Source organism: Enterovibrio norvegicus DSM 15893 (genome assembly GCF_900115495.1).
Taxonomy (GTDB): domain Bacteria; phylum Pseudomonadota; class Gammaproteobacteria; order Enterobacterales; family Vibrionaceae; genus Enterovibrio; species Enterovibrio norvegicus.
Window position 1 is genome coordinate 1 of the sequence record NZ_FOWR01000003.1, and the last position, 115,343, is coordinate 115,343.

The 115,343-nt window shown below is 47.3% G+C and carries 95 protein-coding genes and 2 pseudogenes (1 of these 97 running past the window's edge); 52 read left to right on the top strand and 45 right to left on the bottom strand.

Going from position 1 to position 115,343, the window contains the following annotated elements:
* Window positions 1-914 precede the first annotated feature (914 nt).
* The 9 genes from BM082_RS02345 to BM082_RS02385 all read right to left on the bottom strand — a co-directional run bounded on the left by BM082_RS02345 (window position 915) and on the right by BM082_RS02385 (window position 11,546).
* The gene (locus tag BM082_RS02345) at window positions 915-1,298 is read right to left on the bottom strand and encodes a RidA family protein (protein WP_074925137.1); all 384 of its coding nucleotides are present in this window, start codon (window positions 1,296-1,298) and stop codon (window positions 915-917) included.
* 260 nt (window positions 1,299-1,558) lie between these two features.
* Window positions 1,559-2,515, bottom strand: coding sequence for an AEC family transporter (locus BM082_RS02350; protein ID WP_017014731.1), 957 nt, complete (start codon window positions 2,513-2,515; stop codon window positions 1,559-1,561).
* Between the two features lie 230 nt (window positions 2,516-2,745).
* Window positions 2,746-3,699: an Hpt domain-containing protein gene (locus tag BM082_RS02355; RefSeq protein ID WP_074925139.1), complete on the bottom strand. Its 954-nt coding sequence runs from the start codon at window positions 3,697-3,699 to the stop codon at window positions 2,746-2,748.
* Window positions 3,700-3,763: 64 nt separating this feature from the next.
* Window positions 3,764-5,539 (bottom strand): chemotaxis protein CheA, encoded by a 1,776-nt coding sequence (locus BM082_RS02360; RefSeq protein ID WP_074925141.1) that lies wholly within the window; start codon window positions 5,537-5,539, stop codon window positions 3,764-3,766.
* Window positions 5,539-7,251, bottom strand: coding sequence for a chemotaxis protein CheB (locus tag BM082_RS02365; RefSeq protein WP_017014734.1), 1,713 nt, complete (start codon window positions 7,249-7,251; stop codon window positions 5,539-5,541). The genes BM082_RS02360 and BM082_RS02365 overlap by 1 nt, the downstream gene beginning before the upstream one ends.
* Window positions 7,244-8,149: a CheR family methyltransferase gene (locus BM082_RS02370; protein ID WP_371738388.1), complete on the bottom strand. Its 906-nt coding sequence runs from the start codon at window positions 8,147-8,149 to the stop codon at window positions 7,244-7,246. The genes BM082_RS02365 and BM082_RS02370 overlap by 8 nt, the downstream gene beginning before the upstream one ends.
* A 9-nt stretch (window positions 8,150-8,158) precedes the next feature.
* The gene (locus BM082_RS02375; protein WP_074925143.1) at window positions 8,159-10,321 is read right to left on the bottom strand and encodes a CHASE3 domain-containing protein; all 2,163 of its coding nucleotides are present in this window, start codon (window positions 10,319-10,321) and stop codon (window positions 8,159-8,161) included.
* 3 nt (window positions 10,322-10,324) lie between these two features.
* Entirely contained in the window at window positions 10,325-10,894 is a 570-nt protein-coding gene (locus BM082_RS02380; protein WP_017007917.1) for a chemotaxis protein CheW, read from the bottom strand.
* A gap of 97 nt (window positions 10,895-10,991) precedes the next feature.
* Window positions 10,992-11,546: a response regulator transcription factor gene (locus BM082_RS02385; protein ID WP_074925145.1), complete on the bottom strand. Its 555-nt coding sequence runs from the start codon at window positions 11,544-11,546 to the stop codon at window positions 10,992-10,994.
* A gap of 277 nt (window positions 11,547-11,823) precedes the next feature.
* Between BM082_RS02385 and BM082_RS02390 the strand changes: the two genes are divergently transcribed.
* The 5 genes from BM082_RS02390 (at window position 11,824) to BM082_RS02410 (ending at window position 18,012) form a co-directional block, all read left to right on the top strand.
* Window positions 11,824-12,180: a YibL family ribosome-associated protein gene (locus BM082_RS02390; RefSeq protein WP_074925147.1), complete on the top strand. Its 357-nt coding sequence runs from the start codon at window positions 11,824-11,826 to the stop codon at window positions 12,178-12,180.
* Window positions 12,181-12,435: 255 nt separating this feature from the next.
* Entirely contained in the window at window positions 12,436-14,574 is a 2,139-nt protein-coding gene (locus tag BM082_RS02395) for an LruC domain-containing protein (protein ID WP_017016429.1), read from the top strand.
* A gap of 5 nt (window positions 14,575-14,579) precedes the next feature.
* Entirely contained in the window at window positions 14,580-15,095 is a 516-nt protein-coding gene (locus tag BM082_RS02400) for a hypothetical protein (protein ID WP_074925149.1), read from the top strand.
* A 257-nt stretch (window positions 15,096-15,352) separates the two neighbouring features.
* The gene (locus BM082_RS02405; RefSeq protein WP_074925151.1) at window positions 15,353-17,491 is read left to right on the top strand and encodes an LruC domain-containing protein; all 2,139 of its coding nucleotides are present in this window, start codon (window positions 15,353-15,355) and stop codon (window positions 17,489-17,491) included.
* A gap of 5 nt (window positions 17,492-17,496) precedes the next feature.
* Entirely contained in the window at window positions 17,497-18,012 is a 516-nt protein-coding gene (locus BM082_RS02410) for a hypothetical protein (protein ID WP_074925153.1), read from the top strand.
* Window positions 18,013-18,123: 111 nt separating this feature from the next.
* On the opposite strand, the gene BM082_RS02415 is transcribed toward BM082_RS02410, so the two are convergent.
* Window positions 18,124-19,185 (bottom strand): LacI family DNA-binding transcriptional regulator, encoded by a 1,062-nt coding sequence (locus BM082_RS02415; RefSeq protein ID WP_074925155.1) that lies wholly within the window; start codon window positions 19,183-19,185, stop codon window positions 18,124-18,126.
* A 220-nt stretch (window positions 19,186-19,405) separates the two neighbouring features.
* Between BM082_RS02415 and BM082_RS02420 the strand changes: the two genes are divergently transcribed.
* From BM082_RS02420 to BM082_RS02470, 11 genes are all read left to right on the top strand, one after another.
* Window positions 19,406-19,633: a hypothetical protein gene (locus BM082_RS02420; RefSeq protein WP_017016432.1), complete on the top strand. Its 228-nt coding sequence runs from the start codon at window positions 19,406-19,408 to the stop codon at window positions 19,631-19,633.
* A 69-nt stretch (window positions 19,634-19,702) separates the two neighbouring features.
* A complete protein-coding gene (locus tag BM082_RS02425; RefSeq protein ID WP_017016433.1) occupies window positions 19,703-20,857 on the top strand; it encodes a TRAP transporter substrate-binding protein in 1,155 nt (384 codons plus the stop codon).
* A gap of 79 nt (window positions 20,858-20,936) precedes the next feature.
* A complete protein-coding gene (locus BM082_RS02430; protein ID WP_017007654.1) occupies window positions 20,937-21,452 on the top strand; it encodes a TRAP transporter small permease in 516 nt (171 codons plus the stop codon).
* A 9-nt stretch (window positions 21,453-21,461) separates the two neighbouring features.
* On the top strand, window positions 21,462-22,772 hold the full coding sequence (locus BM082_RS02435) for a TRAP transporter large permease (RefSeq protein WP_017007653.1): 1,311 nt from the start codon (window positions 21,462-21,464) through the stop codon (window positions 22,770-22,772).
* Window positions 22,773-22,893: 121 nt separating this feature from the next.
* Complete coding sequence (gene hisD, locus BM082_RS02440) at window positions 22,894-24,198, top strand: histidinol dehydrogenase (RefSeq protein WP_017007652.1); 1,305 nt, start codon at window positions 22,894-22,896, stop codon at window positions 24,196-24,198.
* Window positions 24,199-24,245: 47 nt separating this feature from the next.
* Window positions 24,246-25,022: an SDR family NAD(P)-dependent oxidoreductase gene (locus tag BM082_RS02445; protein ID WP_017007651.1), complete on the top strand. Its 777-nt coding sequence runs from the start codon at window positions 24,246-24,248 to the stop codon at window positions 25,020-25,022.
* A gap of 70 nt (window positions 25,023-25,092) precedes the next feature.
* On the top strand, window positions 25,093-26,115 hold the full coding sequence (locus BM082_RS02450; RefSeq protein ID WP_017007650.1) for an alcohol dehydrogenase catalytic domain-containing protein: 1,023 nt from the start codon (window positions 25,093-25,095) through the stop codon (window positions 26,113-26,115).
* 41 nt (window positions 26,116-26,156) lie between these two features.
* Complete coding sequence (locus BM082_RS02455; RefSeq protein ID WP_017007649.1) at window positions 26,157-26,444, top strand: UxaA family hydrolase; 288 nt, start codon at window positions 26,157-26,159, stop codon at window positions 26,442-26,444.
* A 3-nt stretch (window positions 26,445-26,447) separates the two neighbouring features.
* Window positions 26,448-27,617, top strand: coding sequence for a UxaA family hydrolase (locus BM082_RS02460; protein WP_017007648.1), 1,170 nt, complete (start codon window positions 26,448-26,450; stop codon window positions 27,615-27,617).
* A gap of 298 nt (window positions 27,618-27,915) precedes the next feature.
* Window positions 27,916-28,929 (top strand): Ldh family oxidoreductase, encoded by a 1,014-nt coding sequence (locus tag BM082_RS02465; RefSeq protein WP_017014744.1) that lies wholly within the window; start codon window positions 27,916-27,918, stop codon window positions 28,927-28,929.
* A 25-nt stretch (window positions 28,930-28,954) separates the two neighbouring features.
* Complete coding sequence (locus tag BM082_RS02470) at window positions 28,955-29,986, top strand: YeiH family protein (RefSeq protein WP_074925157.1); 1,032 nt, start codon at window positions 28,955-28,957, stop codon at window positions 29,984-29,986.
* Between the two features lie 45 nt (window positions 29,987-30,031).
* On the opposite strand, the gene BM082_RS02475 is transcribed toward BM082_RS02470, so the two are convergent.
* Window positions 30,032-32,050, bottom strand: coding sequence for an EAL domain-containing protein (locus BM082_RS02475; RefSeq protein WP_017016498.1), 2,019 nt, complete (start codon window positions 32,048-32,050; stop codon window positions 30,032-30,034).
* A gap of 416 nt (window positions 32,051-32,466) precedes the next feature.
* Between BM082_RS02475 and BM082_RS02480 the strand changes: the two genes are divergently transcribed.
* Complete coding sequence (locus BM082_RS02480) at window positions 32,467-34,146, top strand: Hsp70 family protein (protein ID WP_017016497.1); 1,680 nt, start codon at window positions 32,467-32,469, stop codon at window positions 34,144-34,146.
* 148 nt (window positions 34,147-34,294) lie between these two features.
* Here BM082_RS02480 and BM082_RS02485 read toward each other — a convergent pair whose 3' ends face one another.
* The 9 genes and pseudogenes from BM082_RS02485 to BM082_RS02525 form a co-directional block, all read right to left on the bottom strand.
* On the bottom strand, window positions 34,295-34,720 hold the full coding sequence (locus tag BM082_RS02485) for a hypothetical protein (protein ID WP_017007643.1): 426 nt from the start codon (window positions 34,718-34,720) through the stop codon (window positions 34,295-34,297).
* 143 nt (window positions 34,721-34,863) lie between these two features.
* Window positions 34,864-35,970, bottom strand: a complete 1,107-nt coding sequence (locus tag BM082_RS02490) for a hypothetical protein (protein ID WP_017016496.1) — start codon at window positions 35,968-35,970, stop codon at window positions 34,864-34,866.
* Between the two features lie 114 nt (window positions 35,971-36,084).
* On the bottom strand, window positions 36,085-37,134 hold the full coding sequence (locus BM082_RS02495) for a hypothetical protein (RefSeq protein WP_017007639.1): 1,050 nt from the start codon (window positions 37,132-37,134) through the stop codon (window positions 36,085-36,087).
* Between the two features lie 375 nt (window positions 37,135-37,509).
* Window positions 37,510-38,280, bottom strand: a complete 771-nt coding sequence (locus BM082_RS02500) for an IclR family transcriptional regulator (protein ID WP_017007637.1) — start codon at window positions 38,278-38,280, stop codon at window positions 37,510-37,512.
* Between the two features lie 124 nt (window positions 38,281-38,404).
* Window positions 38,405-38,605, bottom strand: a pseudogene (locus tag BM082_RS02505) (hypothetical protein); the annotation flags it as partial.
* Between the two features lie 93 nt (window positions 38,606-38,698).
* On the bottom strand, window positions 38,699-38,878 hold the full coding sequence (locus tag BM082_RS02510) for a hypothetical protein (protein ID WP_229491733.1): 180 nt from the start codon (window positions 38,876-38,878) through the stop codon (window positions 38,699-38,701).
* 111 nt (window positions 38,879-38,989) lie between these two features.
* Complete coding sequence (locus tag BM082_RS02515; RefSeq protein WP_017007632.1) at window positions 38,990-39,616, bottom strand: LysE family translocator; 627 nt, start codon at window positions 39,614-39,616, stop codon at window positions 38,990-38,992.
* Window positions 39,603-42,569 (bottom strand): J domain-containing protein, encoded by a 2,967-nt coding sequence (locus BM082_RS02520; protein WP_017016495.1) that lies wholly within the window; start codon window positions 42,567-42,569, stop codon window positions 39,603-39,605. Before BM082_RS02520 ends, BM082_RS02515 begins: the two co-directional genes overlap by 14 nt.
* The gene (locus BM082_RS02525; protein WP_074925159.1) at window positions 42,566-43,414 is read right to left on the bottom strand and encodes a DUF1266 domain-containing protein; all 849 of its coding nucleotides are present in this window, start codon (window positions 43,412-43,414) and stop codon (window positions 42,566-42,568) included. Before BM082_RS02525 ends, BM082_RS02520 begins: the two co-directional genes overlap by 4 nt.
* A 495-nt stretch (window positions 43,415-43,909) precedes the next feature.
* Here BM082_RS02525 and BM082_RS02530 point away from each other — a divergent pair, with 495 nt between their 5' ends.
* Together BM082_RS02530 and BM082_RS02535 are read left to right on the top strand one after the other, a co-directional pair.
* Window positions 43,910-46,918 carry a methyl-accepting chemotaxis protein gene (locus BM082_RS02530; RefSeq protein WP_017014755.1) on the top strand — a complete coding sequence of 1,003 codons (3,009 nt, stop codon included), beginning with the start codon at window positions 43,910-43,912 and terminating at the stop codon, window positions 46,916-46,918.
* A 188-nt stretch (window positions 46,919-47,106) separates the two neighbouring features.
* Window positions 47,107-47,382, top strand: a pseudogene (locus tag BM082_RS02535) (nitrogenase-stabilizing/protective protein NifW).
* A gap of 18 nt (window positions 47,383-47,400) precedes the next feature.
* Here the strand turns inward: BM082_RS02535 and BM082_RS02540 are convergent.
* Window positions 47,401-47,823 carry a MarR family winged helix-turn-helix transcriptional regulator gene (locus BM082_RS02540; RefSeq protein ID WP_017014757.1) on the bottom strand — a complete coding sequence of 141 codons (423 nt, stop codon included), beginning with the start codon at window positions 47,821-47,823 and terminating at the stop codon, window positions 47,401-47,403.
* A 123-nt stretch (window positions 47,824-47,946) separates the two neighbouring features.
* Between BM082_RS02540 and BM082_RS02545 the strand changes: the two genes are divergently transcribed.
* Together BM082_RS02545 and BM082_RS02550 are read left to right on the top strand one after the other, a co-directional pair.
* Window positions 47,947-48,177, top strand: coding sequence for a hexameric tyrosine-coordinated heme protein (locus BM082_RS02545; protein ID WP_017007621.1), 231 nt, complete (start codon window positions 47,947-47,949; stop codon window positions 48,175-48,177).
* A 341-nt stretch (window positions 48,178-48,518) separates the two neighbouring features.
* The gene (locus BM082_RS02550) at window positions 48,519-49,460 is read left to right on the top strand and encodes a 2OG-Fe(II) oxygenase family protein (protein WP_017014758.1); all 942 of its coding nucleotides are present in this window, start codon (window positions 48,519-48,521) and stop codon (window positions 49,458-49,460) included.
* Between the two features lie 159 nt (window positions 49,461-49,619).
* Here the strand turns inward: BM082_RS02550 and BM082_RS02555 are convergent, their stop codons facing one another.
* Window positions 49,620-50,267, bottom strand: coding sequence for a YdcF family protein (locus BM082_RS02555; protein WP_074925161.1), 648 nt, complete (start codon window positions 50,265-50,267; stop codon window positions 49,620-49,622).
* A gap of 143 nt (window positions 50,268-50,410) precedes the next feature.
* Window positions 50,411-51,766 carry an ABC1 kinase family protein gene (locus BM082_RS02560; RefSeq protein WP_017014760.1) on the bottom strand — a complete coding sequence of 452 codons (1,356 nt, stop codon included), beginning with the start codon at window positions 51,764-51,766 and terminating at the stop codon, window positions 50,411-50,413.
* Between the two features lie 161 nt (window positions 51,767-51,927).
* Between BM082_RS02560 and BM082_RS02565 the strand changes: the two genes are divergently transcribed.
* Complete coding sequence (locus BM082_RS02565; protein ID WP_017014761.1) at window positions 51,928-52,233, top strand: hypothetical protein; 306 nt, start codon at window positions 51,928-51,930, stop codon at window positions 52,231-52,233.
* 64 nt (window positions 52,234-52,297) lie between these two features.
* Here the strand turns inward: BM082_RS02565 and BM082_RS02570 are convergent, their stop codons facing one another.
* Together BM082_RS02570 and BM082_RS02575 are read right to left on the bottom strand one after the other, a co-directional pair.
* Window positions 52,298-53,326, bottom strand: coding sequence for a methionine synthase (locus BM082_RS02570; RefSeq protein ID WP_026024969.1), 1,029 nt, complete (start codon window positions 53,324-53,326; stop codon window positions 52,298-52,300).
* Window positions 53,327-53,353: 27 nt separating this feature from the next.
* Complete coding sequence (locus BM082_RS02575) at window positions 53,354-54,331, bottom strand: DUF1852 domain-containing protein (RefSeq protein WP_017007615.1); 978 nt, start codon at window positions 54,329-54,331, stop codon at window positions 53,354-53,356.
* 349 nt (window positions 54,332-54,680) lie between these two features.
* Here BM082_RS02575 and BM082_RS02580 point away from each other — a divergent pair, with 349 nt between their 5' ends.
* Window positions 54,681-55,493, top strand: a complete 813-nt coding sequence (locus tag BM082_RS02580; RefSeq protein WP_017007614.1) for a sulfite exporter TauE/SafE family protein — start codon at window positions 54,681-54,683, stop codon at window positions 55,491-55,493.
* A 96-nt stretch (window positions 55,494-55,589) separates the two neighbouring features.
* On the opposite strand, the gene BM082_RS02585 is transcribed toward BM082_RS02580, so the two are convergent.
* Complete coding sequence (locus BM082_RS02585; protein WP_017014763.1) at window positions 55,590-55,925, bottom strand: zinc ribbon domain-containing protein YjdM; 336 nt, start codon at window positions 55,923-55,925, stop codon at window positions 55,590-55,592.
* Window positions 55,926-56,134: 209 nt separating this feature from the next.
* Window positions 56,135-56,401 (bottom strand): putative hemolysin, encoded by a 267-nt coding sequence (locus tag BM082_RS02590; protein ID WP_017014764.1) that lies wholly within the window; start codon window positions 56,399-56,401, stop codon window positions 56,135-56,137.
* 226 nt (window positions 56,402-56,627) lie between these two features.
* Between BM082_RS02590 and BM082_RS02595 the strand changes: the two genes are divergently transcribed.
* A complete protein-coding gene (locus BM082_RS02595; protein ID WP_026024970.1) occupies window positions 56,628-58,262 on the top strand; it encodes a methyl-accepting chemotaxis protein in 1,635 nt (544 codons plus the stop codon).
* Window positions 58,263-58,516: 254 nt separating this feature from the next.
* Here the strand turns inward: BM082_RS02595 and BM082_RS02600 are convergent, their stop codons facing one another.
* Entirely contained in the window at window positions 58,517-59,686 is a 1,170-nt protein-coding gene (locus tag BM082_RS02600) for a patatin-like phospholipase family protein (RefSeq protein WP_074925163.1), read from the bottom strand.
* A 363-nt stretch (window positions 59,687-60,049) separates the two neighbouring features.
* On the opposite strand from BM082_RS02600, the gene speB reads away from it, so the two are divergent.
* Window positions 60,050-60,970: an agmatinase gene (gene speB, locus BM082_RS02605; protein ID WP_017014767.1), complete on the top strand. Its 921-nt coding sequence runs from the start codon at window positions 60,050-60,052 to the stop codon at window positions 60,968-60,970.
* A gap of 20 nt (window positions 60,971-60,990) precedes the next feature.
* Here speB and BM082_RS02610 read toward each other — a convergent pair whose 3' ends face one another.
* Complete coding sequence (locus BM082_RS02610) at window positions 60,991-61,878, bottom strand: alpha/beta fold hydrolase (protein ID WP_017014768.1); 888 nt, start codon at window positions 61,876-61,878, stop codon at window positions 60,991-60,993.
* Window positions 61,879-62,126: 248 nt separating this feature from the next.
* Here BM082_RS02610 and BM082_RS02615 point away from each other — a divergent pair, with 248 nt between their 5' ends.
* On the top strand, window positions 62,127-62,609 hold the full coding sequence (locus tag BM082_RS02615) for a 2-thiouracil desulfurase family protein (RefSeq protein WP_198928623.1): 483 nt from the start codon (window positions 62,127-62,129) through the stop codon (window positions 62,607-62,609).
* 536 nt (window positions 62,610-63,145) lie between these two features.
* Window positions 63,146-64,186, top strand: coding sequence for a LacI family DNA-binding transcriptional regulator (locus BM082_RS02620; RefSeq protein ID WP_017014770.1), 1,041 nt, complete (start codon window positions 63,146-63,148; stop codon window positions 64,184-64,186).
* Between the two features lie 81 nt (window positions 64,187-64,267).
* Here BM082_RS02620 and BM082_RS02625 read toward each other — a convergent pair whose 3' ends face one another.
* The 6 genes from BM082_RS02625 to BM082_RS02650 form a co-directional block, all read right to left on the bottom strand.
* Window positions 64,268-67,723: a hypothetical protein gene (locus BM082_RS02625; RefSeq protein ID WP_017016800.1), complete on the bottom strand. Its 3,456-nt coding sequence runs from the start codon at window positions 67,721-67,723 to the stop codon at window positions 64,268-64,270.
* Window positions 67,724-67,770: 47 nt separating this feature from the next.
* Window positions 67,771-68,760 carry an ABC transporter ATP-binding protein gene (locus tag BM082_RS02630; RefSeq protein WP_017014772.1) on the bottom strand — a complete coding sequence of 330 codons (990 nt, stop codon included), beginning with the start codon at window positions 68,758-68,760 and terminating at the stop codon, window positions 67,771-67,773.
* 18 nt (window positions 68,761-68,778) lie between these two features.
* Entirely contained in the window at window positions 68,779-69,765 is a 987-nt protein-coding gene (locus BM082_RS02635; protein ID WP_074925165.1) for an ABC transporter ATP-binding protein, read from the bottom strand.
* Window positions 69,765-70,772 carry an ABC transporter permease gene (locus BM082_RS02640; protein WP_074925167.1) on the bottom strand — a complete coding sequence of 336 codons (1,008 nt, stop codon included), beginning with the start codon at window positions 70,770-70,772 and terminating at the stop codon, window positions 69,765-69,767. Before BM082_RS02640 ends, BM082_RS02635 begins: the two co-directional genes overlap by 1 nt.
* 10 nt (window positions 70,773-70,782) lie before the next feature.
* A complete protein-coding gene (locus BM082_RS02645) occupies window positions 70,783-71,757 on the bottom strand; it encodes an ABC transporter permease (RefSeq protein WP_074925168.1) in 975 nt (324 codons plus the stop codon).
* A gap of 72 nt (window positions 71,758-71,829) precedes the next feature.
* A complete protein-coding gene (locus BM082_RS02650; protein ID WP_074925169.1) occupies window positions 71,830-73,464 on the bottom strand; it encodes an ABC transporter substrate-binding protein in 1,635 nt (544 codons plus the stop codon).
* An 845-nt stretch (window positions 73,465-74,309) separates the two neighbouring features.
* Here BM082_RS02650 and BM082_RS02655 point away from each other — a divergent pair.
* From BM082_RS02655 to BM082_RS02665, 3 genes are all read left to right on the top strand, one after another.
* Window positions 74,310-75,032 carry a YebC/PmpR family DNA-binding transcriptional regulator gene (locus tag BM082_RS02655; RefSeq protein WP_017012331.1) on the top strand — a complete coding sequence of 241 codons (723 nt, stop codon included), beginning with the start codon at window positions 74,310-74,312 and terminating at the stop codon, window positions 75,030-75,032.
* Window positions 75,033-75,107: 75 nt separating this feature from the next.
* Complete coding sequence (locus BM082_RS02660) at window positions 75,108-75,458, top strand: hypothetical protein (RefSeq protein WP_017014775.1); 351 nt, start codon at window positions 75,108-75,110, stop codon at window positions 75,456-75,458.
* Window positions 75,459-75,728: 270 nt separating this feature from the next.
* On the top strand, window positions 75,729-77,477 hold the full coding sequence (locus tag BM082_RS02665) for a carbamoyltransferase family protein (RefSeq protein ID WP_074925170.1): 1,749 nt from the start codon (window positions 75,729-75,731) through the stop codon (window positions 77,475-77,477).
* Window positions 77,478-77,577: 100 nt separating this feature from the next.
* Here BM082_RS02665 and BM082_RS02670 read toward each other — a convergent pair whose 3' ends face one another.
* The gene (locus tag BM082_RS02670) at window positions 77,578-78,381 is read right to left on the bottom strand and encodes an SDR family NAD(P)-dependent oxidoreductase (protein ID WP_074925171.1); all 804 of its coding nucleotides are present in this window, start codon (window positions 78,379-78,381) and stop codon (window positions 77,578-77,580) included.
* Between the two features lie 233 nt (window positions 78,382-78,614).
* Between BM082_RS02670 and BM082_RS02675 the strand changes: the two genes are divergently transcribed.
* From BM082_RS02675 to BM082_RS02705, 7 genes are all read left to right on the top strand, one after another.
* Window positions 78,615-79,529: a LysR family transcriptional regulator gene (locus BM082_RS02675; RefSeq protein WP_074925172.1), complete on the top strand. Its 915-nt coding sequence runs from the start codon at window positions 78,615-78,617 to the stop codon at window positions 79,527-79,529.
* A 191-nt stretch (window positions 79,530-79,720) separates the two neighbouring features.
* A complete protein-coding gene (locus BM082_RS02680) occupies window positions 79,721-80,152 on the top strand; it encodes a hypothetical protein (protein ID WP_074925173.1) in 432 nt (143 codons plus the stop codon).
* A 733-nt stretch (window positions 80,153-80,885) separates the two neighbouring features.
* Entirely contained in the window at window positions 80,886-82,316 is a 1,431-nt protein-coding gene (gene nhaC / locus BM082_RS02685) for a Na+/H+ antiporter NhaC (RefSeq protein WP_017014780.1), read from the top strand.
* Between the two features lie 303 nt (window positions 82,317-82,619).
* Window positions 82,620-84,299 (top strand): AMP-binding protein, encoded by a 1,680-nt coding sequence (locus BM082_RS02690; protein ID WP_074925175.1) that lies wholly within the window; start codon window positions 82,620-82,622, stop codon window positions 84,297-84,299.
* Window positions 84,296-85,633 carry a ferredoxin reductase domain-containing protein gene (locus BM082_RS02695; protein ID WP_017016811.1) on the top strand — a complete coding sequence of 446 codons (1,338 nt, stop codon included), beginning with the start codon at window positions 84,296-84,298 and terminating at the stop codon, window positions 85,631-85,633. Before BM082_RS02690 ends, BM082_RS02695 begins: the two co-directional genes overlap by 4 nt.
* A 48-nt stretch (window positions 85,634-85,681) precedes the next feature.
* Window positions 85,682-86,446 carry an enoyl-CoA hydratase-related protein gene (locus tag BM082_RS02700; RefSeq protein WP_074925177.1) on the top strand — a complete coding sequence of 255 codons (765 nt, stop codon included), beginning with the start codon at window positions 85,682-85,684 and terminating at the stop codon, window positions 86,444-86,446.
* A gap of 353 nt (window positions 86,447-86,799) precedes the next feature.
* A complete protein-coding gene (locus BM082_RS02705) occupies window positions 86,800-87,924 on the top strand; it encodes an HlyD family secretion protein (protein ID WP_074925179.1) in 1,125 nt (374 codons plus the stop codon).
* Window positions 87,925-87,954: 30 nt separating this feature from the next.
* Here BM082_RS02705 and BM082_RS02710 read toward each other — a convergent pair whose 3' ends face one another.
* Window positions 87,955-89,679 carry a sensor histidine kinase gene (locus BM082_RS02710; protein WP_074925181.1) on the bottom strand — a complete coding sequence of 575 codons (1,725 nt, stop codon included), beginning with the start codon at window positions 89,677-89,679 and terminating at the stop codon, window positions 87,955-87,957.
* A gap of 45 nt (window positions 89,680-89,724) precedes the next feature.
* Complete coding sequence (locus BM082_RS02715; protein WP_074925183.1) at window positions 89,725-90,516, bottom strand: response regulator transcription factor; 792 nt, start codon at window positions 90,514-90,516, stop codon at window positions 89,725-89,727.
* A 415-nt stretch (window positions 90,517-90,931) separates the two neighbouring features.
* On the opposite strand from BM082_RS02715, the gene BM082_RS02725 reads away from it, so the two are divergent.
* The 5 genes from BM082_RS02725 to BM082_RS02745 all read left to right on the top strand — a co-directional run bounded on the left by BM082_RS02725 (window position 90,932) and on the right by BM082_RS02745 (window position 96,368).
* Entirely contained in the window at window positions 90,932-91,924 is a 993-nt protein-coding gene (locus tag BM082_RS02725) for an ABC transporter substrate-binding protein (protein ID WP_074925185.1), read from the top strand.
* A gap of 122 nt (window positions 91,925-92,046) precedes the next feature.
* Window positions 92,047-92,946 carry an ABC transporter permease gene (locus BM082_RS02730; protein WP_017012346.1) on the top strand — a complete coding sequence of 300 codons (900 nt, stop codon included), beginning with the start codon at window positions 92,047-92,049 and terminating at the stop codon, window positions 92,944-92,946.
* Window positions 92,939-94,201 carry a quaternary amine ABC transporter ATP-binding protein gene (locus BM082_RS02735; protein WP_017012347.1) on the top strand — a complete coding sequence of 421 codons (1,263 nt, stop codon included), beginning with the start codon at window positions 92,939-92,941 and terminating at the stop codon, window positions 94,199-94,201. Before BM082_RS02730 ends, BM082_RS02735 begins: the two co-directional genes overlap by 8 nt.
* 188 nt (window positions 94,202-94,389) lie before the next feature.
* Entirely contained in the window at window positions 94,390-95,433 is a 1,044-nt protein-coding gene (locus BM082_RS02740) for an endonuclease/exonuclease/phosphatase family protein (protein ID WP_017012348.1), read from the top strand.
* 83 nt (window positions 95,434-95,516) lie between these two features.
* Window positions 95,517-96,368, top strand: coding sequence for a substrate-binding periplasmic protein (locus BM082_RS02745; RefSeq protein ID WP_241810407.1), 852 nt, complete (start codon window positions 95,517-95,519; stop codon window positions 96,366-96,368).
* Between the two features lie 84 nt (window positions 96,369-96,452).
* Here BM082_RS02745 and BM082_RS02750 read toward each other — a convergent pair whose 3' ends face one another.
* From BM082_RS02750 to BM082_RS02760, 3 genes are all read right to left on the bottom strand, one after another.
* Window positions 96,453-96,719, bottom strand: a complete 267-nt coding sequence (locus BM082_RS02750; protein ID WP_017012350.1) for a hypothetical protein — start codon at window positions 96,717-96,719, stop codon at window positions 96,453-96,455.
* 134 nt (window positions 96,720-96,853) lie between these two features.
* A complete protein-coding gene (locus tag BM082_RS02755) occupies window positions 96,854-97,633 on the bottom strand; it encodes an alpha/beta fold hydrolase (RefSeq protein ID WP_017012351.1) in 780 nt (259 codons plus the stop codon).
* Between the two features lie 232 nt (window positions 97,634-97,865).
* Window positions 97,866-98,186: a hypothetical protein gene (locus BM082_RS02760; protein ID WP_074925187.1), complete on the bottom strand. Its 321-nt coding sequence runs from the start codon at window positions 98,184-98,186 to the stop codon at window positions 97,866-97,868.
* A 351-nt stretch (window positions 98,187-98,537) separates the two neighbouring features.
* Between BM082_RS02760 and BM082_RS02765 the strand changes: the two genes are divergently transcribed.
* Together BM082_RS02765 and BM082_RS02770 are read left to right on the top strand one after the other, a co-directional pair.
* On the top strand, window positions 98,538-100,532 hold the full coding sequence (locus BM082_RS02765) for a methyl-accepting chemotaxis protein (protein ID WP_074925189.1): 1,995 nt from the start codon (window positions 98,538-98,540) through the stop codon (window positions 100,530-100,532).
* Between the two features lie 102 nt (window positions 100,533-100,634).
* Window positions 100,635-101,582 (top strand): sensor domain-containing diguanylate cyclase, encoded by a 948-nt coding sequence (locus BM082_RS02770; RefSeq protein ID WP_074925191.1) that lies wholly within the window; start codon window positions 100,635-100,637, stop codon window positions 101,580-101,582.
* Window positions 101,583-101,703: 121 nt separating this feature from the next.
* Here BM082_RS02770 and BM082_RS02775 read toward each other — a convergent pair whose 3' ends face one another.
* Together BM082_RS02775 and BM082_RS02780 are read right to left on the bottom strand one after the other, a co-directional pair.
* The gene (locus BM082_RS02775; RefSeq protein WP_371734715.1) at window positions 101,704-102,033 is read right to left on the bottom strand and encodes a DMT family transporter; all 330 of its coding nucleotides are present in this window, start codon (window positions 102,031-102,033) and stop codon (window positions 101,704-101,706) included.
* Between the two features lie 266 nt (window positions 102,034-102,299).
* Window positions 102,300-102,821, bottom strand: coding sequence for a DUF3332 domain-containing protein (locus tag BM082_RS02780; RefSeq protein ID WP_017012356.1), 522 nt, complete (start codon window positions 102,819-102,821; stop codon window positions 102,300-102,302).
* A 346-nt stretch (window positions 102,822-103,167) separates the two neighbouring features.
* Here BM082_RS02780 and BM082_RS02785 point away from each other — a divergent pair, with 346 nt between their 5' ends.
* Both BM082_RS02785 and BM082_RS02790 read left to right on the top strand, forming a co-directional pair.
* A complete protein-coding gene (locus BM082_RS02785; protein ID WP_074925192.1) occupies window positions 103,168-103,353 on the top strand; it encodes a DUF2986 domain-containing protein in 186 nt (61 codons plus the stop codon).
* 194 nt (window positions 103,354-103,547) lie between these two features.
* Window positions 103,548-105,362 (top strand): M3 family oligoendopeptidase, encoded by a 1,815-nt coding sequence (locus tag BM082_RS02790; protein WP_074925194.1) that lies wholly within the window; start codon window positions 103,548-103,550, stop codon window positions 105,360-105,362.
* A 72-nt stretch (window positions 105,363-105,434) separates the two neighbouring features.
* Here BM082_RS02790 and BM082_RS02795 read toward each other — a convergent pair whose 3' ends face one another.
* Both BM082_RS02795 and BM082_RS02800 read right to left on the bottom strand, forming a co-directional pair.
* Window positions 105,435-107,027: an ABC-F family ATPase gene (locus BM082_RS02795; RefSeq protein ID WP_017012359.1), complete on the bottom strand. Its 1,593-nt coding sequence runs from the start codon at window positions 107,025-107,027 to the stop codon at window positions 105,435-105,437.
* A gap of 323 nt (window positions 107,028-107,350) precedes the next feature.
* Window positions 107,351-108,001, bottom strand: coding sequence for a DUF3047 domain-containing protein (locus tag BM082_RS02800; protein ID WP_244275903.1), 651 nt, complete (start codon window positions 107,999-108,001; stop codon window positions 107,351-107,353).
* Between the two features lie 373 nt (window positions 108,002-108,374).
* Between BM082_RS02800 and BM082_RS02805 the strand changes: the two genes are divergently transcribed.
* The 6 genes from BM082_RS02805 to codB form a co-directional block, all read left to right on the top strand.
* A complete protein-coding gene (locus BM082_RS02805; protein WP_017016825.1) occupies window positions 108,375-110,213 on the top strand; it encodes a diguanylate cyclase in 1,839 nt (612 codons plus the stop codon).
* 419 nt (window positions 110,214-110,632) lie between these two features.
* The gene (locus tag BM082_RS02810; protein WP_017014788.1) at window positions 110,633-111,652 is read left to right on the top strand and encodes a sensor histidine kinase; all 1,020 of its coding nucleotides are present in this window, start codon (window positions 110,633-110,635) and stop codon (window positions 111,650-111,652) included.
* Window positions 111,640-112,389 (top strand): LytR/AlgR family response regulator transcription factor, encoded by a 750-nt coding sequence (locus tag BM082_RS02815; RefSeq protein ID WP_074925198.1) that lies wholly within the window; start codon window positions 111,640-111,642, stop codon window positions 112,387-112,389. Before BM082_RS02810 ends, BM082_RS02815 begins: the two co-directional genes overlap by 13 nt.
* Window positions 112,390-112,550: 161 nt before the next feature.
* Entirely contained in the window at window positions 112,551-113,219 is a 669-nt protein-coding gene (locus tag BM082_RS02820) for a hypothetical protein (protein ID WP_017014789.1), read from the top strand.
* 223 nt (window positions 113,220-113,442) lie between these two features.
* A complete protein-coding gene (locus BM082_RS02825; RefSeq protein ID WP_074925200.1) occupies window positions 113,443-113,976 on the top strand; it encodes a DUF4136 domain-containing protein in 534 nt (177 codons plus the stop codon).
* 454 nt (window positions 113,977-114,430) lie between these two features.
* Window positions 114,431-115,343: the 5' portion of a cytosine permease gene (gene codB, locus BM082_RS02830; protein ID WP_074925202.1), read on the top strand. 326 nt of this gene lie beyond the right edge of the window; the window shows 913 of its 1,239 coding nt (coding positions 1-913); the start codon lies at window positions 114,431-114,433; its stop codon lies beyond the right edge, outside the window.

Genomic DNA, 115,343 nt, shown 5'->3' on the forward strand with positions numbered 1-115,343 from the left:
AAGACGTTGTCCACACTGTGGTGAGCACTTGATGGTCTGCGTGGGCGTCTCGCGACCGAGGTAGCCGAAAGGCGAACAGAATAAGGAGAATGGCATTCATGTAAACACAGGAGGACTGACCGACAAAAAAACACATCGTTAACGTAACATCTTGAAGTGAGTGGCTATCAGCTCACTTCTTGGCTGTGCTCGTCCTAACAAAAGTGACGGGCATAGATCCATCTTCTGCTCATCCGAGCAATTTACTCAATAAAGAGGCGTCGGGCTTGTTCAACACCCGAATAAAGTGTCGGCTGCGCGACACTTATTCTTATTTGTTATAAAGTTTCACCTCATTTCATGCAGTATCGCTAAAACGACACATACACCCCCTTGAAGTAGAAGATTATACAAAGTGGCTTTATGTATTTTAGAAATTAGAACTAAGAGTTTACTTGGTACTTCAGGAGAGTGATATTTTTCAAAAGACATAACAAATGCCTTGTCTACCGCATCCAACAGTCCAATTAAGACATTAGAGGAAGAGTTTGAAATTTCTCTTACTTCTATATACTCATCGTAATTAAGCACATTTTTCCGCATGTAAAATATTGCAATATAAGAAGTTACTATCAGGTACCCATAACTGCCAAAAACAATAGATGCATATACTATTGGGAGATTTCCACTCAAAGCTGATTGGAATATGACTAACGGCATAAAAATTGCGGAAAAGACACCGCTAACTGCCATCACAATCTTCAACGGTGTTACCAAAATTAAGTTAAGGATTCTTTGGATGCTTCCTCCAATTTTATAACGTCAGCATAACGGGCGTTTACTAGCCCAAACCGATTGAAACGGCTAAATCACCACTTTTGAAAAATGCGCCACGAGTAAACGTCCCGTTCATGCTCTTGTTATGGCGGGCGAAATTATCTTTTTGCCACAACACGCATTTCCACCAAGGCATTTTCTGGAATGAAATCAGATACTCCTATAGCAGACCACGCTGGATATGGAGCTTTCACATACTCATCTTTAACTTTTGAAAACACCTCAATGTGCGCCTTTAAGTCAATGTGGAATGTGGTCATTTCAAGAATGTCATCGTAAGTTAGCCCTGCGGCATCGAGATATACACCAAGTTTATAAAACGCATCGTGGAACTGCTCTTGGGGATCAATGCTGATTGGTTTATCTTTTCTAGCAGCAGTAACGCCGGATAGATAAACCGTTCCATCTGCTTCAATTACTGGTGAAAAGTGCCAATCGTCGTAGTAGTGTTTGAATTTCTCAGGGACAATAGACTTCTTCATATTTCCTCTTAGCCATAACAGTGTATTCAACCCCAAAATGGGGTGATTAAACACCCCATTTTGTCCAATAATAACAATACGTCAAAATCATATATAACTAACGTACTAATTCTAATGCATTTTTATAGTGAATTTTCGAGATGCTTGTAGAAATACCCCAAAACGGTGTGCGTCGGTATTATGCACCATCAAAGTAAAGCCTGTATGTATAACCAGAGGAACGTTAAGAACGTAATGGGGAAAAGTACCTTTTACTCGCGCTAGATCAATCCATATGCTTTGAGAATGATAATGCCAACCGTGCATGTCACTGCGGAAAGCACGGTGGTGAAGGCAATGATGTTGGCAGCAAGCACGGCATTCCCGCCCATTGAGCGAACCATGACATAACTGGCAGCGGCAACAGGAGAGGCATTCATGAAGAACAAGATACCTAATTCTATACCTCTAAACCCAACCAAATAAGCACCCATAGTGATAAGCAGCGGCGCGACGATGAGTTTATAGCTGCCGGCAAACCACGAAGGTCCTTTCTCTTTCTTCATCAAACTAAAATTTAGGGATGCTCCCGTACATAAGAGCGCAAGAGGAAGCGTCATTTTCGCCAAGTAATTGCCCGCATCAACCACCACATTTGGTACCGGAATCGACAGCATGTAAAACACCATGCCCGAAAGAATCGAAATAATGAGAGGGTTTTTGGTCAGGGTTCGAAACATCAGTTTCGCCGTTTGCGCGCCAGATGCAGCCCCTTTTGGGGAAAGGCAGATAACCGCTTGGACGTTATAAATGAACGTTGTTACTGCGACGTATAAGGCCGCTAACGCGACCCCTTGCGAACCGTAGGCATTGGCGACAAAAGCGATACCAATGATGCCCGTGTTAGCGCGGTAACTCCCTTGAATAATCACGCCTTGGTTGGGTGAGTCTTTGAAGAGTAATTTAACGGAGATGTACGCGAAGATAAAAAATAGGATACTGGCGATGCCGCCAAAATTCACAAACCCGCTTGCAGCAGAAAAGTCATGTTCGGAGACAACAATACTCAAGAACAACATGGTTGGTAGGGTGACTTGAAAGACGAGTTTTGAACCGACATCGATGAAGTTGTCGTTAATTAAGCCAATGCGCTTAAACACCACCCCAAGCACCAGCATCAAGCAAATGGGGCCTGTAATAGACAACGAGAATTGAAGTTGTTGTAAAACGTCTCCCATGAACATACCTGTAATGAAAGAAAAGCGAGCTTTGTATCATCATACAGTGAAATCACAGCCTGTTCTCGGGATGCTGTTCAACAGTATGGATTTTTGTTTGTTCCTTAACTGTCTTTGTCAGCATAGTGAGGAACGTGCTGAAACGCTTTACTTCATTGTCGTAAACGGCTCTCAATCATCAATCGGTCGACTGAGCGTTGGCGGAATGGAGAGAGAGGACCAACGATGCGTTAAAATAGTTCCTGCACGTCTTCAAGGTTCACTTCAAAGCCACGGTTTTCCATGTCCTCGTTGAAGCGCTTAATGTCACCCAGTGTTTTGAGGTATTTCTCTCTCGATTCAGCGTGTGCCCAGTAGTGTTCTTCTGCGCCTGATGAAATCATCTCGTTTCTCAAATTGCTGAGCACATCCAACACCTTCAAGTTGATCGCGGCAAGCGCAGCAAAATCTGCGTTGTTGATCTTGTGGAGGAAGCGTTTAAAAAAGGTGAGCAAATCTTCGGATTCATGAATCAAGTTTTCTGTCAGCAATGCACCCGCCGTTCTCGCCGTGCCTTTTAGGGAATGGTAATCAGTGAAAAACTGATTCAACAATTCTTCGGGATCAGCTTCGTTCTTATCACTGCCTAGCGCTTCGATAGCCAAAATCACTAGCTCAAGCTCGATCTCTTTCTCTTCAGAGAAAAGGTCAATATAGTCGGAGAAATCATTGGACTGTATGAGGGAGAAGTCAGGGTCGAAATGCACGTTTGGCGCAGTTTCTTCTGCTTCACTTTCATTGAGGTCTAACAGCGTGTTCTCGGAAAATAGCGCAAAATCATTGTTGTTTTCTGCACGATAGACGTGATATTGCTTGAGTATTGGTAGCAACACGTGTGGCTCTATCAAGCCTTTTTCAACCAGCAAACGTCCCAATGTTGATCTGCGCTTTCCCACCTCTTCGTTAATGACGTCGAAGAAGTCGTTACGCCAAATGTCTAATCGAATACACGCTGAACACAGATCGAGATGCTCGTCGTTTTGCAGCGACACGATGGACAAAAATTGTTCCGGCGTGATCAAGGCTTTTTCATAGAGGATATCCAAACTGTTCGGAGTTTGACGAATTTGCTCGACCATCACATCTGCCAAATCTTTCGGCGAAATGATATCGAAATCCAACAAAAAACTGCCTAAGAGTTTCATCCTAACCACCTGTTCCTGATGATGTTATTCATACTATAAAGAAAGACCACGAGACCAAACACTGTTAGTGATAGGCCTGCGCAAACTGAATGACTTTCTTCAGGTTGATCACCAAAGCCAAATCCCCATTACCTAGCACTGCTGCGCCAGCAAACACATCTTTCCCGTTCATTGAACGATCTAGCGGCTTAATCACGATATCCAAGAATGCGCGAACATGATCGACAGGCAGCCCCCATTGCTGCCCACGATGCGTAAACACGATCACGCTGTGTCGCGTACCTTGTTGATAGGTTTGACGAAAAGCGTACTGTTCTGCCAGTTCACCCAGATATTCATGAGGCTCAACCAAGGGGATCACGTTGTTGTTTTGAAAAAGAAGTGCATGCCCGCTATCGAACCTGACGCTTGAATTGTCTTCTTGGTTGCTAATGGCAACAATGTTGGCGATATCCGATGAGGGAATCGCATACGTCACATCCCCAATATCAAACAAGGCCACTTTCAACGTCGCCATGGTGAGTGGGAAAATCAATGAGATTTCAGTGCCGACACCTTTCTCGGAGTGAATATCAATGGTGCCCTTGATGTCTTCCACTTTACGTTTCACCGCGTCCATTCCTACGCCTCGACCAGAGAGCGCACTCACGTTTTCTGACGTCGATAAACCAGGATGGAAGATCAGCTCCAATATTTCTTTATCCGTGAGTTGATGCCGATTTTCAAGCATGACTAATCCATTCGACACAGCCTTGCTCAATACTTTTTTTCTGTCGATGCCTTTCCCATCATCACAAATATTAATAACAACTTTCCCGGCTTCGTTGTAGGCATGGATCAGGAGCCTTCCCACCATGGATTTGCCAGAAACTGCGCGCGCTTCTTGGGTTTCGAAGCCATGGTCTAATGCGTTTCTAACAAGATGTGTCAGCGGTTCATTAATGGCATCAATAACATTGCTGTCGAGTTCAATGTTTTCGCCAATGATTTCTACATCGACTTTCTTATCAAGCTCTTTTGAAAGATCCCGAACGATACGACGGTATTTACTCAGCAGATTGCCAATGGGCCGCATCTGCGTTTTCAGTAGATCATTGAGCATGCCATCAGACACGGTCTTTAATTTGTTCGAGAGTTCTGTCAGTGCGAGGCTCTCTTGCTTCTCTGCAAAGTCAGCCAGGGTATTTCTGATCTGCACTAATTCTTCGGAATAACTCATGAGATGTTCAAGCAGGTGCGATTTAACGCGGGTCGTTGGCTCAAATTTTGTCTGCGCCTCTGCGTCTTTGGTTTCTTTCACGCGTTTTTGGGTCAGCATTTGCGTGTGAGTGCGTGAGTCTCTACTTTCCCCATTGCCCTGAATCAACGAGCTAAGGTAATCAAGCTCACTCGATACGTCATCATCAAAAACGGGGGCGTCTTCCATTAACGTTACGTCAATGCCCAGTGCATCTAATGCATAAATGGCTAGCGCATTTAACTCGTTCGTCATGTTCTCACGGCGTTCGGCAATGCCTGCCTCGCCGTCGTCCCCGCCAGCAAATAGCGCAGTTTCAGCGCGTGCCACTTCAATGATGCCATCCAACAACGCCAGCACATTTTCATCCGCGTCTTTTGATTCAACGCCCAAGAAATCCAGTAACGACACCGTTTGTTGAATCAGAAAATCAAGTTCGCTAAAGCGCGGATCATCCTTAGCAACGTATGACAGTTTGTGGCTGAGGCCTGAAAAGTCTTGCTTGAGATGGCTGAGAGCAATGGGGAGCGATAGCAAATTTTCCACGCCCGACAAATCGTTAGCCACCTCACTCATAAGGGTATGCAAATCAGATTGAGGCATTAACGCAGCTCCTTACTGACTATATCCTTACGACTGCGAGACAATTCGGGAATAGGTGTCAGGTACGCATCAAGGATGGCCTGTGCCATGTCTTGAATAGGCACCGTTTTGCAGACAGCGCCTAACTCGTTCGCAACACGCCCCATGCCGAACACCACGCAGCTTTTTTCATCTTGTACCAAGGTAAATGCGCCCTGTTCTTTTAAGCGTTGAAGCCCTTTTGCGCCGTCACTCCCCATCCCCGTTAGCAAGGCAGCGACAATATGCCATCCCTGAATTTTGGCGGCGGAATTGAACAGGTAGTCCACGGAAGGTCGAAAACTATTGATGGGCAGATCTTGCGTGGTACGTACAACCACTTTGTCATCAGTCAACTGAACCAGCTTAATGTGATGGTTACCGGGCGCAAAATACACATGAGATCGTTCTAATATCTCCCCATCCACGGCTTCTTTGACGGTCAACCGACTTTTGGCGTTCAACCGTTGCACCAACGCTAGGGAATACTCTTCGGGAATATGTTGTGCAATGCAAATGGGCGGCATATTGCTTGGAAATTGCGTTAGCAGCACATCGAGTGCATCGACACCGCCCGTAGATGAACCCACGAGCACAACACCATCAAGCGCGTCCTTCCCACCAAGTACTCCTTCATGCTTGCCCTCTTTGCACTTGTTCTCTTTAGACGTGTTTACGTGAACTTTTTCGCCACTGAACTGAACTGCAGAGCGGGTCGGCATGTCAGTGTTTGAATCCTGAGCATGCCGAGAAAGTGGTGCAGACAACGTGTTAAGGCCAATCGCAGAGGCGACCACCTTAGAAAGGTGCTGGTACGTCGACACAAGAATTCGATGTCCCACCGTTTGAGCCAAGGCACGATATTGTCCATCGAGCAGTGGCGTTACGCTGTCCGCCACCACCACCGTCGGTAACGGATGTTGTTCAACGGCTAACGCGAGTGAGGTTGGCGCTAACGATGCAGGAAGTGATGGTTCTGAAAGAGACGACGCTGAAAGAAACATGGCAGAAGAGAGGTATTGAGCGTCAACGATCAGTGCGTGTGGTGCTTGATGGAAAAAATAACGCCCGACACTCTCCAAGTCTGGCAACACATGAATATGAATACTGGGATCGTTGCCGAATGCCTTTTCGATCGTGGTAGTAAACACCTGACGAGCAGAAACGACATACACCCAACAAGGCGAATATTCTTGCACCGAACGCCGGTTTTCAGCCTCATGGGGAGCGTCATCAACAAACCGAAAATCAACATCGCCAATTTTTGGATTGAATCGAATCTGCCTACCTGAGTTGCCCCCGACGGAGAGTCCAACAATGGGGATGCCAAAGTGCGCGAGCGTCGCCAATGCCACCAGCACATTGCGATCGCCGATTTGTTGAGATTGCATGTATTCGCCATCATGGACTTGGCCGCCACCAATCACCCAAGCTCTCAGGTTTTCGGGGGTTGAAGAGGTATGTTTGAATTTTTTTAGCAAATTAGGGATCGCACAGGAACCATAATCATCGGCATGCTCACCCAAGGCGATAGCCTCTGGCATAAGGGGCAGACGGTAGTGACACATTCCCCCGCTCTGTTTCTCTTGATCCCAAATGCACACGGTCACACACGTCCCCACCACAGCATGCAGCCAGATAGATTCACGAAACACGAAGTGGAATTCCCCCGATCGAACCTGCACATCATTCATCAACGGCTCTCCCTGATTTGGGCTTCCGATAGACAGAGACATCAACCAACTCCAAGCCAACATCCATGTGCTGCAATGATTCCGTTAGCCCAACAAAGAAAAGGCCACCCGGTTGCAATTGGCTTACTAACGCACGAACCACTTTTTCGCCCGTGCTAGGAGGGAAATAGAACAACACATTTCGTAGGAAAATATAGTGAAACTGAATGCCGAATTTTTCCGGATAGTGGATGAGATTATGCTGCCTAAACTTGATATTACGCTTCAGCTGTTCCGCCAGCGTAAACGTGTTCCCATTGCGTTTTTCACGTTCAATAAACTGATATTGAAACAGCGTTGGAATATCTTCTCTTAGCTCATCGGCGTATTCCGCTCGGGCACACATTTCAAGACGCTGAGTATCAACGTCGGTTGCCAGAATGCGATAGTCAAAATGAGGGTGTTCACTTTTTATGGCTTCGCATTGCATCGCTAAAGAGAAGGCTTCTTCCCCACTGGAACATGCTGCTGACCAAATGAAGGTTTTTTCGGTTCGCGGCTGAGTGAGAATGTCATGTTTCAGCACATTGAAGTGGCGTTGTTCGCGAAAAAAAGAGGTTTTGTTTGTTGTGACAACATTGGTAAAGGCACCCAGTTCGCTGCCATTGTCTTGCTGTAACACCTGCATGTATTGGCGGAATGAACGCAACTGAAGCGCGCTCAAGCGCTTATATAAACGCATTTCCAACATACTACGTTTTTCGTTTTCCAGCTTTATACCAACATGCTGTGAGATCAACGCCGAGAAATACTCGAATTCCTGTTGGGTCATCTCTTCCATGTTGCCGGCAGAAAGCGGCTCGACAAAAGAAGGCGTCGTGTGATCATGACTGTCGGAATGCATCATACGCGCCCCCATAGCAACACGTTAAAGCCGATTCCAAGCGGCCTGATTATCGTTGCCTTCTTTTTCTTTCGGCACGTCAGGAGCCAAATGACTCGCGTTATCTATTTCACTGCGAATGCTTGCCAAAGATTGCACTTCATAGTGCTCTCGAAGGTCATCACTCACCGTGTTCTCAGGTTCATCGGTTGATGGGGTGTCATGCCCCTGAAGAAAGCTATTCAGGTTGAGCACCATGCGGTTGAGATCTTCAGCTTGCCTGTTCAGTTCAGAGCTGGAACTCGACGCCTGGTCTGCAATGGACGCCGCATGTTGTGTCGCTTTATTGATTGATTCAACCGCATTGCTGATTTCTTGAATGCCTCGCGCTTGCTCGTTAGAGGCATCAAATATTTTAGAGGCTCCCTCAAGCACTAAATTCGATTGTTTTTTGGTTTCTTCAACAATGATCGAACCTTTCTCAACACGGCAGGTGTTCTCTTTCGCAATGCTTTCCGCTTCGCAAATACTCTTTTTCACAATGGCAGAAATATCCGTGGCTGCTTTGCCACTCATTTGAGCGAGATTGCCGACTTCCTGAGCCACGACGGCAAACCCACGTCCATGTTCACCAGCGCGTTCCGCTTCTACTGATGCATTAAAGGAGAGCAATTTCGTTTGAAAGACGATTTCATCAATGATGGTAGTTTTAGCGCCAATTTCTCCGATGATCTTCACCAATTCGGTAATTTTATGGTTAGACTCAGAAATCTTCTGCATAGCGTCATCCAAGCCCGTCATTTTCTCACCCACTTCTTTTGACAAGTCTTTGGATTCTTCGGCGTATTGCACGTTGATACGCACCATGCCGGAGATTTCTTCTGTGCTCGCCGAGGTTTCTTCAACGGAACTTGCTTGGCGATTAGATATTTGAGACAAGTTCTGTGACACGTTATCGATGTTGTTTGCCACCGTCGCCACTCGCCCTGCACTCTCTGCCATCCGTTTCACGACACTGCTGAACGCCACACTCAACTCAGACAACTCCTTCGAGCTGAAAGATTTCAGACCACCAAAAATAAGTTGGAAAGGACCCATAATGGAGCGACTTAACCAAAAGGCGATGGGAATAGAAATCAGGACAGCCGCCAACACCACCAAGATCAGTGTATTTTTCTTCGACGCGATCGCCGTATCAAGTGCGGCCTGACGCTCTATCAAAAGCGCTTCTTCATGTTCAACGAACGCGCGCATTTGATCCCTGAATGCGTCAAAGAACATCTTCCCTCGTTCCTGCGCGACCAAGTTCGAAATATCGTCCATCGTTTTCGATCCAGCAATGCGTCGACGTAATTCGATATTTTTATCTGACACTTGCACGCGCCACGCGGACACTGCCGTTCCAATTTCACTTAGCCTTTGTAACTGCGCCGGGCTGCTGCTCACTTTTGCTTTCAGATCATTGAGCAGAAAATCAATGTGATTCCGACCGTCTGTGTAAGGAATGAGATAAGCTTCTTTCCCCGTCAGCAAGTAGCCTTGCATCCCGGTTTCCATGTCTAACACGGTCTTTTCTATTGCGGTAATTTGTTCACGTATCTTGTAGGTCTGTTGCAGAGCGAAGAACACTTCAGTGGTGCCGTCACCGTCTTGCGAATTCTCAAGGGCGGCTTCTTTTCGAACAAGTTCGGCGTCCTCTTCGGTGCTAAAAGCACCCAGTAATGACCGTATGCGATCTAGGTAGACCCTGCCTTTGTCCTCACCCACTTCCACAGCCAAATCGTTCATGGTCTGTGCATTGCCAATATCGCGCCGGAGCGCAATGGCATTTTCTGTTACCGAGCGCTGCCAATCGCCAATCGTTGTTTCTGCCTGCTCCAATAACGCCACTTGAGGTGGGTTATCACTGACGGATACTTTTAACGCCTTGATTAAGCTATCAAAGCGTACTTTTCCATCATTATAAGGCGCGAGAAAGGATTCGTTACCCGCAAGCAAATAACCGCGCATGCCTGTTTCCATATCAACGGCGGCTTTCTCTATATTCAGTGCGTTATGAATAACGCGGTGGGTGTGGTCGACCCAATCGTCGGTTTCATTGAGGTGTTGAATGCTACGAACACTCAGCACACCTAACGTGACCAAAAAAACGAGGCTTACCGTGTTTCCTAGTGTGATTTTTGCGCGAAGTGAGAGGTTCTCAAACATGGTTTATCCCTCTCTACTGTCTTGTTGAGGGGCTATTGCAACATGATGACCAATGATGTCTAAGTCATCAGGGTCGAGCACTTTGTTGATATCCAGCAGCAACACCAAGTTATCTTTGGCTTTCGCGACACCGGTAATGTAATCGCGCTTTATGCTATGTGATATCTCCAATTCCCGTTCGATTTGCTCTTCATCAAAACCAATCACTTCATTCACATCATCAACAATGCTACCTATGGTCAATGCGTTCACATCGCTGATAACAATAGAGGTTCTTTTGGCTTCATATTCTGTTTCTTCTAGGCCCAACTTCAGCCTCAAATCAATGACTGAAATGATGCGACCACGAAGATTAATCAACCCCTTAAAGAAAGGCGGCACATGGGGAATGGGCGTGACTTTCACCAAGCCAATCACTTCTTTTACCGAAGAGAGAGGAATGCCGTATTGCTCGTCCGCCAATGAAAAAATGAGATTTTTCTGGGCGACGCGTTTTAACGCGTTGGGATCTGATGCAGCATGGCTAGCATAGTGCGGTATCCGCGAGGCTTGCTGCTCCAATACCTTACTCATTGATTGCACCTCAAATCAGAAGTTCAATGCACGCCTACACAATCATGGATCTCACGGATTAAAATAACAGGCGCATTATGTCATGTTGAGCGCGCCCTCAGACGAGCCCAATATTGACAAAGCCTTGAGAGTTCGACATTCCCTCAAATATGCTGGCGACTTTTCGACTGGATATCGGCTTTCTCATGTAACCGGATGCGCCGTAATATTCCGCCACTTTGATGGGATCAAGTCTTAGCTTTTCACACCCTGTCAAAATGGAATTGATTTTTCCTTCCACCACTTCGTTATCAATCACGCGATGTGCGATCTTATCCAACAACCCCATCTTCTCTTCAATGTCAGCCTCGATTTTGCGTTTCTCTGCCTGACTGATGGAGACGATGCTTTCACTGGATATCACAAAGATATTTTTTACTTTCACATTCGCTTTCAGATACACCAACGCGGACAAACCATCCATGTTTGGCATTCTCAGGTCCGTTAAAACAAGGTCAACGTCTGGGTATCGTTCCACTAACGCAATGAGTTCTTGTCCATCTTTCGCTTGACCAAGAATTTCAAATGGCCCGAATTGGTCTTCAACCGCTGCGAGCGATTTGATGATGCTATCGCGCATATCCGCCATGTCGTCTGCAAAAATAATTTTCATGTTTACCCTTTTAATTCAACGCACCCAAAGGGTGTATCAAATGTGAAACACAATTTTTAATATAGCGTGGAATAGCAGGACTTGCTGAACAAGCACCTTGAGGCGGCCTAGGTGGAGAAGATGAAGGCAATTGAAGGTGGTTTAGATCACATTTATAAATAAAAACGAAACACTTACTGATATACTCCCCCCATCAAAAGAAAGACAGATCCCCGCCCTCAAACAGGCCTTTGCGTTAAAAGGCACCTGTAAAGGCTGGCTTATAAAAGGCAAGACCATGAATTTGAAAAACACACTGCAAGAAGACAACGAGCAACTAGATGCTTGTCGCCGCCAGCTAGAGATTGCTAACGCGACAAAAAATCACGAAGACATTGCGCGTTTAACGAATGAGATCAATCAGCTGAATACAAAGATCTCCGCGCTCAAAGAGCAGCAAAAGAAGCAACTGAGTTCAAAGGCGCAACAGATCGTCGCATTGAAGTTCAATCGCGCGCTGACAAAAGCAGAACAAGCAGACATGGGTAAATTGAAAAAATCCGTCCGTGGCTTGATGGTTGTTCACCCTACGACTGCATTGGGCAAAGAAATTGGTGTAACAGAAGTAACAGGCTACGCACTCAAGCCTTTCTGATTACTCTCCACCAGCAGTGAAAAGCCATCGATTCGCGGTGGCTTTCTTGCTGCTGGTACGCCCTTTATCGTACACCCCCCTCTAAATTTCTCATTTTGATAAAAACCCTTTCCCTTCTGTTTTTTTGATTGTCATTCTGACTAATTCACTGTTCTCAAAACAAGCATCCCCAGAATAATCACAACTATTTCAATCAATTAAAAATGGCACATTCCTTGAAGGAGACATCTTAGGCTCACACTCTAGGAAATGTCTATGTCTCGCCTTTTAACAGCGGCTCTACTCACAACGTTGTCGCCTCTTGCGTTCTCGACACCGTTCGACACATGTCCAAGTAAAGCCTACTTGTTTCAATCGAAACCGGTGCAGGTGCACAGCGTTAACCTAGCTACAGGTTTGACAACGCTCATCACCAACGACGTTGGTTTAACGAACGAAGGCATTAATGCTGTCGGCTTTGATAATGGTACGGGTGACGGCGAAGGCTTCGAGCACAAATACATTTATGGCTTTGAGAAAAGCCGTAAGAAAGTGGTTCGTCTAGACAAAGACTTTAATGCAGATGTGATTGAGGTGACGGGTCTTCCGAACTTCAGCTTCTACGTGGGTGATGTATACGACCGTTACTACTACCTTTATGGCCCAGGCACCGGTTTCTATAAAATCGATTTAACACCGTTAGACACCGATCCAGATGCCACATTAGAGGCAGAAACCATTTCGACAGATGCCCCATTAGGTATTACTGATTTTGCATTTCATCCAGGCAACAACAAACTTTATGCAGTGAAAAATACCAACGGCAAGTTGTTCGAAATAGATACCGACACAGGTACGGCAACCGTAATTGGTAATACGGGAAAAACAGGCACATTTGGTGCCGGTTACTTCGATGTAAACGGTTACTACTACATATCCCGCAATAGTAACGGAGACATATTCCGTATCGACCTTTCTGATACCGACAATATCAATAGCCAAAATGTCGAAGCGGAGCACTTTGCATACGGCCCGAATTCAAACCAAAACGACGGCGCGCGTTGTGAAGATGCTCCCGTCATCGATGAAGATTCAACGATAGATTTCGGTGACGCGCCAGACAGCTACAAAACCCTCCTTGATTCAAACGGCCCACGCCATGAAATCAACACAGGTTTCTACCTAGGGTCAGTGGCGCCAGACAGCGAGGGCGATGGTTTTGTATCGCCACTGGACGACAACAAGGCGGGCCTTGCCGATGAAGACGGTGTGGGGTTTGTTACCGCATTAGAAATTGGCAAAACAGCGCTCATTTCTGTTCAAGCATCTCAGGCTGGTCGTCTTTCTGCATGGATTGACTGGAACGGCGATGGCGATTTTGAAGACAGCAACGAAAGAATCGTGAACAACAGCCTGTTGTCTGCAGGCACAAACACTGTTTCCGTCTCCGTTCCTTCCGGTGCAACCGCAGGTTCAAGCTGGTCTCGTTTCCGCTTTTCAGAGGATGGCGGGTTAAGCTTCGATGGCGGTGCAACCACCGGTGAAGTGGAAGACCATCCTGTCACCATCATGGAAGACGGCTCCTCACTTCGCCATTATCCAAGCGAAAGTGGCTATGCCACTGTGGCCTTTGAAGATAACTGGCCGAAAGAAGGTGACTACGACATGAATGACGTGGTTATTCGCTTCCGCATCACCGAAACCTTAAACGAAGACGATGAAATCACACGTATTCTCATCAAAGGCTACCTCGCAGCCTATGGTGCGGGCTATCACAATGGTTTTGCGTTCCGTCTTCCGGGCTTAAATCGAGACGACATCAACGCCGCAACCACACAAAGCCACAATATGGTACTTCAAGAAACCAATGGCCTAGAGTCCATTTCTAACGACGCCATTTTCATCGTATCGGATGACTTAAAACAGAAACTGCCTGCAGGCTGCATGTACTACCGCACGGCGCAACACTGCCAAGAAGCCATCTCATTTGAGTTTGAAATTGATGTCTACTTCAACGAAGGCGTCGACACCAGCAGCCTTGTCGCCATGCCCTATGACCCGTTCATGTTCGCCACACCTGGCGCCTATGTGCGCGATGGACTTTGGTATAACCCTGGTCGTGGCCTAGAAATACACTTGGCTGACCAAGCCCCTACCGAGCAATTTGATACCTACTGGTATGGATGGTGGTCAGATGACAGTAACCCTGGTGCAGATCGTTACTTCAAAACAAGTGATAACCACCCTTGGGCATTGTTAATCAACGATGCGTGGAGCTGGCCCCGTGAGCATGTCGACTTGGTTGATGCCTACTCGGAATTCGCAGGCTATGCAGAATCCAGCGGTGACAACAACCAACTTTGGTATCTCTTAGAGAAAGCCACGGCTGACAAAACCTATTCTTCTGAGGAGTGAGCACCATGAATAAGCATATGACGATTATCGCTATGATTACCCTGCTCACAGCGTGTGGCGGAGACGGTGGCGACGTAGCCAGTGTGACGGCATCTGATACAGGCAACGGTTCGGCGAGCACCAGCAGCGCACCAAGCATGTTGGTCGATACTTCGGGTGGTGTGGCTGATATTCCAGAAACCATCACCAGCTCTGCGACTTCGATGAGCGAGACGGTGGTGTCGGATGACTTCTCTTACAACCCTGTGCTTGAACAACAGTTCGATGTGGATATTCGCGGCTATTCGGTCTCACCCGCTTATATCTCGATTTATGGGGCATTTGCGGAAAATGATGATGGCACATTCACCGCCGACTATAACAGTCGCATAACCTCTGCGCCCGTTGAAGACGGTGAAGCAACGCTGGATTATGTCTCATCGGACTCACAATACTATGTGCTTGCAGAAGTGTGGTTCTATGACGGCACAAGCCCCGTCCAGAAACGCATTCCAAATACTGAATCAAGCTGGGTGTGGTAACTAGCACACCATACAAGCCCTACATAGACTCACCCCATGAAAGCAGGCTCCGGCCTGCTTTTTTGCGCAAAATGATCATCACTCACTATTTCTCATATTGAGAAAAACGCCTTTCTTCCTTCATTACGACTTTCATATTAAGAAATGTCGCCCTGCACCCAACAAGGTAAAAATCATATCCTCATGAATAGTAATGAGATAAATAGTGGCACAGTTATTGTAATCCAACAGTTAAGTCCTCATTAAGGGAAACACTTATGCGCACCTATTTGAAGCTTCTGTCACTCGCCATGCTTTTCCCTACGGCGGTTATCGCCGATGAGCCATTTGACACTTGCCCTAGCAAGGGATTCTTGTTTCAAAGCTCGCCAAGTAAAGTGTTTGGCATAAACCTTGCCACAGGCGGTTATTCAGAATTGGCCGCAACCACAGGATTAAACTCGCACATCAACGCAGTGGGCTTTAACGATCCTGACCGCTACATTTATGGCTTCGATCACGACAATGCAAATGTTGTTCGTATTGGCAAGAATTACACGGGTGAACAGGTGGCTGTTTCTGGGTTACCGGAAGGTATAAATTTCATCAGTGGTGACGTTCAAGACAACATCTATTACCTCCACCGACGTGAATTGGGATTGTTTAAGATCGACCTGTCGCCGCTCGCCACAGACCCTTCCACCACATTGACGGCGGAGGCTATGACTTCAAACATGGGAGTCATACGGGCGTCTGACGTCGCAATAAGCCCCATTGATAATAAGATGTACCTTGTCGATAACAATGACTATGACCTCTACCAAGTCGACCTAACCACAGGTGACACCAACCTGGTCACCAGTATGATCCCACAGATTGGTGTCCCCGCAGGTGGTTTTGGGGCGATCTATTTTGATGTGAATGGCAACCTTTACCTTTCCCGAAATTCCGATGGCAGCATTTTTCGCGCTAACCTGTCAGATACTGACGACATCGCACTAGGTGACATTGGCATAGAGTTCTTCGCGACCGGTCCAGCCTCTAATCAAAACGATGGAGCGCGCTGCGCAAATGCACCAGTGATTGATGAAGATTCCACGATTGATTTTGGCGATGCACCAGACAGTTACAAAACCTTGCTGGCATCAAACGGTCCTCGACATGAAATCAATACCGGTTTCTACCTTGGTACAATCGCACCAGACAGCGAAGGCGATGGTTTTGTTTCGCCATTAGATGACAACAAAGCAGGCCTTAGCGATGAAGACGGTGTAGGGTTTGTTACGGCATTGGAGGCAGGAAAAACATCACTGATATCTGTAAATGCATCGCAATCCGGTTATCTCTCCGCATGGATAGACTGGAATGGTGATGGCGATTTTGAAGACAGTGGTGAAAATATCATCGACAATAACCTGCTTTCATCAGGTGCGAACACGTTAAGTGTTGCTGTGCCTGCCGATGCTGAAATAGGGTCATCTTGGTCACGATTCCGCTTTTCAGAGGATGGTGGTCTCGACTTCTTTGGCGGTGCAACCACCGGTGAAGTGGAAGACCACCCTGTCACCATCATGGAAGACGGCTCCTCACTTCGCCATTATCCAAGCGAAAGTGGCTATGCCACTGTGGCCTTTGAAGATAACTGGCCGAAAGAAGGTGACTACGACATGAATGATGCGGTTATTCGCTTCCGTATCACCGAAACCCTAAACGAAGATGATGAAATCACGCGTATTCTCATCAAAGGCTACCTCGCAGCCTACGGGGCGGGCTACCACAATGGTTTTGCCTTCCGTCTACCGGGCTTAAACCGAAACGACATCAACGCCGCAACCACACAAAGCCACAACATGGTACTGCAAGAAACCAACGGCCTAGAATCCATTTCTAACGAAGCCATTTTCATCGTATCGGATGACTTAAAACAGAAACTGCCTGCAGGCTGTATGTACTACCGCACGGCGCAACACTGCCAAGAAGCCATCTCCTTTGAATTTGAAATTGATGTGTACTTCAACGAAGGCGTCGACACCAGCAGCCTCGTCACCATGCCCTATGACCCCTTCATGTTCGCCACACCCGGCGCCTATGTGCGCGATGGACTTTGGTATAACCCTGGTCGTGGCCTAGAAATACACTTGGCTGACCAAGCCCCTACCGAGCAATTTGATACCTATTGGTATGGATGGTGGTCAGATGACAGTAACCCTGGTGCAGATCGTTACTTCAAAACAAGTGATAACCACCCTTGGGCATTGTTAATCAACGATGCATGGAGCTGGCCCCGTGAGCATGTCGACTTGGTTGATGCCTATTCGGAATTCGCAGGCTATGCAGAATCCAGCGGTGACAACAACCAACTTTGGTATCTCTTAGAGAAAGCCACGGCTGACAAAACCTATTCTTCTGAGGAGTGAGCACCATGAATAAGCATATGACGATTATCGCTATGATTACCCTGCTCACTGCGTGTGGCGGAGACGGTGGCGACGTAGCCAGTGTGACGGCATCTGATACAGGCAACGGTTCGGCGAGCACCAGCAGCGCGCCAAGCATGTTGGTCGATACTTCGGGTGGTGTAGCTGATATTCCAGAAACCATCACCAGCTCTGCGACTTCGATGAGCGAGACGGTGGTGTCGGATGACTTCTCTTACAACCCTGTGCTTGAACAACAGTTCGATGTGGATATTCGCGGCTATTCGGTCTCACCCGCTTATATCTCGATTTATGGGGCATTTGCGGAAAATGATGACGGTACGTTTACCGCTGACTACAACAGCCGCATTACCTCAGCGCCGGTTGAAGACGGTGAAGTCACCTTAGATTATGTCTCGTCAGATTCACAATACTATGTGCTCGCAGAAGTGTGGTTCTATGACGGCACCAGCCCCGTTCAGAAACGCATTCCGAACACAGAATCAAGCTGGACGTGGTAAACGCCCATCAACTAACCTCAAGCATTGAGGTGAATAGAAACGAAAAAGCAGGGCGATGAGCGCCCTGCTTTCTTTTTTTGGGGAGGGGGGGGATAAGGGTTAATCCAAATATCAGCGCTGTTGGGGTGTTGCTGTGGTTTCTCTCACCACCAATTTCGCTTCCAACTCGATGGTGTCTGTCACCGCGTCTCCATCAAGTTTAGACACTAAATAGTCCGCCGCTTTGGTGCCCATTTCTTTTGAAGGCACCTGCATTGTGGTGAGTGACGGCTGGATATGTGACGACATTGCCAAGTCATCAAACCCGACAATCGACAATTGTTGAGGAATTTTTATGCCGTGAACTTGGCTCTCTAGCAACGCACCATAGGCTAAAACATCATTACCGCAGACAATCACGGTCGGCAAAGGTGTTAACTCCATCAATTTTTTCAACGCTTGTCGGCTTTCAGCCAAATCATATCGGCACTCAATGATGTGAGAATCTGGGACATATATCCCGTTTTTTTCCAAGGTATCAACACAACCAGCCAGTCTATCGCGGGTACGGTCATTGGTACGGGTTATCCCCGGAATTAAGGCGAAATTCTCGTGGCCTAATTCCAACAAATATTGGGTTAAACGGGCGGAAGCTCGGTAGTTATCAAAGCCAATACAAGGGTGTGGCAAAGACGGATCGAACGACCATGTGTACAAATAAGGAAGTTGTTTTTTCTTTAGAATATCAAACACATGAGGATGGTGTTCGGCCCCAACCAACATGATCCCTTCTACCCCTCGACTGACCAATCTTTCAACTTCTGCAAGCTCTTCATCCAACGAATAATCCGAGCTCGCGATGAACAAGGTGTACCCCTTTTCTTGTAAGCGACGTTGGAAGGCTTGGATACCTTCGGCAAAGATCGCGTTATCCAGTGTTGGGACTATCACACCAATGGTTTTTGAGCGTTGAGAAGCAAGCGCTTGAGCAGCACCGTGAGGGATATAACCCATTGATTCAATGGCAGAACGAATCAATTTTCCACGTTTCTCGCTCACCGAGTTTGGGTTGGAAAGATACCGCGAAACAGTGGCCGTAGACACCCCTGCAGCTTGTGCTACATCTTCCGCAGTGGGTGCGTCTGTCAGCTTTTTTTGTAAGCGCTTACGTTTTCCTGTGGGTTCTTTAGTCATGGTATTGATTTTATTTGACTCTTTTCTGGGCAGTTAACCTGCCGTTAATTCTATTATAGCTCGCTGTAAAAAATACAGCGCCAAAAACTTGACAGCCCTAAACTCCCTCCTCTAAGGTTAGAAATGTAAGCGCTTTCATTTAACAACTCATTCACAACGTGAAAGCGAGATAAAAACAAAGGTGTCTTCACACCGTCTAAATACTGGTGAGGCTTCAGTTATGAGCAATAAATTAAATGTTAAGAAAAGGTACATAGTACCTGCCGCGTTTTTTTCTCTGTATCTGCTTAATGTCGTCTACACCAAGATCCAACTTGTTTCGGGGGAAACGTCCATTATTCGTGTTAATGACGTTGGTGAGTTTATTTTACTCATACTGACTGCATTAACTTTCGTTGTCGCAATGCTACTTGCAGAAAAGGACGCAAGCGGGCATTCGGCAGAATAAGAGCACCCAACGTTCGCCGACGTATTCGACGTTGATTGGGTAAACAAAACGCAGGAAGGAAGTACATTTATGTCTGTTCACCATAAGGATGACTCCCCACAGAATGCAGAGCGTCGCCGTTTTCTAGAAATCGCTAAAAAAGCTGGTTTCACGGCCGCTGTTGTCGCAGGCGCTTCAGGAGCCCTGTTGACCTCGACACATGCGCAAGCTGCAGTAAATGAAGAGAGAGAACGACAGAAAAGAGCGAAATACACCATGACCATCGCCACGGCGTATATCATCGGTGCCTCCCGTAGTTACCCTATCATGCAACTTGATTTCAAAGAGAACATCCAAAACATGACCCGTGGTCAGGTTTATGTGAAGCTCGCACCCGGTGGTCAACTTGGTGCAGGTGGCGCACTGGCTCAGAAAGTTCAAGCCGGCACCATTCAGGCAGCGCAGCACTCTCTTTCAAACTTTGCTCCTTTTGCGCCAGCCGTTGACTTGATCAACATTCCTTACTGGTGTGGTGAAAACCAAAAATTCATCAACCTCGTCACCTCAAAAGCATGGAAAGAAGAAATTCACCCGCGCGTTGCCGCTAAAGGTTTCAAACCACTTTGGTATGTTGTGATTGACCCTCGTGTTGTTGCCGTACGTAAAGGCCTTGATGGTCCAATCAAAACGCCTGATCAACTTGAGGGCGTGAAATTCCGCGTACCGGGTTCGAAAATTCTTCAGCAAATGTACCGTCTACTTGGTGCAAACCCAACGCCAGTGGCATGGGGTGAAACACCGTCTGCCATCAAACAAGGCGTTGCAGATGCACTCGACCCATCGGTAGAAGCATTGAATGTGTTCGGCTTTAAAGACGTGCTTTCATCAGTAACGTTCAACCGTGCAGTGCCAGACTCACAAGTGTTCTCTTGTAACCTTGAATGGTTCAACAGCTTGCCGAAAGACATTCAAGAAGGCATCGAATTCGCGAGTGAAGTGACCTCTATTCAGAACCTGGCGAAAGTGCCCGCAGCCCGCGCATATGCAATGGCTGAACTGGGTGACGCAGGTGTTGAATTCTATGCGCCAAACTCTGATGAAATGCGCCAATGGGTCGAAAAAGCTGGCCATCAGCGCCCAGAGTGGGATGAGTTCAAACTGCAACTTGCAGGCTCAAAAGACACCTTCAACAAACTGCTTGATGCCGCAAACGGTAACAGCCGTTTCTATGTTCACGACGTGTAACACCTGAGTAACTTGGCCTCTTGGGTAGACGCTCAAGAGGCTGCTCACTCGATATTTACAACGTACGTGGACACAACCTATGAAAGCATTACTAAAGAACATCGATGAAAATGGTGAACGCTGGTTGCTTCTCTTTTTCTACAGCACCATCGTTATTACCATCGCAATGGAAGTACTCAGACGGTTTGTATTCAGCTACTCCTCCATTTGGGGGGAAGAAGTCGCGCGCTATGCCTTCATCTATCTCGCATGGATAGGCGCGTCAGCCGCAGTAAAAGAACGTGCACATATACGTATAGATGTATTGCTCCACTATTTGCCTCAACGCGGTAAAGCAGTGGTGTACTTGTTCGGTGATTTGATGACCACCATCGTTGCGCTATTCGCCTTCTATTGGTCAATTCACCCGATTGAAATATCGTTAAAATTCGGCTCAGTAACACATGGCTTAGGCATCAGCCAGGCATGGTTCATGGCGGCAGTGCCGCTGGGATTCTCCTTGATGTTGTTCCGACTGGCTCAATCGATCCGTCGTGATACACGCAGCCTGATACACGGCACCCCCGTGTTCGAAGGCAACAAGTTGTTCGATTAGGAGAATGTCATGCTGAATTATTATCAAACAGAAGCGTTTGTCGACCTCGGCTGGGAGTTTTACGGCCCCGTGATTGGCATGCTGGTATTGATTGGCCTTGCCGTTCCCGTCTGGGTTTCCCTCGGCTTAGGCTCTATCGCCTTGCTCTACATTACGGACGTTTTACCGTTATCTTTGTTTGGAGAATCGCTCTTTGATGGCATCGATGCATTCGCGCTGATTGCTGTCCCACTGTTCATCCTTACCGGTGACGTGCTGGTACGAACGGGCCTTTCAAACAAACTGCTCGATGTTGCGGAGGCCAGTGTAGGCGGAGCACGAGCTGGTTTTGGTAGCGCCACGGTACTGGGTTGTGGTTTCTTTGCTTGTATCTCAGGGTCTGACGCCGCGGGTGCCGCAGCAGTAGGTCGCATGACCATCGACAGATTGGTGAAACAGGGTTATCCGAAACCTTATGCGTGTGCGTTAGTCGCCGCGGGGGCATGTACAGGCATCCTGATCCCACCATCCATTGCATACATCATCATTGGTTTGGTACTCGGTATATCCGCTTCGACATTATTCCTTGCTGCCGCTGTGCCTGGGTTGATGGTCATGGGTGCCATCATGCTGACCAACGTCGTGATGAACCGCATTCATGGCTATGAGAACGCAGGACAAGGTTTCTCGTTCAAGCGCTGGATATCGGTGGTTATTGATGCACGCTATGCGCTCATGGTGCCATTCGTTATCTTGGGGGGTATCTACTCAGGTATTTTCACCCCAACAGAAGCGGCTGCAATTGCAGTGGTCACCACCATCATCATTGGCTTGTTCCAAGGCACGTTGAAGGTGAGTGATTTTCCAAAGATGTTAGAAAGCTCGGCAAAAGTGAATGGCGTTATCTTGCCTATCATTGCGCTAAGTCTTCCATTAGCACAAACACTGGCTGCGCTGAACGTTCCGCAGGCATTTGTTGAAAGCATGACCTCGATTACAGACAGTCACGTTGCCCTGACGCTCATTATGATCGGCATCTTGATTCTGGCAGGCTGCTTCATGGAAACGACGCCGAACATTTTGATTCTGTCCCCTATCCTGCTGCCTTTGGCGCGTGAGATAGGCATGGATGATATCCAGTTCTGCATCATGATGGTGACATCTCTCGGTGTGGGTTTCATTACCCCCCCACTCGGTTTGAACCTCTTTGTCGTATCCGGACTGACAGGGACTTCAGTACTGAAAATCGCAGCACGATCCGGACCATACGTACTATCAATGCTAACCGTCGTACTTATGTTGGCATTTATTCCTGAACTATCACTCTGGGCGCTGGATTAACCCAACGCAACAGAACGGCCCTTAACACAGGTTTAACTCTACAACCCAATGCCTTTCTGGCTTTTTCCAAAAAAGCCAGTCAGGAGAGTTGCGCCCAAAATTTAACGGAGAATTAATCAACATGGCTGTTAAGTATCTGAAAAAAGCTGAAAAAACTGCAGCAACAGGTGAAGACGATGTACGTGAAATCGTTTCAAACATGCTGAAGGAAATCGAACTCGGCGGGGAAGAAACCTGCATTGCTTACACGCAGAAGTTCGACAACTGGCACGGTGACATTGTGGTCTCTCAAGAAGAGATCGACGCAGCGGCTGACAAAGTGCCTGAGCAGCTGAAAAAAGATATCCACTTTGCCTACGAACGTGTTCGTGACTTTGCAAAAGCACAGCTCGCAAGTATGAGCGAATTCGAAACAGAACTGTCACCCGGTTTGTTTGCAGGTCAGCGCTTGATCCCAATGCAAGCCGCAGGCTGTTATGTCCCAGGTGGCCGTTATTCACACATCGCTTCCGCCATCATGTCAGTCACTACCGCCAAAGTTGCGGGTGTTGACCACGTGATTGCGTGTTCACCGCCGGGTCGCGATGGCGGCATGCACCCAGCCATTATGTACACATTAAAACTGTGTGGCGCAGACACCGTGCTTAACCTTGGCGGCGTTCAAGGCATCGCAGCCATGGCATTCGGTCAATTCACGGGGCACCCAGCAGACATCCTCGTTGGCCCAGGTAACCAATTCGTTGCCGAGGCAAAACGTCAGCTTTATGGCCGCGTCGGTATCGACATGTTTGCAGGTCCATCAGAAGTGATGGTGATTGCAGACAAAAATGCGGACCCAGAACTTGTTGCGGTTGACCTTCTCGGTCAAGCGGAACACGGCCCGAACACCCCTGCATGGTTGCTGACAGACTCGGAAGAATTGGCGGAAACCGTCATGAAGCGCCTGCCAGAACTGATTGCTGAATTGCCAGAATTGAACAGCAAATCTGCTGAAGCGGCATGGCGCGATTATGGCGAAGTGATCATCTATGACACACGCGAAGAAGCCGTAAAAGTGAGCGACGAATATGCGTCTGAGCACTTAGAAGTTCACGCAGAAGACCTCGATTGGTGGCTTCAGAACCTGCGCAACTACGGTTCACTGTTCCTTGGTGAAGAAACCAACGTGGCATTTGGCGACAAAACGTCAGGCCCGAACCACATTCTTCCAACCAAAGGTGCGGCGAAATACACAGGTGGCCTGAGTGTGGGCAAATTCATCAAAGTAGTGACGTATCAGCGTTCATCAATTGAAGCGAGTAAAGACGTTGCACAGGTGACCGCACGTATTTCACGCCTTGAAGGCATGGAAGCACACGCGAAAACCGGTGATGCACGTCTGGCGAAGTATTTCCCAGAAGAGCAATTCAACCTGAAACCTGAATAAGCCAATACACATTCGCCGACACAAGTTGTAGCCAAAAGGAAGATGAAATGACAGGCAACACGTTAAACCGCTTATTTGACCTAACAGGACACGTCGCATTAGTGACAGGCGCAGGCTCGGGCATTGGACAACGCATGGCGTTTGCCCTTTCTCAAGCAGGAGCAAAGGTGTTATTGGCAGGTCGCCACGTAGAGACCTTGTCACAAACCGCAGCGTTAATCGCTGGGTCTGGTGGGGATTCTGCAGTGGTTGTCGCGGATTTAACACGACGTGAGATGTTGCCTGACGTCATCGCAAATGCCTCGTCTCACTTCGGTGCGCCGGACATTTTGGTCAATGCAGCAGGCGTTAATTTGCGCGAGCCCGCAGAGGATATTTCCATCGAGAGTTGGGATAAAACCATCAACCTCAATCTCTCAGTGCCCTTCTTCCTTGGCAAAGCCTGTTTACCGGGCATGCTGGAAAAAGGACGAGGAAAAATCATCAATATTGGCTCGCTGCAATCGTACCGCGCCTTTGCCAACTCGATGCCTTACGGCGCGTCAAAAGGCGGTGTGGCGCAGTTAACCCGCGCCATGGCAGAAGCATGGTCAAGCCAAGGTGTCACCACCAACGCAATCGCACCAGGCTTTTTCCAAACACCGCTGACAGAACGGGTATTTACGGATGATGCCCTTGCGCAACATCACGCGAAGATGACAGCCATTGGGCGAAACGGTGAATTGGAAGACTTTGATGGCCTGACCGTGTTCTTGGCGTCACGCGCCTCGGATTACATCACAGGTCAAATGATCTCGCTGGATGGCGGCTATACCGCGAAATAACAAGGTTAGCACGCCAACGTGTAAGAACACTCAGCGAGACAACACGCACACAGACCAAAAGGAAAGCACGATGAAAGCACTGGTGTATACCGGAGAACGATCACTGACCTATATCGAAGACGCGGCCATGCCAACCCTTCGTGATGACGAAGTCTTGGTGCAAATCAACGCCGTCGGCATTTGTGGTTCAGATCTTCATGCTTACCTCGGTCACGATTCTCGCCGCCCTGCCCCACTGATTTTAGGGCATGAAGGCGCAGGCTTTGTTCGCGGCGCAGACAACACCGGCAATCGCGATCTCGATGGTCAAGCCGTGGTGATCAACCCACTGGTGAGCTGCGGTCATTGCAGTTACTGCCGAACGGGTTTTGAAAACCAATGTGGAAGCCGCGAAATCATTTCCATGCCACCAAGACAAGGCGCATTTGCCGAGTACGTTGCCATTCCAAAACGTAATTTGGTGCCGGTTCCTGAAGGCATGTCGATGGCAACAGCATCATTGGCCGAACCTATTGCAACGGGCTGGCATGCGGTCACCAAGGGCGCGAACTTAGTGAATCGTCCTTTGGTAGAAAGCAAAGCATTAGTGTATGGCGGCGGTGCTGTCGGCCTCGCAGCCGCACTGTCTTTGTACGCACAAGGCTGTCGTCAAATCTTCTTGGCCGAAACCAATGAGCTGCGCCGAGAAACGGTAAAAACCACCAGCGTTTGCACCGTATTCGACCCACTTTCCAACCCGCTCGTTGCCAGTAACAGCATCGATTTGGTGGTGGATTGTGTGGGTAACAAACATACCCGCATGGGTTCATCAGACGCCGTGAAACCCGGTGGAGTGGTTGTTCATGTGGGCTTACAAGACAGCATTGAAGGGCTTGATGTACGCAAATTCACGTTGCAAGAAGTGACCTTCACAGGCAGCTACACCTACACCATGCAAGATTTCCACGCGACTGTGGAAGCCATGCATAACGGCGCGTTAGGCGCGCTGGACTGGATTCAAGAACGCCCGCTCAGTGAAGGTGCGGACGCTTTTGACGACTTACTTAACGGACGTATAGCCGCTGCCAAAGTCGTGCTGCGGCCCGAAAAGTAACCCAAGAAAAGAAAGATCGTTTTATTCAAAAGGAGATGAAAATGCAAAAACCAGATTTTCTCGTCCACGATTCGACCGACTCCGTTGGCGTGATTGTGGTTGAGGGCTTAGAAGCTGGCCAAACGCTTGTTGGATGGGTGATGGACACGGATGCAACCATCGAAGTACTTGCACTAGATGCAATCCCTCTGGGGCACAAAGTCGCACTAAACGACATTAAGGATGGCGACACTATCCTGAAGTACGACAACGACATCGGTAAAGCAATCGCAGACATTGCCAAAGGCGGCCATGTTCACGTTCAAAACGTTAAAACGAAGAGGTGGTAAGCCATGAGCAACTATAAATTTATGGGCTATCGCCGCGAGAATGGCCGTGTTGGTGTACGTAACCATGTCATCATTTTGCCATTAGACGATTTGTCGAACGCAGCATGTGAAGCCGTTGCTAACAACATTAAAGGCACATTGGCCATTCCACACCCATACGGTCGCCTTCAGTTTGGTGAAGATTTAGAACTTCACTTCCGTACGTTGATTGGTACAGGTTGTAACCCGAACGTAGCCGCTGTGGTTGTTATCGGTATTGAACCTGAGTGGACGGCACGCGTTGTTGAAGGTATTGCCGCATCAGGTAAGCCAGTGCAAGGCTTTGCAATCGAGCAAAACGGCGACATCAACACCATTGCATCGGCTTCTCGCGTTGCAAAAGAGTATGTACAAGCAGCAAGTGAAATCACACGTGAAGAGTGTGATGTTAGCGAGCTATGGATTTCAATGAAGTGTGGCGAGTCTGATACCACATCTGGCCTAGCTGCTAACCCAACCGTGGGTAACCTGTGTGACAAGCTGTCTGCACAAGGTGCAACCCTGTGTTTCGGTGAAACCTCAGAACTCACAGGTGCAGAGCAAATCTGTGCAACACGCGCTGTTTCTCCAGAGATTGGCGAGAAATTCTTGAACACATGGCAAGCGTACATGGACGAGGTTATCGAACCACACAAAACCTCTGACTTGTCTGACAGCCAACCAACCAAAGGTAACATCTTGGGCGGCTTGACCACCATCGAAGAGAAAGCGTTTGGTAACTATCAGAAAATTGGTAAGCACACCCAGTTCGTTGATGTGTTGACGCCCGCTGAGCGCCCAGCAGCAGGCCCTGGTCTGTACTTCATGGACACCTCTTCTGCAGCAGCAGAGTGTGTGACGTTGCAAGCCGCCGCGGGTTTTGCCGTTCACCTCTTCCCTACGGGTCAAGGTAACGTTATCGGTAACCCGATTGTGCCTGTTATCAAGATCACTGCGAACCCACGTACCGTGCGTACCATGGGCGAGCACATCGATGTTGATGTATCTGGCATTCTTGCTCGCGAATTGAACATGGACTCAGCGGGTGATGCGCTGATCGACATGACACTTCGTACAGCAAACGGCCGTTACACGGCAGCGGAATCTCTTGGTCACCGTGAATTCGTACTGACCAAGCTATACCGCAGTGCATAAGCACTAGCGTGGTTTTATGAACCAACCCTGTTTCTATGCGCCGACATAGCGCCAAGTGCTGCAGTTACTCGACGCGACTGAAGCGCATAGAAACAGGGGTCCAAGCCCATCGACGATGCTTAATGCCAGAAGCATCAGCGTTCGCCGAGAGGTCTTGGAACAAGATTTACGCCGAGGAAACTCGGCGTCTCTTTCTCCGCGTTGAGCGCAGGCTTTTCTCAGAGCGCCAAACTCAGCGTGACAACCCCATATACCCAAGCACGAACACCGCAATAGCGACAGGACAAAGGATGTAGTCATGACGATAACGGTTGACCCAAGCCACGCCAAAAACCTCGTAATTTCATCTCTTGAACAACACGGTGTTTCACACGTAAACGCCACCTCCGTCGCCAACGCCCTGATCCAAGCAGAAATAGACGGCCAACCCGCGCACGGTTTGTCCCGCCTCGCTGCGTACATCGATCAGGTGAAGTGCGGAAAGGTTGTTGGGGATGCCACACCCAGAATCGACATACCCAAGCCCAGTGTGTGCCACGTTAATGCAGAGTTAGGCTTTGCCTTTCCCGCCATGGATAAGCTGGTGAGCCTGTTACCCGCAATGGCAAAAGCACAAGGCATTGCCCTTGCTACCGTGTATCGTTCTCATCACTTCGGCCAGGCTGGTTTTCACGCCGAGCGCATTGCGAAACAAGGCTGCATTGCCCTGATCTTTTCCAATAGCCCGCAAGCTATCGCCCCTTGGGGTGGTTTCAAGCCTATTTTTGGCACCAACCCCATCGCATTTTCTGTACCACGTGAAAATGCACCGCCGCTCGTGATAGACATGAGCTTGAGCAAAGTCGCGCGCGGAAAAGTGCTGCTTGCGCGAAAACAAGGCGATTTGATTCCAGAGGATTGGGCCATTAATGACCAAGGTGTGCCCACCACAGATCCAAACAAAGCCCTAAAAGGGTCGATGCTGCCCATTGGTGACGCAAAAGGCGCGTCTTTAGCGCTCATGGTTGAAATCCTTTCCGCGACGTTAACTGGCGCTAATTATGCGTTTGAAGCCTCATCGTTCTTCTCAACCGACGGCGGCGCACCCGCTATTGGTCATTCAGTGATTGCCATCGACCCAAGTCTTTCCGGCTCACATTTTGCTGAACGTCTAGAGCAACTCTTTATCGCGATGTGTGAACAACAAGGGGTTCGGCTGCCCGGCACAAAGCGCATTGTGCGACGCGAACGAGTATTGAGAGAAGGTTTGCAGCTTACAAACGCGACAATGGATGAGCTAAATGCATTGGCTCATCCCAATAAAAATCAATAATTACCAATAACACGGAGCGTTATTCATGCTGCCAAAAACCCAACAACGTCTTCCTAGCTGGCAATCAATGCGACAGAGCGCTGGCTCTCTCGCCCCTGGCCTTCTGCTTTCTGTGACTGTCGCGGCTGCCGCGACGTTTCTCTCGGCGCATTATGGTGCGCCTCAAATGCTGTTTGCTCTCTTATTGGGCATTGCCTTTCACTTTCTTGCGAACGATTCCAAATGCCAGCCTGGCATTGAGTTTGCTGCAAAGAAAGTGCTCCGTTTTGGCGTCGCGCTGCTTGGCCTTCGTATCACCATGGAAGAAATGACATCACTGGGGTGGGAAATACTCATCTGGGTAGCCTGCGGGATCGCATTGACGATCAGCATCGGCATGTTGGTAGCAAAAATACTGGGACGACGTATTCAATTTGGCTTGTTAACAGGCGGCTCAGTGGCCATTTGTGGCGCTTCCGCTGCACTGGCCATTTCAGCAGTACTTCCTAAGCACCAATACAGTGAACGAAACACTCTTTTTACCGTTATTGCAGTCACGGCGTTCAGTACTATCGCCATGGTGATTTACCCGATTTTCGTCAACGTGCTGGGGTTTGATGATCGACTGGCGGGCATCTTTATCGGCGGCACGATCCACGACGTCGCACAGGTGGTTGGCGCTGGGTATTCCATCTCCCCACAAGCGGGCGAATTTGCCACCATCACCAAGCTACTTCGTGTTGCCCTGCTCGTTCCTGTGATTCTGGTAATTTCCCTGTATTTCCGTCGTCATCCTGAACAGACTGGCGGGAAATCAGACATTCCGTTACTGCCATTCTTCGTCATCGGATTTTGTATTTGTGTTGCGATCAATAGCGCCCACATCCTGCCAGTCACGGTCACAGACACCTTATCGGGCTTGTCTTCTTGGTGTTTGGTCTCTGCAGTGGCTGCATTGGGCATCAAAACCTCGGTCAAGAAACTCTTTACCATCGGCTATGAACCGATTCTCATGGTCGTCATTGAAACCTTGGCCATTGCGGCATGGGTGTTGTTGGGAATTTACCTGTTCGGATAAAACCCGCAAACAAAAAAGAGGCGCTCATACTGCGCCTCTTTTTATTCAGATCAGGCTTTCTTTGGTCTCACTGTGAATATCATATCGGCGAAACTTCGGTTCAAAAACCTGTATTTGTTTGAACGACATGGCCTTAGCGAAGTAATAGCCCTGAATGTATTTAAAGCCCATCTGCTTCAATTTAAGGTATTGAAGTTCGGTTTCAACGCCTTCCGCAACGCAGTCCATACCAAGGTCATTACACAACTCCAAAATGTTCTTACAAATATAGAACCCCTTCTCGCCATCAATTACATCGATCAAAGATTTGTCGATTTTAACCGTATCAACCGGCAAAAATGTGATGGCTTCAAATGAGCAATACCCCACGCCAAAGTCATCAATGGAGATACCAAAACCATTGTCATGCAACCTCAGAATGTTCGAGAGCGATCTTGGATCTTTGATTGAATCCCGCTCAATGATCTCAAACTCCACGTTCATTCCCTTCAACTCTTCGATGATTTGGCCAATGGCATTGTTGTCAATCAGCGTATCAGGATGAATATTGACCGCAATTTTGGGCGAGAATGCGCCTAGCCGCCAAACATGAAAATGCCGGCGTACCTCTCGGCAAACCCATAGGTCGATAATGCTCGCGAGCCCAGCCAATTCGAGAGACTCTAAAAAGAAAGGGCCAGATATTGTTCCATCATCTCTCTTAATACGCAGTAAGGCTTCAAACGAAGAGCAGCGCTGTTTTTCCACATCCACTTTGGGCTGGTAGTGAACCATCAGTTTTTTCGCACTGATGTAATTCACTATTTTCTCAACCTCTTGATTTGATTTTATTATTCTCGACTCAGCTTGATTGGACTTTACGCCTTCATTTGCCTCTAAAAGCTCGATCATTTCAAGGTTATTCTTTAGTCGCTCCAAATGATTTGAAGAAGATTGCGTCAGTGAGTATTTCTTCATGAACGGTGAATAGATAAAAACACCGAGAAGAAGCAAAACAAATTGCAACAGTAATGCCCCTAAATCACCGCCAGTGGCCATAAATGCATTCACAAACACAGGGGTTACCCATGAGACGCCATTAGTCACAACGTTGATACCGAAGAAACCAACATACAAGTAAGCGATAAATATATTCAGGATGGGCACGAGTACAAAAGGCAAAAGGAGGTAGCGATTTAAAACTATGGGTAGGCCATAAATTAGTATCTCGTTGATGTTAAAGATAGAAAAAGGGAAAGACAGTCTAGCAACTTTTGAAATATGTTTATCTTTTGAGTAGATCAGCGCAGCCAAAATCAAAGATAAGCCCGACCCCGACCCACCATACACCACAAAAATATCGTAAAACGCTTTATATGAAATATTGTTAATGAAAATCGTTTCTAAATTGATATTAGGAATGACAATGGACAGCGTGTTTGGCCCATGCAATCCGATAAACCAAAGCAGTTGAGAAAACCCTGTTCTCAAAGTCATTTGAGTGAGGAGACCCAAATCTAGCTGCAAATCAATGATCGCCACAGATCGGTCAATAACCCACAATAACGCTAAATACATGAAAAGAGAAAGGAAATAGATTAGGATAAACGATTTAAGGTGATAAAAGACATTCGAAAGCTGCGCGTTATTCAGTGACATTTTAGTTTCAAACTTTGGGATAAAGTTAAACAGCACCACTGAAAAAATGGGTATAACGAGGACAAAAAACGACACACCCGCATCGTGAAGTAACCAACGACTATTGGCTGAATGGATAATCGACTCTACCGTAATAAAAATAGAAAAAGACAAGGTAATAATAAATATATTGTTGATGTTATTACGCTTAGAAAAATGATAAGCAATTGATGTCATAAGCATCAAAGGAAAAAACTCATTCATATAATTGATAATGGTTGTTAGCATCGCACTATCAACAATGTAGAACTGTAGGCCTGTCAAAATAAAAAACTGATTAATCAATACGATGATCGAAGAAAGGACCACATAGGGAACCGTACTGATAAACGACTCTTTGATAGACAGAAAGAATATGTCTCTTTTTACTTTGCTTACATCATCCATTTATGGGTTCCTGAAGAAATCCAAATTTACGTTAATATCCCACCGCCAAACGCGTCGAATTCAGCGAAGAAAACCATTAAAATAATTACGTAGTAATAGAATGAGCGTTGACGATAAGATCATTTTTTTAAAGTCGCGAATAAATTTATTAATACAAATGATTCATATAAGAGTCATTACTGTCGTATTTTTTTACACTCTTGTTTATTTCTCTATAAAATCACACCATATTTCATTAAATGATGCTCGCGGGAATCCCCCCATGTTTCACTGAAAATCAGGCCTTCTGCGGCAACGCAATGTGTTGCTTTCATGCATTTCTTTGTCTGGCTCTGAAGTCTTGAAATAGGGCATTTCGTCAGTGAGTCTCAACTGTTATTCTCTCGAATTGAGAAGACTTACAATGGACGTAAAAGATGACCAAAAAAGACACACTGGCCATCGGCATTGATTTAGGCACGACGAACAGTGCCATTGCTGTCTGGCGGCAAGGAGAAGCCGAACTCATTCCGAACGTGTTAGGCAAATACCTCACCCCTTCCGTCGTGAGCATTGATGACAATGGGCAAGTTTTAGTGGGCGATGCAGCACATTCCCGCTTGATCACACGCCCGGCGGAAACCGTGGCTGCATTCAAACGCTACATGGGCACCAATAAGACCTTTGAGCTTGGTGAGAACCGCTATACCCCAACGGAACTCTGCGCGCTGATCCTTGGCTCGCTAAAAGCCGATGCGGAAGCCTATCTGGGTGAGCCCATCAGCGAAGTGGTTATTTCTGTGCCTGCGTATTTCAGCGACCAGCAACGTAAGCAAGTCCACCTTGCTGCTGAGCTAGCGGATTTGATAGCAGTTCGTCTTATCAACGAGCCGACTGCCGCGTGCCTTGCCTACAGCCTTCATGAATCCCATGAACGTCGCTTTCTGGTGTTTGATTTGGGCGGCGGCACATTTGATGTCACTGTGGTGGAACACCAAGATGGGTTCGTGGATGTGCGTGCTTCTGCTGGGGATAACCGTCTCGGCGGCGAAGATTTCACACAAAAACTTACTGATCATGTCATTGATAACGTTAAAACAGACGACGGCGAATTGGCATTAGCTGACATTGCCAAAATCTTTAGTGCGTGCGAACAAGCAAAGAAATCCAACGATGCCGATTTCGTCATTTCTCTTCCCGAACCTTTCGCAAAATCTGTTTCACTCACTCAACACCAGCTTGATGAGATCTGGAAAAGCACCCTATTACGTTTGTCGCAACCATTGCGCCAAGCATTAAGTGATGCGCGCATCAGCCCAAGCGACATTGATGAACTGATTTTTGTCGGCGGCGCAACCCGCCTGCGCCATGTTCAACAACTTGCCACACGTTTGATTGGTCGATTCGGTAAGATCACGCTCGACCCTGATTTGGTGGTTGCGATGGGCGCAGCAACACAAGCGGCATGTCGTTTACGTGACGAAGCCGTAGAAGAAATCGTATTGACGGATGTGTCGCCTTTCAGCTTAGGCATTGCGTCCAGCCGCAATGGTCAATCCGGAGTGTTCAGCCCTATCATTGAACGCAATACCGTGATCCCAACATCCCGCGAGGAACGGTTTTATACCACCAGCGACAAGCAAGATTCTGTTCGCATTGCGGTGTACCAAGGGGAGCGTTTTTGGGTACGTGAAAACATCTTCATCAATGAGTTTGAAGTCGAGGTGCCTGAGAACCACGCCGGGGAAGAAGCCATTGATGTGCGGTTTAGCTATGACATTAATGGTTTGCTTGAAGTGGATGTTACCGTGGTCTCAAACAAGCAAACCACGCAGAAAGTCATCGATCGGACGCCTATCGGCATGAGCGACGACGACAAAGCCGCAAGCCGTGAGCGTTTGGCAAAGTTGAAGGTTCACCCTCGCGAAAAACTCCCCAACATTGCGTTGTCAGAAAAGCTCAACCGCCTCTATGAAGAAAAGCTCGCGGAAGAACGTCACCTTGTAGAGCAACTGATCCTTCACTTTACACACGCACTCGATAGCCAAGATGAACGAGTGATCAACGAAGCGAGAAACGATGTGGATGCGCAGCTAAAGAGCCTTGGTTTTCAATAGCGGAGCTCAGCAACAAATAACATTCTCGGGTCACGCCAGCGAATAGCCATCGAGCATAATCAGGTTGAGAAGAGGTGAGCCATGCTTATCTTTTCTCAGTCTTACCCCGCCCCCAATGTTGTAATACTTCCTTTTTAACAGTCACAAATTACGCATATTCAGGGATCGCGTCGAGATCAGGCGCGATGAACGTATGACGCGCTTCCTCTGAGAATAAGCGCGCCTTAGTGTAATGCGTCATCATGATTTGACTATCAAGTAGCTGTGGATTCAGATCAATGAACATATCGGCGTTGTCGCATGTGTCTGTGTGGTGCATGAAATGATTCACCGCAAGCAACCATGCCTTGGTCAGCGTTTCATGGTATTTCGCGGAAGGTGCGATATCGTTAAATTGCAAAAGACCAACAAGCGCTTTTCTTAACAAGTTGTTCGATGACTCGGTATCGTTATCCACAAAGTAGGCATAGGCCAATCGCACATGTGCGCGATGGTTGAAATCCTCCACTGGAAATGAACATTCTTCAACGCTTGCAACGAAAGCGATATCTGTGTGTAAGAGTGAATGTGTCATGGGTATGTACTCCTTCCTACTGTTCATGACCTTGAATAACGTCACACAAGGTGTGAAAGCATTATCAACCCGTCACCTTTAGACGGGTCAATGGGGGAAGAGCAGGAAGAGCAGAAGAAGCAGAAACTAGAAACTAGAAACGCTTATGCTTCTCCCGCCAGTTGCTTGAGGAACTCGAGCTTTTGCCGTTCTTGTTCTGATGGCTGGTAAGGATCGCTCGAGAGTGCGTCATTGTTTAGCTCGCCCAAATCCAAAACCGGTAAATCACTCATGCCGTAACTCGCTTCTTCGCCGGGTCTGCCGGACATGCGCTCTAACTGAATATTTTTAAGCTGGTAGGTTTCTTTGCCGCTGTTCAATACCGACTTATGAACCTTGAGAATGATCTCACCATCCCCTTCCCCTAAACGGGTTTTCTGTGTGAGCACAGCAACGGGAGAGCCATCTTCTTTGAACAGATTCGCACGTAAACGGTAAACCCCTTTCTCAGTGGCATCAATATCAACAGGAATCACCCAATCCGTCCCATCGGCATAGGCAGGTTGGTGGCCGACGACTTTCGCCACAGGGTTTTGGTAACCAAAGTCTGTGGTGAGTATTTCTTCACCGCCACTGGATGACCCTTTGTTTGAAAACAAGGCCGTCACCTTCAAACGCACTTGTTGTGGCCAATCAGTCTCACCTTTAATTTGCGCTTGGTTGCTGTCGCTCTCTCCCGTTGCCAATACCTCTTTCGAGTCAATGTTAATCACCTCGTAACGGAGTGATTGCACGGGCAACGAACTGCGCACTTTGAATGGCACTGCGTCTGGGTAGAAGAATCGATATTGGTCCAACACGATACTGGCAGAATGGTTGCCGCCGAGGATCGGCATTTCCACTTCACTGAAAGCATTGGGTGTGAGGTATGGGCTACTCGCATCAGCAATCGGCTGAGAATAGCTTGGATAATACAATTCTTGCTCGAAAGTATGGGCAATTTGGGAAAGCTGTGCCGTGATTGCTTGGGGCATGTCTACCCGCATTTCTTCTGCAGAAACCGCGATGGGCGGCTCAACGCGCTGCTCTACCGTCTTCTTTGGCACTGCAGCAACGAACATTGGCTCACTCGACGGGGATGCCATCGATGGTGCGTTGTCGACAGGCTTGTCTTTTGCGGCGCTAGGTGCATCGTCTGTCCAATAAACCACCGTGATAAAACCTGCCAACACGCATGCGCAAATCAACACGGGCAACACTTTTCTATCCATCGCATCTCGCCTGTATGTGTAGAAACCTGTAATGGCAAAAAAGAGCGGAAAGGCAGGAGGCACAGATCTCCTACCTTTACTCACCGCTCTCGGATTTCATTTAACCACAAACACTCAGAGCAGATCTGAGACCAGCTCCGACATGGTGGCGTTTTGTGAGCCATCTACGTAACGGAACGTCGCCCAGTTCCACCAAGACCAAGAGTCAGAGGTGTTAACTGACACCGTTTGTCCGTTGCCAAGTGAGATTGCGCTGTCTGCGGCCGTCACTTTACCTTGGTGACTGTTGCCAATCAGCTCACCATGTCCGTATCCATCACCCATCAACATTGGGTAGTGCTGCGGCATAAAGCTCGACACACCGCGAGATTGGTTGGCGACCTTGCCATCAAACGCGACAGAACGAGAACAGCTGTTGAAATCTCCAGCAGTGCTCGCACCACACGATGAATGAGCTGAGACTACGCCATCATCATGCCCTGGTAAGAATGGCGAGGTCACACCAAAGTATTCGCTGTCATCCCCCACAAAGCGCACACGAGGAACGCGTGCATCAGGGAAAGGCGCTATTTGCCGAGCATTGGAGATTTTTAGATCGTTTAATACACCAGTGTTCTCACTGTTTGGTATTTCTCCCATCCACAAAGAGAGGGCCAATCTTAGCGTTGCGTTTAAAACACCGCCGCCTTCTGCAACATTAACGGCTAAATCTGCCAATTCAGATCCACCACCTGCTCCAGCAAAATCAAACGTGGAGATAATATTTAAAGGCTGTAAACCTTCGTTTAAAAGCCAGTTTTCTTGATTATCTAAAATATAACGTGTAACCAAGTCACCTGTTGAGTGCGTGACAAATATACAACCGTTCGCGCAAGTATTATTTTGAGAGAGTTGTTTTAATTTAGGCCAAATATAATCACTGGATATTTTACCTGCAATCCGTTCCTGCGAAGGCCAATCAATTCGTTCATCCGCTCGGGCTAACCAGAACTCTTCCCAGTATGCTTCACCATCGGCACGAACGCCGTCCGCATTGGGTTGAGAGGCTAATTGCCCTGGCTGTAAGCCATGAACGAGTACCACGGGATGATTGCCAATTGCAGCAAAAGTAGAGAATGAAAAGGTCGCTGCCGCGAGTGACAACATGGGTAATAATTTACGCATTTCAAACCACCTCCTTTATTGGGTTTAAATAGCGTAGTGGAGATGATTAACCGTAACAATCCGTTAACATCGATCTCGCTCGCGTTAACAATTAAAAAACGACACCAAATTAGCATTCTTATGATTACTTATTATTCATTACCATTTGTGAGACGTTTTGATATCAAGATTGTAAATTGTCACAATGAAACTTATCTCGTAATAAATGGAGGTTGACACTCACTATTAATATTTCGATCAACACAATCAGTTATTAATACAGACAACATTTGAAATAATGGACAAGACACATTTCACTGGGCATAAAAAAGCGCATGTGGTTTCCCGTCATGCGCTTTTTTAGCTGAGAGTTTGGCTCAGATCGGCAAGACCAACCTACATGCCTTGGTTCATCAAGTCTTCCAACTTGGCCGCGGCTTCACGAAGTTGCGGTTCACATTGCAGCAAATCATCAAGGGATTTGCGAATAACCGGCGCGTGTGTGAACAAGCAAGCCACTAACCCACCATCGCAATTATTGATGGGTACTGCCACCGCGACCATTCCATCCACAAACTCTTCGTTATCCACCCCTAACCCACTTCGCTCAGTCTGTTTCAGATTTTTTTCAAGCTTCGCGGGGTCAATGATGGTGTTTCTCGTTAACGACGTCAGTTGAAGGTCATTGATCAACCGCTGGCGACGACGAGCAGGTAAAGAACTGAGGTACAACTTTCCACTTGCCGTGCACCACACAGGTGTATTGCTGCCAACAAGTAAGCTGATTTGAAGTGGCCAATTGGCTTGCACACGATCGTAGTAAATCATGTCTTTACCATTGGGAATGGAAATCCCGCAAGTTTCACCAACGAGATCAGAAAGGTGCTGCAAGATGGCTTGGCGATTCGCCTTAAAGCGCGTGCTGTGGAGTACACCCATCGCAACATCGTGCAAACGCGATCCGGGCACCAGCTGGCCACGCATATCCGTTTGCAGAAACCCATCACGCTCTAACTGCTGAAGTAAGCGATGAATACTTGGTTTAGGTATGTCTAGCTCAATGGCGAGCTCTGCGGGACTGGGGGGACGCTCAGCACGAGAAACCGCTTCAACGATTTCTAATACCCGAAGAATCGATGATCCTTTTTCCCTTTTTTGATCCGTCATCCTATGACCCGTGAGACCAATTTCAATGCACGAATTATAGGCCAAGCATGCGGTAAACCGGAGCCTGTAGGCGCTCCAGACACGCAAATAGTGAAACGAATTACGGTTTTGTGCGAGCTATCTACTATTTCATCGTTGGCATAGAGAAAGTGATACTTTCTCTTACGGTCATAGAAGGCCAACGTTGTGTGATGGTTTTCCGGCGCGTATAGAAACGCACACCGTCAGGTCCATACGCACTCAAGTCACCAAAGAAGGAGCGTTTCCATCCGCCGAAGCTTTGATACGTCACGGGAACCGGCAGTGGTACGTTGATGCCCACCACGTCTGCGCCATCGTCTTCCGCGCTGGTAATCAAACTGAGAATGCACTTTTGTGCGCCTCAGTGATCACTGGCCCGAAATCGTTGCTTTCATCTTCAAACGCACCCACTATCAGGAACGCGCGGGTTATTCCCCATGGCGCGTGTGCACTCGGTATAACGCTCTGCCGCGGCAGGAATGGAATAGGCTGAAGCATTTGAGAAGGCAATGCCTGCAAGGGTTGCGCCTAACACCATATCTTCACGGGCTTTTCTGTTTTTTGGTTCCTTGCACACAGAAATCGCAAAAAAACAGAGAAACAAAAAGCCCCGCATGATCGCGAGGCTTTGACGGTTCTTGACGCCAACTAAGACGTACCTTTTGACGTTATGGGAACAAACCTTGGCTTATTGGCGTTCCGTTAGGGCCAATTTAAGGCCCAACGCAGCAAAGCTACCGGCGAAGATTTTCTGCATCCAATCCATTTTCTTTTCAGAATGGATAACAAGATGCCGAATGCTCGTCGCCAACAATCCGTAGGCTAAAAACACCACAAAGGTCATCACCATAAAGATTGCGCCAAGCAAAAGCATATTCAGCCCAGGGTTCGCCACACTTGCTGGCACAAATTGAGGAAGAAAGGCCAAAAAGAAAATGGTCAATTTAGGGTTCAATATGTTCACCAAACACCCTCTAACCGCGATACGCCACAAGCTCTTTTGATTGTCCTCCGATTGGCTTTCGTCAAAAGACAATGCACTGCTTGAACGCCACATTTGCCACGCAAGGAAAAGAAGATATGCAACCCCTGCATATTTAACAAACTGAAAAGCCAGCGCGCTGGTATGCATGACAATGGCGAGTCCCATGACACTCGCCAACATCGCGGGAACAATGCCGACAGTACAACCCATTGCAGCCATCAAACTGGCTCTTGACCCCATCATTAGGCCGGATGCGACGGTATATAACACACCAGTTCCGGGAATGAGCACCACAACAAAACAGGTGATGAGAAACTCAAGACTGACCATGGTTTTTCTCCTCCTTATCCATAGGCGTAGATGCTTTTCTTTCTTTGGTTTTTGGATCTTTAAAACCAAGAATGGCGCGCAAGTTAATGGCTTTTTCTTTAACCACTTTCTTCTCCCATTTGCCATTCGCATACAACTTAGAAAGCCCTGACGCGGAGAAAAAATGGGCAAAAATATTGACCGCAGCCAAGAACACTGACTTCAGAAAAAGCGCAGCGACAAACGTAAACATCGCATAGATCGCGTATTTTTTCTTGTTCGCGTTTGAGAGCATCGGGCGAGAAATTTGCCACACCACTGACGCATTGATGGCAAACATCCCGATCATTAACAACTCCATCGCCATTTCTTGTTTCGTAGCAAACGATGAAAACTCGACATCCTGCAGGGTCGCAGGAAAGACAACAAGCCATGCTAACAAAAAGAAAAACACTAACCATTTCAGCTTGCCACGGCTAAAGGTAGGAATGTCTTTCCCTTTTTCGGCCAAGTCTTTGTCCAACTGCCGTTGATACATTGCATCCAGCTGTGCAATCGCAATGTCCGTGGTGTCTTGTTGAAGCGAGGTTTGCCCTTTTCGGGCATCCGACAGCATTTTTACCGGCGATAAGTCATAGCCTTTCTCATCCAGGCCAAGGTGAAGTTGCGTCAACAAATTACACATAGGGTAATGAAAGGCTTTTGCTTCATCGATGGGTGAGTTTTCAGCGAGTTCTGCCGGCGACGTAAACCATTCCCTGTTATTGGTGAGCATTGCATGCAGAAACTCTGGGTTCGAATACTCGTAATAGTCTTTGGTGAGTTTCTTGTCTTCTCTGAGTTCCAACAAACGCTGTTGTTGCCAATCGACCACGGCGATAATCTGAGGGCGTCTAGGAATGGCAGCAGCGGCCAGATTCCAGAACACCACGGCTTCATCAAAATGTGCATGTCCAAGTATACGAGACAACGCAACCATCGCCGTCACATCACCGTCAAGTGCCATCATCATCAACGCATCTTGTTCGAAGGTGCGCGTTAATAGCCCCACTTGATTGTCGACAATCATTCGAAAAACAAACTGATCCGGAAACGCATCTAATCCATCCAATGACTCCGGTAAATAGGTCTCTGCATACGTTGCGAACGGCAGTAGCTGCGCCAACGGATTTTGTTGCTGGTGGTCAGGTAACGGTTGAATGGCATTTGTTATCTGGTGTTTGTCTGCGCCCCCTCTTCCGAGATGAGAATAGAAGAACAACATCCAGTCAAACACACCTTCAAAGCGTTCCCGACCATAGCTTGATGCCATCGAATAATCAGGGTTCACTGAACGGTAGAAACACAAAGAGTCGGCGAAAGCGGGATACACAGAGCGTTCGCGTATTTCATCTGACACCAAAATCGCGGCTTCTTCTAATTGGCGAAACCATACATCTGAAATAAGTGGGTGGCGACGAACACACTCAAGCCACTCTTCTTTCGACAAAGAGCTGACCTCTTCAAGCGTTAACGCGTCGGTATTCAAGAAGGCATCGGTTTCGTAACTCGCAAGTTTTAGCCGCAAGGTATCGCACCCAGGCTGCGCCGCCAGTGTTTGCTCTATCCATTTCGCGGTGAGGCGAAGTGCAAAGATTTCTCGATCATCGGTGTTTGTGTTGTACTCGCCGTGCTCAAGCACAGAATGCAGTTGTACTTTTAAAGAAGACATCCATGCATAACTGCCTGAGTTCGCAGCCCATAGCGCCTGAATCAATAACGCACTCAGCCCATCGGTTCCTGCAAAATCGAGACGATGATTGATGCTTGGGATATCGCGCCCCGTCAGCTGTCCGTATACCCAGTCAAACAAACGTTTCTCATTGCCCTCTTCAGGTGCTGGGAACAAACGTCGCTCTGTTCGCCAATACACCAATGGAAGTGGTTGCCATTGTTGTTGAAGAAAGGCAAAGCAAACCGCCAGCATGCTGTCTTGGCGAAGGGTGTTGAAATACTGTGTTTCTGCCGCATCGGCGTAAGCCCCTCGGCTGATAAATCGTTCAGTGACCTTGAGAACAACATCGGACCTGCCTAGCTTCAAGGCGATTTCTGCGATCACTTGCAGTTGCTCAATCCCGAGCTCATCCAATGATTGTTCCGACAAGGTGTCGAGCATCAACGCTGTGACCGATTCAGGGTATGCGCGACAAGCGATAAAGGCTTGCAGCAATGACACCATGAAAGCGGGTTTTGGGATCATATTGGTAACGGTTGGCTGACGCAGTAAATACTGCATCGCATCTGTCTGGGCGCGTCCAAACGCGATGCTAAAGGGCCGCAGAAAACTCAGTGTCGCACGTTGTTCTGCATCGGAAAGATCGGCAATGTCTTCCATCGGGATCCAAAGCGCTTGTTGACGCCAATCATCCAGGTACTCACCGATTTCAGTTTGTTTTTCCGTTCCCGTCAGTAAAAGGTTCCATCCCAGACCTTTCCAGAGCACGTCGATAATTTCACCCGGTATCCAGTGACGAGCAGCGACGACATTCACGACCGCATTGGAAATGATTTCTTGCTCATCAATCGGCAACAGTTGCGATTTTTCCACCCACGCTTCCCATACATTGGGCACGAAACGTGTTGAGGCATCGTCAAAGATTTGAAGGCATTCCGTGACAAGTGGATGTTCATCTTCCTCGCTGGTCGCCGTATCGTTGTTTGTTGCCGCGTCCACATTTTCTGGCGCATCTCCTTGTGCATTCCCAGATGCATTCCTCTGAGAATCGACAGGGTTATTCGCGGCGTCTTGATCACCACCATCAACAGAACCGCCCTCTTTAAGAAACGCCAACACACTTTCGTAGGCTTCACGAACCCGTTTAAACCCTTCAGGATCGTCCTCTGGGTGATGTTGACGTAACTTGATGCGATACGCTTTTTTGATAGCAGGTTCATCATGGGTGGGTTCGATGCCCAAGGTTTCCCACATGCTCATTTCTCATCCTCCGCGATTTCATTCAAAATCGCCGTGAGGGATTCAGGTGGTTCCATCAATGGCAGTGCGGTATCCCATGCAAGCGCCGGAATAGGCGAATCAGGGTCATTGTCTAATGCTTCGAAAAAGGCACTAAAACCCACGTGGAAGCCGTTACTCAGCAAATAGGGAATGTTGTCGATATCATCATCTTCATCATTGATGTATTCCCAATAATTTCGCCCGAAGATAAAGCTCTGCAAATAGTGATCCCAGCTCGAAAAATAACGCTGAGCTTGTTGGCTTAGATAGTTAAGCAAGAAGGCACACTCTTCCGCCGTGACTTTGCCCACGGCATACCCTGCACGCACTAAAAACGACCCTCGACAGAAATCCCATGCTCGGAAACCGGCACTTCCCACGTGACGATACACCACGTCGAGATAACGCATTTCACCTTGCGCGACCTCATTTCCGTTGTTGTTGAGCCTATCTTGCCACTGCTTGGCGGAAACAAAACCACGGCGGTTGAATTCGTATTCCCACATGTTGCCATGCACTTCCCCCATGGCGAGTCGATAGATCATTTGATGCCATTCACGGCGTGTTTCAATGCCCCACGAATCAACAAATTCTGCCGCCCACGCATTGGCGTCTTCGAGGCCGTGGCGCATTTCGAGAATGTCATAGTCCAACGCGCCGCGGTTATAACTGATTTGCGGTGATGTAATGGCAAGCCACCATTGGCAATGCGGCAGTGCCATATCAAATCGATAGAGGCTGGCCGTTCCTTTATTTGGGTTGGAATTGGGGGTGGTGAGATCGGGAGAAGCACCGTGCTGCGGTGAAGTGTGATTATCCGTCATCGTTTCGCTAAGCTCCTTGCTGCGCATGTCTCTATGTTTTCGACGTAGAGCAACTATTTTTTCAATTCAGCGTTACACCTGCTAGCCAACAAACTCTCGCTGAAGAACTATCTTGACGTTGTTTGGCTATAGAATGACGTTTCTATTGGAAAATTCACAGAATTGTCCTTACGCCTGCGCCACTTTCCAACAATGGTTCTCATTCTTCAAGCAATTGCATCAGCTTGTCTCTTAGCGGTGCGACGTCATCGCAATACGCGACAACTGGGGAGGGAAATTCCGTCCAATGGTGTTTTTACAAACAGTAAAAAAGGTAGGCAAAACGGCTGAAAAATTCTGTTGACTTCGCAATAGCCTTACGCCCTTCACACCATACTCAACATGTTGCGCTAAAAGAGAAATTTCTTTCTACACTTGTTAGGAGTATTTAGCCCTAAGCACACCGAAAACATAGGATTTTGCGTGTTTAGGCATACATCATTCGCGATAAGGGATATGACTGTGCTGGAAGATTGGAAACGCCAATTCGAAAATTTTGCATTGGTGAAAAAAATGACCATTATTTTGAGTCTGATTGGCCTTATTCCCACAGTGATCACGGCGTTAATCGGACTGTACAGCTCTTCCACATCGCTTGAAGAACAAAAGGTCGAGTCGTTAAAAGCGATTGCGCACCTGAAAAGCGACACCTTAGAAAATTACTTTGAAAACACCGAAACCATCTTACTGAATATCGCCAAAAGCCCGCTCACCATGTCAGCAGCACCCTCGCTCATCAATGCCTTTAAGCTCTATCCTGTTGACGTAGAAGATGAAGCTAGCCGCGCAGAATCGAACGCACAACTCAAAGCATTTTATGACACTAAATTTCTCGCTAAATTGGAAAAAACCGGGGCCAATACCGTCGACACCGATGCGCTCGTTGACGCTATCAGCCAAAAAACAAAAAGCCTTCAACACGCCTATATTTCGGGAAATCATTACCCTCTCGGACAAAAAGACCAGCTAAGAAAAGCGGGCTCGACGGATTACGACTATGCGCACCGCCGCGTTCACGTTAACTTTCGGCAATACGTGAAAGATTTCAATTTGTACGATCTTTTCATTGTCGATCTTTCGTCAGGCGACATTGTTTATTCTGTCTTTAAAGAAATCGATTTTGCTACCAACTTAAAAACGGGGCCGTTTAAAGATTCAGGGTTAGGGGTGGCTTACAAACAATTGTCTGAGAGCATCATTCAAGGGAAACCCCTTGAAACCTTGTTTGTGGACTATCAAAAGTACCTTCCTTCCTACGATTTACCTGCCAGTTTTATTGCCACCCCCATTAACATCCACGGTGTACCCAAAGCCGCATTGATCGTCCAACTGCCCATTGAGAAAATCACACAAGTGATGAGCCGCAATTATGGTTTAGGTGACACTGGAGAATCCTATCTCGTTGGACCAGACAAGCGCTTGCGCTCAGATACCTTCCATGAAGGTGGACTGACAGTCGTGTCGTCTTTCCGTAAGAATAAAACCATCAACACTGATGTGGTGAATAATGCGATTGCGAGTGATGAGAGAGAATCTGAGGTTGGGCTTCATGGTCACAACTATGCCAATGAATCTACGCTCTCCGTTTACCGTAAAGTGCCCGTCGGCAATGCGGAGTGGTTAATCGTTGTTGAGCAAAAAACCACGGAGGCACTCTCAGCAATTTATTCACTCGGTCTGATCTATTTGCTCGTGGTGATCGTGCTGCTTTCGTCGGTTTTGTTTGTTTCCAAGACGTTTGGTCGCCTTATTTCTCGCCCTATTCAAGATCTCTCCCATTTCATTCTTTCATTGCGTGAACATTGGCGTTTCTCTGAACGCGCGCAAGTGCACAGCAAAGATGAAACAGGACAAGCTGCCGATGCGTTGAACACCATGCTAGGCTCACTGAATGATGCCGTTCGTGACATTTCATCCACCATGGACAGCCTGGCTAAGGGGGATTTCTCACAACGCGTCACCTCCGATCTCACTGGCGATTTGCAGGTAATTAAAACCAGTATCAATGAATCCGCGCAAGAACTCGACACCACGGTAAAAGACATTGGTGAGGTGATGTCCCATATCAAACAGGGGGATTTCAGACACCGTGTGACGTCCAACGCCAGCGGGCAATTAGAGGCACTAAAAGATCAAGTGAATGATTCCGCCCAAAGCACGGCAGATTTCATTGCCGACACCAAACAAGTGATGACAGCGTTGCAAGTGGGCAACTACAACACGCGCATTACCGCAAATGTGTCTGGTGAATTGGCCGAACTGAAAGCGGCTATCAACCAATCTATCGTGAACAGCGAATCGGTGATCAATAACATTTGTAGCGTAATGGCAGCCATGAGCGAAGGGCAATTTGGTCAAACCGTTCATGTAGAAGCCAGTGGTAAACTCAATGAAATGAAGTGCGCGGTGAACACGGCAAGTACATCAACCAACGCCGTCATCGCCAGTATTTCTTCCGTCATGAGCGAAGTATCGGTGGGTAACTTTAGTGCACGCTGTGATACCAACAGTAAAGGGGACTTACTGAACCTAGCCACCGAAGTGAACCGAACCGCTGAAAACCTAGAAACCATTCTTTCGCATACCAGACAGGTACTCAATCACCTCTCTCGCGGTAATTTAACCGAATCTTTCACACTTGATGTCACGGGTGATTACGACACGTTGAAAGAAGGCATCAATCAAACCATGTTGCACCTTGCTAGCATGCTGGAAGAAATTCAAACCTCGGCAACCACAGTGAACGAGCGTTCAGAAGAAACCTATGGCGAAGTGTCTAGTTTAAACACCCAACTCGACGCGCAAGTCAGAGGGCTGAAAGGCGTTTCTTCAATGATGGGAACCATGCAAGACACAATCAATGGCACCCTAACCCACGCCAACGAATCAGTGACAGTGTCACAAAAGGCGTTGGCACACACCAAAGAAAATGAAGTCTTAGTGAGGCAGATTGAAGATGCCATGGTGTCTATTACGGAGTCGAGTAATAAGATGCAGCAAATCATTGGCACCATTGAAGGCATTGCATTCCAAACCAACCTGCTCGCGCTCAATGCCTCTGTTGAAGCCGCGCGTGCTGGCGAACAGGGCAGAGGGTTCTCTGTGGTCGCAAGTGAAGTGCGCGAACTGGCTCAGCGTAGCGCCAATGCCGCCAAGGAAATATCTCTGTTGATCAATGAATCTGATGAGCGTATTACGCGAGGGGCTGCGCAAGTCAATTTGTCTGGGGATTTGCTCAAGAAGATCACGGCATCCAGCAATGAAGTGTGTGCGAACTTCGAAAACGTAAACCAATCGATCCGTACCCAGTTCAACCAGGTCAATGATGTGTCTGCGAGCATCAAAGCGGTTAACGACAACATTCATCAATGCGCACAAATCCTCAACCGTATTAACGACAATATGGACCAAGTTAATGGTCAGGCGGAGAATTTAAACACCATGATCGGGCGTTTTAACTACTGATTTGGCAGGTACATGTGCGTCAATGAATGCGTTTGGATGAATGCGAGTGGATAAATGCGCGTCGCAAGCGCGTATTGCTGCATCCGGAAAGATAAATCAACGAAGGCGCACGGAGATCAAAACGGCATTCATGCCGCGATGGTATGTTGCTTGCCATTCCTCGCGCCTAGAACGTCATAAGACCCGCAATGAGCACCACAGACATTCAACACACGTTATCGAGCTTCACTTGCATCGAGCAGGCACTCGACCATTTCGACATTGGTTACGACAGCCGTTTTATCGACGAATACCGACTGCCGCTGATGAAGAAATTCAATGGGTATCTGATCCTGCAAAAACCTGATGATTGGTTTTAAGCACGCCGCGTATTAAAAAATGCGTACTGCAATATTCAACGCTCGCGATTAGATAAACACACACGCCAAGCGTGCAGAGGCTGCACCAGCTGTCAGCGTCGCTGATACTCAGCATAACCAGTATTACTCCGTCTCTACTCCAATCTTTGCGCACAGTGTGATCATCAGATTGGCTTCTTCCGCCGTTAACCCTGTCATGCAGAATACTTTGTCCGTAATGTCTGCACTGTCGTAGGAAAGCTCACGTCCTTCTTGTGTCAATACCACGGACTTTTGACGATCATTGTCAGGCAAGGCTTCACGTCGGATAAGCCCTTTTTGTTCAAGCCGTTTGAGCAAAGGCGTCATTGTCGCTTTACTCAGCGCAGCGCGCTGTGCAAGTTGGCTAATGGACAATGCATCTTCCTTCCAAAGCACCATTAAGACGACAAATTGGGTATACGTCAGCCCCAATGGCTCCAATAACTGTCGATACATACTCGTGACTCTGTTTGACGTTGAATAAAGCGCAAAACACAGTTGTTTATCAATATCTGCAACCGCCACCAAAAAACTCCCAATCAATCGTTGCCGTCTCATTATGGACAAACACGCGATAAAGTCACTCCATTTCGTTGACATATAGTTCGTACACGAACAATATGTGAGCAAACATAAAAAGGAGGCAATATGAGCAATACATGGTTACCAACATTGATCACTGACACCCCAGAAGAGGGATATCAACTCGCGATTAAAATGTCGAGAATGGGCGTTAAGTACACTCAACCGTCTGATGAAGTGAGAGACAAGTTGCGACCTCAATATGCTGAGAGTGCGGACAGTCTCATCGCGGTTTCTCAGGTGGTGGCAACCAACTTTCAAACCGTTGCTGCTGCGAATAACTACTGGAAAGCCTAAACCAAGTTTGTCGCACTGAACCTCTATGCTCAGTGCGCTTTTTTCCGTTATCCCCTCGCATCTTCGCATTACTCTCTCCTCCCTCTAGTTTCTAGTTTCTAGTCTCTAGTCTCTAGTCTCTAGTCTCTAGTCTCTAGTCTCTAGTCTCTAGTCTCTAGTCTCTAGTCTCTAGCCTCTAGCCTCTAGCCTCTAGCCTCTAGCCTCTAGTCTCCCAATTATATAGAAAAGCTAAATTCTGAATCTAAACTCATCCTGTTTATCAACAATTAAAGCTGTAATAGAGTGCATTCGTCGACATCGCTAGCACAAACAATGATTAAAAAATTGCCGGAGAAAGGAAGATGACACATACAGTACTCGTAAAAGAACACACCCAAGGCAGTCAATTGCAGCGTGCTCGTGCATTAGATTTGCCTTCTCAAGAAGCCATGCTGCATCGCGATATGTCTGTGCAACGTTTCTGGGATGAAAACAGAATGCTACTTACCGATGCGTGGAAAGAGTGGGAAGCGTCAGAGAAAGACCCATTGTTCACTATTGATGAAACATTACTCGATGCGAAATTGCGTAACGCCGTTGAACAAGCATGGGAAAACCCAACAACAGAAACGACGGTCGCAGACCTGTGGGAACAAGTGTCGCCGGGCGTTTACCAAGCACAATTCTTCGACCCAGCGCGTCTTGCTGATTTGCGTGATTACTTAGCGCGTGTTGCGAATGCGAACATCCCACTTCGTCCGCCTTACGGCATCGCGCTTAATCGCCACGGTGCAATGCTTGACCAACGCTCAGAAGGGTATTTGGCAGCGCCAAACTTTCAAGCATTCTATAACGCGATCTTAGAGAAATACATGCGCCCTATTGCGCGTTTGCTATTCCCTGAAGTCATGGGGTTTGACACACAAACGTTCGGTTTTTCGATTCAGTATCAACCTGGCATGGACACATCACTGCGCTTACACACTGATGCATCCGCCGCGACAATGAACGTCAATCTGAACTTGCCAGGTGAAGAATACACGGGCTCTGAACTGGATTTGTATGACCCAGCAACACGCAATGTAAAACGTGTGCGTTTCGAGCCCGGTGTGGCGATGATTCACCGTGGCAGTGTTCCACACGCGGCCCATCCGATCACCAGTGGGACACGTACTAATCTTGTATTTTGGTTGTATGGCGATCGCATGAGCATTCCATCGCCAAGGCTACAAGTCCCTGCGATTGATGCACATGATCGTTGGACGGTGCCAGTCGCGGTCAGCGACGCCCTCGCGCCATTCTAAACGGTGAGCGCAAAGTGAATGCATGAGTACGTGAATATAATCAACGGTTAAAACAACACCTCCAACTGGCCGCATGGCAGTTGGAGGTGTTTTATTGGATGGAGAAAAGTGCAAAGATTTAAGCGAGGTCATTTCGCTTTGATTGCCCTGCTCGATGCATTATTTCCATTCCGAAGAGGGTCGCCATTCCTTGACCAAAGCATACGCATCAAGCACCTCTTTCGGGACGTCTTGTTCTATCTGGAAGCCTTGGGCGGGGTACGTTTGGATGCGCTCGAAATCGGCAATCATGGCATCGACGACCATGTCGAAAGGTAAGTCTTCGTTAGGGTAATCAATCAAAGAAACCGCTTGTGATGTGACAAGCACTGATTGGACAGGCTCTGGCCACTGCTTCATAAACGTCGCGAACGCTCGGCGTTCCATGAACGGCTTTTGAACCAACAACAAACGCTGAAAGCTAAGCCCTTTTTCTTTCATCAACGCATAAGACAGCGTGATGTTTTCGCCTGAATTGGTCGCTTTTTTTTCCAATAACAACGCAGATGCTGGCACACCTTCGTCGATCAAAATCTCTGCAAAGGTTTCCGCTTCCGATTTTTCAAATGCGTCTTCCGTAAAGCGCCCTTTCCCGCCTGAAATCATGACATAAGGCGCAAGCCCTTGGTGATAGAGCGCTGCGGCCTGCTCAGCCACGCGAACATCATTGCTGCCGAGCACAAAAATACAATCGCATTGTTCAGGGGTATGCCCAAGGCGATGATAATTCCAAATGGTTTCCAGATGTTGATAGAGGCGATGTGGCATGTGAGATCCTATCGGTAAGCGTTAATATTCTTTCTACGCTTACCAAGGACTCATTTCAAAAGTATGACGATGAAACTTTGAGATTTAACCCGTAATTCTCCAACCAGCGATTTCAAGCTGTATATAAGGTAACCGAATTGCACTTATCCCGCGGCTTTTTGCTCATCTGCATTCAAAGCAACCGGTAAAAGAAACGGCGTAAACAAGCGACGAATATTAACGCGCGCATTCAACCTCGCAGCAAGCAGATACAATCCGCCGATTTTACGGTGCAGGAACAACGCATCTGCTGGCGGGGTATGCCAATATCCCTGCTCCATGCTCAATGCCATGCCCGATTCGCGAATACGCACCGCGAGATCGCTGGTACCAAAGTCATAGTCACCATTGTATTTCAGTGGTTCACAAGCAATAGCAACTAGGTTGACCACCGCAGCGTGTTGTTCTGGCAATATGGTTTTGCTGAAAAAGCCAATTTGCTTCAACGCCTCTGACATTGCCTCTCGATCATCTTCCATCGCGGCACTGAGCAGCTTCTGGTATCCCTCACTGATGTTATCAGGATATTGCCGCGTCGCACCGAAATCCAACAACACGATTTTGCCTGTGTCGGTTTGGTACAAATAGTTAGCAAAATTCGGGTCGGTTTGGACAAGCTGAAACTCAAACACTTCTCGAAAAAGTAAATGGAACAAGTTTTCAATCAAGGTATCTCGCGCGTCTTGAGGCAAGTCCGATAGCGATTCAATCGGTTCACCATGCTCATAGGACATGGTGAGAATAGAAGGCGTCGTTAATGCTTCAACCGCTCGAGGCACCAAATAGCGCTCATCGTTTTTCAGGTGCGTAGCGAACGTTTGCAACATGTCTGATTCCAAGCAGTAATTCGCTTCATCGTGCAGTTGTTTTTTCGCCTCTTCGAGAAGTTCTTTGTAATCCACTTCTTTCGGTACAAGCCCAGTCAGGCGAAGCAAGGTCACGACGTTATCGACGTCGCTGCTGATGCTTTTTTTGATGCCGGGATACTGCACCTTGACCGCTAATTCAGCGCCATCGTCGCCATACGCAAAATGGACTTGGCCGATGGACGCTGCAGCAATCGGTTTGAAGTTAAATGACACGAAATGCTGTTGCCAATCGGCTCCCCACTCTTGCGCAAGCACATCCGCGAGTTGCTTTGCTGGCATGGGCGATGCGTTGGAGCGCAGCTTGGCAAGAATGTCCGTCAGCTCCTTGGGCAGTGCGTCGCCCGCATCCATGCTCAACAGCTGCCCCACTTTCATGGCTGCACCGCGAAGCTGCGCAAGTTGGTCAGTCACGCTGCTGATGTTCTTCGGTGTAAGTAAGAGGTCTTTCGCCTTTGGGCGCTTACCTGAGAGCATCTGTTTCGCCCCCTCCGCCGCCATGTTCGTTGCCACTTTCGTCACGACAGAACCGAACATACCCACACGGCTCAAACGATTACTCGGAATTTTCTTACCATCATCAAACTCAGCCACAATGCGTTTCCTTGTTGTTATCTGTACTCTATCAATACGATAACCAATCAGATTCGTTCACTGAGTATGGAAGTATTTTTATAAAAGCGCTGAGCGAGAAAGGATGTTCGGGTTTCCACTGTTGATGCATTCCGCACCGACCGAGGTGGGGCATAATACTGATGTGTGCTGTTTTGGTGTATTTCTACCAGCATTTGAAATACAAGCCTGCGGGTTTTGAGACGGAGGGCTTGGTGTTGGCTTCGTCAAATGGTCATTTCGCTCGCATTGAAATCATGAAATCCGCAAGAATGCGCGTTGATCCAACCAATGCATTCCCTATTACCTATTTCGGCGACGCTGAATGGGATGTCAGAGCTTGTGAGCAATTAGGGGTGAATTTGGTCTTGGTCGGAGAAAGAGGTGAACACCACCAGCGCATCAAGAATTTCACGTCATTGGATGATGCACTACGCTACGTCAAATAAGTGATATGGCTATGGGCTTGAACACTAAGATCCAAGCCCAACCATTCTCATCCTCTCTTCCGTGTTAAAGAGAGAGTTCTTTGCGGATAATCTCTGCGCCTGCGTTAAGTGCGTTTAACTTCGCGTTTGCGACATCATGAGATAAAGGCGCCATGCCGCAGTTGGTGCAAGGGTAAAGGTTTTCTGCATCAACAAACTTGAGGGCTTTTCGTAAGGTTTCCGCGACTTCTTCAGGTGTCTCGATGTCATTGGTGGCAACATCAATCGCCCCGACCATCACTTTCTTACCGCGAATAAGCTCAAGTAGCTCAATCGGCACATGGGAGTTGTGGCACTCGAGAGAAATAATATCGATGTTGGATTGCTGCAGCTTAGGGAAGATTTCTTCATATTGTCGCCACTCTGACCCCAAGGTCTTTTTCCAATCTGTGTTGGCTTTGATGCCATAGCCATAACAAATGTGGACGGCGGTTTCGCATTTCAGCCCTTCAATGGCGCGTTCTAAGGTAGCGATCCCCCATTCGTTAACCTCGTCAAAGAAAACATTAAATGCCGGCTCATCAAATTGAATGATATCGACGCCAGCAGCCTCTAACTCTTTTGCTTCTTGGTTGAGGATTTTGGCAAATTCCCATGCGAGTTTTTCACGGCTTTTATAGTGCGCATCATAAAGTGTGTCGATCATGGTCATAGGGCCAGGGAGTGCCCACTTTATCGGTTGCTTGGTTTGTTGGCGTAAGAACTTAGCATCTTCGACAAAAATCGGCTTCTGGCGACTCACAGCGCCGACGACAGTGGGTACACTGGCATCATAACGATCACGAATTTTAACGGTTTCACGTTTTTCAAAATCAACGCCATTAAGGTGCTCAATGAACGTTGTGACGAAATGTTGGCGTGTTTGTTCGCCGTCACTGACAATATCAACCCCAGCGTGCTGTTGCTCTTGCAATGACAAACGTAACGCATCGTGTTTGCCCTGCGCTAGCTCCTCATCTTGTAATTTCCAAGGAGACCAAAGTGTCTCAGGCTGTGCCAGCCATAAGGGTTTAGGCAAGCTGCCCGCTGTCGAGGTAGGTAATAATTTTTTCATCATAAATTCTGCTATCTAATGGGTGGCTTACAACGCGTATTGCGCAGACCAATTTTCAAGAATTGATTGGTACGGCTTAATGAAGTGTTCTTCTGCAAACTTGCCTTGCTCAATGGCCAACTGACCACGCTCTTCACGGTCGTAAACAATTTGAGTCAGTGAATGATCTGAGTTTTTCAAATTGGGTTGGTAGCACTTCCCTGCGACAGCATTGGCATTGTAGATCTCAGGTCGGTAAATTTTCTGGAATGTTCCCATCGTGCTGATGGTGCTGATTAGCTCAAGATTGGTGTAATCATTGAGTAAATCTCCCACAAAATAAAATGCCAAAGGCGCGACGCTGTTAGGCGGCATGAAATAGCGCACCTGCAACCCCATTTTTTTGAAATATTGCTCAGTCAAAGAAGAACCATTAGGTTGATATTCAAAACCCAAAACAGGGTGTTGATTTTCAGTACACTGGTACGTTTTGTTATCAGACACACTGAGGCATATAACCGGTGCTTTACTGAAATTCTGTTTGTACACATTAGAATTCAAAAAGTACTTAAAAAGCTTTCCATGTAACTCGCCAAAATTGTCAGGAATGCTGAATGATTTTTTGTTTTTATTATGTTCCAACAAAAGCACGCTGAAATCGTAATCTCGTACGTAAGAGGAAAAATTATTTCCAACAATGCCTTCAATACGCTCATTGGTTTTATGGTCGACAATATTTGTCTTCAATATTTCTATTGATGGAAAGGCTTGACCGCGGCTTTCAATGTCCATATCAACGGAAATGATTTCAAGCTCTACCGAGTAGCGATCACCTTTGGCGTTGTCCCAGTGCGCCAAGGCATTAAAGCTATTGTTTATCATCTTCAATGCGTTACGCAGGTTCTCTTGACGACTATCCCCTCTTGCTAAGTTAGCAAAATTGGTTGTAATTCGGGTGTTATCCGAAGGATGGTAGTTCTCATCGAGACAAATGCTCTTAATCGTAAATGTAAATTCTTTTTTCATTGTAATCTGACACCCTTTCTTTAACCAACAGCCTAAATTTGCTTGCTTCCGAGAGCACTGCTCTTTACGTCATTAGCGCTCGGAATGAAAAATTTTGCTGGGAGTTCAGCATAAAAACCCTCATAACCCATCGTTTAAGGTGGTTATATTTATCTAAATCCGAAGCACAATTTAATTTATACGTGGTTAAAAATCAGATTAACAATGGTATTACTTCACCATCATCATGAGAAATATTCATGTTCTATTTCATTTGTAAATCTTACCAACGGTCGGTTATATTCTCCACCCAAATACGGATGCACGGTATTTATTTTTAATTTTCCACACATATCAAAAAGTGAACTGAATGAGTGAATTACTATTGTTGTTTTTATACTGCGCGCTACTGGGCAGTGGTGTTGGTTTTTTAGCTGGGCTCTTAGGTATTGGTGGAGGCCTCGTTATTGTCCCTGTTCTCACCAGCATTTTACTCTCTTTCGGGAGTTTGCCTTCTCAGCACGTGGTTATCGTTGCGATCGCGACGTCTTTGGCGTCGATATTATTCACATCTACATCTTCCGCCATCGCACACCACAAGAATGGTAATGTGCCATGGGATTTAGCCCCCTGGATAATGACGGGTGTCGCCCTTGGTGCGCTGATCAGCGGGTTTATGGCTGCACTCCTGCCAGAGGATGTGGTGCGCTCAGTATTTGCCGTGAGCGTTGTGCTTATCGCATTGAAAATGTTTTACAGCAGCCGTAAGAATGATGCCGAGACAAATCGTCAATTGCCCAATAAAGGCGTGTTAACCCTACTTACGACTATCACGGGTGGATTGTCTGCCATGATCGGTATCGGTGGCGGTGCGCTTTTGGTTCCTCTACTGACGTTTTTCTCACTTGATATGAAAAAGGCCATTGGGTGCGCCTCGGCATGCGGCATTGTTATCGCGTTATTTGGCTCGGTAGGTTACATCAGTTCAGGAAGTGCGCATTTTGCTTTAGCAGATGGTTTTTTGGGGTTTGTCTATCTTCCGGCTTTATTCGGCATTGTTTGTACGTCTTGGTTTACTGCCCCTTTGGGAGCCAAGGCGACACATCACCTGCCCGTTCCGACGATCAAAAAAGTCTTTGCCATATTATTGTTGGCCATGGCAGCCAACATGGTGATGAGCTAACACACGATCTAAGAATGTTGCCCGTAAAAAAACCGCGCTCAACGGCGCGGTTTTTTTCATATCGTCAAAGCGACAACATGATGTGAGACAGGTGAATTATACCTTCTTCACGAATTCCGATTTCAGTTTCATCGCACCAACGCCGTCGATTTTACAATCGATGTCGTGGTCGCCATCCACAAGGCGGATGTTTTTTACTTTGGTACCCACTTTTACAACCAGTGAAGAACCTTTCACTTTCAGGTCTTTGATAACCGTTACAGTGTCGCCATCTTGAAGAACGTTACCGTTCGAATCTTTGATGATTTTTACGTCGTCAGCATCTGCAGATGCATCTTGAGACCACTCGTGACCACACTCTGGGCATACGTATAACGCGCCATCTTCATAAGTGTATTCTGAGTTACACTGTGGGCAATTTGGTAAAGACATGTTTTATTACCTCGGTTGGAATGGGTAAAGACGCGCTAGTCTAAACCAAAGGCTCACACTCGCATATAGCCAAATGTGATATAGGCACACTTTTTAAGTGGAAACGCTTCTATCACTATCACCCATTAACCAAACCGGCCCCATCACGCAACCAGCAACACTGAAAACGGCAACACAACTTACGATAAATTCACATCCATTCACCAAGTCTATTTGGCTTTGTCACCGTGATTTTCTCTGTACAAAGCCCATTCCTCAACGACCGTACCATCAGGCAGATGACACATACTCATCGCATTGCCCTCTTCATCTGTTAGCGTTTTTGATGTTCCGCCAACACTGTCGCAATACACTGAGGCAGGGTTAGCCATGTTCAGTGATGGCGTTGTGGATGCGCTATCTTCTGTCGTGCTACACCCAACCAACAAGGCACTAAAAGACATCGCAAGAAAGCCCGTCATTTTGTCATTCATCATTCTTCGTTCCTGTAGCAATGTAAAAGTAAAAGTAAAAGTAAAAGTCGGTGTAAGCACGCTAATCATTTTGTCTATTTTTGCCAACAAAAAGCATTTCATTCAACTGTCATGTCTCGTTATCAAACTATATGTATAAAAAACGAGCGAAGTGGCTCTTCATTGCTAGACTCAATACTGTATTTATTCACTATTTGAACCATTTAAACGAAGATAGAGGACGAAATCCATGAGAGCCCTTTCAATACGGCAACGGTTATCTCTGATCATTGTGATATCAGTACTGTCGTTAATTTCAGTCACCATAGTATCTCTCATGCTCAAACACGAGAACATGTTGGATGAGAGAAAAAACCAAATTCAAGTGCTTGTTGAAACCGCCGAAACGCTGGTTACCAAACTCCACCAACAAGCACTAGCGGGTGACATCTCTATGGAAGAAGCCAAACAGCGCGCCATTAGTGCTTTAGATGCCATGCGCTACGGTGATAACGGCTATTTCATGATTTATGACATGAACTCAATCATGGTTCATCATCCGATCACTGCCAGCCTTATCGGTAGAGACCTCACATCTCTTCAGGACGTCAATGGTGTTTACATCATTCGTGAACAAGTCGATATGGCTAAAAACGGTGGCGGCTTTGTCACCTACCACTGGAAAAAGACAGGATCAGATGAAACGCCCTACCCTAAAATCGCGTATTCACTTCCTTTTACTCCGTGGGGCTGGGTACTAAACACAGGGTTATATGTCGATGACTTGGACGCGACATTTTATCAAGACGTACAACGTTTGCTGCTTCTGGTTGCCCTGATCGCACTGATGCTCATCGGTCTATCGATTACCATTGCCCGCAGTATCACTTCGCCGTTAAACCGTTTAAAAACGCTGTTACAAACCGCAGAGGTAAACCTTGATTTGACGGTTCGTTCTCGTCTAAACGGAAATAATGAAATTACTGATTTGGGCCGTGCGTTTAACAATCTCATGAACGCATTTGAAGAAACGTTACGTGGCATATCACAAGGTGCGAATCAGCTTAATCAGGAGGTTTCTAAGCTCGAAAACCTTTCTAATCACATTGTTGGCGCTTCCACTCAACAATCGCAAGATACAGGTAGCATTGCTGCCTTGGTTGAACAGTTTGCTGAGAGCATCAACGTCATTTCTCACGATGCAGATAAGATGAAATCGCTGTCTAACGAAAGTGGTGTGCAAGCGAAGCAAGGTGCCTCCACCATGCGCGCAACCATTTCTAATATGGATCAGATGTCAGAAAAGTCTCAGCGTTCGAGTTCTGCCGTGTCTGAACTTGATCATCACTCTAAAGAGATTGAAGGCATAATCAGCGTGATTAACGATGTCGCAGAGCAAACCAACCTGCTGGCGCTAAACGCAGCCATTGAGGCCGCTCGCGCGGGCGACCAAGGGCGAGGATTTGCTGTCGTGGCGGATGAGGTAAGAAATCTCGCAGTAAGAACGTCAGATTCTACAAAACAAATAGCCTCGACGATTCAGGAACTTCGAACGGGCATCGAAACCACCGTCGGTCATATTGAAGAAAGCGTGACCGTGGTGAACAGCAACATGTCACAAACCCATGAAGCAGAACAACGCGTTCGCGAGATGCACCAAATGTCGCAGGATCTTATTCACATCATCGACGATGTTTCTGGTGCTTTGCATGAACAATCTAGCGCAAACCGCGAGCTTGCCAATCGTATCCAACATATCGCAGACATGGCATCAAATAACCACCGCTCCGCATCTGACGTGCAAGGGTCTGCGCGAGAGGTAAATGGACTCGTCCGTAAATTCAACCAATCTGTGAGTCGATTTAAGATTTCACAAACGATTTAAAACGAAACCTCACAACAAAATAGCCCCTTCATGGGGCTTTTTTGTTGTAAGCGAAGTTATGTCTCTTATGTGTCGCAGCATGGTGTTCATTACATAAAGGGTTGCGCGATACCATGTGTTTCGATTCAATATTGACTGATTCCTCTCATCGATGAGCCCCCTCAGGCAATACTCACGTTTATCTGACTTTAGACGTAACAGTATCGACAAAAAAAGCCCCATACGGGGCTTTTGGCATTTTCTCAACGGGCTAGCTACGACACTTTCTTCAACTTACTCTTGCTCGCTTTTAACCAACTTCCATCTTTAGCACGACGGTGGAAATTCGCGGGGAGACCTTCGTTTTCTTGCGTCCAAGGAGAGGCTCCTAACGCCTGTTTCATGTCCTCGTAACCTGCATCACTGCGTAAACGAATCGAACGGCGTGAAAACTCGGTATCACTCATCGGGTTATGGCCCGCAAGTGGTTCAAATGTGATGTGCACAATATCGATTTTAGGGCCGTCTTTTAAACTGGTAATGTCTGGCACCTGCTTACTGTCCACAACTTCTGGCGTGCGAGCAAGCAATTGGTCCAAGTTCTTCTGGGCAATTAAGGCTTCAATGTGCGCGCAGGTTCGGCTCGCGTACTGGATTTCTTTTTCTCGCCACAGCACTTCGCTCATGGTCTTAGGCAATTCACCCTTGGCGTTCCAAAGATCGACCATGAATATCAATAGATCATCGTCTTTCGCCAAATCCAAAATGCCATTTAAAGGGGTATTTGATACCACTCCGCCATCCCAGTAATGGTCTTCTCCAATTTGTGTTGCAGGAAAACCTGGCGGTAAAGAGCCACTGGCAACAGGGTGTGCGGCGGTGATCGTGTCGGATTCGCTGTCAAAGAAAACCAATTCGCCGTCCGTCACACGCGTTGCGCCAACCGTAAGCCGGACACCACTACTATTGCTATTGCTATTGCTATTGCTATTTTTATTTTCATTGATCAGATCAAAATCCACCAACTCATTGAGCGTGGAAAACAACGGTGTTGTGTCGTAGAAACTTGTGGCTGCCTCACCCGGCGCTGCTACCCAAGGGCTAATAGCACGTGGGACGAAAAAATCAGGCTGACCGAAAGTAAGTGCTTGAGAAACACTCACCATATTGAAGCTTGCAGCCATTGAAGGTAAAAGCAGCGCATCGGTGCCGGGTCGGGAAATTCGCTGCCAAAAGGCCTCCAGTTTCTCCAGACGTTGCTCTGGCGCATTGCCCGCTAACACCGCTGCATTCAACGCACCAATGGAAATGCCTGCAAACCAATCAGGTGTGTACCCGGCTTCCTCTAACGCTTTATATGCGCCGATATGATACGCACCCAACGCGCCCCCGCCTTGCAACACTAAACATACCTTTGGCTTCTTCTTTGTTCGAGACCTTGCCATATTTACACCCTCAATTGTCGATAGTCGGAATAGATAACCTTTCCTGTATAGGCCAAAAATTAAGGCATTACTGTTAATTTATTCGGTCACATCAAAACAAGCCAACACCTATCACATCTAAGGTTTAGACATTGCAAAATTCACGTCTCTCTTACATGTGATGCTGTTCTGCTGCATAGAAATGCCCTTCATCCTCAATCCATCTATTCATCGGTTAACGCCCGATAAGTAACGCTCCCTTCAACGCAGGTTCTTGAGAGTGTTTGCGTAAAGATCTTATTCTCGAAAAAATCATTGATAAAAATCTCAGCTAAAATCTTTGATTCACGATCAATGAAATGACAACACGCGAGAGTCATGGCTATGGAAAATATATTCGATCGAAAAGATGATTCCCTTTATTCGAATGCTTACTCCTTTCTTCGCTTACCCATGGTGCAAGATCCGACAAAAGTAAACGCGGATGTTGTAGTGCTGGGCATGCCCTACGACATGGCCACAACGGGGCGTTCTGGCGCGCGTTTAGGTCCTGATGCTGTCCGTCGTGCCTCCGTCAATTTGGCATGGGAGGGTCATCGGTATCCGTGGCCGTTTGATTTACGTGAACGCTGCAACATCGTCGATGCTGGCGACCTGATTTTTGCCTGTGGGGATAGCGAGGATTTTTGCAATACAGCAGCAAGCGCTGCCTCTAAAATATTGGCATCTGGCAAGACGTTACTTTCACTCGGCGGAGACCATTTCATTACTCTCCCACTGCTTCGAGCGCATCATGATAAACACGGAGTGATGGCGTTGATTCATTTCGATGCGCATACCGATACTTACAGCCAAGGCAGCAGATATGACCACGGCACCATGTTCTACCATGCCCCCAAAGAAGGGCTGATCGATGCAAACAAATCAGTCCAAATTGGTATTCGTACAGACTATGAAAAAGACGGTCACGGTTTCAACGTAATTTGTGCAGAAGCCGCCAATGATATGACCCCTGATGACATTGCCATCCACATCAAAGCGATCGTGGGAGACATGCCAGTTTATATCACGTTTGACATTGATTGCCTCGACCCAGCACATGCCCCAGGAACGGGTACACCGGTGGTGGGCGGCATTACGTCAGACAAAGCGCTGCGTATCTTGAGAGGGTTATTAGGCATTAACCTGGTGGGGATGGATGTGGTGGAAGTCAGCCCGCCGTTTGACAACTCAGAAATCACTGCGCTCGCAGGCGCAACGATTGCTACTGAACTGTTGCACCTTTGGGCCTCAAGCCAACACTGAGTTAATGAAAGAAACGTCGGTTAGCCCGCGTCTCGCTGCTCTTCCTGCATACCGATGATGGGATGTAAATCAATAAAATGCGTCACATCATGGCGGTACGATTTGAAGAACAAGTTCGGCGCATGCCCGCACCCCAAGTAGTAATTGACAGACATGGTGGGCTGAGCTTCTCTCATATGTTTAACAATGTCTTTTGTGAGCACATCAGAGTGCAATCCGTGCATGAGCATCAGCGGTTGCTTGAGCTTTCCGAATTGACGCCACAAGTTCATCGGCGGCGACGTCTCTGAATACGCATCCAATATTCTCGGATCGTAATGTGTTGTATATGCACCATTGTCTAACCGACGGACAGACGCGCCGATCATAGTTTGCCATTGCTCTGTAGTGTGAGACCCAAAAGGGTGATAAAGGGTTTGCAGATATTGGTAGATCTCGCTGTAACGCCTAAACGTCATGGGCGTTTTCACGTAGTTTACGATGCGTTTCAAGGCATCAGCAGGCACTTCGGGGCCCACATCATTCAATATCAAAGAGCTGATACGCGATTCGTGCGTCGGGTTTGAGGCAAGTAGCATACCGATGATGCCGCCCATGCTCGTGCCCACCCAGTGCGCTCGGTCACAGCAGTAAAAATCCATCAGCTTCACGGCCAAATCCACGTAATTCGCGTAGTTGTACTCTTTAGCAGGATCTTGCGCCCACTCAGAAAGGCCCCGTCCTAGCGTATCCGGCACCAATACGCGATAGCCTTTGGCTGCCAAGTCTTCGCCCAACGCCATGAAATCAATACCGTTGCGCGCCAAACCATGCCAACAGATAACGGTTTCCCCACCTTCGGGATTCCATGCTCTCACATGAATTTCACGGCCATTGATAACTGGATACTGCTCTAGCATTTGAGACATAGACTGGTTCCCTCCGGGTGAGTCTTAAATTATTTGACCGTATTCACGTTTTCTCAACTTTCTGAGGCAAAAAAATTCCTAAAAATGCGCTCCAATTGCGTCCCCAACGGTAAACAAACCGCTGTAGGCCTTGATTTTCCTCATCTTTGTCTCAACTAAATTATCATTAATAAGATATTTTAGTCTGACGAAAATAAGCGGTGATGGTAGTATTCCCCCACCCCAATCTGCCTTAAAACACCTTATTCATGGAAAAAGTGTTAATCAGTGCTTGTCTGCTTGGACAAAATGTTCGCTATGACGGAAACAACCTCGGTTTAGATTCTCTTTCATTTCAACGATTGTCCGAACTGGTCGAATTCGTTGCCATTTGCCCAGAAGTGTCCGGCGGACTCCCAACGCCCCGAACACCCGCAGAAATCATTCAGGGCGTTGGATTGGATGTTATTGAACAGCGCATCCAGGTCATCACTCAGACTGGCGAAGATGTTACCGATGCATTTATCCTTGGTGCACAGAACGCACTGGATTTGTGCAAAAGAAACAACATTCGCGCTGCAGTGTTAACGGATTCAAGCCCTTCTTGCGGTAGCAGTAAAATTTACAACGGTGAATTTGATGGTAAGAAAGTCGCAGGACACGGTGTAACAACAGCATTGCTAAGGCAACACGGCATTGCTGTATTTAGTCAATTCGAGTTAGAAAACATCATCGAATTCGTGAATAGCTAGCTTGTTACATCACATAGCTAGTGCCAAAAGCATTAGCTACTCCCATTCAAAAAGCCCGACAGTCTGTACCATTTTTGAATCAAAACCCTTCACCTTTATGTTCAGAATCTGCTTATTTCAGAAAGTCGCCTTTCTGGGACGACACATTTCGCTCAGATAGGTTAGAAACTATATGCATATTGAAACGGTTATTTAGAGGCAATATAGGCAAAGCGCCTCACGTTTCACGACTTGGCTGACCCTAAATGCTTTCTATTTGCAGTAAGTCACGCCATCATTAGGCGACGATTAAAATCTCGCGTTTGTACCTTCCATTCATGGTTATGCTACAAACACGAGAACATAAAGAAACTTGGCAAGGGTTTTGCCTTTGTTTGTAACCGTACGTTAAACAGTAACGTTGCCATGTTTCTTATGAAATCGAAGGACAATCAAACAGCCCGTCAGCGTAAGGGAAGAGAGCGCAATGAAAGCGCTTTCAGATGAAAATAGCGTGAATCCCAGGGTTGTTTAGACTAAAGATGAAGGAAAACACATTGATCACCATTAAAGAAGTTGCGGAGCTCGCGAAAGTCTCCCAATCGACGGTATCTCGTGCCTTAAATGGTCACGAAACCGTGAAGGAGAAAAACCGCATTAAGGTGTTTGATGCCATCGAAAAGCTTGGTTATCAACCCAATGCATTTGCGCAGGCACTTGCTTCGAATCGCTCTCACAGTATCGGTATGCTGGTTGGTACGTTTGATGGTCCTTACTTTGGTCCTTTGATGCACTATGTCGAAAAGGTCGTACGTCAACAGAACTACCACCTCATTATCACCAGTGGTCACGAGCAGTACCAAGAAGAGCAAGAGTCCATCCGCTTCTTAAACGCGAAGAAAATCGATGGCCTCGTACTGACCTCAGACATGCTCAGCGATGGCGATATCCTTGATATCATTGAAATTACGCCAGCCACCATGCTGATGAACCGCTATATTCCCGAAATCGCAGACCAATGTATTTGCATCGATAACGAACTTGGCGGCTTCCTCGCCACAGAGCATTTGCTGCTGAATGGTCACCGCCGCATTGGTTGTGTCACTGGCCAGTTAAGCAAAATTGATAGCCGGGAACGTTTGCAAGGCTACCGAAATGCATTGAAAGAATACGGCGTGGAATACGATCCGAATTTGGTCGTAGAAGGCCGTTTTGACCACGGTGGCAATGACACCGCTGTACGTCGATTACTCGACCGAGACAAAAGCATGACGGCAATATTCTGTTTGAACGACAGTATCGCGCTTGCCGCTTATGGCGTTTGTCATGAATTTGGTTACCGCGTGGGTGAAGACATGTCAATTGTGGGTTTCGATAACCACACATACAGCCAATACATGACACCAAGCCTGTCTACCGTTAACTTCCCAATCAAAGAAATGGCGAAAGAAGCGGCAAAAGGTGTGCTTAATATTTTGAATGGCAAGAAAAGCACGGGGGTTGAGAACCGTCTTTCACCAAACCTGATTGAGCGAAAATCAGTGAAAAATATTGCAAGCGTTGGTCAAATTGTGAAAAAAGCGAGCTTCACCGAATAACGCCTCACACGCTTAATGGACACAAAAAAACAGCCGCTATTTAGCGGCTGTTTTTATTTGCGGATTTTGTATCAGCGGAAATTAATCTGGTTGATACAGCATGCTTTCAGGCACATTCACCACAATGCGATCGAACTCGCCAGTGCGGTCGAAGATTTGCTTACTGATCGATGCAGACAACATGTTGCCTTGAATGATGATCACATCGCCTGTCGACAGCACAAGCTCAATGCTTATTTCTTCTGCATCAGACATGCGATATACAAAAGGTACCTGACAGTAGGTAAATGCAAGTTCACCTTTGTTAAGTTCAAGGTCAACAAGGTTGCTATCAAGCCCAACATACGTAAAGCCAACAGGCCCTTCACTGAACTCGTTTTTCAGTAGCAATGTCGGTGCAATTTCAATCGCGCCACCGCTCACCATAATACCCAGCTCACCGAAACGCGTCAGAATTTCTTCCTTCACCTGACCTGTCATGCCTGGCTGCTGTGCGCCTGCATTTTTTGGCGTGTGTGAATAAGGGTCAACAGGGAATGCACCATACTCTTGCGGGGCTTTGTTAAAGCCAATGCCATCACGCACACGGTAGTAGTAAGCCGCCAGTTTCCTCGTATCTTGGCTGTGTGGATTTTCTTGCAAGCTCGTGAAGTACACTTCTTGAACAGCCAGCAAAAGCTTCGACACCATGTGCCAATAGATACAACCTAACCCTTCATAACCAAACATGGTTCCTGAACGGCCCGTAAACTCACGGTGGTTAAATACCTCTTCATAGATATCCAACACGTTGTTGAACAAAGCGTCAGTGATGTGAGGATAATCTGGACGTACGGTTTCAATCGCACGCTTCAACACACCGTCGTTTTCAAAACTTGCATTGAAGTGAAAATGGCTACGGTTATCAACATTGATTAAGCGCGTGTCACCCACTGTGTACATTTCAGACAACAATGGATTCCCTTGAACCTTCTCTGCAGGGATCAAGTTTTTATCCATGAAGGTGCTCAGTTCACGATCTGGATAGAGCATGAACGATTTCTGATCCGCGCGGTACATTTCGCTCTTGAACAGGCTATCGAGCAATGAAACAGCTTGTGAACTGCTTAGTGCACCCGAGCTCAGCGCCGCTACCTGCCCTTCTAGCATCGGATAGAGGTCAAGTGATGCCAGACTCTCAGAAGAGTACTGAACGACGTTGTACGCATTGTACAGGCCGTCTTCACGCTCATTGTTCAATGCACTGCGATCTAGAAGACGCATGCTTGAATCTAACAGCGCGTTAATGTCTGATTTGCTGACGGTCGTTTTTCCAGAGAAGCCGTTGTCACGGTAAACCAGACGACGGTAACGACATGCCGCTTCAACCAAGTCATTCAGCAAGACACGCTTAGTTTGACGTGTGACCGTCTTGTTTTTCACTTCCGTCGACGCTTTGTGCAGGATATCTGCCGTATCAGAAAGCCATTGTGCCACTTCCGTTGATAGACGAATGGTATCCGGAGCATTGGCGAATAGCCCTTGCAAGAACTCAACGTAACGACGCATATAACACAACGTCACTACAGACAACCCGTTACCAACAATGGCGTTGTTCGCATCATTCCACTCAGGACGTTGGGTGTTCAACCAAATACCACCATCGACAACCCAGTTGCTCAATTTCGCAAGCAACGGCACAAGCAGCTTCTCTGACAAGTTAACCAGATACACTTCTTTGTCTGAATCCAACATCAAACGGCCGTCACTGCCCAATTGCTCGCTCAGCAATACCGTTCTGTCGTGAAGGGCTTGATCAAACGTCACCGTGTCTTTTGGTGTGTTGAACAGGGTGTTCGCATCACCAATGCGGTACGGGACATTGGCGTAGCTAAAGATTTCGCGGGTCAGATCTTCTGACAATTGCTCAGGGTCGAAACGCTTTGACCATTCAAGGAACTTGAGTAAATAAATGATCTGATGATCGCCCCAGTAACCGATGTTGCTCCACGGGTCATCCGCTTCAAGTACTTCCCAGTCCACACCGTCTTTCGTGATGCGGTAAGGGTTATAGCCGTCTAAGGTCGAGGCATTCACAAACTTGGTGATGAACGCGCGAATGTAGCCCGGGTAGCTCAATGCCAACGCTTCCCAGTTTTGGAATATGTCGCGCCAGTTACCTTGGTAAGACAGTAAAGGCTGGTCTTGCTTGTCCTTCACTTTGATTTCGTAATGGTTCCACGGACGGCTAGGGTCACCATGACGACGACCAAAAGTCAGCGGCAAATACTCAAGACACAAACGCACCAACTGAATATCGTCAGATTGCTCCGCGCGTTTCACTAACTCTGCATGAGTAAATTGCTCAGGCAGTGCATCGTAGAAAGATTGGTTACGCAGCACGACTTTGCCGTTGGTTGCACGAGCAGTTCGAAGCACGTCATCACGGCGCAACGCATAACCGTTCTCAAACACACCACCGCGCATGCTGTTAAACAACACGTTGGCGTAATGGTGGTTACTGGTGGTTTCACTTGCAGAGTACTGCCAGCCGTCTACTGCGCCGATCAGCGCGACCAATTCTTTACGGTTGGCTTGAATGTCATCTTCGATCAGATCAAGCAGAATACGACCGCGTGCGAGTTTCGATCTCAGCACGGCCACATCCGTGTGGTTCTTATCGCTGTCTAACACGAACAACCAATCGTTGCTGCTGTTCGCATCGAGCGTGATGGTTTTGTGGATCATGTAAGCGCCACGTACGCCACGCGTGAGCGTTTCTGGCTCTAACGCAAGGCCGCGACGGAATGCAGGAAGTTGTTGGCTGCTCAAAAGCAAGGTGGATTGGTCTGAATCCACACAGAAAACGGTGTTCGCTTGCAGTGATTCTGCAGGGTCTGCACGGTCGCTCAACTTGGCGTACATGGTGTATAGCGCCAATGCGGTTTCACCCACTCGCTCATTCCATTTGTACGCGTCTACCAAGGCACTGCGGGTTTGCAATGCGGCCATTGGCGCGTCACAAGGCAGGATGTTTTGAAGGCCATCAAGCACCTCAACACTGCGTGACTCGCCCGTGAGGTTAGCGATTTCACAGCGGCGTACAAAGCCGAAAGTGTTGCCGGTTTCCCAGCTGTATTGGAAGGAAAGCCCCAAGGTATGGTTAACTTCCTCAAACACCAATTTGTCGCCGGTAATGTTTTTGTAAAGATGGCGATTCAGGTCAAAACGGCCATCTTGTTGGACGTTGAACGGTTCCCATGTCACACGTGTTCCTTGGTGATCGACACGGATAAAGGTTCTCGGCCCAGTGTTGTCTGCGCTCTCGTGGATCATATCCACAGAACGGTAAGGAAACAGAGCATTCTCTGGTTTACTCCGTCCTGCTGACAAGCTACCTGTGGAAGAAACGAACAACCAATGATCATTCGCCGATACGATGCTCATAAAAAAAGGCTGCATGTGATCAACATTTTCAATGCGATAAAAACGATCGCCCTGAAAATCTACAAATTGCCCGCTAACAGGAGCGTTAGCCATTTGAACATTCTGTTCCATTTTTCTCGGTTCCTAAAAAGAAAGCGCTTTCTTTAACGCTAAAAAATTTAGAGGTGATGACACCTTGCAAAATGACCAGCCTGCACTTCCGTGGCCTCTGGCATTTCTTGTGTACACACCTCTGTTGCGACTGGACAACGCGACGCGTAAGGGCACCCTACGCTGCTCGGTTTCCATAGCGGTATATCACCCTTTTTGACAGAGAGTTCGCGCTTTCCTCGACGACCCACTTCCGGCACTGCTGATAGCAGAAGCTTAGAATACGGGTGCTGCGGGTTTTGCGTAACACTGTCGCTATGACCCCATTCAACCATATGACCGACATACATTACTGCGGTCTTCTCAGCAAAATAGCGAGCGGTAGCGATGTCATGGGTGATATACATGAAGGCGATCCCATGTTTGTCTTTCAGATCGGCCATCAGGTTTAAAATGCCAAGACGTACGGAGACATCCAGCATTGAAATCGGTTCATCCGCCAAAATAACTTCAGGGTCGACAGCAATGGCGCGTGCAATCGCAACACGCTGACGCTGGCCGCCACTTAATTCATGCGGATACTTCTGAGCCGTTTCAACCGCGGGCGATAAACCCACCAGCTCGAGCAATTCATACACCTTTTGCGACACATCACGCTTGGTCGCACGTTTGTGGATCAGCAATGGCCTGGCCACATGGTGATGAATGGTATGCACGGGGTTCAGCGACCCAAACGGGTCTTGGAAAATCATCTGAACTTGGCGTGCATATTCAAGCGCCCCATTTTCGGATACATAATCCGCCAACGGTTTTCCCTTGAACGAAATCTTGCCTGCTGTTTCTTTATAAATGCGCGTCAAAATGCGCGCACCGGTGCTTTTTCCTGACCCTGACTCACCCACGATGGCGAGGGCTTCCCCTTTGTTTAAATCAAAGGAAACATCATTCACAGCGCGCATCACATTCCCTTTTGAGGAATGACCAATAGCGAAATCCATCACCAGATTTTTAATCGAAAGAATCGTTTCTTTCTTGTTCATCGCTGCGCTATCGTCCATCGCTGTTCTTCTCGTCGCTTATGTTAAATGACAGGAAACGTGATGCTGAGGCCCAATGGCTTTCAGCGACGGTTCATTCTGGGTGCATGGTTCGAAGCATTTGGTACAACGCTCCTGAAAGTTACATCCCTGCGGCATGTTCAACAGGTTCACAGGGTTACCCGGGATCCCATACAAGCGCTCTTTTGGCCCATGAATGGTCGGGAACGAAGAAAGCAGCCCCTGCGTATACGGATGCTGAGGTGAATCGAACACGGTTTCCGCATCGCCAATTTCAATGATGTTGCCGGCGTACATCACACCGATGCGATCAGCAATCTCGCCCATCAAACTCAAATCATGGCTGATGAACAAAATCGAGAAGCCAAACTTGGCTTTCAGCTCATACAGCTCGTTCAAAATCTCGCGTTCTACCACCACATCAAGCGCCGTGGTTGGCTCATCCATGATGATCAGTTTCGGCTCAAGCGCGAGCGCTATGGCAATCACAACACGTTGACGCATACCACCACTTAACTGGTGCGGAAACGCGGTCAAACGGTCAGGGTGAATACCCACAATCTGCAAAAGCTCAGCCCCTTTTTCGAGCGCTTCTTTCAGTGACACCTTTTTGTGCGCTTGAATCACGTCAGTGATCTGCTCACCGATCGTAATAACAGGGTTGAGCGAGTTCATGGCACTTTGAAACACGACAGACGCTTCGTTCCAACGGAATGCGCGCAATGCCTTGTCGTTCATTTTCAGAATGTCTTGACCCTTGTAGAGGATCTCCCCTTCTGAAATCAGTGCCGGTGCTTTGTGAAGACGCGAAATTGCAAACGCGAGTGTGCTCTTTCCACAACCGGATTCACCTGCAAGGCCGAGGGTTTCCCCTTCCGCTATGCTCACGCTAACGTTATTCACCGCACGGGCAATGCCGTTTGGCGAAACGTAGTCCACACAAAGGTTATTAATCTCAAGCAAAGGCGGCTTGGCGTTTGATGCCATTTCGATGATGTCTGACATCACAAGCCCCTCTTCTTATCGACTTCTTTCTTCAGCTTGTTCCAGAGCTTAATGTGCGGCCCTGTTTTCAGCTTCGGATTACTGACTTGGTCTATCGACATGTTAATCATGGCGAATGCCCCGCCCGTGATGGCCAATGCCATGGCTGGCACTAACATTTCCCACCACGCGCCTGTGTAGAGTGCCGACGACGTTTGAGCCCAATACAACATGGAACCCCAACTGACTTCTGTCGCGTCACCCAGTCCTAAAAAGCCCAACCCTGCCTCTGAGCCCATTGCATAAATGACAGTACCCAAGAAACCGCCAAATACGATGGAAACAAGGTTGGGCAAAATCTCGACCAAAATAATGCGTATTTTCGATTCGCCCATCACTTCCGCAGAAAGGATGAATTCCTTGTTACGGATTGCCATGGTTTGTGCGCGAATAACCCTTGCTCCCCAAGGCCAGGACGTAATGCCTAGCAATATCGTGATGACGACTGACCCCACTTGCCCAAGAAAGGCGGCCAGAACAATCAACAACGGGAGTTGAGGGAATACCAAAAACACATTGGTCATAAAATTGAGTCGTTCATCAATGCGCCCACCGAAGTAGCCCGCAGACACACCCACAAGCACGGCGATGGTCATGGCGATAAGGCCAGCAGCAATTGAGACAGACAGTGTTTTTCTTGCACCGACCAACACTTGGCTAAACACATCTCGCCCACTGCGCGTGGTGCCCATAATGTGTTCAGCACTTGGCGGCTGGTGTGGACGCGCCACACGCTTTTCCGCTTTGTACGGTGCAATAGCAGAAGCAAACAGCGCGCCTGAGAAAACAATCGCCAGCAACAAGCCGCCGATAATGGCCGGCGGATTGCCGTAGAAAAAGGCATAGATAGCACCAAGCATGCGCTTGAACTTTTTCATCCCCGACACAGGTTTCTGTGCCTGCATACCCGGCCCCTGCGAAGGATTCGGCGTGTTTAAATCTTGGGTATCTGTGGCGACTTTATCCATGCTGATCCCCTTAATTTGAAATGCGTGGGTCAAGCCAAACATACAAGATGTCGGCGATGAAATTCGCGGTCAGCACCGCCGTAACCAGAATCAGGAGAATCGCCTGAATCAACGGATAATCACGCGCAACAATGCCTTTTAGCAGCACATTGCCAAGCCCTTGGTAGTTGAACACCACTTCGGTCATTATCGATCCCGCGAACGAAAAACCGATGGCCATCGCAATGGCTGTGGCAACAGGCAAAATCGCATTACGACCTGCATAGCGACTCATCACACGCACGCTGCTCAACCCTTTGGCTTCTGCCATCGTGACGTAATCCTCACCGAGCACATTGATCATGGCGTTACGCATGTTAAATACCCATGTCGCAATACCCACTATCACCATTGAGCCCACAGGCAATATCGCGTGTTTCAACACGCTGCCGATGAATTCAAGCGTAAACCCCGGATCCAATGACGGGTCGTAGGTATACGCCAGCGGTAACCATTCCAGTTGCAGCGCGAAAAAGTAAAACAAAAATAGCGCAGTCACCACGTACGGAAAGTTACTGATAAACGCCAGTAGCGGTGGCGCGATTTGACCAAATAAGCTCGTACGACGGTACGATGCATACGCGCCAATACTCACACCAATGGTCAATGCAACAATCAGCGAACCCAACGCGAGAAACAAAGTCCACGGCAACGCATTTGAAATCACTTCCGACACACTCACGGGGAACATCAATACGGATGGACCTAAATCCAAGGTGAACACGCTTTTGATGTACGCCAAGTACTGCATGAAGATGTTGCCATCAAGGAAGCCGTACATTTCACGCACAGCATCCATTTGAGCTGGATCCATTCGGCCTTGTGCAGCAGCAAACAACGCTTCAACCGGATCGCCAGGCATTAAACGCGGCAACATAAAGTTGAACGTAATAGCAATGAAGAAGGCGGTGAAATAAAACATGAACCGCCGAAATAAAAATGACATCGCTTTGCTCCTCACTGGTGCGCGTTTAAAAGCGCACCTAGGTACCTATCCAGAATACGTCTGCTGTTCGTGCTATTTCAGGTGCAGATTATTCAAGATGATCACGCGCTTACCACCGTCGTACCACACCGGTTGAATGTACGGGTCTTGCTCCGTTGGCCAACCTTCAATGCGTTTGGTGCTGTACTGGAACCACGTTGGGTTTGAGAACAAAGGAATAAACGGCAAATTCTCAGCCGTGAATGCTTGCAACTTATCGAGAATCTCTTTCTGCTCAGCCTCATCACCAGCCTGACCAAATGCTTTGATCAAAGCATCAATCTCTGGAGAGTTCACACCGTGACCTGCATGCCAGCTTGTGCCGATTCGCGCTGTATCAAAGTACTCTTGATAAGTCAGAATTGGGTTTGTCGCCACCAGCGACCAGTTGATCGCCATTTTGTAATTGCTCTGCTTCAACGATTTGTCATACACCGACCAATCAACCGTTTTCACTTTCGCTTTCACGCCCACTTCTTCGTAGTACTCACCGACCATCTGAACCACTTGGATCCAATCCGTCCAGCCGTTAACCACCTGAATATTGAATTCAAACGGGTCGCCATTTGGCAGGTCACGGAAACCATCGCCGTCTTGATCTTTCAAACCCGCAGCGTCTAACAGTTCATTGGCTTTATCTTGATTAAACTCGGTGAGGTAACCGTATTTCGCAGACACATCGTCGCTGATGTGATTGGCGTACAAATCACCAATGCCGCCCGGATTAAAGTTCGCGGTTGGGTAGCCGTAGGCTGCAATATCAACAATGGCTTCGCGATCAAGCGCCATTGACAGGGCTTGGCGCACCTGCAAATTGTCAAACGGTGCTTCTTTGGTGTTCATGTAAAGGTGAATAGCATCGTTCGCTGGGTACCAATAAAAGTGGTTGTCTTTATCACGCTTAACAAACGTGGATTCCACATCCGCAATGAAGTTTGAACCCCAATCAATTTCACCTTTGATCAGTGCAGGTTGAATCTGAGAGTTATCGTTGTACGAACGGAAGTTCACACAATCCAAATGCGGTTTGCCTTCGAGGTAGTAATTCGGGTTACGACACAGTTCCATCTGCTGAGGCTTGAGGAATTTTACCGTCGTCATTGGGCCGCTGCCCACAGGGTTTGGATTGGTAAAGGTGGTAGCGTTTTCCACCGTCGACCACACATGCTTCGGCAAGATGTGGTAAGCCTCTAAGTTCCAAATGAAGGTGGAATCAGGTTTGTTTAGCGTAAAGACAACGGCGTTGTCCTCAGTCGCTTCGACAGACTTGATCACACCACCCGACCAAATGCCTTTCAAATCAAATGCAGGATTGGTTTTGGTCAGTTCAAAGCTAAACACCACATCTTCAGCCGTTAACGGTTGGCCGTCAGACCATGTCATGCCATCACGCATTTTCACAGTCAATGTGCTGAGGTCGTCTGAATATTCTGCAGATTCAGCAAGGCGATAATGTGTTTCGCCGGTCATGTTGTTAAACACAACCAACGGTTCGAAAATCACACCGTTGACGAGATCTTTGGTGGTATACGGATTGAAGTTCTCAACAAATCCAGTGTTGATAACAGGGACGGTTAATGTGCCACCTTGTTTTACGTCTGCAGCTTGTACGCCAGACACGATGAAGGCACTAAAAATGCACGATGCCAGAATGGTTTTGTTTAGCATGTAATCGTCCTTAATTTTCCATTAGTCAGAGAGACGCGACCCGATTCTTTTCGGCTTCGCCCCACACTTCTTATCGCTCTCTCACCGCTTCTCGTCGAAATACCACGTTCATCGCCAACGTTTGAAACAGAAAAACACACTAAAGAAAGCGCTTTCTTTTGATTGATGTTAGGTAAATGTACTAGGCGGCAACAACCGAATATTCACGTTTATGTAACATTGATCACAACTATTTCTTGCCATTCATCATGCATTATTACTTATGAGACACATATGCATACTGAAGTGTAGTGCAGGAAAAAGAAATTGCGTTTTATTTGTTATTTATCATAAAGATAGAAATAACGCCTACATTGTCAGGTTTCTCGGCGTTCACTGTCTAGATACTCGCAAACCGTTAACCATGACGACGCTAGATGAATGAATTCAAGCCTTATTAGGCCTAGTTCATGTATTCACACTAACCTGCCTCATTTTTGATTCATTCGTAAAATGAGATCAAACGATCGCCCTGTTTCACTGGCCAACATTGAGGCAAATAGCGCCAATTATTGGGGATTTCCCGTGATTCAGGCAGCGTTGTTACATTGCGTTGCAAACGAGTTGGGGTTGATTGCGTAACAAGATGTCGAATAGGGTTAATAAACTGAGTGTGATAGGTAAAAGAACGCAACAACACCTCACCTTCTATTGAACAAATCGCATTCAGATACATGAAAAAAGTATATTCAAACGGGTTTATTTGGCATTTGTTCACAGAACCTTGCGTTTAAAGCTGGAAAAACCAAAGCAGGGATTGATAAAATCGCTCGCATTATCACAGCAAGTAAAGAGAGTGACCCCCCATGGGACGCAGTTTCGAAGTTCGCAAAAATTCAATGGCGAAAACCCAAGGCGCCAAAGTTAAGCTGTACTCAAAGTACGGTAAAGAAATCTACGTTATCGCGAAGAACGGCGGCGGTGACCCAGACACCAACCTGTCTCTGAAACGCATGATCGAAAAAGCGAAGAAAGATCAGGTGCCAGCGCACGTGATTGAGAAAGCGATCGAGAAAGCAGCCGGTGGTGGTGGTGAGAACTATGAAGTAGCACGCTACGAAGGTTTTGGCCCAGGTAACTGTTCAGTGATCGTTGACTGCCTAACAGACAACAACAACCGTACCTACATGGAAGTGCGCCAATGCTTCGTGAAAACCCACGCTAAGATTGGCGGCCCAGGTACTGTTGCTCATATGTTTGATCACCAAGCTGTGTTCCAATTTGCTGGTGACGACGAAGAAGCAGTACTTGAAGCACTAATGATGGCTGATGTCGATGTGACTGACATCGAGTGTGAAGACGGCGTGATCACCGTGTTTGCCCCTCACACTGAGTTCTTCAAAGTGAAAAACGCACTGGCCGAATCTATGCCAGAAGTGACACTAGACGTTGAAGAAATCACCTTCGTTCCACAAACCATGACTGCGGTAACTGGCGACGACATTGCAACGTTCGACAAGTTTATCGACATGCTGAACGATTGTGACGACGTACAAAACGTTTACCACAACGCTGAAATCGAAGATTAATCTTCCTTCTGCGTTTGGAAATGCCCGGCTCAGCCGGGCATTTTCCGTTTATATCCTTACCAACAGGATTCCATTATGGAACAGCAAGAATTCGAAACACTGGTAAAAGCCCTGAGTGAAAAAACCAGCTTGCCAGAAGCACTCGAGGTGCTTAAAGCGTGTGAAGACGAAGAAGTCGCTGCTGCAGCAAGTGCTATGACGGGTCAATTTGCATTGGCAGAAGTAGAAGGTGAAAACCGTGTTTACCATGTATTCACTGAGCAAAACGATAGCGGTGAAGAAGAAGAGTTCGTCGAGCACGTGATGAACGTGGGCGAAGATGTCATGGTATTCGTTGCATGGTTCTTCTATACCCAATTCGAAATCACAGATCGCGACACATACGCCGCTGCAGGTCGTGTGTTCAAGAAGCCAAAGCGTCGTTAATTCTCGCTGACCGTTTCATTTAGATCTGTTCATTATTCTTAAGCCAGAGCCACCGCTCTGGCTTTTTCTTTTGCGCGTTTTCCTTCCTCGCTTACATGCATTTTTCTAGTCAAATCCCACTACTGTCAAAACGTGCACGTTTATTTCTTCTATTTGCGATTGAGCTAAAACCCATCGCGTGCTTGTCCAACTATCTGGGCGGTATATTCGAGTCATACACCAATGATGACGATAACCCCCACAGGATGGGGGAAGGAATAAGAGGGATTTATGTATTTAGGCATATCTTGCACCGGACATGATAATTCCATCGCGCTAGTGAATAGCGATGGCAAGGTTCTCTATGCACAAGCGGTCGAACGGGAAACACAGACAAAACACGGTTTCAGCGTATGCCCAGATCAACCTTATAAGCTGGCAAAATTGATCAAGCAATATGCGCCAAATGCCACGCATCTGACTATCTGCAAATCGTGGCCTGAAGATACGCCGCAAAAAATGGGAAGCGAGATTAATAACATCGCCATGGCCGATTACGACGGCATAGTGAGAGAAGTTGCAGGCATTTTTAAAGGCGTGCAGACACACAACATGAATGATGTTTTCCTACCAAACATTCAAATGGGCGGTGGCGGAGCAAAACGCGCCGCGATGGCGCTAAACCTCACCACAGACACACGTCAATTTGATCACCACTCCAGCCACGCCGCCTTTGCCTGCTACTCGAGTCCTTTTGATGAAGCCGCATGTCTTGTCATGGACGGTTATGGGGAAGATTCTGCACAATCCATCTTTGTCTACAAAGACAACAAACTTGAAAAACTCCCCAAGCCTGCCTACCTCGGCGAGCTAAACCAATTATCGGCAAGCCTTGGTGTCTACTATGGTGTCACCGTGTGTCGTCTCTGTGGGTTTGCAATGGACTCAGGGGAAGAATGGAAGGTAATGGGCTTAGCGCCATACGGAGAGCTCAATGAGCCCGTACTTGCGCTTCTTCGGAAACACATTGCAGTGAAAGATGGCTACCTCACCCTGCCTGAAGGTTCAACAGCGGCGCTTGCAGCACTTCGTCCTCACACTCGCCCGTACGGGCAATTCCCGAAAGAAGCGGCAGATCTGGCCTACACCGCTCAATACCATTTCAACGAACTGATGGCGGAAATCCTCACCCATGTCCACGCCGTAACAGGCATGGACAATATCGTCATCACTGGAGGATGCGCCCTAAACTCATCGTTCAACGGTCGCGTTATCGAAAACACCCCATTCAGTGATCTGTTTGTACCTTGTGCTCCAGGGGATGATGGCAACTCTGTGGGCGCTGCCTTGCTCGCCGTAAAACAAGACTTCCCGGATAAAGTGATTCAAAACCGTCTTCAAACGCCGTATTTAGGCGACGAAATTTTGGAAGAGGAAGTCGAAAACTTCATCGAAAAAAGTGGCTTTGGCAATGTCCACAAACACGATTGGCAGGATCTTTATCAAAACGTCGCGCACATGATGGCAGAAGGAAAAGTCGTCGCATGGGTGCAAGGTCGTGCAGAATTTGGCCCCCGCGCATTAGGTCATCGTTCTATCCTTGCAGATTCACGCTCGATCGAAATGAAAACCAAAATTAACGCTGCGGTGAAGTTTCGTGAACCTTTCCGCCCTTTCGCACCGATGATCCTAGCAGACAAAGGGGATGAATATTTCGAAAACTACCATGACACGCCTTATATGGAGAAGGTCGCAACCTTCAAACCCCTCATTCGCGAAGCCGTTTCAGCGGTATGCCATGCCGACAACACAGGGCGTTTACAATCCGTCACCAAAGAACGTAATGCGCACGTTTATCACCTGATTGAAGCGTTTGAAAGAATCACGGGGGTGCCCGTGATCATCAACACCAGCTTGAACGTGATGGGGAAACCTATCGTGTCGAGCTTAAACGACGCGGTAATGACCTTCCTCACGACGGATATCGAAGTACTGGTGATGGGGCAATATGTCTTTACCAAGGGGCAGGCAATCCGCTAGTACCTCATGCATTACATTCCCGCGCAAACAAAACAGGCTAGGTTTCCACCTAGCCTGTTTTTATCTGTGATTCACGCAAAAGCGAAAACCTTGCTTGCAGTTATGCACCGATAACGGATTCAACGGCTTTGATGACCTCGAGCGATTTTTGGTCATTGAGCCCTTCTGGATGAGGTGATGCAAATCGACGTGCGTCATTATCAAAGTACTTTCCAGACGCATCTGCAAACTCTTCGCTTAACGCAGCACGCACCAAAATATCCACACCAATGCTCAAATCGTTGCCCGCCACGCCAAAGCCTTCTTTCACCATTTTACTGGCAAGCATTGAGCCCGGGTTAACCGCGACAATCATGGGGCCGTTATCACCCCATTGCTTCGCAAGTGCGCGTGTCCACATTGTTATAGCCAGTTTACTTTGCGCATAGGCTTCAAATTCATCGTTCAGTTTTACTTTACCGACAATGGCATCAAGGTTGACGGGCGCTTGTGCAGCAGAAGACAAGTTCACAATACGGCTGCTTGCTTCCATGATCGGCAATAACGCTTGCGTCAGCAGGTAAGGGGAAATGGTATTCACAACAAAGCGCGCGTCCATATCGTCTTTAGTGATCGGATCCGCCATGCGGAATACACCCGCGTTGTTAAGCAATACATCAATCTTGCTGAAGCGGCTCTTCACTGCATTCGCCATTTCTGCCACATCATTTAGATTGGTAAGGTCAGCAACAAAGCTATCAACGTTCCCACTGTTACTAATGGCTGATAGCGTTTTTTCCACGTCATTCAGTTTGGCAGCATTACGGCCATGAATAAGCAAATTGTGCCCCTGTGCAGCCAGCGTTTTCGCTGTTTCCAAGCCAATTCCGTCAGTCGCACCTGTAATGAGAATGTTCTTCGTCATGTTTTTCTTCCCTTAATTTAAGCTTGAGAGGCAACGTCCAAAAGAACGTCGTTAGCCACACGGTTCAATGTAAACCCTTAACGGCAACACAAGCGTAACCATTTGCATCATCCACGTTTATGCGATACATAATATTAAATATTTATAAATTGATAATCCCCCTAATAAAAGATTCACTTTATAGAATTCATTGATAATCATCATACAAAATCGTCGCGATGGAACCGCAGAGCATGAACATTGATCATTTAAAACTTTTCGTACGCTTGGCATCCACAAACAACATCAGTGTCGCTGGGCGTGAGTTAGCGCTTTCCCCTGCCGTTTCCAGTGCCTACATCAGTAAACTTGAAGCTTGCTTGGGTGTTCGTTTGGTGCATAGAACCACGCGAAAAGTCTCACTGACAGAAGAAGGCGATGCCTTCCTTCCTTATGCAGAAGATGTGTTAGCCAGCGTTGAAGCGGCCTATTCGTCTGTTGGCGTTGGAGCCAATGCGCCGCGTGGCATTTTAAGGGTTACCGCGCCGGCCTCGTTCGGACGCATGCACTTGATGCCCGCGTTAAAGGGCTTTCTTACTGAATACCCCGATGTGAAATTGGACTTCCGCTTTTCTGATTCCATCGTCGATTTGATCGAAGGGGGTTTTGATATCGCTATCCGAAATGCAGAACTGAAAGACTCTTCGTTAATCGCAAGAAAACTGGCGACCGACCGTCGTGTTATCTGCGCCTCTCCCGCGTACTTAGAAAAATACGGCAAACCTACATCGCCAAAAGAATTGAAAGATCACCTTTGCATTCACCTCTCTCAATTGGACCTATGGATATTTGATGGGCCAGATGGAAGAGAGAGTGTTAAAACACAGAGCGTTCTGAGAACCGACAGCGGTGATGTGGTGCGCGATGCCTGCATTGATGGCATTGGCATTGCGATTAACTCCACATGGAGTGTATTTGAACACCTCCAGAAAGGAGAGTTGGTAGAAATCCTCAGTGATTACTCGCTGGTATCTGACACGGCTATTTGGGCGCTGTACCCAAGCTCACGCCAGCTCGCACCCAAGGTACGTGCTTTCATTGATTACTACGCGGCCCGTTTTGCAGACACTCCCTGCTGGGCCGTGGAGCACTCAAACAAAACGCGCTAAACAACGCAAATAACACCTGATGCTCTCATGACGTTGAACCCTGAGAGCATCTGCTTTTTTACACACCTTTCAACCCCCTCCATACATAAAAATCGGTAAGTCATTATCTCCTATCGAAATTAATGCTACCCTCACCGCATTAATTTCTGGCGCGAGTCGTCAGATCACCCATAAAAATAAGCATACAGACTATGGATCAATACCCTGAACGATCGGGTTACTACAAGTTAACGGAAGAATGGTCTGTTGAATTACCTTCTGAATTCAAATGTCGAATTGAAGACGAAGACTTGGTGCTTTGGCAGCAAGACATGACAATTTGGTGTTCAGTTTGGGGTATCGAGCCAGAGGAAACCCGTGAGGAAGCACTCGCATGGGTGGAAGAAGAACAAGCCGAAGACGCCTTTGATGTTGCTAAAAAAGATCAAAACGGATTGTTGCTTTATCATTATCGATTGCTCGAAGAAACCAATGATTACCGCGTCGCCTCCCTATATTGCTTCGCGTTCTCTCACTCTAACTATATTCAGCTAGGGATATACCTTGATGAAGAAACCCGTTTTGAAGATGCACAACGCATCTGCGAGAGCATCTGCTTTGTGAACCATCAAACGCTACACTGACGTTTGAGAACGCCCTCAATCTGAAAGCAGGCAAAAGCCTGCTTTTTTTCTCTTTTCTCTTTTCTCTTTTCTTGCACCTTGCACCTTGCACCTTGCACCTCAGATGTTCTCACTCGGAAGCTCTCATTATCAACATGCATAAAAACCCTGCAACATTGTGAAAAATCGATTCAGCTATCAAGGTAAAAACAATGCTTTAGTTTCAATCAAGCGTTTGAATTTTCTCCACTTCCTCTGTTTTACTTACGTTTTTTCCCGACAGCGCCGGAAAAGCACAATTAATCCATATCCTGTCTCGTATCTTCAACACTTTTTCTGACACCTAGCCGTTACCCTCAAGTGAAACCACTGACAACAATGCCTACGCGTTTTTCATTGGTTTCCCTGTTCATTGAGAACAACCGCTCTTATAAAAATCATAAAAGCATGTGTGAAAAGTGCTGTTGCTCGTCATGGATACGATCCCGCCGAAACAGTTTCGCTTGGTTAGTTCTCCCCTACCTTGGTTACCTCAACACAACCTTGGACAGTGCATCGATAAAACGATGTAGAACCCTCCGAAGACACCGTGCCATAGCTTTGCCCAAGTACATCGCTCAGCCCTTTGCCGTGCCTGATCGCGTCGCAAATCCACTTGGTTCTTCACGCCATTCGTGATGCCAGAGGAAAACAGGTTGAGCACAACAACGTTATTTATTCATTCAGTCATAGATGTACACAAATCGGAGGTAACATGAAGACTGATATACCTGAAGGTGCTCGTGCTCCCCATTTCTGGGAAGCCATTATTTCACTGCTCTCATTGGTTTTGGGGATCAGTATCTCCATCGTCATGTATGGGCTAGATCCTCAAATCCCCATGATGCTCGGCGTGGTTGTCGCCAGTGTCATTGCCCTTCGCTGTGGCTTCTCTTGGAAAGACATTCAAGGCGGCATGGTGAACGGCATTTATAACGCCTTGCCCGCGATGATCATCTTGATGATTGTTGGCTCGCTGATTGGTGTTTGGATATTGGCGGGTGTCGTTCCAACCTTGATTTACTACGGGCTACAAATCCTCGCACCAGAGGTATTCTTGCCCGCATGTGTGATCATCTGTGCGGTGACGTCGCTCGCCACAGGCACAAGTTGGGGAACAACAGGGACAATCGGTGTCGCGCTGATGGGTGTTGGCGGGGGCTTAGGTTTTCCATTGCCGCTCGTCGCAGGTGCTGTTTTGTCAGGGGCGTATTTTGGCGACAAAATGTCACCGCTGTCAGATACCACTAACCTCGCGCCTGCAATGGCGGGGACTGATCTGTTTACTCACATCAAACACATGTCTTACACCACCGGGGTGAGCATCACGATTACCCTGATCATTGAAACCGTTCTCGGCCTGCAATACAGCGCAACGGGCAGTAATATCGATCGTATCAATACCATTTTGACAACGCTGGATAGCAACTTCTTCATCAACCCCGTTTTATTCCTGCCTTTGTTGCTGGTTTTGTTTGTGTCTTACAAGAAAATGCCCGCCATTCCCGGCATCGCATTAGGCGTAATCGCAGGTGCTATTTGCGCAGCCGGCTTGCAAGGTGCAGATTACAACGCCATCGCAAATGTTGCTTTCGGCGGTTATGCGTCAGCGACTGGCATTGAAGATGTCGATTCGCTGCTATCTCGTGGCGGCATGGATTCAATGATGTACACCATCAGTTTGATCATTGTGGCCATGATGTTTGGTGGCGTGATGGAGCGAACCAATCAGCTTCGTGTTATCGCAGATAAAGTGCTCGCCGCGGCGAAATCCACAGGCTCACTGGTGATTTCAACTGTACTGACGGGTATTGGTGCCAACGTTATACTCTGTGACCAATACATGGCTATCGTAATGAGTGCGCGCAGTTATGCCGAAGCCTATCGAGAGCGAGGGCTTGCACCTGAAAACCTTTCTCGTGCAGTGGAAGACTCTGCAACGGTCACCGCTAACCTTGTTCCTTGGAACTCGGGAGGGGCATATCAAGCTGCCACACTGGGTGTTGCAACATTGGCTTACCTTCCGTTCAATTTTTTCTGTTGGCTATCACCTATCGTTACCATCATATTTGGAGTGATGGGATGGACAATCTGGCGCACGGAAGAAGGGAAACCGAGAGAGGCAAGCGTTGAAAGAGACCTCTAACAGTACGTACAAACCCTCGTTTATTTGACGATTGTCGTGCATTAAAAACCACTGTTCGCAGTGGTTTTTTTGTGCCCGACATTCAGCGTGATATGCACTGATTTTTATTACATTTGTATTGATTCATATTCAATAATCTTTGTAATCAAATGCTATTTCATTGCTTTCTAATATATTGAGAATTCTTTGTGATAATTTTGTGAGAGTTGCCCTATACATTTTCCGATAGCACCAAACGGAAAAAACGATGACACCCACTAGACAGCAAAAGGTCATCGTTATTGATGAATAGGAGACACCCCAGTGACTGGCACATTGAACTCAGTGCTATTTCCAACAGCACCCAATTCTCGACATTTGGGAAACGAACGACTTTTTAATCTGACGCCACTGTCAAACCTCAGCGCAGAAGATCGTCGAAAATTCGTATTGTTTGGTCGAGGCCCACAAAACACACCCGCTTTCACTACGCTGCATCGTGCGTTTGAATACCATGCAACCACGCGGCCACATGCGGTTGCAGCCATGCATGGTGGTCGTTCTATTTCTTATAGCGACTTGAATGAGAAAGCAGAAAAATTGGCCACAGTGTTGCTGCAAGCAGGCGTAAAGTCAGGCGATTCCATTGGGGTATTCCTCACCCGCTCAATTCCTATGCTTGTTGGCATGTTTGCCTGTTTGAAAATTGGCGCAAACTACGTACCGCAACACGCGGGAGTTGTACCCAAAACACAGCTCGAACATATCGCTAGCTTAACCAGAATGAAGGTGGTACTCACACTGTCAGCGCATCTTTCTGATATGCCAGAACTGCCCAATGTACAACTGATCGCGTTAGACGAACTGATGAAATCTTTCGAGTTTCGCGCGCTATCCACGTCAGGGCGACGCCCCGCAAACACCAATGATACGTGCTTTATTTTGTTCACATCAGGGACGACGGGCACACCCAACGGCGTACAAGTCACCCACAAAAACGTGTGTAATATTGTACTTACCGCCCCAGGAAACCTGGGAATTAAACCGGGGTCACGTGTCGCTCAACTTTTAAGTATTTCATTCGACATGTCTGCATGGGAAATCTATGGCGCACTCTGTAACGGTGCAACCTTACTGATTCGAGACAAGATCATTGAGCATACTGCCAGCAATGCAGATGTGATTATCGCGACCCCTTCTGTGCTTGCCAGTATTGATACCAGCGTCTGCCAAGATGCCAAAGTTGTCGCTGTAGCCGGTGAGCCCTGCCCGCAACCTCTTGCAGAAACATGGGCCGCGTTTTGTGATTTCTACAACTGTTGCGGCCCCACGGAAACCACCATTGTCAACACGATGAAACGCTATGCACCCGGCTCGCCCTTAACCATTGGCACGCCAACCCCCAACAACACGGTGTACATCCTTGATGAAAATCTCGCGCCTTGCACCATTGGTGACGTTGGCGAAATGTGGGCAGGTGGAATTTGTGTCACCAAAGGGTATCTCGCAAACGTCACCCTCAGCCAACAGCGCTACCGTACCGACCCATATTTAGGTGACGGTCATGTCATGTTCCGTACCCGTGATTTAGGCCGCTGGACGGAAAACGGCGAACTCGAACATCACGGTCGAACCGACGATCAAGTCAAAATCAAAGGATTTCGCGTCGAACTCGATGCCATTTCAACCATGATCGAACGTCTACCAAGCTGCCGCCAAGCAGTGACCTTGAAAGTATCAGATGAACATGTCGCCACCTTTGTCGCCCCCGAAGACGTAAATGAAGCCCACGCAAAAGAGCATGTCTCAGCAAACTTGCCGTATTACTGCGTGCCAACAAAAATCATGGCGTTCGAAGAGCTGCCGATGACGTCTCGTGGAAAAGTCGATAAACGCAAATTGCAGGATCTTTATGAAGCCTCACTGCGAGAGAAAGCGCCAACGGCTCAAACACAACCATCAACACCCCGCTCTGATGAAGTCGAAGGAGAGCAACACTCATGATGGCACCGTATTCACAAACAGAGCTTCCAGCGCAGCAAAGCAGGCTCAAGCGAATGTGGAAAAACCCAAAGCTTGAACATTACATGCGTCTTGTTGCGACCGTCTCAATACTCAATGTCATCGCTCTGATCTATGGCATAACGACGGGGAGTTGGTTTACCGCAGATGGTATTCAGCTTCAACAAATCAGTAATATGGTGATTGCTAACTTCTTCATTGCAGTGATCATTCGCCAACAATATGTGATAAATCTGCTGTTTTGGCTCGCGACCCGCGCACCCACTACTTGGCCACTTTCTGTGAGATGGCATTTAGGCAAGGTGTATCACCACGGTGGCTTACACACTGGTTGCGCCATCAACGGCAGCCTTTGGTTTGCTGTCTATGCGGGCAGCCTGTTGTACCACTTCAGCCAACAGCTAGGCGGTGTTTCAGCAGCGAGCATGATCATCACCCTTGTGATTATCACTGCACTTGTCTTCATGATCACCATGGCAACACCGAACATTCGAAAGAAACATCACAATGCGTTTGAAGCCTCTCACCGCTTTGCAGGTTGGTCTTTGTTACTTCTGTTTTGGGCACAAACCGTCACTTTGACCCAAAGCCAACACCCGACGATGAGCATGGCAGACATCGTACTTAACACACCTTCAATTTGGGCATTGTCCGTCATGACATTCAGCGTGGCGTTGCCGTGGATGCGACTCAGGCGCGTACCCGTTGATATCTCGACACCGTCTAACCATGTTGCGTTACTCAAGTTTGATTATGGTGTGACGCCCTTTGCTGGCTCGTCGATGGCAATCAGCCGTTCACCGCTAATGGAATGGCATCACTTTGCCAATGTGCCTTCGCCAACGGAATCAGGCTACCGACTCACCGTTTCTCGCGCAGGTGATTGGACAGGAAAACTGATCGATGACAAGCCAACACACCTATGGGTGAAAGGCATCCCGACGGCAGGCGTAGCAAACATCGAAGTCTTATTTAAGCGTGTGGTTTACATCGCAACGGGCAGTGGTATTGGGCCTTGCTTGCCTCACTTGTTTGCGCAAAAACTGCCGATGTTATTGGTATGGTCAACACGCGATCCGCGCAAAACCTATGGCGATGCCTTGGTCGACCAAATTTTAGAAGCCCAACCCGATGCCATCATTTGGGATACCGACAAAGACGGTAAGCCTGACATGGTAAAACTGGCCTATTCCGCCTACGAAAAATTCGATGCGGAAGCGGTGATCTGTATTTCTAATCAAAAACTGACTCAACAAGTGGTGTATGGCATGGAAAGCCGTGGCGTTCCTGCGTTTGGTGCTATTTGGGATTCTTAAATCCCAGCACACATACCCGCTAACTACCCGATGAATAAGGATGTAACCATGTTTATCAATACCGAGTTTGAACGCGGTGTCGTGACCATCACGATCAATCGCCCCGAAAAACGAAACGCCCTCAACAATGCGGTAATGCGAGAGTTAACGAGCGCGCTTGCTCACTTTGATGAGAAGCCTGAAGTGGGATGTTTTGTGATCACAGGAAGCAACCAGATTTTTGCTGCGGGCGCTGACATTAGCGAAATGGCTGACATGACGTATCAAGAAATGGCCGCCACGGATTACTTTGCAGGGTGGGAAGCAGTGGGCCGTGTTCGCACACCGATCATCGCCGCAGTGCCTGGCTATGCACTCGGTGGGGGCTGCGAACTCGCCATGATGTGTGACACCATTTTCGCAACAGAATCTGCGCTGTTTGGACAACCAGAGCTGACTATTGGCGTTATCCCCGGGATGGGAGGCTCACAACGTCTAACAAAATTGGTCGGGAAATCTAAGGCCATCGATATGATTCTCACTGGTCGCATGATGGATTCAACCGAAGCAGAACGGGCGGGGTTGGTGTCTAGAGTGGTACCTGACCATCAACTGATGGATGAAGCCATGCATGCTGCCAGAACCATCGCCAGTTACAGTAAACCGGCTGTCGTTCTGGCAAAAGAATGTGTTCTCAACGCAGAGCGCTTCACCATTGAAGACAGCGTGCGATCTGAACGTCGCATGTTCCATGGCCTCTTTGCCACGGAAGATCAAAAAGAGGGCATGCATGCCTTCATAGAAAAGCGCGCCCCTCAATTCACAGGGCATTGATCCCGATAGACACAACACCTTTTTGCTTCACCCCATTCTACTTTTTGCTTCACCCATTCTACATAGAGCCCTTTGATGCATTCATTTGTGTCTAAAGGGCTTTTCTTTGCATTACTGCTTTTTCTTATTCTAACCAAACCTCAGTGGCACTCATCAGCGTTAGGCGAGATTCTCAAAGGGCAAACAAGGTGTGACAACTGTTAACGGCAAAGTGTCTAAAGTTGGACAACACGCACCAGCCGTGACTCGTAAACTAACCTCCATGTGCAATCACACGCCTAGTGTCACCCCATGGTGAGCGTGTGAACAGTTGTCTCTGACGAACTCAATTTAACGGATTCAAGGACCCAAGCATGAGCCAAAGCCGTATTCATGATGCGCCCAAACAAGAGATGCAAACTGACACAGTGAATACCCACAGTACAGCGAGTCGCTCTCGTCGTTATGTTCTATGCGCAATACTCGTTGCTTTTGGCATTTGGCTATATACGCTCTGGGCAACACGCGTCACCCCGATTACGCAACACGGTAGCGTAAACGGACAGGTTATCCGCATCGCGCCTCAAGTGTCCGGGCCGATTGCCAGCATTGCCGTCATCGACAATGTGTCGGTGAAACGCAACGCTCCCCTTTTTACGATCGAAAAAGCGCCTTTTCGGCTAGAGGTAGAAGCGGCACAGCTTGCACTCCAGCAGATTGTTCAGTCATTGGGTGGAGACACTGTCGCGCTGTTAAATGCCAAGATTGAGGAAGTGAATGCACGGGTCAAGTTGGCTCAAGCAAAGCGTTATGTTCAAAGAAACATGACACTGGCAAGGCGTGGTGTCGTTAGCCAAGCCACATTGCAAGAGAGCCTTCAAGCTCGCCGAGAAGCAAAGCTCGCGTTAAACGATACAACCGAAGCGCTTAGCGTTGCAGAAAACATGCTCAATACCAAAGCACAAAGCTCACCACAATTGAAGGCTGCATTGAATACCTTGGATCATGCGCTGCTTACCCTTTCCTATACCGACATCATTGCGCCAGATACGGGTGTGATCACCAACATGCGCATGACCGCTGGCGATTATGTTGCCGCAGGGCAACCTGTGATGACATACATTGATACCCGCCATTTCTGGCTGACGGCGATGGTGCAGGAGAACTCACTCACCTATTTGAAAAAGGGCACGATCGCAAAGATTGTCTTTGATGTTTATCCAGGAAAAGTATTTCACGGCGAGGTGACGTCGATCGGTTGGGGAAACGACAAAGAGGATAGCGTAACTCTCAACAACGAACGCAGTAACGCGTCGGGCGCCTTACAACAAGTACAACGTTACCCCGTCAATATTCGCTTTTTTGATTTACCAACAGGGACAGGTTTGCGGTATGGCAGCCAAGCAACCGTTGGCTTTTACCCTGATAGAACACCCATAGGCGAAACCTTGCTCGACCTATGGATGTGGACGTGGAGCAAACTGAGTTACGTTTTGTGATTTCTGTGCCCGCACCATGATTTGCTGTCGTTAAGGCGCGTCAGGGTCTGGCGCTCTGCCTTTTGTCGCGCGTTCAGCATCCACGTCCAAACTCTCGTTCAGCACGTCACCGCCTGTTACTGAGGCAGACATGGGGGGCAAATCTTCCAGCGCTTGCTCCAATGCATCTTTAGAATCGGGATTAGTCGACGTCGCTAAAAGAGAAGAAAACGCAACATGTTCTTGGTCTTCTGTCTCTTTTGTGATGTCCCCTTTCCCCACAGCCGACATTGTTGGGTAGTCAGATACAATGACGGGGGCTTCATCGATCTCTTCAATCATTTCTGGCAACAAAAGCGGAGGCCGAGCAGACGGCGGTGCAATCGACGAAAGTGCAAAGTTCACGCAATAGCGTTCCTCGCCACCATCACTTCCCTCTTTTGCTTTCCCGTCACAGATCTCAAGGTGGGTTTGGTGAAGACTCAAAATGGCCTCCACAATCTTGGTGCCCATTCCCAAGGATCCTGAATCCCCGTTCTTCGCAACCGTATTGATGAAAGTAAACTCGACTTTACACGCACTCGTCTTACTCACATCCAGAAGAATGCTCGAACGATGTGGGCTATGGCGAATGGCATTCTCAATCAGGTTATCAAACACGCGATTGATCAATTGCTCATCGGCAACCACAAACAGATCCGGTGCGCTGCTAATAACCAGATCTACCTTCTTTTTCTTCAACGGCAGCTCGAACCGCGCTTTCACTTCTTCAAGCAACGTTTCTACGTCTAACTCTCTATAAGCCAACACAATTTTAGCCGTCGGTGAACGTGCAGCTGCCAGTTGATCTTTCAAGTAGCGATCCAAACGTTGAGCATTGTGATAAGCCGTATCAATCATTCCACGGCCCTCTTTATGCTGAAGACGCCAGGTTTCGATGTACCCTAAAATATTGGCAAGTGGGGTTTTAAGATCGTGGCTAAGTTGCAGCAAATATTCACGTCGCTGTGCTTCTTGTATTCGTAACTGAATGAACTGCTGCTGAATCACCCCCATCATGCGGCGACATTGTTCGGCAAGCTCTTGCAATTCGTAAGATGTTAACGCTAACGGAGGCGTGATGCGAAATTCAGACGTTGCGGCATCTTCAATCTGACGCACCATGTTCCTTCCAGGAATAATGATGCGTTTAAAGACCATGCGATAAACGCCCACCGCAAAAAGAGAAATAGCCACAAGCGCCGCAAGCACAATGGGGGCATATTGAAGAAAATTGTCGGGATGCGTGACCGCATTCCGCTGCTGACTGCCAATTACAACGTAGAGATAACCTGCAACAATGCCGTTATCTGTAATTTGAGCGGCAGAAAAAACCATATCCCGATCTTCAGTCATGGGATCTTGTCCCAATATTGGCAACGGCTCTTCTGCCAGAAAAGCTTTGATTGGTTCAACTGACACATGTTGTCGCTGAACGTCGTCCAGAGGCGGGCCAGAGGTGGTAATGTTTCCTTCTGGGTCGAGAAAATAGATTTCAAAATCAGGCCCGAGCAACATCAAGGTGTGAAAGATAGAAGACAAAGCTGCAGGACTGTAGTCATCACCCACCATCAGGGGATTGTCATCCCGCATGTGGCGTGCGAGATCTCGGTGTAAGGATTGTTGCGTTTTAAGCTCGTTTCCTTCCCAAACATCCACACTCAATTTAGTGAGCACGGCTGCACTGCCAACAAACCAAATCAATGTGAAAAACAATAAACGGTTCTTAAACGTCAACAAACCTCTCCTTTGTACACCTAATACAAACGCCCGACACAAACACTAACTGGCGTGTGTCATCGCTTCTCTGAATTTATACCCGACACCCCACACGGTATGAATGTACTTAGGCATGTCAGGGTCTCGTTCTAATTTGCCGCGCAGACGATTAACGGCGCAACAAACGGTATGGCGATAGCCGTCATAATCGGTATTCCATACGCGGCTCAGCAATTCATCTTTGCTAAACACGCGTTCAGGACGTTTGGCGAGACAACAGAGAAGAGAAAACTCGGTGGGGGTTAGGTCGATTTGCTGACCGTCCAATCTCACGATGTGTGTATCAGGACAGATTTCAAGGTGCTCAAACATGAGCTGAGGAGTGATATCGTAGGAGGTGCCGTTAGATTGCGGCTTGCTATCACTGATTTCATCGGCGGTTTGCTTTTTCTGTCGCTCTGATTCATCCCATTCTTGGTGAACAACACGACGCAATAGTGCACGCGTTCTGGCTTGAAACTCAATCACACTAAAAGGTTTCGCCATGTAATCATCTGCGCCCGATTCAAACCCTTCGACCATGTCAGATTCAGAATCCATGGCGGTTAGCATCATAATGGGAATTCCTCTCTGCTGACGGCGCAATTCGTGGCAAAGAGAAATACCGTCACCATCTTTCAAACCACGATCAATTACCACCGCGTCGATCGACTGTTCTTTCAGAATCCGATAGCCCTCTTTAAGTGATGAGCCTCGATGAACGTCATGTCCTAGCACTTTCAAATGCAAGCAAAGTAACTGTGCAATGTCTGCGTCATCTTCCAAAACAAGTACGGTTTGGCCCATCATTTTCATCCAAATTTCGATTGATATCCCACCAATAAACCGAAGTTATGCCGAATAATTTCATCCTGTGTCAGTGTATTTACAGTTAAACTTTCAAATCTCACATTCGAGCAGCCAGTCTCAAAAGAAAAGCGACAATGTCGTCATACCTTCAATATTTTTCAACAGATTCATTAAGTTACTTACATCTTAAGCACCAAGATTTTCACCAATATCACTTAGTACACGAAACATTTTTTATTCAAAATGTAACAAGCGTGCAGAAAGAGTCGGTCTACTTTGTTATGATTACGTCTGTTGCCTATATATTTATCAGCACGTTAAACCAGAATGTTGATAAATACATAGTGCAAACTCACCAAGCCAAATGATTAGAGTTGTATTTAATCCCTTTGGCAAAGGGACACTAATGAGAGGGATCTCCATGAAAAAACTATTGACCACGTCAGCCCTATTGCTTGCAGCGATGCCAATGGCCAGCTATGCATCTGAGTGTGGCAAAGTCACCATCGCAGACATGAACTGGAACTCCGCAACCGTTATCGCAAACATCGACCGCTTCATTCTAGCGAACGGTTACGAATGTGATGCAGAGCTTGTGCCTGGCGATACCATGCCAACCGGCACATCCATGATTGAAAAAGGCGAACCTGACATCGCACCTGAATTCTGGAGTAACTCACTCAAGGCTGCGTTGGATAAAGGTGTGGCAGAAGGTCGCTTGCGCTACGCAGGTAAGACACTTTCTGAAGGTGGCGTCGAAGGTTTCTGGGTGCCAAAATTCTTGGTCGATAAAGACCCAAGCATCGCAACCATTAAAGGCGTTAAGAAAAACGCAAACCTCTTCAAGCACCCAGAAGACCCGTCAAAATCTGCATTCTACGGCTGTCCTGCTGGTTGGAACTGTCAAATCTCCTCAGGCAACCTTTTCAACGCACTTAACCTAGAAGAAGAAGGCTTTGAGCTGATTGATCCAGGTTCAGGTGCAGGTCTCTCTGGCTCGATTGCGAAAGCCTACGAACGTGGCGAAGGCTGGTTTGGTTACTACTGGGCACCCACTGCTGTACTGGGTAAGTACGAAATGGTGAAAGTAGACTTTGGTTCAGGGATTGACGAAGAGCACTTTAAAACCTGTACGACTGACGCAGAATGTCTTGACCCTAAACCAACCATGTATCCGCCTTCAGCGGTAGATACCGTTATTACAGAGAGCTTTGCTAAACGTGCTCCTGAAGCTGTTAGCTACCTCGCTAACCGTTCTTTCACGACAGCGGATTTGAACAGTCTGCTTGCTTGGATGGAAGAAAACCAAGCAGATGGTGAAATTGCAGGCGAATACTTCTTGAACAACCACGCTGACATTTGGTCTCAGTGGGTGTCTCCTGAAGTCGCGAAGAAAGTGAAAAGCGCGCTTTAATCTTTCTTGCTAAAAAGTAGGCTGACGTAAGTCAGCCTACTTTTGTATCTGCGCTATTGCAGCACCAACACAGTTATTCTTGTACTTTCAATTACTATAAAAACAGAGGACGTTGTACTGTTATGGCAGACAATAATTGGTTAACGGAATTTCCAGAGATGGAGCGCTCAGACCTTCTCGCTATCCGTAAAACCCTCGATGGCGCTTATCGTGAATTCTCACGAAACTACGGCGAAACCATCGAATCATTCTTCGATCCCCTTCTCGCGTTTCTCATTTGGTTTGAAAAACTGCTTCTTGGCACGCCATGGTTCATCATGATTGGCGTTCTTGCTCTCATTTCATACTTAGCGAGCCGCTCATGGAAACTTGCCGTGAGTGTCATCGTTGTGTTCTCCGCCATTGGCTATTTCGGCATGTGGGAAGACACCATGCGGACCATGAGCATTATTCTCGTGTGTACCATGGTCGCTATTGGACTCGGCATCCCCATCGGTATTGCGATGGCGCGCTCAAACCGCATTCAATCTATCGTCACGCCGTTACTCGACGTGATGCAAACCATGCCAGCATTCGTTTACCTCATTCCCGTCGTTATGTTGTTGGGTATTGGTAAAATCCCAGGGGTTATCGCCGTGGTTATCTATGCGATCCCACCCGTGATACGACTAACAAACCTTGGTATTCGATTGGTTGATAAAGAAGTGTTAGAAGCCGCAACGGCATACGGTGCAAGCCCCTCACAGCGCTTGTTCGGTGTTCAGCTTCCGCTTGCAATGCCAACCATTATGGCGGGCATCAACCAAACAATCATGATGGCACTTGCCATGGTGGTTATTGCATCAATGATCGGTGTGAAAGGCCTTGGTCAACCGGTATTGAAATCCATCACCAACCAGTACTTTACGCTTGGACTGATTAACGGTCTCGCTATTGTGGCGCTGGCGATTATCTTCGACCGCGTATCACAAAGTTATGCAAAACGTTCGCAGCAGCACCTAAGCGGAGGCCACCATGAGTAGTACCGAGAAACCATTGATTCAGATTAAAGGCCTCTACAAGATCTTCGGCAAAACACCGCAAAAGGTGATGCCGGATGTAATGGCGGGGAAATCAAAAGACGACATATTGGCTGATACTGGCCACACCGTGGGTCTTCAACAAATCGACCTAGACATCCAGCGCGGTGAAATCTTCGTGATCATGGGCTTGTCAGGCTCAGGTAAATCGACGCTGATTCGTCACTTCAACCGTTTGATCGAACCTACCGAAGGCCAAATCATCGTTGAAGGCGAAGATGTCATGAAGCTCAATGAAAAAGAGCTTCAAGACTTCCGTCGTCACAAAATGTCCATGGTATTCCAACGCTTTGGTCTCATGCCGCACCGCACAGTGATTCAAAACGTCGCTTACGGTTTACAGGTCCAAGGTGTCTCTAAACCAGACCGCGATAAGAAAGCCGCTGATTGGCTGGAAACCGTGGGGCTTGGTGGTTACGAGCAGCAATACCCCTCTCAGCTTTCGGGTGGTCAGCAACAACGTGTGGGTCTCGCTCGTGCGCTATGTACTGATGCCGAAATCCTTTTGATGGATGAGGCCTTCTCAGCACTCGATCCATTGATTCGAAGCGAAATGCAAGATCAGCTTATCGATCTGCAAGAGAAGCTGCACAAAACCATCATCTTTATCACCCACGATTTAGATGAAGCGCTTCGCCTAGGCGACCGCATTGCTATCTTGCGTGACGGTAAACTCATTCAACAAGGCCGCCCTGTCGAGATTCTGCTTAACCCAGCCGATGACTACGTGGAAGCCTTCGTGAAAGACGTTAACCGCGCTCGCGCATTGACCGTAGATACCGTGATGAAACCTCAGAGTTGCCGCATTAGCGCTGACACCATTGGGGAAGCCATCATGCAGATGCGCCAAGCGAAAGCCGAACACGCTTACTACGTGAATGATGATGGCTATCAAGGTGCATTGCGTCGTGATCACCTTGAATCGGTCGATTCGTCGCAACACGGCGAAGCGATTGATGACTCCGTATTGGAAGCAGTACCCGGTATTCAGTCTGATGCGCTGTTGGAAGCCGTTATTCCTGATACGCTTGAACATGAATTGCCGTTACCTGTTTTAGATGGAGACGGTGAAATTCAAGGTGAGCTTTCTCGTGCTAATTTGGCAGAAGTGCTTAGTGACCAATCCTCTGCGGCAGTAGAAGATGATACAACCGGTCAAGACACGCCAAAAGACGGTGATGTAAAAGCCTCCGCGTAACAATACAGCGCTTCTTGACTCCCCCTCAAGAAGCGCTCCTTTTAACTCAACGTGTTACATCTCTCACACATCGACCTTCGCCCCACTCGCACATCTCGATCTTCACACAGACTTTTCGACCTGCTGACAGGTTGATTGGGCAGAATTCGCTATAATGTAAACACGCTTTTCAATCGCGAGACAAAACCGTGTTCGCAACCAATAGCAGAAGTTCCTTTGCACACAGTGCCTTTGGCTTAAAACTCGCCACGATAAATTTATTTAACTTTATCGAGCCGCCGGGTGCCTTTTACGAATTTAGCAATATCTATACCGAGGAACAATGGCATCAGAAACGTGCTTGGCTGAACCGTTACATCGGTAGCTACCAACCAGATATCATCGCATTTCAAGAAGTGTTCAGTGCCAGCGCTTTGAAGGCGCTGCTAGAGCCGCTTGGCTATCGCTTCTTTTCTGTGGTTGATGAGCCAGAACCTATCGATGAGTATGTGTACCGAAGCCCTGTGGTGACCTTGGCTTCTCGCTACCCCATTCTTAGCGCCTTGCCACTTCGCGCAGACCCAGAGCTCTCTCTAAAGTTGGGAATGAATGAAGACTTTGAATACAGCCGTCTTCCATTATTCGCAACGTTAGAACTGCCCTCATTGGGGCAAACAGATGTGTACGTCGTGCATTTGAAATCTAAACGGCCAATGATGGAAGAAAAAAAAGAGGGCGTGGAACGTACCCTTCATGATTCAATTTGTGCGGAAATCAGTGGTTCATGGGCATCTTCCATTCAACGAGGATCTGAAGCCTGTCACTTGATGGCGTCAATCCTTACAAGGCGCTCACACACCAATAATCCCGCCATTGTGATGGGTGACTTTAACGATGATATCGACAGCGAAGTATTAAGCGCTTTTCACATGTCAGGCCTACGCTCAATCACGGAAGACATGGCTGATCTGCCACTCTCACACTATCAAATGCATGACAGCTGGGATCTTTATGTAAAAAACATCGAAGACTCAAGTTTGGACCGCCCAAGCACACACTACTTCCATGCTAAAGGTTCTGTGCTCGATTACATTTTGCTTTCTAACGAATTCAACAGTAGCGACCCTGCCAGCATTGCTGAAGTTGGGGATTTTCATTGCGAAGATAAGCACCTAATTAACCCAAAATTCGATCATGACACTTACAGCAGCGACCACGCTATCGTCAGTGTCACCATCTCACTTCGTCAATAATACAGCCACTATACGCAGCGGGGATGGGCATCCCTGACCATATTAAGAATACTGCGCAACCACAAGGCCTAGGGACACAATAGATGACGCATGGAACGATGCGAGAGACTGTATGTTGGTGTTTCTCAAATACCAATCACAGAGATAATGGCAATCCTGCATTGGTCATTACGACAATAAAGCGCGTTATGATGGGTGTGTTTTTGTTTTTTCTTTCGGCAACTGGGTTGTACGCCGAGGACCGAAAAAACGAAGAGATCATTATCGTCAGCGAATCATGGGCCGATGCGACAGAAAAAGATGGCACAGGTTTGTATTGGGATATCATGCGCCAAATCTATGAGCCCCTTGGCTATAACGTCATCAACTTCACCACGAACTATTCTCGCAGCGTCTACCTTGTTCAAACCCAAAAGATGGATATCTTTCTTGGATCGTATATTGATGAGCAAGAAGACATTCTTTATCCGCGCTGGCATTTCGATGCAGAGCACGTTGCAGCCGCCTACAAACCTTCAGTGATAAAGGATTGGCAAGGCCAAGAAAGCCTTCAAGGGCGCACCGTCGGATGGGTAAAAGGGTATGGTTATGACGAATATCTTGTGCGGACCGATTTTGCGATTCAAGAGGTGAAAAATCGCCGTCAGGGCTTATCACTGGTAGATTCAGAGCGTATTGATATGTTGATCGACGCGTACTCTGAAATTGAAGAAGCATTTCAAGAAAACAATAAAGTCGACCGCCGTGATTTTGCCGTGTCCGTCCTGACAAATCTCAAGCTTTATCCTGGGTTTTCAGACAGCGAGCGCGGGAAAGCGCTGCGGGACATTTACGATCAGCGCTTTGAGCTGCTGCTATACAACGGCCAAATTGCCGCACTATTTAAACAGTATGAATGGGAATTCTTCCCGTTTGAGGTAAATAGCGATAAATAGCCTGCGATGAATTCAACGCAAAAGAAACGCCACGCATTTGCGTGGCGTTTCTTATCACGTTAGGTACGCTTAACGAAGGTGCTATTAACGTGTTTCTGTCACGTCTTGATAATCACCATCAATCACTTGACCACGATGCGGAGGCTGAGGGCCAAAACCACGCTCATGTGGTTGCTCAAATTGCTGCTGAAATTGCTCAGCTTGTTGCGCTTGAACTTTGCGCAACTTTCTCATAATGAAAGGTTTCGCAATCAGTGCGCTGACAGAGACAAAAAGTCCAAGTACTGCAGCAAACACCAATGTAAAGAAGCCTAGAATAAGCGTAATCACACTAATCAGGATTTGTTTCATGTTGATTCCCCGTGGATTAAAATCGTGTTGGCTTCCTTTCATGCTCTCTCGTTTTAACAGACAACATGCGCTGAATCACTAAAATGCACTTCCCTCACTCATTTTTCAAGGGTGCTTTACAGATATTTACATTATCAGGCCTCATTGCTGCCCTCATGAAGCAAAGGCACAGCCAGCAACGCTTTAATTTCATCAACCAACAAAGGCACATTCTGCCACAATACAAAATGTCCTTCATCTTCGATCATCTTTAACGTCGAACTGGGCAGTTTACGTTGACCAAACAGCGAATTACCAGGATCAGCAATGTTATCTTCCTCTCCATGAACCAAGACGACGGGAATCGATAAAGCCCCCCAATCTTGCTCTGCCAGCTTTTCCAGCTCACTTTCAAGCTCCATCATTTCAATGTTCGACAACAGCATATCGTTGGGCAAGATCCAGTGTGCCAAAATGGTATCAGCCAAATAGTTGTACCACTTTGGGGATTCCAACGCAGGGTCTAACGCAGGCGCGACCAACAACGCCCCATCAATTTCATCTGGGTACAACAATGCCGCTTGCAGTGCGATAGGACCACCCAATGAGTGCCCCACCAAAAAGGTAGGTTTATCACTGCGCACCAAAATGGGCATGAGCGATTCAGCTTGTGCTTTGAGAGACGTTTGAACCGGCTTAGGTGAAGCACCAAAGCCAGGTCGATCCACCGCGATCAAGTGATAAGACTGCAATGCAGCATCATTCAAGTAATCTTCATAGCCTTCTTTGCTGCCTGGCGAGCCGTGAATAAAAATGATGCGTTGGGGTGCGTCTACATTCCCCGCTTCGAGGAATGACACCTCATCAGTTTTCAACGCTTGCAGCGCGGATACTGTCGCGTTCGTTGCCGTCAATGACACTGTACTCAGCCCCACGAGCCCAACAAATAATAGACCGAGCGATACTTTTAGCCTTTTTCTCACGTAATGCCCTTTTCCGCTTTCTTATAATGATGCCACCAGCGATGCACGGCGCATATATCAAATCCCTGCTTAATCAGACCAGATAAACGCGAGCTTTGTTCGTCTTATTAATGACTTTTAATAGGCGCGCCGCGATACACATAAAAAAACCTGCCGTCAGGCAGGTTTCTATTTGGCGACCGCCTTAGTCGTTGCGGTCACGCGGAAGCACCACGCGTTTGCTGATTTCTCTTCCGTCTGTCGTTACGGCTGAAAAAGTCCCTGACCGTGTGTAAGGCTGCTCCGCCATGACAAACACGCGACCATTCTCTGACGTAACATGCTCGGTCTGTGTGCCCGATAGCGATACCGTCGCTCCCTCAAATGGCTCACCATTTTGAAGCACTTGAACCCACGAACCCGACGTTACCGTCACGACACGCAAGTCGAGATCATTTCCCATTGTTCCTGCAAATACTGAAGATGATGCTGCCAGTAATCCCACTGCAACGATGATTTTTCTCATTATTGACTCTCCATTTCAAAGCAAGCAACACGTCAACTATGTGCTCGTCTTTGCCTTAAAGATAGAAGTGAACAGCATGAACTTCCATACAAGATGTTTGTTCGATTCATTCAAAGAATATGAATGAAATCAGTATGACAGATAGAGATAACCTTCAAGCATCAGCCTACTAGTTCCTTCGTCTCACGCGAGTAAAGAACAGACACAGATCATGAAGTCGGTTTCGAATGACATATTTTTTTCATAAAACACGTAGCACTACGCTCTCCTGTCCTACATTTAAGACATTGCATATAAAAAGACTGACACACCCAGCCGTTCCGAGGTGCAAACGTCGAAACAGGAGACGACATGTTCAATGCACTGCCAAACACAATAAAAGCCCAACTTCATGGGATTGTCGCGATGATAGTGGTCTCTGTTGGCGTCTTCGCACTCACCTTTTTCCTCTCTTTTAAGCAACTGAGTGTGTTGGACAACGCCTCTGTCGACATATTAAAAAGCCAAACGTCGGTGCTGATGCTTCGTCGCCACGAAAAAGACTTCATGGCACGCAATGACCTAAAGTACAAAGATCGATTTGATGCGGAATATCAGTACTTACGCGACACCCTCACAAACGCGCGAGCGAAAGTGAACAGTTTAGACATGTCTGGGTCGCAAGCTATCTCCAAGATGTTGTTAACACTAAGAACTTACCAACTCGACTTTGAGGCGTTAGTGAATCAACGCATCACCGTCGGTGTCGACCATCAAAGTGGATTACAGGGATTAGCCCGCAGCGCTTCCCATCAATTGGAAAAAGAAATTCAAGATATTGCGGATAATGCCCTCTACAACCAGCTTCTGATGTTAAGGCGTTTTGAGAAAGATTTTCTGCTTCGACTTGATGCCAGCTATGTAAATAAATTCAACGATTTGTACTCAAACATTCAATCGCAGATTTCGACCGGTGATATGCCTGCCAGCCAGCGTTTGATCATGGAAACGTCACTGCGTAAGTACCAAGACACGTTTAATGAGCTTGCATTAGGTATGGCGCAAATCGGCCTTTCTCCTCAACAGGGCCTTCACGGCAGCTTACGTGCTTCTGTTCAGAAAACGGAAAAGCAGATGGAAGGGCTCAGTGAAGATCTGGTGTCCGCGATTAAAGAAAGGGAAAGTTCCGTCACAACACGTATCACCACGGTAGGCGGCCTCTTGGCTGTATTGGTGTGTTTTGCACTCACCATGGTCACCCGACATGTCACGATAAAAGTGTTAAAAGCCAACCACTTGATGAAGAAGATATCAGAAGGTAACAGTTCACTGGATGTACGTATGCAAATGCCAGGCAATGATGAACTGTCTCAGTTGGCGAACCACTTCAATCGGTTCATTTCAAAACTCCAATACACCATGGAGAAAATCGCCAGTATTTCTTATCAACTCTCATCCAATGCCAATCAAAGTCTGATACTTGCGGGGAAAACGGCCACTAACGCTGAACGTCAGCGAGAGGAATCAGAAACAGTGGCAACAGCAATGAACGAAATGACAGCCACCAGCAAAGACATTGCGCAAAGTGTTGCTCGCGCCGCCTCTGTGGCTACCGACCTTCAAGCGTCGGCAAAAACGGGACGCAACGTGAACAGCCAAACATCGCGCAAGACCAATGAACTGTCAGAGAGCATGCGAAGCGCCAGCGAAAACATGCAGCAACTCAATAGTGATAGTGAAGATATAGGCTCTGTGATCAACGTTATCCGCGCGATCACCGAACAAACCAACCTCTTGGCACTGAATGCGGCCATTGAAGCGGCACGCGCTGGCGACCAAGGTCGAGGCTTTGCTGTCGTCGCAGACCAAGTGCGTGAGCTTGCAATGAAAACTCACGAATCTACCGACGAAATCACCAAGATCATTGAACAGCTCCAACAAGGTATTCGACACAGTGCCGATGTCATGAATCAAAGTAGTGACATGGCGAACGTTAGTGTAAAACAAGCAAAAGACGGCGCAAATGTCATGAGCGTCATGGTGGATCAAATCGAAGATATCGCGGGGCAGAACTTACAAATCGCAACCGCATCGGAAGAACAAACGGTGGTGACGGAGAGCGTTGATAGAAACATTGTTGCTATTGCTGATTTGGCTGCTGCTACGTCGAAAGCTGCGAAAAAATCAAACCAATCGGCGAATACGATTGAGTTACTCGCCGCAGAACTCAACCTTCTCGTGCGCCGATTCACTCACAGTTCTGGCCAGCAGATCACATCGATATCAGCCAAGTCAGAAGGTGATGAAGAAACGGCGTCGGAACCAACAGCAGCTCCCGACGGCTTAGCGCCTAACACTGCGAGCTAACGCGCTTAACAATACTTATCCTTTTTTTTTTTGAGGGGTTAAACATGGGTTATCTCATTGTGTTCTATAGTTTTAGAAGGCATGGAACACTTTGGATGACTCATGAAAAAGCCCACCCTTCCTTCAAATGAAATGCAACGCATTCAGGCACTGCATCATCTCAATGTTTTGGATACTGGTGCAGAAGAGCGCTTTGATCGATTAACGCGCCTTGCCCAACAACTCTATGCCTCAGATGAGGCAATCATCAGCTTCATTGACTCAAAACGCCAATGGGTAAAATCTCAAGTAGGACAATTCCCCAAAGAGATACCTCGTGAATTGTCATTCTGTGCCCATGCAATCTTGTCCAATGACCCACTGATCGTTAATGATGCAAGCCAAGACCCTCGTTTTGCCAATAATCCCTGGGTAGTAGGCGAACAGCATGTACGTTTCTACGCGGCTGTGCCGCTTAGACACAGCAATGGCACCGTCATCGGCAGCCTCAGTATTTGGGACAGTGCGCCTCGCGATTTCCCCGCAGAAGACATCACCAGTTTGAAAGATATCGCCGATCTTGTTGAACACGAATTAGCAGCAATGGAAATGTCTACGCAAGATTATCTCACCGGACTTCTCAATGAAGCAGGGTTTACCGTATTGGCGCAGAACAGCCTCAACATGTGCGACCGTATGGAACTGCCTGTGAGCTTGGCCTATTTCGATTTAAAAGACATTGCCAGAATCAATCAAAAGCATGGCAATAAAGAAGGTGATCGCGCACTGGCGTTTTTTGGGGAGTTATTGCGATTCGGATTTAGAAATTCTGATGTGCTTGGTAGGCTCGCTAGCGATAAATTTGTGGTGTTAATGGCCAATACGTCACTGGAAAGCACGCATGATACCTTACGACGTTTTAAAGAGCGCGTGGAACGCTCTGGCAAGGAGAGAAACCTCAACTATCACGTAGAGTACAGCGTGGGATTATCTTGGGTAGATGACCAAGGACATTATGACCTCGACACCCTGCTCAACGCGGCGCGTTCAGAGGTATTAGCGTCAAAATAAGCGTGGTGATGCCACATCGGCACCACGCCGCCAAAACAAACTATAGGTTCAATAAACAATAGGCTCAATAAACAATAGGCTTCGAAGAACAAGCTATAGGCTTATAGAAAAAACAGCAGACTCAGTGAACAACTGAAGAAAAAAGATTAATAATCACCACGCCTGCAATGATCATTGACATGCCTAGCATCGCAGGTAAGTCAAGCTGCTGACCATGCCATAGCCATGCAACCATCGATACAAGAACAATCCCCGCAGCACTCCAAATCGCATAGGCAATGCCCAACGGCATCACTTTTACAGTCAACGACAGTAAATAAAATGAAATGCCATAGCACACCAACACGACGGCAGTGACCACTGGTTGAGTGAATGAGTTGGTTTTCGGCATCATGGATGTCGCAATGATTTCGAAAAGAATCGCCACCGACAAAGAAACGTAGGGTGGCAATGTTGTCATTAATTTGATCATCAGAACCTCTTCCTCTCGACAAGAAGTTTCGTGCATCCTTTCAAATTTTCACGCTTGCCCTTACACCCACGCTCAATCATCACGCCTCTCTCAATACAACTCTTTCAATAAATAGATACGTCATGTCAGAACGTTACGGTATACGCGCCTTAGAACAGCAAAAACAACAAAGCCCCACCAATGATGGCAGGGCCTTCAACCCAAGCAAGCTAACGCTGCAGGGGTATCATGTTTCTCGTGCTAAATTATACGCGATTTGCAGCGTAGTTGTTTAGCTCTTCAACAGAAACCGCAGAGATAAACTCACCGTCTAGGTAGAAGTTTACCATGTCGTCTTCTTTCTCCCCGCGCAGTGTCTGCTGAGTACCGTCAGCGTAGCTTACTGCCATCTCTAGCGTTTTATCATCGATCTGTTGAACATCAGCAGAAGAGATTTTGATAGGTGCAGTGGTTAGGTCTTTATCAAGTTTCTGGTTGATGCGGAAAATCGCATTTGCAGGCATGTCTGCAACCGCTGGAGATTTACCAGAAATAGGGTTAGTACCTGTCCAAAATTCAATTGAGTTGAAGATGAACAAGTCAGCCGTTGCAGCAATACCGTAAACTGGGCTCATCAAAAGATACAGGCCTGCACGTGCATAGCGGTTGTCCACAGCGGTAAGGTTCAATTTCATCACCATGCCTGATGTTGCCATCTGACCGATACAACCTGTTAGAGAAACAGTTAACATCGCTGTAGCCACAGCTTTAATCGCGAATTTTTTCATGATTTAATACAACATTAGTAGAAAAGTTCGCGAAGTATACAGACAAAAATTTTGTATGGAAGAGGCCAATAAAAATAGACATCCCGCAAAACAAACAGCGCATTAACAAACCTAAATGGGCGTATTTTCAACGTTGTTAGCGTGCTGTTAAAAAGCCCTTTATATAACAATCGCTACCAAGTATTCATTAACGCATGTTATTTACATTTCCTCGCCAAATTTGAAACACGATGAAGAAAAGAAAATTGGCTGTTTTTGACGCATTCGATAACAGTAATACTGTCTTACTTGAGTTCCTCACGTGTTCTCCTTAGAATCCCCCTCCCTTCGAAGAGGTAATGACCCAATGAACAGAAAGAAAAAAGTAAATCAGATCCTAAAAAGCCGCGCGAAAAAGAAAAGTGCGAAGCTAAAAACAAGCAACAAGCCTAAGTACATTTCAAAAGCTGATCGTGAAAAAATGGCATTGGAAGCTGAGCAAGGCCTAGACGCGGTATCAGCTTCTGTAGCAGAAGTAGAAAAAAATGCCTAATCGCCAACTACTTATCTGATATAAAACGTTTTTTAAAAACGACTGCCAATACGGCGCATTCGTAACGACCTGCCCTTTGAATTCCGCTACACTGCGTTAAACAAACGCACTGATACTCAAACACCCTCAAAATGTTGGCATCAACTTAGATTGCGCATGGAGAGGCTGTTTGGGTCTAGAAGAAGGGAACGGAAATGACTGCGCCAAGTTGGGACTTCTCATTTGTCTATCAAGGTCTTTCAGACCGCGCGATCACCGCGGATCTCACTCAAAGCCAAGACCTCCTCAATACCTTAAAAAATCACCCAGCCTCTTCAGTTGAAGACTGTCAGCACGCCCTGTCGCTGTTTGACCAGATCACGAATTTACTTCTCTCCGTAGCTAACTACGCTTCATGCCTTTCAAGCGTTGATGCCGCTGACGATCAAGCGAAAGCATTGGTGATAAAATGCGACGTTTTGTTTTCATCATTAAGCCAAGCCTTTAGCCCGTTCGAAAGTTTACTCGCAGCCAGCGATGAAGCTTTCTTTGACTCCGTGCTTGCTGGCTCAGATGAATCTGGCTCTTATCAACGCCATGCATTTCGCCTCTCACGTCTTCGCCACCAGCAAACATACCGCCTATCTGTCCCTGAAGAGCAATTGCTCTCCGCCATGCAAGTTGATGGCAAAAATGCATGGGGCCGGCTATATGACGACATCACTGGCACGTTGAAAGTGACCTTGGTGATGGAAAGTGGCAAAGAAGAAATCATGGGACTGTCGCAAGCCGCTAGCCTGTTATATGGCAATGACAGTGAACGACGGGAACCAGCATGGCGCGCAATTCGTCACGCAATGGAACAACAGGACATCACCTTCGCAGCGATCCTGAATGCCATTGCGAGCAACCGCCTCACCGAATATGAAAAACGTAGTCACACCCGCCCATTGCACTTTCTTGCTCCAGCACTTGAAAGCAGCCGTATTGAGCAGAAGACACTCGATACCATGATGGGCGTGGCGAAACAAAGCCAAGCACTCGGCAGACGCGCAGCAAAAGCCATGGCCACCCTCTTTGGCACATCAACGCTAACGCCTTGGGATGAATTGGCCGCCATGCCAGCACTCAACAATGGCGAAGAGAATACCCCTTCTGCGACATACAGCTTTGAAGAAGCCATTGTCATTATTCGACGCGCTTTTTCGGCTGTGAACCCAGAAATGGCAGACTTCGTGGACATGATGGTGCGGGAGAACTTGATTGATGCCGCCGCGCAGCCTAACAAGAGCATGGGCGCATACTGCACCAAGATCCCAAAAACCCGCACGCCACTCGTGTTCATGACATGGGGAAACAGCATGTCAGACGTGCTAACGCTGGCGCATGAACTCGGCCACGCCTTCCACAATTGGGTAATGAAAGACATGCCTTTCGTTGAAACCCAATACCCAATGACATTGGCTGAAACCGCGTCAATCTTTGCCGAAAATGTAGTAAGAGATGCGTTGCTTGAAGAAGCCAAAAGTGAACAAGACACGCTACTGATGCTTTGGGAAGAAGCGCAAACTGCCGTGGCGTTGCTGCTTAACATCCCCGTTCGTTTTGAATTCGAACGGGCATTTTACGAAAAACGTCAACAGGGTGAATTGACGCCTTCACAACTGCGCACATTAATGGCCGATACGTGGAAAGACTGGTACGGGGATGCCATGTCAGAACCGAACGACCTCTTCTGGGCCACCAAACTGCACTTCAGCATCGCGGAAATCAGTTTCTATAACTACCCCTACCTTTTTGGCTATCTGTTCAGCACAGGCGTTTACGCGCGCCGTGAAGCCAAAGGGAGTGCGTTCTACGAGGATTACAAAGCACTTTTAAAAGATACGGGCAGAATGACCGCCGAAGACGTGGCGAAAAAACATTTGGGCGTAGACATACAAGACAGCGCATTTTGGCTGGAAAGCATCGCGATTGCAGAGAAACGTATTGCTGCATTCGAAGCGGTATTAGCCACCCGACAACACTAACGAGACATAAAATGCCACAAACAAAAACACCCGCGAATGCGGGTGTTTTTTTCTCAGCGGGTGAAGCGAAGCTTATTCAATCACGCCGCGAGAACTCAGGAACTCTTGGTAAGTGCCCTTGAAGTCGGTGATTTTACCGTCACGGATCTCGATGATGCGTGTTGCGATTGAGTCAACAAACACTCGGTCATGCGAAACGAAGAACAAAGTACCTTTGTACTGCTCAAGCGCAGTGTTCAACGATTCAATCGATTCCATGTCCATGTGGTTGGTTGGTTCATCCATTAGCAACATGTTTGGCTTGTGCATCATTAGCTTACCAAGCAACATGCGGCCTTGTTCACCACCAGAAATCACTTTAACAGACTTCTTAATGTCATCTTGTGAGAACAATAGACGGCCGAGATAACCACGCACCACTTGCTCATCATCACCTTCGTTTTTCCACTGAGACATCCAATCAAACAGGTTCATGTCTTCCGCGAAATCTTCAGCGTGATCTTGCGCGTAGTAACCAATGTTTGAATTTTCAGACCACTTAAATTCACCCGATTTCGGCGCTAAGCGACCAGCAAGCGTGTTAAGTAGCGTTGTTTTACCCACACCATTCTGACCGATGATGGCAACACGCTCACCCACTTCGAAAATACCGTTCAGACCAGAGAACAACATGTCATCGAAGCCTTGAGAGAGGTTTTCAACTTCCAACGCGTTACGGAACAATTCTTTTGATTGCTCGAAGCGGATGAATGGGTTTTGACGGCTCGATGCTTTCACTTCATCAAGCTTGATTTTGTCCATTTGCTTCGCGCGAGACGTCGCTTGCTTCGCTTTAGAGGCGTTTGCAGAGAAACGCGCTACAAAGGTTTGCAGTTCAGCAATCTGTGCTTTTTTCTTCGCGTTGTCAGACAGCAGACGCTCACGCGCTTGAGACGCTGCAGACATGTATTCGTCGTAGTTACCGAAGTAAACGCGAAGTTCACCGTAATCCAAGTCAGCCATGTGTGTACACACAGAGTTTAGGAAGTGACGGTCGTGCGAGATGATAATCATGGTGCAGTTACGCTCGTTCAGCGTCTGCTCCAACCAACGGATGGTATCGATATCCAAGTTGTTCGTTGGTTCGTCAAGAAGCATGATGTCTGGGTCTGCAAACAGCACCTGCGCCAATAGCACACGTAGTTTCCAACCTGGAGCAACACTGCTCATCAAGCCAAAGTGTTGCTCTAGCGGAATACCTACCGACAACAGCAATTCACCCGCACGAGATTCTGCGGTGTAGCCGTCCATCTCTGCGAATTCTACTTCAAGGTCAGCAACGCGCATGCCGTCTTCTTCTGTCATTTCAGGCAGCGAGTAGATACGGTCACGTTCTTGTTTAACTTCCCAAAGCTCTGCATGACCCATGATAACGGTATCAATAACAGTGAATTCTTCGTAAGCAAACTGGTTCTGGTTTAGCTTAGCGACGCGCTCGTTAGGATCAACGCTAACGTTACCTGCAGAAGGCTCAAGTTCACCGCTCAGGATCTTCATAAATGTTGATTTGCCGCAACCATTTGCGCCAATCAAACCATAACGGTTTCCTTCACCGAACTTCACCGAGATGTTTTCGAAAAGAGGTTTTGCGCCAAATTGCTGAGTAATGTTAGCTGTACTAATCAATGCGATTATCCTGAACAGTGAGTAAAAATCGCCGAAAGAGTACAGAGTTCCCCCTCTTACTTCAAGCAAACGCGGGATCGAGTTCACGATATCTTTTTTATCACCGTGCTAACGCGGAAAAGAGCGAGGTATCACAAGCGCCTGTTTCTGCCGCATGGCGGTGTTTTTTCGTACAATATCGATTAAAAGCGAGAAGCGAGAAGCGAGAAGCGAGAAGCGAGAAGCGAGAAGCGAGAAGCGAGAAGCGAGAAGCGAGAAGCGAGAAGCGAGTCAGTGTGTACGAGACATTCCAATCGCATCAAGAAAGCGAACACGGCCTTTTGTTAAGGCATGTCTTCTGATTCTGGTTTTTCTTGGCGTTTGGTAGAGAATACGATGGGTGACAAGGTTGCACGGGTTTGGCTTAACGAATCATCACTGTCTGACATTATCGCGACAGCATTGACCGTGTTATAGGTTTCCCCATAAATGCGGGCAAAATCTTCCTGCACATTGCGTTGTGCAAATTGCCATGTATCTCGCTCTGTGCCGCTGCTGGCTGCCAACATCATAAAATGGTCAGGGGAATAGGGATTAGGCCAACTAGCCCCTACAGGCGATTGCTGAGACCACACATACACAATGGTTTGACTGCTCATCACAGTAAACCCAGGTTGGATAACGACAGAAATACGGATCGCGAAATCATCACCCTGCTTAGATTTTTCGTTTACTACCTGCGGAAATTGCGCCACCTTCCAATGCCAAGACATCCAAGGCATGACGCCAATATCAATGTCTTGCTCCATCATCACAGCGGATGCCGACTTTTCGCTTTTTGCATTCAACAGGTAATACGGAATGCCGCTAGCTGCCTCTTGCTGAAACAGTGCATAGGCAGTGTGGCCTTTAAAAGATTTCCGCTCCCACTCAGAGAACGTTGAGTAATCGATAGAGAAAGATTGCGTCGCAAACAAAGCGGTCGATATGAACATGAAAGCGCAAACCAGCACATAGCAAAACCATCGCATTGAATACGTTAGATTTACGCTACGTCGAGAACCCAGAATTGCCATCACATTGCCCTTCACTTCATCCCTGCTCTTAAAAGCTTAACGCACGCCCCATATTGACGTGAAGATACCTGATGACAGATAGACACACTGTCCCGATAACTAAGCACCTTGATTTACCCACAGCTTTTCTTTTTGATGCATATCTAAAATTACGCTACCTGCCACAATTCGAACGAAAACGCCTCATTTTCCATAACTTAAATACCCACACTGTAACTACACTTAGGCAATGGTTTGTTTCAATAACTAAACACTCCCTTCCATTTAGAGACAAAAAGTAGCTAGGTTGTTTATGAAAACATTGTTTAAAAAGTGGGTGGCGCGCACTCCTTACTTCTTCCGCGCTTGTAACGCACGTGGGTTATTACTTTCCATCGTTGCGCTTTCCCCTTTCAATGCATACGCGAATACGCCATCACCTTCAGATAACAAGCACGTGCTTTACATCAATTCATATCATCAAGGTTATGCATGGAGTGATGACATCGAGAAAGGATTGCGTGACACGTTCGCGGCGACGCGTGGCACCATCGAAGTATCAACCATTTACTTGGACTCCCAACGCTATACCCAAGAAGCGCTAACCACATTGACGGCAGACATGGTTGCACTGAAACAAAATGAAAAATTGATCGATCTCATCGTGGTCTCTGATGCGCCTGCGATTGAATTTGCCTTGGACAATCAAACCTATCTTTTCTCACGTAAACCTATCGTCGCCACGTCGATAGGAGACTATCCGAGCATAGAAAAAACATCAGACTCATCCATTACCGGTATTTCAGCACTCGCTGATTACAAAGCCCCCATTGATCTGGCACTTTCACTGCACCCGAACACCCAATCCATTGTTTTTGTGGGTTCGAAAAAAGCGCAACACAACCAACGTTTGCTTGACACCATTCAAGTTGACGTTATTCCTCGACTCAGCGATTACGCCGTCAAAACACTCGTCGATGAGCCCCTATCCTCATTGCAATCAACGCTAGATGCGCAACCGTCGAATACCTTGGTTTTCTTATTGAGTGACACGTTTTTAATAAATGCTGAACTTGACGGGCTAAACAGCGCAACATACAGCCCTGCGGAAACTGCACGCATCGTGTCTTCCATGACGAACCTGCCCGTCTACAGCTACTGGCATGCGCATTTAGGTCACGGCATTATTGGCGGTCAATTCGCAACCGGGTTTAGCCAAGGGAAAGCCGCTGCACAACTCGCTGTGTCCTTACTTGAAAACCAGTTTTTAACGGGATCAATATCAACCGAAGACTATCCATTCAAACCAGCGCCAGCCGCACTATTTTTTGATGCAGAAATGACGGCGAAACACGGCATCTCAACCGCGTCATTACCCAACGGGGCGAGAATCATTAATCCACCAACGCCCATTTGGCAGGTTTATAAAACCGAAGTACTGGTGACACTCATTGTTGTGTTTGCACTGATCTCTGCAGTGCTGGGGTTCTTCCTACTTACCCGTCGGCAAAATGACACCATTCACCATATCAGCGATGAAAACTCCGAATTAAATCATGCTCTTGATGTAAATAAAGAAACGCTAGACATCGTTGAACACCAATTGGAAGAGGTGACCACTGTTGATCCCCTAACAGGGTTAAGTAACGATAAGCATTTCAACAATATGCTCGACAAAGAATTGAAGCGCGCCACACGCTATAAAACATCCTTGACCTTGCTCTTGTTGACCTTCGATGACTATAGCGATTTTGTTGGTGTGTATGGCGAAAGCAACGCTGAGAAGCAACTTGCCAAAATGGGGAAGATGATTGCGACAAGTTGCCAGCGTTCATCAGATTTGTTGGCTTATCGTGGTAAAGGGAGTTTTGCCATTATCCTCCCGCATACGACATGCGATAATGCGCTCATCGTTTGCGAAAAGCTGCATGACCAATTAAAGAAAGAGGCGCTTCCATTTGATCAATCTCAGACAGGCATGATGACGATCAGCATTGGTGTTTCGTCCATGGAAGGCAATGAACAGAATGTTTTCCCAGACTCTATGCTGTCACTCAGTAAAGCGATGTGCGAGGAAGCTCAAAAATATGGTGGAAACGTCACCCGATCAGCCTTAATAAGCACCGATATCGCACCCAACACTTCTGAGTAACAGGTCACAATAATGGGTTAGGCGCGAGAAATTGGTTCTCGCTTAACCCAAATACTCACCATTTATCCGTATAACACTCCGTTTATCTCAGCGCTCTAGCCGTATGAAAAATTTGAGATAAAGTCCCCTCCCGTTGGCGATTATTTCCACCCCTTTTCCATAGAAGAAATACACCCAACATGCATCCAATACCCTTATCAAAGGCGATAAACGCATACTTATCGCCTCTTTTTTTTGTGGTATTTATACATTTAAAATATGAATGGTTTAACGCTGCGGCGTAATGACGTGAAAATAATAAAAAACCATGACCAATAGTGTTAAATCTCGACGGTTATCACATCAAGTTTAACCAGATTGGTATTTCAGTTAGCAGAAATAAAATCTATTATCACTGCTACGTTTTCAGGTAGCTTAACATGTTAAATTTCCGTAGATACTTCGATCAATCACAGCTTATTCTAACGTCTATTGTCTGCATTATTATTGCTTTATGCACGCAATACATCTTTGAAGGTGCCTTGTTTTTTCACCTCACTATTTCGTTTGGATATGGCGCAACCTTTGTCTTCTTTAGCACCTCTTTTTCGAATGCATTCCCTCACTGGTCAGACAATAAAAAGATAGGGGCGACTATCGCTTTTGGCTTAGTCTTTGGCGCTGCCAACATGTTGGTTTGGATATATATTCGACGGGGAGTATGGAAGTGGGATCTCTTGTTTCCTGTTTTGCTTGCCACGGCGTGTATTGCGCTCTTCATGCTATTTTTCTTCTTTGCCAGAGAGCGAGCTGGGCGCGCAGAATCTGAGCTAAAAGACATCCAACTTCGACAAGCTGAGCAAGAAAAGGCATTAATTAATAGCCAACTCAGAAACCTGCAAGGCCAAATGGAGCCCCATTTTTTATTTAATACCCTCGCAAATATACAAGTACTCATTGACAGTGATGCGAGCAAAGCGAAAAAGCTCCTTGAGAAGATCACCGATTTATTACGAGCCAGTCTCAAACAACAACGACAAGATGCCATTTTTATCGGAGATGAAGTTAAATTATTGGATAGCTATTTATCCATTCAGCAAATACGTCTATCCGAACGCATGTCATACGAAATCGTGATTGATAAAAATATTGCTGCTCAAACGAAATTCCCGCCGTTTCTAATCCAACCCGCCGTGGAAAATGCAGTGGTACATGGCATAGAGCCTTCCGTCAAAGGCGGCTTTATTCGGTTGCACTTTAAACAGGAAGGCCCACAACTCATCATTGAAGTGACAGATAACGGTCTTGGATTTAACGACGCCTCAAAAGGCCACGGCCTCAGCATGAAGAACGTTCGAGAACGACTCGCTGCGCTCTACGGACAAAACGGAAAGCTTGAACTCATTCCGCACAAAGATGGCGGTTTTACAACAAGGATATCTTTGGTATGCGCGCTTTAATAGCAGATGATGAACCCCTACTTCGTCATCATCTCAGTAAACTCCTCGGTGAAGTCACGAGTGATATCGAAGTCGTTGCAAGCGTTAGCGATGGCCTTCAGGCTGTGGAGAAAATCAAAGAGCTACAGCCTGATGTAGTATTTCTAGATATTCGTATGCCGGGTCTCGATGGTTTGGCCGTTGCAGGCGCAATGAAAGAGTTGGGGACGTTTCCCCACGTCGTCTTTGTTACGGCCTACGATAACTACGCCATTGAAGCCTTTGAGAAAGGCGCCATTGACTACCTCGTCAAACCCATTGATGAGGGGCGGCTCCAGAAAACCTGCGAGCGATTAGTCAATCAGCATAAAGATCATGATCAACGAGACGAACTGCTCAAACTGTTAGAAAGCACCAATGACAATAAAGCGCCCCCCTTTCTATGGTTGAAGGCGGCGAAAGGTGACGACATACACTTGATTCACGTTGACGATGTTCAGTTGTTCAAAGCAGAAGATAAATACGTCACGGTGGTGACAGCAGATGCAGAATACCTTATCCGTACGCCGCTCCGTGTTCTATACCAACGTTTGTGTCATGACACTTTCTGGCAAATCCATCGCTCTGCCATAGTGCGTGTTGCTACCATTGCCCGAGTATCAAGAGACATCACCGGTAAAATGTTTGTTGAAACCACTTCTGGTTCAACACGGCTCCCTGTCAGCCGAAATGCGCAAAGCTTGTTTAAGCAAATGTAACATAAGAATCAGCCTCATCGACGCCAATAAACAATTCACTCAATGTGTCTGATTCTTTATCTCGATTATTCTCTTTTTATCGCACCGACCTACCCAAATTCGCAAAGCACAGTAGAGTAGCACCATTGAATTCACCAATGAGGTTAAAAGAGGGAAATCCTATGATTTACGCTTCTCGATCACTCTACTCATTGCTCGCCAGCGTTTTAATTATTGGCATCATTGGCTATTCGTTGCAATTCACCAAAGTAAACGCTGACCCGCTCGCTGAGTCCCTGCAAGACACTTACATGGTGGCTGTAGACGGTAATCGAAAAGCGAGTGAGCAAGTACTTAAAGCTGTTGAAAGCTTATTACAGCAATACCCAGATGACCCACTACTTACCGCATACTACGGCAGTGCATTGGCGATAAAAGCAAGAGACACATGGATTCCCTGGTATCGAACCGATTTCACGCAACAAGGGATTGATAGCCTCAATAAGGCATTGTCACAACTCTCGGAAAGAAGCTATTCCACACCTTACTACGGATTAAATGAAGGTTTTTACATTCAGTCGTTGGCCGCGATGACGTTCATCAATATGCCCGATTACTTTCATCAATCTTCCCGTGGATATGCCTTGCTTAAAGACATCATGTCTTCAGAAAACTTTCAATATTATCCCTTTGCGCCACGCGCATGGATTCACTTTGGTGCAGTACAAGCAGCCTTAGCATTGAACAACACCGCAGATGCCTCCAAATGGGCAAAGGAAATGTTTCAACTTGCCCCAACACACCCGATGACGGTAGAAGCGTTGCGTATCACGCAGCATATTGCTCACTGACCCTTCATTTATCTCAATGTCATTTTTCAGTTCTTAGCAACTTTGCGCATACTTCAGTGGTCTATATCTCTGTGGTCTATAACTCTGTGGTCTATATCTACGCAGTTTATTGTTGCATCATTAATCCACAAGCGCGTACCCAAACGTTCCGCATGAGTCGCCATGGCATTTGGGTCTCATTCATTTCATCTCGGGCATACCCTTGGCCCAAAAGGAGTCTCTCATGTTGTCTAAGCTTACTCTTTTGTTGTTCTCAGTCGCGCTAACAGGGTGCGCAAGCAGTGTATATACCGACTACAGTTCGCAGTTTAATTTCGATGCCATTTCTTCGTTTGATATTATTCGTCAGTCATCAACATCCACGATTTCGTTAGACGACAACCGCATTCAAAAAGCCCTCTCTACAGAGCTCGTTGCAAAAGGGTTAACCCCTTCAACCGATCCAGAAAATGCGGATGTGACGGTGCAATATGCCATCGTGCCGAAAACAGAAAACGTGGCGTATGGTTCTTCGTTTAGCTTTGGTTATGGATTCAGAAACGTGGGCGTCGCGGCAAGCACACCGGTTCGCTTTGAAGAAAGATCTTATGGGCAGTTGGTCGTTGAAATGATCAACACGAAAACCGATGAAGTGGTTTGGAAAGCCTCGTCTAAAAGAAAACTCACGGAATCGATGACGCCGGAGAGCAGACGCACTTTTATTCAAGAACAAATCGTCGACATGTTTGAGCAATACCCACCAAAACCTGACGCCTAACGTCTAACGCTAATGACCACAACATTAATGATCACTTTTACGCAGTACGAGGCGAAGTTATGCGAAACTCGCCTTTTACCTAAGTCTGAGGTGGAATATTAACCAGCAAAAAAAGCACCGCGCGCAAAAATGCCACGAAGCACCCCTTTTAGGGTGAAGGCTGGATGGAAAACTGTCTTAGAATACACACTCCACATCAATGAGTGTCATACATGAGAAAATTAACATTCATCCTATGAAAGCAACGGTTTACATCCGGTAAGAAATCACAAGTGCGCGATCCAAAAAAAATTTAAACATATAAATTACAGGCACTTAAAAATGTAAAATTAAAATTCCTCAACTTTACCCACAAGTTAGATTGACTTCGTCATTTTGCACTATAAGATACCGCGCCGTTTACCCACACATCGTGATCCACGTGCGATTTTGATTTTGTTATATAGGTGTGAAAATGGCGACGGATAATGACTACAGTTTAGGGCCAGTTCCAATGGCAGCACGCAAGGGTGTGCTTTCGCTGACAATGGTTATGTTAGGTTTAACCTTCTTTTCAGCGAGTATGTGGACAGGAGGAACGTTAGGCACCGGCCTCTCATTCAATGATTTCTTCCTCGCAGTGCTTCTCGGAAACCTTCTCCTCGGTATTTACACTTCTGTTCTTGGCTACATCGGCGCTTCATCTGGTCTTTCTACTCACCTTCTCGCACGTTTCTCCTTCGGCGCCAAAGGCTCTTGGCTTCCTTCTCTCATTCTTGGCGGTACGCAAGTCGGCTGGTTCGGTGTTGGCGTCGCAATGTTTGCCCTCCCCGTTCAAAAAGCAACAGGGATTGATACCAACATCCTTATCGCTGTGGCGGGACTGGCCATGACTGCCACGGTCTACTTCGGCATTGCCGCCCTCATGATTTTGTCTGCCATCGCTGTTCCAGCCATCGCCCTTCTCGGTGGTTACTCTGTTCTCGAAGCCATCGACAGCGTAGGCGGTATTGAACAACTCCAATCCCTCTCCCCTGAAAACTCAATCGACTTCTCCACGGCACTCGCGCTTGTTGTCGGCTCGTTCATTTCCGCAGGCACACTCACCGCAGATTTTGTTCGTTTCGGCAAAAGCCCACGTACTGCTGTGATCGTCACAATGGTTGCCTTCTTCATTGGTAACAGCTTGATGTTTATCTTTGGTGCCGCAGGCGGCGCCGCAACGGGCCAAGCCGATATTTCGGAAGTGATGATGATGCAAGGGTTGTTGATTCCTGCGGTTATCGTGCTGGGGTTAAACATTTGGACGACAAACGACAATGCCCTGTATGCATCTGGTCTTGGCTTTTCCAACATCACCGGTCTGCCAAGCAAATACCTTTCAGTCG

Coding starts and splice junctions, on each gene's coding strand:
- BM082_RS02345 (WP_074925137.1), bottom strand. CDS start 1,298: ATGAAGAAGTCTATTGTCCCTGAGAAATTCAAACACTACTACGACGAT.
- BM082_RS02350 (WP_017014731.1), bottom strand. CDS start 2,515: ATGGGAGACGTTTTACAACAACTTCAATTCTCGTTGTCTATTACAGGC.
- BM082_RS02355 (WP_074925139.1), bottom strand. CDS start 3,699: ATGAAACTCTTAGGCAGTTTTTTGTTGGATTTCGATATCATTTCGCCG.
- BM082_RS02360 (WP_074925141.1), bottom strand. CDS start 5,539: ATGCCTCAATCTGATTTGCATACCCTTATGAGTGAGGTGGCTAACGAT.
- BM082_RS02365 (WP_017014734.1), bottom strand. CDS start 7,251: ATGAATGATGTGCAGGTTCGATCGGGGGAATTCCACTTCGTGTTTCGT.
- BM082_RS02370 (WP_371738388.1), bottom strand. CDS start 8,149: ATGGGGGCGCGTATGATGCATTCCGACAGTCATGATCACACGACGCCT.
- BM082_RS02375 (WP_074925143.1), bottom strand. CDS start 10,321: ATGTTTGAGAACCTCTCACTTCGCGCAAAAATCACACTAGGAAACACG.
- BM082_RS02380 (WP_017007917.1), bottom strand. CDS start 10,894: ATGAGTAAGGTATTGGAGCAGCAAGCCTCGCGGATACCGCACTATGCT.
- BM082_RS02385 (WP_074925145.1), bottom strand. CDS start 11,546: ATGAAAATTATTTTTGCAGACGACATGGCGGATATGCGCGATAGCATC.
- BM082_RS02390 (WP_074925147.1), top strand. CDS start 11,824: ATGAATTTGAAAAACACACTGCAAGAAGACAACGAGCAACTAGATGCT.
- BM082_RS02395 (WP_017016429.1), top strand. CDS start 12,436: ATGTCTCGCCTTTTAACAGCGGCTCTACTCACAACGTTGTCGCCTCTT.
- BM082_RS02400 (WP_074925149.1), top strand. CDS start 14,580: ATGAATAAGCATATGACGATTATCGCTATGATTACCCTGCTCACAGCG.
- BM082_RS02405 (WP_074925151.1), top strand. CDS start 15,353: ATGCGCACCTATTTGAAGCTTCTGTCACTCGCCATGCTTTTCCCTACG.
- BM082_RS02410 (WP_074925153.1), top strand. CDS start 17,497: ATGAATAAGCATATGACGATTATCGCTATGATTACCCTGCTCACTGCG.
- BM082_RS02415 (WP_074925155.1), bottom strand. CDS start 19,185: ATGACTAAAGAACCCACAGGAAAACGTAAGCGCTTACAAAAAAAGCTG.
- BM082_RS02420 (WP_017016432.1), top strand. CDS start 19,406: ATGAGCAATAAATTAAATGTTAAGAAAAGGTACATAGTACCTGCCGCG.
- BM082_RS02425 (WP_017016433.1), top strand. CDS start 19,703: ATGTCTGTTCACCATAAGGATGACTCCCCACAGAATGCAGAGCGTCGC.
- BM082_RS02430 (WP_017007654.1), top strand. CDS start 20,937: ATGAAAGCATTACTAAAGAACATCGATGAAAATGGTGAACGCTGGTTG.
- BM082_RS02435 (WP_017007653.1), top strand. CDS start 21,462: ATGCTGAATTATTATCAAACAGAAGCGTTTGTCGACCTCGGCTGGGAG.
- hisD (WP_017007652.1), top strand. CDS start 22,894: ATGGCTGTTAAGTATCTGAAAAAAGCTGAAAAAACTGCAGCAACAGGT.
- BM082_RS02445 (WP_017007651.1), top strand. CDS start 24,246: ATGACAGGCAACACGTTAAACCGCTTATTTGACCTAACAGGACACGTC.
- BM082_RS02450 (WP_017007650.1), top strand. CDS start 25,093: ATGAAAGCACTGGTGTATACCGGAGAACGATCACTGACCTATATCGAA.
- BM082_RS02455 (WP_017007649.1), top strand. CDS start 26,157: ATGCAAAAACCAGATTTTCTCGTCCACGATTCGACCGACTCCGTTGGC.
- BM082_RS02460 (WP_017007648.1), top strand. CDS start 26,448: ATGAGCAACTATAAATTTATGGGCTATCGCCGCGAGAATGGCCGTGTT.
- BM082_RS02465 (WP_017014744.1), top strand. CDS start 27,916: ATGACGATAACGGTTGACCCAAGCCACGCCAAAAACCTCGTAATTTCA.
- BM082_RS02470 (WP_074925157.1), top strand. CDS start 28,955: ATGCTGCCAAAAACCCAACAACGTCTTCCTAGCTGGCAATCAATGCGA.
- BM082_RS02475 (WP_017016498.1), bottom strand. CDS start 32,050: ATGGATGATGTAAGCAAAGTAAAAAGAGACATATTCTTTCTGTCTATC.
- BM082_RS02480 (WP_017016497.1), top strand. CDS start 32,467: ATGACCAAAAAAGACACACTGGCCATCGGCATTGATTTAGGCACGACG.
- BM082_RS02485 (WP_017007643.1), bottom strand. CDS start 34,720: ATGACACATTCACTCTTACACACAGATATCGCTTTCGTTGCAAGCGTT.
- BM082_RS02490 (WP_017016496.1), bottom strand. CDS start 35,970: ATGGATAGAAAAGTGTTGCCCGTGTTGATTTGCGCATGCGTGTTGGCA.
- BM082_RS02495 (WP_017007639.1), bottom strand. CDS start 37,134: ATGCGTAAATTATTACCCATGTTGTCACTCGCGGCAGCGACCTTTTCA.
- BM082_RS02500 (WP_017007637.1), bottom strand. CDS start 38,280: ATGACGGATCAAAAAAGGGAAAAAGGATCATCGATTCTTCGGGTATTA.
- BM082_RS02515 (WP_017007632.1), bottom strand. CDS start 39,616: ATGGTCAGTCTTGAGTTTCTCATCACCTGTTTTGTTGTGGTGCTCATT.
- BM082_RS02520 (WP_017016495.1), bottom strand. CDS start 42,569: ATGAGCATGTGGGAAACCTTGGGCATCGAACCCACCCATGATGAACCT.
- BM082_RS02525 (WP_074925159.1), bottom strand. CDS start 43,414: ATGACGGATAATCACACTTCACCGCAGCACGGTGCTTCTCCCGATCTC.
- BM082_RS02530 (WP_017014755.1), top strand. CDS start 43,910: ATGACTGTGCTGGAAGATTGGAAACGCCAATTCGAAAATTTTGCATTG.
- BM082_RS02545 (WP_017007621.1), top strand. CDS start 47,947: ATGAGCAATACATGGTTACCAACATTGATCACTGACACCCCAGAAGAG.
- BM082_RS02550 (WP_017014758.1), top strand. CDS start 48,519: ATGACACATACAGTACTCGTAAAAGAACACACCCAAGGCAGTCAATTG.
- BM082_RS02555 (WP_074925161.1), bottom strand. CDS start 50,267: ATGCCACATCGCCTCTATCAACATCTGGAAACCATTTGGAATTATCAT.
- BM082_RS02565 (WP_017014761.1), top strand. CDS start 51,928: ATGTGTGCTGTTTTGGTGTATTTCTACCAGCATTTGAAATACAAGCCT.
- BM082_RS02570 (WP_026024969.1), bottom strand. CDS start 53,326: ATGAAAAAATTATTACCTACCTCGACAGCGGGCAGCTTGCCTAAACCC.
- BM082_RS02575 (WP_017007615.1), bottom strand. CDS start 54,331: ATGAAAAAAGAATTTACATTTACGATTAAGAGCATTTGTCTCGATGAG.
- BM082_RS02580 (WP_017007614.1), top strand. CDS start 54,681: ATGAGTGAATTACTATTGTTGTTTTTATACTGCGCGCTACTGGGCAGT.
- BM082_RS02585 (WP_017014763.1), bottom strand. CDS start 55,925: ATGTCTTTACCAAATTGCCCACAGTGTAACTCAGAATACACTTATGAA.
- BM082_RS02590 (WP_017014764.1), bottom strand. CDS start 56,401: ATGATGAATGACAAAATGACGGGCTTTCTTGCGATGTCTTTTAGTGCC.
- BM082_RS02595 (WP_026024970.1), top strand. CDS start 56,628: ATGAGAGCCCTTTCAATACGGCAACGGTTATCTCTGATCATTGTGATA.
- BM082_RS02600 (WP_074925163.1), bottom strand. CDS start 59,686: ATGGCAAGGTCTCGAACAAAGAAGAAGCCAAAGGTATGTTTAGTGTTG.
- speB (WP_017014767.1), top strand. CDS start 60,050: ATGGAAAATATATTCGATCGAAAAGATGATTCCCTTTATTCGAATGCT.
- BM082_RS02610 (WP_017014768.1), bottom strand. CDS start 61,878: ATGTCTCAAATGCTAGAGCAGTATCCAGTTATCAATGGCCGTGAAATT.
- BM082_RS02615 (WP_198928623.1), top strand. CDS start 62,127: ATGGAAAAAGTGTTAATCAGTGCTTGTCTGCTTGGACAAAATGTTCGC.
- BM082_RS02625 (WP_017016800.1), bottom strand. CDS start 67,723: ATGGAACAGAATGTTCAAATGGCTAACGCTCCTGTTAGCGGGCAATTT.
- BM082_RS02630 (WP_017014772.1), bottom strand. CDS start 68,760: ATGGACGATAGCGCAGCGATGAACAAGAAAGAAACGATTCTTTCGATT.
- BM082_RS02635 (WP_074925165.1), bottom strand. CDS start 69,765: ATGTCAGACATCATCGAAATGGCATCAAACGCCAAGCCGCCTTTGCTT.
- BM082_RS02640 (WP_074925167.1), bottom strand. CDS start 70,772: ATGGATAAAGTCGCCACAGATACCCAAGATTTAAACACGCCGAATCCT.
- BM082_RS02645 (WP_074925168.1), bottom strand. CDS start 71,757: ATGTCATTTTTATTTCGGCGGTTCATGTTTTATTTCACCGCCTTCTTC.
- BM082_RS02650 (WP_074925169.1), bottom strand. CDS start 73,464: ATGCTAAACAAAACCATTCTGGCATCGTGCATTTTTAGTGCCTTCATC.
- BM082_RS02655 (WP_017012331.1), top strand. CDS start 74,310: ATGGGACGCAGTTTCGAAGTTCGCAAAAATTCAATGGCGAAAACCCAA.
- BM082_RS02660 (WP_017014775.1), top strand. CDS start 75,108: ATGGAACAGCAAGAATTCGAAACACTGGTAAAAGCCCTGAGTGAAAAA.
- BM082_RS02665 (WP_074925170.1), top strand. CDS start 75,729: ATGTATTTAGGCATATCTTGCACCGGACATGATAATTCCATCGCGCTA.
- BM082_RS02670 (WP_074925171.1), bottom strand. CDS start 78,381: ATGACGAAGAACATTCTCATTACAGGTGCGACTGACGGAATTGGCTTG.
- BM082_RS02675 (WP_074925172.1), top strand. CDS start 78,615: ATGAACATTGATCATTTAAAACTTTTCGTACGCTTGGCATCCACAAAC.
- BM082_RS02680 (WP_074925173.1), top strand. CDS start 79,721: ATGGATCAATACCCTGAACGATCGGGTTACTACAAGTTAACGGAAGAA.
- nhaC (WP_017014780.1), top strand. CDS start 80,886: ATGAAGACTGATATACCTGAAGGTGCTCGTGCTCCCCATTTCTGGGAA.
- BM082_RS02695 (WP_017016811.1), top strand. CDS start 84,296: ATGATGGCACCGTATTCACAAACAGAGCTTCCAGCGCAGCAAAGCAGG.
- BM082_RS02700 (WP_074925177.1), top strand. CDS start 85,682: ATGTTTATCAATACCGAGTTTGAACGCGGTGTCGTGACCATCACGATC.
- BM082_RS02705 (WP_074925179.1), top strand. CDS start 86,800: ATGAGCCAAAGCCGTATTCATGATGCGCCCAAACAAGAGATGCAAACT.
- BM082_RS02715 (WP_074925183.1), bottom strand. CDS start 90,516: ATGAAAATGATGGGCCAAACCGTACTTGTTTTGGAAGATGACGCAGAC.
- BM082_RS02725 (WP_074925185.1), top strand. CDS start 90,932: ATGAAAAAACTATTGACCACGTCAGCCCTATTGCTTGCAGCGATGCCA.
- BM082_RS02730 (WP_017012346.1), top strand. CDS start 92,047: ATGGCAGACAATAATTGGTTAACGGAATTTCCAGAGATGGAGCGCTCA.
- BM082_RS02735 (WP_017012347.1), top strand. CDS start 92,939: ATGAGTAGTACCGAGAAACCATTGATTCAGATTAAAGGCCTCTACAAG.
- BM082_RS02745 (WP_241810407.1), top strand. CDS start 95,517: ATGACGCATGGAACGATGCGAGAGACTGTATGTTGGTGTTTCTCAAAT.
- BM082_RS02750 (WP_017012350.1), bottom strand. CDS start 96,719: ATGAAACAAATCCTGATTAGTGTGATTACGCTTATTCTAGGCTTCTTT.
- BM082_RS02760 (WP_074925187.1), bottom strand. CDS start 98,186: ATGAGAAAAATCATCGTTGCAGTGGGATTACTGGCAGCATCATCTTCA.
- BM082_RS02765 (WP_074925189.1), top strand. CDS start 98,538: ATGTTCAATGCACTGCCAAACACAATAAAAGCCCAACTTCATGGGATT.
- BM082_RS02770 (WP_074925191.1), top strand. CDS start 100,635: ATGAAAAAGCCCACCCTTCCTTCAAATGAAATGCAACGCATTCAGGCA.
- BM082_RS02780 (WP_017012356.1), bottom strand. CDS start 102,821: ATGAAAAAATTCGCGATTAAAGCTGTGGCTACAGCGATGTTAACTGTT.
- BM082_RS02785 (WP_074925192.1), top strand. CDS start 103,168: ATGAACAGAAAGAAAAAAGTAAATCAGATCCTAAAAAGCCGCGCGAAA.
- BM082_RS02790 (WP_074925194.1), top strand. CDS start 103,548: ATGACTGCGCCAAGTTGGGACTTCTCATTTGTCTATCAAGGTCTTTCA.
- BM082_RS02800 (WP_244275903.1), bottom strand. CDS start 108,001: ATGTTCATATCGACCGCTTTGTTTGCGACGCAATCTTTCTCTATCGAT.
- BM082_RS02805 (WP_017016825.1), top strand. CDS start 108,375: ATGAAAACATTGTTTAAAAAGTGGGTGGCGCGCACTCCTTACTTCTTC.
- BM082_RS02810 (WP_017014788.1), top strand. CDS start 110,633: ATGTTAAATTTCCGTAGATACTTCGATCAATCACAGCTTATTCTAACG.
- BM082_RS02815 (WP_074925198.1), top strand. CDS start 111,640: ATGCGCGCTTTAATAGCAGATGATGAACCCCTACTTCGTCATCATCTC.
- BM082_RS02820 (WP_017014789.1), top strand. CDS start 112,551: ATGATTTACGCTTCTCGATCACTCTACTCATTGCTCGCCAGCGTTTTA.
- BM082_RS02825 (WP_074925200.1), top strand. CDS start 113,443: ATGTTGTCTAAGCTTACTCTTTTGTTGTTCTCAGTCGCGCTAACAGGG.